95 protein-coding genes, 3 tRNA genes and 5 pseudogenes are annotated in these 104,580 nt (G+C 69.6%); 49 read left to right on the top strand and 54 right to left on the bottom strand.

The features are described from left to right. Nucleotides 1-60: 60 nt before the first annotated feature. The 3 genes from AQJ67_RS42115 to bla form a co-directional block, all read right to left on the bottom strand. Nucleotides 61-1,005, bottom strand: coding sequence for a hypothetical protein (locus AQJ67_RS42115; RefSeq protein ID WP_062725068.1), 945 nt, complete (start codon nt 1,003-1,005; stop codon nt 61-63). Next, nucleotides 1,002-1,526, bottom strand: coding sequence for a SigE family RNA polymerase sigma factor (locus AQJ67_RS42110; RefSeq protein ID WP_062725065.1), 525 nt, complete (start codon nt 1,524-1,526; stop codon nt 1,002-1,004). Before AQJ67_RS42110 ends, AQJ67_RS42115 begins: the two co-directional genes overlap by 4 nt. A 326-nt stretch (nt 1,527-1,852) precedes the next feature. Beyond that, on the bottom strand, nt 1,853-2,584 hold the full coding sequence (gene bla / locus AQJ67_RS42105; protein WP_341846197.1) for a class A beta-lactamase: 732 nt from the start codon (nt 2,582-2,584) through the stop codon (nt 1,853-1,855). Nucleotides 2,585-2,865: 281 nt separating this feature from the next. Between bla and AQJ67_RS42100 the strand changes: the two genes are divergently transcribed. Both AQJ67_RS42100 and AQJ67_RS42095 read left to right on the top strand, forming a co-directional pair. Continuing rightward, complete coding sequence (locus AQJ67_RS42100; protein ID WP_062725084.1) at nt 2,866-4,032, top strand: hypothetical protein; 1,167 nt, start codon at nt 2,866-2,868, stop codon at nt 4,030-4,032. A 40-nt stretch (nt 4,033-4,072) separates the two neighbouring features. Next, nucleotides 4,073-4,510, top strand: a complete 438-nt coding sequence (locus AQJ67_RS42095; RefSeq protein WP_062725061.1) for a VOC family protein — start codon at nt 4,073-4,075, stop codon at nt 4,508-4,510. 53 nt (nt 4,511-4,563) lie between these two features. Here AQJ67_RS42095 and AQJ67_RS50310 read toward each other — a convergent pair whose 3' ends face one another. Together AQJ67_RS50310 and AQJ67_RS50305 are read right to left on the bottom strand one after the other, a co-directional pair. Beyond that, a complete protein-coding gene (locus AQJ67_RS50310) occupies nt 4,564-4,992 on the bottom strand; it encodes an AfsR/SARP family transcriptional regulator (RefSeq protein ID WP_062725059.1) in 429 nt (142 codons plus the stop codon). Then, the gene (locus tag AQJ67_RS50305; RefSeq protein ID WP_079056523.1) at nt 4,947-5,408 is read right to left on the bottom strand and encodes an AfsR/SARP family transcriptional regulator; all 462 of its coding nucleotides are present in this window, start codon (nt 5,406-5,408) and stop codon (nt 4,947-4,949) included. The genes AQJ67_RS50310 and AQJ67_RS50305 overlap by 46 nt, the downstream gene beginning before the upstream one ends. Nucleotides 5,409-5,953: 545 nt before the next feature. On the opposite strand from AQJ67_RS50305, the gene AQJ67_RS42080 reads away from it, so the two are divergent. From AQJ67_RS42080 to AQJ67_RS42065, 7 genes are all read left to right on the top strand, one after another. After that, on the top strand, nt 5,954-7,552 hold the full coding sequence (locus AQJ67_RS42080; protein WP_159058932.1) for an asparagine synthase-related protein: 1,599 nt from the start codon (nt 5,954-5,956) through the stop codon (nt 7,550-7,552). Further along, on the top strand, nt 7,549-7,806 hold the full coding sequence (locus AQJ67_RS42075) for a lasso peptide biosynthesis PqqD family chaperone (RefSeq protein ID WP_062725053.1): 258 nt from the start codon (nt 7,549-7,551) through the stop codon (nt 7,804-7,806). The genes AQJ67_RS42080 and AQJ67_RS42075 overlap by 4 nt, the downstream gene beginning before the upstream one ends. Further along, nucleotides 7,803-8,303, top strand: a complete 501-nt coding sequence (locus AQJ67_RS46380; RefSeq protein WP_079056522.1) for a lasso peptide biosynthesis B2 protein — start codon at nt 7,803-7,805, stop codon at nt 8,301-8,303. Before AQJ67_RS42075 ends, AQJ67_RS46380 begins: the two co-directional genes overlap by 4 nt. Continuing rightward, a complete protein-coding gene (locus AQJ67_RS47370) occupies nt 8,300-8,416 on the top strand; it encodes a lasso RiPP family leader peptide-containing protein (RefSeq protein ID WP_107123126.1) in 117 nt (38 codons plus the stop codon). The genes AQJ67_RS46380 and AQJ67_RS47370 overlap by 4 nt, the downstream gene beginning before the upstream one ends. 52 nt (nt 8,417-8,468) lie before the next feature. Further along, nucleotides 8,469-8,588, top strand: a complete 120-nt coding sequence (locus tag AQJ67_RS47365; RefSeq protein WP_107123125.1) for a lasso RiPP family leader peptide-containing protein — start codon at nt 8,469-8,471, stop codon at nt 8,586-8,588. 320 nt (nt 8,589-8,908) lie between these two features. Further along, nucleotides 8,909-9,793, top strand: a complete 885-nt coding sequence (locus AQJ67_RS42070; protein ID WP_062725082.1) for an ABC transporter ATP-binding protein — start codon at nt 8,909-8,911, stop codon at nt 9,791-9,793. Beyond that, a complete protein-coding gene (locus AQJ67_RS42065) occupies nt 9,790-10,647 on the top strand; it encodes an ABC transporter permease (protein ID WP_062725052.1) in 858 nt (285 codons plus the stop codon). The genes AQJ67_RS42070 and AQJ67_RS42065 overlap by 4 nt, the downstream gene beginning before the upstream one ends. A 70-nt stretch (nt 10,648-10,717) precedes the next feature. Here the strand turns inward: AQJ67_RS42065 and AQJ67_RS42060 are convergent, their stop codons facing one another. Further along, a complete protein-coding gene (locus tag AQJ67_RS42060) occupies nt 10,718-12,199 on the bottom strand; it encodes an alpha/beta hydrolase (RefSeq protein WP_062725050.1) in 1,482 nt (493 codons plus the stop codon). A gap of 83 nt (nt 12,200-12,282) precedes the next feature. Next, the gene (locus AQJ67_RS42055; protein WP_062725048.1) at nt 12,283-12,816 is read right to left on the bottom strand and encodes a GNAT family N-acetyltransferase; all 534 of its coding nucleotides are present in this window, start codon (nt 12,814-12,816) and stop codon (nt 12,283-12,285) included. Nucleotides 12,817-12,996: 180 nt separating this feature from the next. Here AQJ67_RS42055 and AQJ67_RS42050 point away from each other — a divergent pair, with 180 nt between their 5' ends. The 6 genes from AQJ67_RS42050 to AQJ67_RS42025 all read left to right on the top strand — a co-directional run bounded on the left by AQJ67_RS42050 (nt 12,997) and on the right by AQJ67_RS42025 (nt 19,575). Further along, on the top strand, nt 12,997-13,788 hold the full coding sequence (locus AQJ67_RS42050) for an SCO2525 family SAM-dependent methyltransferase (protein WP_062725046.1): 792 nt from the start codon (nt 12,997-12,999) through the stop codon (nt 13,786-13,788). 83 nt (nt 13,789-13,871) lie between these two features. Beyond that, a complete protein-coding gene (locus AQJ67_RS42045; protein ID WP_062725044.1) occupies nt 13,872-15,713 on the top strand; it encodes an SCO2524 family protein in 1,842 nt (613 codons plus the stop codon). Nucleotides 15,714-15,716: 3 nt separating this feature from the next. Then, complete coding sequence (locus tag AQJ67_RS42040) at nt 15,717-16,634, top strand: SCO2523 family variant P-loop protein (protein WP_062725042.1); 918 nt, start codon at nt 15,717-15,719, stop codon at nt 16,632-16,634. After that, nucleotides 16,631-17,611: an SCO2522 family protein gene (locus AQJ67_RS42035; RefSeq protein ID WP_062725039.1), complete on the top strand. Its 981-nt coding sequence runs from the start codon at nt 16,631-16,633 to the stop codon at nt 17,609-17,611. Before AQJ67_RS42040 ends, AQJ67_RS42035 begins: the two co-directional genes overlap by 4 nt. A 1-nt stretch (nt 17,612) precedes the next feature. Beyond that, entirely contained in the window at nt 17,613-18,584 is a 972-nt protein-coding gene (locus tag AQJ67_RS42030) for an SCO2521 family protein (RefSeq protein ID WP_062725038.1), read from the top strand. Between the two features lie 106 nt (nt 18,585-18,690). Continuing rightward, nucleotides 18,691-19,575, top strand: a complete 885-nt coding sequence (locus tag AQJ67_RS42025) for a DUF6879 family protein (protein WP_244190783.1) — start codon at nt 18,691-18,693, stop codon at nt 19,573-19,575. Here the strand turns inward: AQJ67_RS42025 and AQJ67_RS42020 are convergent. Both AQJ67_RS42020 and AQJ67_RS42015 read right to left on the bottom strand, forming a co-directional pair. Further along, nucleotides 19,559-19,834, bottom strand: coding sequence for a DUF397 domain-containing protein (locus AQJ67_RS42020; protein ID WP_062725033.1), 276 nt, complete (start codon nt 19,832-19,834; stop codon nt 19,559-19,561). The two genes, AQJ67_RS42025 and AQJ67_RS42020, sit on opposite strands and share 17 nt — an antisense overlap. After that, entirely contained in the window at nt 19,816-20,649 is an 834-nt protein-coding gene (locus AQJ67_RS42015; RefSeq protein WP_062725031.1) for a helix-turn-helix domain-containing protein, read from the bottom strand. The genes AQJ67_RS42020 and AQJ67_RS42015 overlap by 19 nt, the downstream gene beginning before the upstream one ends. 318 nt (nt 20,650-20,967) lie before the next feature. Between AQJ67_RS42015 and AQJ67_RS42010 the strand changes: the two genes are divergently transcribed. From AQJ67_RS42010 to AQJ67_RS41990, 5 genes are read left to right on the top strand one after another with little or no spacing between them, the layout of a single operon-like run. Further along, a complete protein-coding gene (locus AQJ67_RS42010) occupies nt 20,968-21,183 on the top strand; it encodes a hypothetical protein (protein WP_048586377.1) in 216 nt (71 codons plus the stop codon). A gap of 49 nt (nt 21,184-21,232) precedes the next feature. Beyond that, nucleotides 21,233-21,853 (top strand): DUF1266 domain-containing protein, encoded by a 621-nt coding sequence (locus tag AQJ67_RS42005; protein WP_062725029.1) that lies wholly within the window; start codon nt 21,233-21,235, stop codon nt 21,851-21,853. Nucleotides 21,854-21,908: 55 nt separating this feature from the next. Continuing rightward, nucleotides 21,909-22,655: a DNA repair protein RecO gene (recO, locus tag AQJ67_RS42000; RefSeq protein WP_062725027.1), complete on the top strand. Its 747-nt coding sequence runs from the start codon at nt 21,909-21,911 to the stop codon at nt 22,653-22,655. A 24-nt stretch (nt 22,656-22,679) separates the two neighbouring features. Continuing rightward, nucleotides 22,680-23,513, top strand: coding sequence for an isoprenyl transferase (locus tag AQJ67_RS41995; protein WP_062725026.1), 834 nt, complete (start codon nt 22,680-22,682; stop codon nt 23,511-23,513). A 40-nt stretch (nt 23,514-23,553) separates the two neighbouring features. After that, on the top strand, nt 23,554-24,072 hold the full coding sequence (locus tag AQJ67_RS41990; protein ID WP_062725024.1) for a YcxB family protein: 519 nt from the start codon (nt 23,554-23,556) through the stop codon (nt 24,070-24,072). 222 nt (nt 24,073-24,294) lie between these two features. On the opposite strand, the gene AQJ67_RS41985 is transcribed toward AQJ67_RS41990, so the two are convergent. From AQJ67_RS41985 to AQJ67_RS41970, 4 genes are read right to left on the bottom strand one after another with little or no spacing between them, the layout of a single operon-like run. Next, nucleotides 24,295-24,705 carry a Fur family transcriptional regulator gene (locus AQJ67_RS41985; RefSeq protein ID WP_062725022.1) on the bottom strand — a complete coding sequence of 137 codons (411 nt, stop codon included), beginning with the start codon at nt 24,703-24,705 and terminating at the stop codon, nt 24,295-24,297. A 59-nt stretch (nt 24,706-24,764) separates the two neighbouring features. Then, entirely contained in the window at nt 24,765-25,667 is a 903-nt protein-coding gene (locus AQJ67_RS41980) for a metal ABC transporter permease (protein WP_062725020.1), read from the bottom strand. Continuing rightward, nucleotides 25,667-26,461 (bottom strand): metal ABC transporter ATP-binding protein, encoded by a 795-nt coding sequence (locus tag AQJ67_RS41975; RefSeq protein ID WP_062725018.1) that lies wholly within the window; start codon nt 26,459-26,461, stop codon nt 25,667-25,669. Before AQJ67_RS41975 ends, AQJ67_RS41980 begins: the two co-directional genes overlap by 1 nt. Nucleotides 26,462-26,483: 22 nt before the next feature. Continuing rightward, nucleotides 26,484-27,458: a metal ABC transporter solute-binding protein, Zn/Mn family gene (locus tag AQJ67_RS41970; protein WP_062725016.1), complete on the bottom strand. Its 975-nt coding sequence runs from the start codon at nt 27,456-27,458 to the stop codon at nt 26,484-26,486. 162 nt (nt 27,459-27,620) lie between these two features. Between AQJ67_RS41970 and AQJ67_RS41965 the strand changes: the two genes are divergently transcribed. After that, nucleotides 27,621-29,003, top strand: coding sequence for a glycine--tRNA ligase (locus tag AQJ67_RS41965; protein WP_062725014.1), 1,383 nt, complete (start codon nt 27,621-27,623; stop codon nt 29,001-29,003). 3 nt (nt 29,004-29,006) lie between these two features. Here the strand turns inward: AQJ67_RS41965 and AQJ67_RS41960 are convergent, their stop codons facing one another. Beyond that, nucleotides 29,007-30,923 (bottom strand): serine/threonine-protein kinase, encoded by a 1,917-nt coding sequence (locus AQJ67_RS41960; protein ID WP_062725012.1) that lies wholly within the window; start codon nt 30,921-30,923, stop codon nt 29,007-29,009. A gap of 253 nt (nt 30,924-31,176) precedes the next feature. Here AQJ67_RS41960 and AQJ67_RS41955 point away from each other — a divergent pair, with 253 nt between their 5' ends. Next, nucleotides 31,177-31,794, top strand: coding sequence for a LysE family translocator (locus AQJ67_RS41955; RefSeq protein WP_062725010.1), 618 nt, complete (start codon nt 31,177-31,179; stop codon nt 31,792-31,794). A gap of 31 nt (nt 31,795-31,825) precedes the next feature. Here the strand turns inward: AQJ67_RS41955 and AQJ67_RS41950 are convergent. After that, nucleotides 31,826-32,688: pseudogene (locus AQJ67_RS41950) on the bottom strand (serine hydrolase); the annotation flags it as partial. A gap of 21 nt (nt 32,689-32,709) precedes the next feature. On the opposite strand from AQJ67_RS41950, the gene AQJ67_RS41945 reads away from it, so the two are divergent. Both AQJ67_RS41945 and AQJ67_RS41940 read left to right on the top strand, forming a co-directional pair. Next, entirely contained in the window at nt 32,710-33,726 is a 1,017-nt protein-coding gene (locus AQJ67_RS41945) for an aldo/keto reductase (RefSeq protein WP_062725008.1), read from the top strand. 31 nt (nt 33,727-33,757) lie between these two features. Then, nucleotides 33,758-34,354 carry a TetR/AcrR family transcriptional regulator gene (locus AQJ67_RS41940; RefSeq protein WP_062725005.1) on the top strand — a complete coding sequence of 199 codons (597 nt, stop codon included), beginning with the start codon at nt 33,758-33,760 and terminating at the stop codon, nt 34,352-34,354. Between the two features lie 64 nt (nt 34,355-34,418). Here AQJ67_RS41940 and AQJ67_RS41935 read toward each other — a convergent pair whose 3' ends face one another. The 4 genes from AQJ67_RS41935 to AQJ67_RS41920 all read right to left on the bottom strand — a co-directional run bounded on the left by AQJ67_RS41935 (nt 34,419) and on the right by AQJ67_RS41920 (nt 38,574). Next, nucleotides 34,419-35,045: a GNAT family N-acetyltransferase gene (locus AQJ67_RS41935; protein WP_062725003.1), complete on the bottom strand. Its 627-nt coding sequence runs from the start codon at nt 35,043-35,045 to the stop codon at nt 34,419-34,421. Beyond that, on the bottom strand, nt 35,042-35,260 hold the full coding sequence (locus tag AQJ67_RS41930; RefSeq protein ID WP_062725001.1) for a hypothetical protein: 219 nt from the start codon (nt 35,258-35,260) through the stop codon (nt 35,042-35,044). The genes AQJ67_RS41935 and AQJ67_RS41930 overlap by 4 nt, the downstream gene beginning before the upstream one ends. Before the next feature lie 133 nt (nt 35,261-35,393). Next, nucleotides 35,394-36,884: a zinc ribbon domain-containing protein gene (locus AQJ67_RS46370; protein WP_208615141.1), complete on the bottom strand. Its 1,491-nt coding sequence runs from the start codon at nt 36,882-36,884 to the stop codon at nt 35,394-35,396. Between the two features lie 244 nt (nt 36,885-37,128). Beyond that, nucleotides 37,129-38,574 (bottom strand): MFS transporter, encoded by a 1,446-nt coding sequence (locus tag AQJ67_RS41920; protein WP_062724997.1) that lies wholly within the window; start codon nt 38,572-38,574, stop codon nt 37,129-37,131. Nucleotides 38,575-38,638: 64 nt separating this feature from the next. Between AQJ67_RS41920 and dusB the strand changes: the two genes are divergently transcribed. Continuing rightward, nucleotides 38,639-39,853 carry a tRNA dihydrouridine synthase DusB gene (gene dusB, locus AQJ67_RS41915; protein WP_167366257.1) on the top strand — a complete coding sequence of 405 codons (1,215 nt, stop codon included), beginning with the start codon at nt 38,639-38,641 and terminating at the stop codon, nt 39,851-39,853. A gap of 48 nt (nt 39,854-39,901) precedes the next feature. Here the strand turns inward: dusB and AQJ67_RS41910 are convergent, their stop codons facing one another. From AQJ67_RS41910 to AQJ67_RS41900, 3 genes are all read right to left on the bottom strand, one after another. Further along, nucleotides 39,902-41,764, bottom strand: a complete 1,863-nt coding sequence (locus AQJ67_RS41910; RefSeq protein ID WP_079056520.1) for an alkaline phosphatase family protein — start codon at nt 41,762-41,764, stop codon at nt 39,902-39,904. 363 nt (nt 41,765-42,127) lie between these two features. Then, the gene (locus AQJ67_RS41905) at nt 42,128-44,065 is read right to left on the bottom strand and encodes an amylo-alpha-1,6-glucosidase (RefSeq protein ID WP_062724995.1); all 1,938 of its coding nucleotides are present in this window, start codon (nt 44,063-44,065) and stop codon (nt 42,128-42,130) included. Continuing rightward, nucleotides 44,062-45,468, bottom strand: coding sequence for an MGH1-like glycoside hydrolase domain-containing protein (locus AQJ67_RS41900; RefSeq protein ID WP_062724993.1), 1,407 nt, complete (start codon nt 45,466-45,468; stop codon nt 44,062-44,064). The genes AQJ67_RS41905 and AQJ67_RS41900 overlap by 4 nt, the downstream gene beginning before the upstream one ends. 135 nt (nt 45,469-45,603) lie before the next feature. Here AQJ67_RS41900 and AQJ67_RS41895 point away from each other — a divergent pair, with 135 nt between their 5' ends. The 3 genes from AQJ67_RS41895 (at nt 45,604) to AQJ67_RS41885 (ending at nt 52,408) form a co-directional block, all read left to right on the top strand. After that, nucleotides 45,604-46,800 (top strand): ROK family protein, encoded by a 1,197-nt coding sequence (locus AQJ67_RS41895; protein ID WP_062724991.1) that lies wholly within the window; start codon nt 45,604-45,606, stop codon nt 46,798-46,800. 489 nt (nt 46,801-47,289) lie between these two features. Continuing rightward, nucleotides 47,290-50,010, top strand: coding sequence for a pyruvate, phosphate dikinase (gene ppdK, locus AQJ67_RS41890; protein WP_062724988.1), 2,721 nt, complete (start codon nt 47,290-47,292; stop codon nt 50,008-50,010). A gap of 664 nt (nt 50,011-50,674) precedes the next feature. Beyond that, nucleotides 50,675-52,408, top strand: coding sequence for an AIPR family protein (locus tag AQJ67_RS41885; protein WP_244190781.1), 1,734 nt, complete (start codon nt 50,675-50,677; stop codon nt 52,406-52,408). Nucleotides 52,409-52,469: 61 nt separating this feature from the next. Here AQJ67_RS41885 and AQJ67_RS41880 read toward each other — a convergent pair. The 5 genes and pseudogenes from AQJ67_RS41880 to AQJ67_RS41865 form a co-directional block, all read right to left on the bottom strand. After that, a pseudogene (locus AQJ67_RS41880) lies at nt 52,470-53,128 on the bottom strand (YdcF family protein). After that, a pseudogene (locus AQJ67_RS46365) lies at nt 53,125-53,676 on the bottom strand (UTRA domain-containing protein). The pseudogenes AQJ67_RS41880 and AQJ67_RS46365 overlap by 4 nt, the downstream one beginning before the upstream one ends. 392 nt (nt 53,677-54,068) lie before the next feature. Then, entirely contained in the window at nt 54,069-54,494 is a 426-nt protein-coding gene (locus tag AQJ67_RS50525) for a hypothetical protein (protein WP_341846196.1), read from the bottom strand. A gap of 473 nt (nt 54,495-54,967) precedes the next feature. Next, on the bottom strand, nt 54,968-55,738 hold the full coding sequence (locus AQJ67_RS41870; protein ID WP_062725074.1) for a GntR family transcriptional regulator: 771 nt from the start codon (nt 55,736-55,738) through the stop codon (nt 54,968-54,970). A 33-nt stretch (nt 55,739-55,771) separates the two neighbouring features. Then, nucleotides 55,772-56,191, bottom strand: coding sequence for a TIGR03668 family PPOX class F420-dependent oxidoreductase (locus AQJ67_RS41865; RefSeq protein ID WP_062724984.1), 420 nt, complete (start codon nt 56,189-56,191; stop codon nt 55,772-55,774). 482 nt (nt 56,192-56,673) lie between these two features. On the opposite strand from AQJ67_RS41865, the gene AQJ67_RS41860 reads away from it, so the two are divergent. Then, nucleotides 56,674-57,465: a hypothetical protein gene (locus tag AQJ67_RS41860; RefSeq protein ID WP_062724982.1), complete on the top strand. Its 792-nt coding sequence runs from the start codon at nt 56,674-56,676 to the stop codon at nt 57,463-57,465. Between the two features lie 34 nt (nt 57,466-57,499). On the opposite strand, the gene AQJ67_RS41855 is transcribed toward AQJ67_RS41860, so the two are convergent. The 4 genes from AQJ67_RS41855 to AQJ67_RS41840 form a co-directional block, all read right to left on the bottom strand. Next, the gene (locus AQJ67_RS41855; RefSeq protein WP_062724980.1) at nt 57,500-57,994 is read right to left on the bottom strand and encodes an excalibur calcium-binding domain-containing protein; all 495 of its coding nucleotides are present in this window, start codon (nt 57,992-57,994) and stop codon (nt 57,500-57,502) included. Between the two features lie 85 nt (nt 57,995-58,079). Further along, the gene (locus AQJ67_RS41850; protein WP_062724978.1) at nt 58,080-59,240 is read right to left on the bottom strand and encodes an alkaline phosphatase PhoX; all 1,161 of its coding nucleotides are present in this window, start codon (nt 59,238-59,240) and stop codon (nt 58,080-58,082) included. Between the two features lie 193 nt (nt 59,241-59,433). Next, nucleotides 59,434-60,918 carry a sensor histidine kinase gene (locus AQJ67_RS41845; RefSeq protein ID WP_062724977.1) on the bottom strand — a complete coding sequence of 495 codons (1,485 nt, stop codon included), beginning with the start codon at nt 60,916-60,918 and terminating at the stop codon, nt 59,434-59,436. After that, nucleotides 60,915-61,778: a response regulator transcription factor gene (locus AQJ67_RS41840; RefSeq protein ID WP_062724975.1), complete on the bottom strand. Its 864-nt coding sequence runs from the start codon at nt 61,776-61,778 to the stop codon at nt 60,915-60,917. The genes AQJ67_RS41845 and AQJ67_RS41840 overlap by 4 nt, the downstream gene beginning before the upstream one ends. A 192-nt stretch (nt 61,779-61,970) precedes the next feature. Between AQJ67_RS41840 and AQJ67_RS41835 the strand changes: the two genes are divergently transcribed. The 3 genes from AQJ67_RS41835 to cpt are packed head-to-tail and all read left to right on the top strand — an operon-like array spanning nt 61,971 to nt 64,976. Continuing rightward, the gene (locus tag AQJ67_RS41835) at nt 61,971-62,576 is read left to right on the top strand and encodes a carbonic anhydrase (RefSeq protein ID WP_062724972.1); all 606 of its coding nucleotides are present in this window, start codon (nt 61,971-61,973) and stop codon (nt 62,574-62,576) included. Beyond that, entirely contained in the window at nt 62,573-64,390 is a 1,818-nt protein-coding gene (locus tag AQJ67_RS41830; RefSeq protein WP_079056519.1) for a SulP family inorganic anion transporter, read from the top strand. The genes AQJ67_RS41835 and AQJ67_RS41830 overlap by 4 nt, the downstream gene beginning before the upstream one ends. 52 nt (nt 64,391-64,442) lie before the next feature. Continuing rightward, complete coding sequence (gene cpt / locus AQJ67_RS41825; protein WP_079056518.1) at nt 64,443-64,976, top strand: chloramphenicol phosphotransferase CPT; 534 nt, start codon at nt 64,443-64,445, stop codon at nt 64,974-64,976. A gap of 184 nt (nt 64,977-65,160) precedes the next feature. Here the strand turns inward: cpt and AQJ67_RS41820 are convergent, their stop codons facing one another. The 5 genes from AQJ67_RS41820 to AQJ67_RS41800 form a co-directional block, all read right to left on the bottom strand. Next, complete coding sequence (locus AQJ67_RS41820; RefSeq protein ID WP_062724967.1) at nt 65,161-65,928, bottom strand: SDR family NAD(P)-dependent oxidoreductase; 768 nt, start codon at nt 65,926-65,928, stop codon at nt 65,161-65,163. A gap of 56 nt (nt 65,929-65,984) precedes the next feature. Continuing rightward, on the bottom strand, nt 65,985-66,569 hold the full coding sequence (locus tag AQJ67_RS41815) for a TetR/AcrR family transcriptional regulator (RefSeq protein WP_062724963.1): 585 nt from the start codon (nt 66,567-66,569) through the stop codon (nt 65,985-65,987). A 124-nt stretch (nt 66,570-66,693) separates the two neighbouring features. Beyond that, entirely contained in the window at nt 66,694-67,044 is a 351-nt protein-coding gene (gene nirD, locus AQJ67_RS41810) for a nitrite reductase small subunit NirD (RefSeq protein ID WP_062724961.1), read from the bottom strand. Next, the gene (gene nirB, locus AQJ67_RS41805) at nt 67,041-69,653 is read right to left on the bottom strand and encodes a nitrite reductase large subunit NirB (RefSeq protein WP_062724959.1); all 2,613 of its coding nucleotides are present in this window, start codon (nt 69,651-69,653) and stop codon (nt 67,041-67,043) included. The genes nirD and nirB overlap by 4 nt, the downstream gene beginning before the upstream one ends. Beyond that, on the bottom strand, nt 69,653-70,873 hold the full coding sequence (locus tag AQJ67_RS41800) for an NAD(P)/FAD-dependent oxidoreductase (RefSeq protein ID WP_062724957.1): 1,221 nt from the start codon (nt 70,871-70,873) through the stop codon (nt 69,653-69,655). Before AQJ67_RS41800 ends, nirB begins: the two co-directional genes overlap by 1 nt. Before the next feature lie 203 nt (nt 70,874-71,076). On the opposite strand from AQJ67_RS41800, the gene AQJ67_RS41795 reads away from it, so the two are divergent. Then, nucleotides 71,077-71,859, top strand: a complete 783-nt coding sequence (locus AQJ67_RS41795) for a sulfite exporter TauE/SafE family protein (protein ID WP_062724955.1) — start codon at nt 71,077-71,079, stop codon at nt 71,857-71,859. A gap of 34 nt (nt 71,860-71,893) precedes the next feature. Here AQJ67_RS41795 and AQJ67_RS41790 read toward each other — a convergent pair whose 3' ends face one another. From AQJ67_RS41790 to AQJ67_RS41780, 3 genes are all read right to left on the bottom strand, one after another. After that, the gene (locus tag AQJ67_RS41790; RefSeq protein WP_062724952.1) at nt 71,894-72,517 is read right to left on the bottom strand and encodes a class F sortase; all 624 of its coding nucleotides are present in this window, start codon (nt 72,515-72,517) and stop codon (nt 71,894-71,896) included. Nucleotides 72,518-72,634: 117 nt separating this feature from the next. Continuing rightward, nucleotides 72,635-73,159, bottom strand: coding sequence for a hypothetical protein (locus AQJ67_RS41785; RefSeq protein WP_062724950.1), 525 nt, complete (start codon nt 73,157-73,159; stop codon nt 72,635-72,637). Between the two features lie 477 nt (nt 73,160-73,636). Beyond that, nucleotides 73,637-75,283 carry a M4 family metallopeptidase gene (locus AQJ67_RS41780; RefSeq protein WP_062724948.1) on the bottom strand — a complete coding sequence of 549 codons (1,647 nt, stop codon included), beginning with the start codon at nt 75,281-75,283 and terminating at the stop codon, nt 73,637-73,639. A 111-nt stretch (nt 75,284-75,394) separates the two neighbouring features. Here AQJ67_RS41780 and AQJ67_RS41775 point away from each other — a divergent pair, with 111 nt between their 5' ends. Beyond that, nucleotides 75,395-75,853, top strand: coding sequence for a gamma-glutamylcyclotransferase family protein (locus tag AQJ67_RS41775; protein WP_062724946.1), 459 nt, complete (start codon nt 75,395-75,397; stop codon nt 75,851-75,853). Here AQJ67_RS41775 and AQJ67_RS41770 read toward each other — a convergent pair. The 3 genes from AQJ67_RS41770 to AQJ67_RS41760 all read right to left on the bottom strand — a co-directional run bounded on the left by AQJ67_RS41770 (nt 75,813) and on the right by AQJ67_RS41760 (nt 79,636). Beyond that, nucleotides 75,813-77,960 (bottom strand): molybdopterin oxidoreductase family protein, encoded by a 2,148-nt coding sequence (locus tag AQJ67_RS41770; protein ID WP_062724944.1) that lies wholly within the window; start codon nt 77,958-77,960, stop codon nt 75,813-75,815. The genes AQJ67_RS41775 and AQJ67_RS41770 overlap by 41 nt on opposite strands. A 517-nt stretch (nt 77,961-78,477) precedes the next feature. Further along, on the bottom strand, nt 78,478-78,774 hold the full coding sequence (locus tag AQJ67_RS41765; protein WP_159058931.1) for a hypothetical protein: 297 nt from the start codon (nt 78,772-78,774) through the stop codon (nt 78,478-78,480). Between the two features lie 175 nt (nt 78,775-78,949). Further along, entirely contained in the window at nt 78,950-79,636 is a 687-nt protein-coding gene (locus AQJ67_RS41760; protein ID WP_062724940.1) for a SanA/YdcF family protein, read from the bottom strand. 225 nt (nt 79,637-79,861) lie between these two features. On the opposite strand from AQJ67_RS41760, the gene AQJ67_RS41755 reads away from it, so the two are divergent. The 5 genes from AQJ67_RS41755 (at nt 79,862) to AQJ67_RS41735 (ending at nt 86,934) form a co-directional block, all read left to right on the top strand. After that, a complete protein-coding gene (locus AQJ67_RS41755) occupies nt 79,862-80,734 on the top strand; it encodes a sirohydrochlorin chelatase (RefSeq protein WP_062724938.1) in 873 nt (290 codons plus the stop codon). A 173-nt stretch (nt 80,735-80,907) separates the two neighbouring features. Continuing rightward, a complete protein-coding gene (locus tag AQJ67_RS41750; protein WP_062724936.1) occupies nt 80,908-82,161 on the top strand; it encodes a deoxyguanosinetriphosphate triphosphohydrolase in 1,254 nt (417 codons plus the stop codon). 154 nt (nt 82,162-82,315) lie between these two features. Next, nucleotides 82,316-83,581, top strand: a complete 1,266-nt coding sequence (locus AQJ67_RS41745) for an NAD(P)/FAD-dependent oxidoreductase (protein WP_062724934.1) — start codon at nt 82,316-82,318, stop codon at nt 83,579-83,581. Nucleotides 83,582-83,631: 50 nt separating this feature from the next. Further along, nucleotides 83,632-85,536, top strand: a complete 1,905-nt coding sequence (gene dnaG, locus AQJ67_RS41740) for a DNA primase (RefSeq protein WP_062724931.1) — start codon at nt 83,632-83,634, stop codon at nt 85,534-85,536. 81 nt (nt 85,537-85,617) lie between these two features. Further along, nucleotides 85,618-86,934: an RNA polymerase sigma factor gene (locus AQJ67_RS41735; protein ID WP_062724929.1), complete on the top strand. Its 1,317-nt coding sequence runs from the start codon at nt 85,618-85,620 to the stop codon at nt 86,932-86,934. 123 nt (nt 86,935-87,057) lie between these two features. Here AQJ67_RS41735 and AQJ67_RS41730 read toward each other — a convergent pair whose 3' ends face one another. The 4 genes from AQJ67_RS41730 to AQJ67_RS41715 all read right to left on the bottom strand — a co-directional run bounded on the left by AQJ67_RS41730 (nt 87,058) and on the right by AQJ67_RS41715 (nt 92,824). Then, a complete protein-coding gene (locus AQJ67_RS41730; RefSeq protein WP_062724927.1) occupies nt 87,058-88,983 on the bottom strand; it encodes an ABC transporter ATP-binding protein in 1,926 nt (641 codons plus the stop codon). Then, the gene (locus AQJ67_RS41725) at nt 88,983-90,716 is read right to left on the bottom strand and encodes an ABC transporter ATP-binding protein (RefSeq protein WP_062724925.1); all 1,734 of its coding nucleotides are present in this window, start codon (nt 90,714-90,716) and stop codon (nt 88,983-88,985) included. Before AQJ67_RS41725 ends, AQJ67_RS41730 begins: the two co-directional genes overlap by 1 nt. Before the next feature lie 181 nt (nt 90,717-90,897). Next, complete coding sequence (locus AQJ67_RS41720; protein ID WP_079056517.1) at nt 90,898-92,355, bottom strand: xylulokinase; 1,458 nt, start codon at nt 92,353-92,355, stop codon at nt 90,898-90,900. 160 nt (nt 92,356-92,515) lie between these two features. Next, the gene (locus tag AQJ67_RS41715; RefSeq protein WP_062724923.1) at nt 92,516-92,824 is read right to left on the bottom strand and encodes a YtxH domain-containing protein; all 309 of its coding nucleotides are present in this window, start codon (nt 92,822-92,824) and stop codon (nt 92,516-92,518) included. Nucleotides 92,825-92,984: 160 nt separating this feature from the next. Between AQJ67_RS41715 and AQJ67_RS41710 the strand changes: the two genes are divergently transcribed. From AQJ67_RS41710 to AQJ67_RS41695, 4 genes are all read left to right on the top strand, one after another. Next, nucleotides 92,985-93,057 (top strand) — tRNA-Asn (locus AQJ67_RS41710). A gap of 5 nt (nt 93,058-93,062) precedes the next feature. Next, nucleotides 93,063-93,135 (top strand) — tRNA-Asn (locus tag AQJ67_RS41705). A 176-nt stretch (nt 93,136-93,311) separates the two neighbouring features. Continuing rightward, nucleotides 93,312-93,385 (top strand) — tRNA-Ile (locus AQJ67_RS41700). Between the two features lie 197 nt (nt 93,386-93,582). Continuing rightward, complete coding sequence (locus AQJ67_RS41695) at nt 93,583-93,828, top strand: hypothetical protein (protein WP_062724921.1); 246 nt, start codon at nt 93,583-93,585, stop codon at nt 93,826-93,828. Between the two features lie 255 nt (nt 93,829-94,083). On the opposite strand, the gene AQJ67_RS41690 is transcribed toward AQJ67_RS41695, so the two are convergent. From AQJ67_RS41690 to AQJ67_RS48045, 4 genes are all read right to left on the bottom strand, one after another. Further along, entirely contained in the window at nt 94,084-94,254 is a 171-nt protein-coding gene (locus AQJ67_RS41690; RefSeq protein WP_244190780.1) for a hypothetical protein, read from the bottom strand. Nucleotides 94,255-94,419: 165 nt separating this feature from the next. Then, entirely contained in the window at nt 94,420-94,557 is a 138-nt protein-coding gene (gene cutA, locus AQJ67_RS46350; protein ID WP_341846198.1) for a divalent cation tolerance protein CutA, read from the bottom strand. Nucleotides 94,558-95,049: 492 nt separating this feature from the next. Beyond that, nucleotides 95,050-95,340 carry a helix-turn-helix domain-containing protein gene (locus AQJ67_RS41685; RefSeq protein ID WP_079056515.1) on the bottom strand — a complete coding sequence of 97 codons (291 nt, stop codon included), beginning with the start codon at nt 95,338-95,340 and terminating at the stop codon, nt 95,050-95,052. Nucleotides 95,341-95,421: 81 nt separating this feature from the next. Further along, complete coding sequence (locus AQJ67_RS48045) at nt 95,422-95,664, bottom strand: hypothetical protein (RefSeq protein WP_159058930.1); 243 nt, start codon at nt 95,662-95,664, stop codon at nt 95,422-95,424. A 541-nt stretch (nt 95,665-96,205) separates the two neighbouring features. Here AQJ67_RS48045 and AQJ67_RS50300 point away from each other — a divergent pair. Then, entirely contained in the window at nt 96,206-96,439 is a 234-nt protein-coding gene (locus tag AQJ67_RS50300; protein WP_063807420.1) for a DUF397 domain-containing protein, read from the top strand. 247 nt (nt 96,440-96,686) lie between these two features. Beyond that, nucleotides 96,687-97,517, top strand: a complete 831-nt coding sequence (locus tag AQJ67_RS41680) for an SAM-dependent methyltransferase (RefSeq protein WP_062725069.1) — start codon at nt 96,687-96,689, stop codon at nt 97,515-97,517. A 22-nt stretch (nt 97,518-97,539) separates the two neighbouring features. Here the strand turns inward: AQJ67_RS41680 and AQJ67_RS41675 are convergent, their stop codons facing one another. Continuing rightward, entirely contained in the window at nt 97,540-98,475 is a 936-nt protein-coding gene (locus AQJ67_RS41675) for a helix-turn-helix domain-containing protein (RefSeq protein ID WP_062724915.1), read from the bottom strand. 442 nt (nt 98,476-98,917) lie between these two features. Between AQJ67_RS41675 and AQJ67_RS41670 the strand changes: the two genes are divergently transcribed. Continuing rightward, nucleotides 98,918-99,304, top strand: a complete 387-nt coding sequence (locus tag AQJ67_RS41670) for a hypothetical protein (RefSeq protein ID WP_062724913.1) — start codon at nt 98,918-98,920, stop codon at nt 99,302-99,304. A 117-nt stretch (nt 99,305-99,421) separates the two neighbouring features. Here AQJ67_RS41670 and AQJ67_RS41665 read toward each other — a convergent pair whose 3' ends face one another. Continuing rightward, complete coding sequence (locus AQJ67_RS41665) at nt 99,422-102,394, bottom strand: GDSL-type esterase/lipase family protein (RefSeq protein ID WP_062724911.1); 2,973 nt, start codon at nt 102,392-102,394, stop codon at nt 99,422-99,424. 149 nt (nt 102,395-102,543) lie between these two features. Here AQJ67_RS41665 and AQJ67_RS41660 point away from each other — a divergent pair, with 149 nt between their 5' ends. Further along, nucleotides 102,544-102,852, top strand: coding sequence for a helix-turn-helix domain-containing protein (locus AQJ67_RS41660; RefSeq protein ID WP_062724909.1), 309 nt, complete (start codon nt 102,544-102,546; stop codon nt 102,850-102,852). Nucleotides 102,853-102,882: 30 nt separating this feature from the next. Here AQJ67_RS41660 and AQJ67_RS46340 read toward each other — a convergent pair. Beyond that, a pseudogene (locus tag AQJ67_RS46340) lies at nt 102,883-103,162 on the bottom strand (transposase); the annotation flags it as partial. A 290-nt stretch (nt 103,163-103,452) separates the two neighbouring features. Continuing rightward, nucleotides 103,453-103,734 carry a cytochrome P450 gene (locus AQJ67_RS41650; protein WP_062724905.1) on the bottom strand — a complete coding sequence of 94 codons (282 nt, stop codon included), beginning with the start codon at nt 103,732-103,734 and terminating at the stop codon, nt 103,453-103,455. On the opposite strand from AQJ67_RS41650, the pseudogene AQJ67_RS41645 reads away from it, so the two are divergent. Further along, nucleotides 103,721-104,314, top strand: a pseudogene (locus tag AQJ67_RS41645) (EamA family transporter); the annotation flags it as partial. The gene AQJ67_RS41650 and the pseudogene AQJ67_RS41645 sit on opposite strands and share 14 nt — an antisense overlap. Nucleotides 104,315-104,382: 68 nt before the next feature. Further along, the coding region (locus AQJ67_RS41640; RefSeq protein ID WP_167366256.1) for a PadR family transcriptional regulator at nt 104,383-104,580 on the top strand (198 nt) is incomplete at its 3' end.

Genomic DNA, 104,580 nt, shown 5'->3' with positions numbered 1-104,580 from the left:
GTGTGACGGGCCGGGGCGGCGACCCCCGTGCGGCGCCCCGGCCCGTCGGTCCGGTCGGCCCTACGGCAGGGCCCGCTGGTAGTACTTGTCGTCGTCGGAGTCGTAGATCAACGTGCCGTCCGCGTCGTAGCCCTTGATGTGCGGTGCCAGGGTGACCTGCTGTTTCAGTACGCCGGACGCCACGAACCGGCCGTCATCGAGGGCCGCTTCGGCGCTGGATTCGCCGTAGGAGACCGTCACCCTGGCCACCGACGGCTTGACCGTGCCGATCACACCCCAGCGGAACGGAAGCTTCCAGTGGCCGCGGTCCAGGAAGGACTGCTGGAAGAGCCTGCCGCTGTTCGGGTCGACGTACACCGGGCCCTCGTCCGGGACGGCGCCGGCGTCGTCGCCGAAGCCGGAGACGGCCTGGGTCTCGCCGTTCTTGATGTTGCAGACCACGTGGACCCGCTCCGGCTTCTCGCGCAGCGCGACGACGTACATGCCGTCGCCGGGCGCGTTGGAGTCGCCGGTGCTGTTCATCGCCAGCAGGACCCGGTAGTCGGCCGGCGCGCCCGGGTCGGCGGCGCCGGAGATGCCGCCCGACCGCTGGTACTCCAGGCAGCTCTCCAGCCCCTCCGCCGCCTGCGCGAAGGTGATCCCGTCCAGCAGCTGCCCCTTGGTCGCCGGCCGCGCGGGCCCGCTCGGAGTCGGCGTCGGAGTCGGCATCGGCGAGGCGCCCCGCGTGGCACCGGCCGACGCCCCCGGCGGCGTCGCCGTGTCCGTGCCCGTACGGCCGCCCAGCGCATACGCCCCGACCGGCATCGCCGCCAGCGTCACCAGCACCGCCCCCGCCGCGGCGACCCGGCGCCGCCGCTCGATCACGCCCCGGCGCCGGATCACCGGATAGGGCGCGGTCGGTGGCCGGAACGTGTGCGCGGTCTCGGCGAGCAGTTCCCGCAACTGTTCCTCGAAGTCCGCACCCTCGTCGCCGTCCGCGCTGTGCCGCTGCTCGTCGTCGTTCACCTGCTGCCTCCCTGCACGGACGGCGTCTTCCGGGCCAGACCCGGATACGCACGCAACTTCGCCAGCCCTTTCGACGCCTGGCTCTTGACCGTGCCCGTGGAACAGCCGAGCACCTCGGCGACCTCCGACTCGGACAGGTCCTCCCAGTAGCGCATGACGACCACCGCCCGCTGTTTCGGCGGCAGTTGGGCCAGGGCGTCGAGGAGCGCGCCGCGCTCGTCCACGTCCGCGAAACCCTGTTCGCGTCCCGGTGTCTCCGGTGGTGCGGCCGTCAGTGACTCGGCGACTCGGCGCTTGCGGAAGCGGTCGCTGTTGCAGCTGACGAGCATGCGGCGTACGTACGCCTCCGGGTGGTCGGCCCGCGAGACCCTCCGCCACGACCGGTACGCCTTTGCCAGCGCCGTCTGGGTCAGGTCCTCGGCGTGGTGCGCGTCGCCCGTCAGGAGATACGCGGTCCGCACCAGGTGGGACCACCGCGCCCTGACGAATTCCTGGAACTGGGCCTCTTGTTCGGCCTGCATCAAGCACCCTCCCTCGCCCTCCAGACCGCCGATCCGAGGAATTCGGTTGCCCACCCGACAAATTCGCCCCCGCCGCCCCTACCCGTCCCATCCCCAGGGGCTCCGCCCCTTCGACCCCGGGGTCGTCCTTCGACTGCGGCCCCGGTGGGGGCTGGTCGCGCAGTTCCCCGCGCCCCTTCTGGGGCTTCGCCCCAGGCATTTTCAGCCCGTCCGGCGTTTGAGGACGAGGCCCGCAGGGCCGATCAGGGGGGTCTGGGGGCGCAGCCCCCAGGGATGGGACGGGTAGGGGCGGCGGGGGCGAAGGCAATGGGGGTGTGGGCGGGGCCTCAGGTGAGGGTTTCGGTCAGCAGCTTGGCCGTCTCGACGATCAGGGCGTGGTCCGGGGCAGCGTCCTGCTCCGGCTTCGTCGTCTGGACGACGAGGACGAGCGGGGTACCGTCGTCGGTCCAGGCGATCCCGGCGTCGTTGTTGGTGCCGTAGGACCCGCCACCCGTCTTGTCGGCGAGCGCCCAGGTCTCGGGCAGAGCGGCGCGGAACCGGTTGACGCTGGTGGTGTTGTTCAGCAGCCAGTGCACAAGAAGGTCGCGGTCGGGACGGTTCAGGGCGTCACCGAGGACCAGACGCGCATACGTCCGCCCGATCGCGCGCGGCGTCGTGGTGTCCGTACGCCGCCACGGCTCGGCCGAGTTGAGCTCCGGCTCCCAACGGTCGAGGCGGGTCACCGGGTCCCCGAGGGAGCGGGCGAAGCGGGTGATCGCGCAGGGCCCGCCGAGCTCGCGCAGCAGCAGATTCCCGGCCGTGTTGTCGCTGCACCGGATGGCCGCGTCGGCGAGTTCGGCGACGGTCATGCCGGTGGCGACGTGGTCCTCGGTGATGTCGGAGTTCTCCACCACGTCGTCCGCCGTGTAGTAGACCCGCTTGCCGAGCACCTCGCCGTCCCGGTCCAGGTCGCGCAGTACGGCAGCGGCGGCGAGGGTCTTGAACAGGGAGCAGATCGGGAAGCGCTCGTCGGCGCGGTGGTGGACGGTCTGCCCGGTGGCGAGGTTGTGGGCGAACACGCCCAGCCGGGCACCGTGTCGCGACTCCAGTTCGCGGAGCCGGTCGGTGGTGGCGGCGTGGGCCGGGGCGCCGGCGAGGAACGCGGCGGCGGTGGCGGTGCCTGCGGTCAGCAGGGTGCGGCGGCCTAAGATCTCGGTCTCCTTCGTACGGATTTCGACTGACGGGCAATGACGATCTCTTCAGTGATCGACGCTGTCTGTCATTCCTTGGTTGCGGCGCCGTAGACCATCGGCCGACGGCGACACGGCTCCGCGCTCGCGAAAGTGGCGGTATGGACCGTATGGAGAAGACCACGGGGATCAGCAGGGCAGGGTTTCTGGCGGGCGCGGCGGCCGTCGGACTGGCGGGGGCGGTACTGCCCGCGGGACAGGCAGCGGGGCAGAGCGCGGCGACGGCGCGAGAGCCGGACCGCAGCGGTACCGGCGGGAAGCACAGGGGGCTGAGGCACAGGGGCGTCGTCTACACCGTCGGCGCGGGGGAGACGCCCGGCACCGCGTGGAGCGCCGCCCGGATGCGCGAGGACGTCCGGGTCATCCGCGACGACCTGCACGCCGACACCCTCGACGTCACCGGCGACGGCGTCGACCGCCTCGTCGCCACCGCCGCCGAGGCAGCCGAGCGCGGGCTGCACGTCTGGCTCCAGCCGACCCTCGGGGACATCCCGGAGAAGGAGATCCTGGACTCGATCGCCGAGTGCGGGCGGTTCGCGGAGCGGCTGCGGCGGCAGGGCGCGAGCGTCGACTTCAGTGTGGGCTGCGAATTCTGGCTGTTCGTGCCGGGGATCGTACCCGGCGAGACGGTCCTGGAGCGCGTCGAGAACCTCCAGAAGGGCACGGTCGACATGGCGCGGATGCAGCGCCGCCTGGCCCGCTTCACCGCGAAGGCGGCGAAGACCGGCCGCTCCGTCTTCCACGGCCGCCTCAGTTACGCCGCAGCCCAGGACGAGGAGTTCGAACCGGTCGACTGGCACCTCTTCGACGTCATCGGCATCGACTACTACTCGTACTTCCCTCAACGCGCGGACTACGTACGGGAGTTGCGTCGCTACCTGCGCTGGAGCAAACCCCTGGCCATCACCGAGTTCGGCACGTGCGCGTACGTCGGCGCGCCCGAGGCCGGGGGCATGGGCTGGAACATCGTCGACTACACGAAGGAGCCGAACGAGATCAAGGGCCACGTCGTCCGCAGTGAGCGCACCCAGGCCGCCTACCTGGGCGACCTGCTGGACGTCTTCGAGTCGATGGGCCTGTACGCGGCGATGGCCTTCGAGTTCGTCACCCCGGACGCCCCGCACCGCCCCGACAACCCGCGCTACGACCTGGACCTGGCGAGCTACGCCCTCACCAAGCCGATCAAGGACCGCCCCGACGACCCGGCCTCCGGCTGGCACTGGGAGCCGAAGGAGGCCTTCCACGCGGTGGCCCGCCGTTACGGCCGACGGGCGTAGCCCGCCGCGCGGGAGGACCATGTCCCTGGGAGGTGCGCTCATGGACTGGACCCTGGAAGTGGTCGTCGTACCGGTCACGGACCTGGACCGCGCCAAGGCCTTCTACGTCGACCAGTGCGGCTTCCGCGCCGAGATCGACGCGCCCTTCTTCGAGGACGTCGGCCGCTTCGTCCAGCTCACCCCACCCGGCTCCCGCTGCTCCGTCGTGCTGGAGTCCGGCATGCCCGAGTCGCCGGGACAGCCGCGGATGGCCCCCGGCTCGATGCGGGGCCTCCAGCTCTGTGTCACCGACATCGAGGCGGCCCGCGCCGAGCTGACCGGCCGCGGGGTCGACGTGACCCCGGTGATGCACGTGAGCGCGTCCGGATGGGCTGAGGGCCGGGGCGAGGCCGGCTGGAACTGCTTCCTCTTCTTCCAGGACCCCGACGGCAACGGCTGGACGATCCAGGAGGCCCCGGCTCCGCTCACCGAACGCTGACTCGGAGAACCAGGGCCTGTCGTTCGGATCATGCCGGCGTCAAACGACAGGCCCTAGGCCACCCACCGCGATCCGCTCCGCCGCGCGGCAGGTGACATGCCGTGCCCGAGCTCTTCCGTGTGCGCGGAGCCGAGCGCGGCGGTCAGCGTGGTGTCGTCCTCCAGGATGCGCTGGTGCAGCTCGCGCAGGGCGGGGCCGGGCTCGATGCCCAACTCCAGGTCCAGCAGCTCGTAGACCTGCCGGTAGGCGGCGAGCGCGTCGGCTCGCCGCCCGCACCGGTACCGGGCGAGCATCAACTGGCTCCACAGTCTCTCCCGGTGCGGATACCGGGCCGTGAGCAGCCCCAGCTCGGCGTCGAGCAACTGGTGCTGGCCCAGCGCCAGCCGCGCTTGCGTACTGTCCTCCAGCGCGGCCACCCGCAGGTCCTCAAGCCGCGTCACCAGGGGCCGCAGCGACTCGGACAGCTCCAAGTCCTCCGCCACCGACTCCCCCGCCACAGCCCCAGGGCCGCCGTCAGCTGCTGCGAGGCCAGCGTCAACCGCCCCGCAGCGCAGGCGGCCTGCCCGTCGTGCACCAGCCGCTCGAACACCAGGTGATCCAGCTCCTCGTCGCCGGCGTGCAGCTGGTAGGAGCCGGGACCGGTTTCCAGACGCGGCGCCTGATCAGCGAACAGGCGCCGCAGCTGCGCGACATAGGACTGAAGATTCGCCAGCGCGGAAGCGGGAGGCCGCTGCCCCCACAGCTGGCCGATCAGTTCATCGACGGCCACCTTCCGGTTGGCCTGAAGCACCAGCGACGCCAGTAACAACCGCTGCTTGCGCCGCGTGCCGTGTAATAACGCACCCGACACGGTGCGTACTTCAAATGGGCCCAGTACACGAAACCGCACGCTGTGCATATTTCCCCCGTTCGGTCGGTGCTGCCCTGATGGGTCGGACAGCCGGGGCCAAGGTAATGGCCAGGTCACGCACAGAGGACCTGCAACTTTTCAGGGGCCCTTGGTGTCCGAGGTGTCCAAGGTGTCCTTGGCGCCCTTGCGGTCGTATGCACCCACACACAACCGTATGGCCGTTGTATGCCGCCGCTCCGTAGCGTCCTGTCCTGTGCACCGCGGCAGGGACCCGGTTCACGGGAATTCTTGATCGCCGTAGCCATTGCCATGTGAGGGGGATTTTCATGCGTCAGACAGTCGGGGCCAATGCGTGGTTTTTCGTGGCGCTGCCTGACCACGACGCAGCCAAAAAGGTGGCGGACCGGCTTGCGCCGTCCTCCGGTCTGGTCGCGGAGCATCCGTCAGGCCGCCCGTGGCTGCTCGGGAGTGTGCCCTCCACTCAGGTGGTGGTGCACAACGAAGGTGCCCACCGACTGGCACTGGTGGGTTCGACCGCCGTTACCCCCGCGCAGCTCGGACGAGTGAGCGACGGTGTCCGGTCAGTGGGCGAGATGACACAGGTGTCCGCACGGTTCGCCGGGAACTACTGCGTCGTCGGCTCGCTCGGTGGTCTGGTCTACGCCCAGGGCTCGGCCATGGGCATACGCAGGGTCTTCCACGCGCTGGTCGACGGTGTGCGGGTGGTCTCCGACCGGGCGGACGTGCTGGCAGAGCTGGGCGGACTCCCGATGGACGACACCGCGCTGGCACTGCGGCTGGCGGCGGCACTGCCACACCCGATGCAGGAAACCCCGCTGTGGCACGGGCTGCACCCGGTCGCTCCGGAGGACTACGTCACGGTGGACCGCGACGGCCGTAGTTGGCACACCGGCACGTGGTGGCGTCGCCCTGAGCCGGGACTGTCCCGGGCCGAGGGAGCACGGAAACTGCGCGCCGCCCTGGAAGCGGCGGTCCATGCCCGCACTGCCTCCGGCGACCCCGTCGCCTGCGACCTCTCCGGCGGGATGGACTCCACTCCGCTGTGTTACTTCGCCGCGAAAGGGCCGACCGGTGTGCTCGCCACGACGATGTACACCCCGGATCCCGGCGGGCGGCAGGACCTGGAGTGGGCACGCAGAGCTCTTCCGAGCATGCCGGGGGTGCGGGAGCATGTCGTGGGGTCGACCGACGACATGCCGGACTTCTTCGGCGGACTGCTGGAGATGCACGCTCGGCTCGACGAACCGACGCAGGCCGCGCTGGCAGCGCCACGGATCGTCTCCGTCCTCCGGGACGACGCGGCCCGCGGGATCGGCACCCGGATCAACGGACTCGGCGGGGACCATCTGCTGCGCGGCCAGAACATCGTCGAGCACTCCCTGTTCCGAACCCGGCCGCTGCTGGCCTGGCGCAGGGCACGTGCGGCGCACGTGCCCGAGGGCCACGGTGTGCGCACCACGTTGCGCGAGCTGCTGGACGGCAGCTCGTATCGACAGTGGCTGCGCAAGGTCATCACGGACGCGCTGAACGACGTGGTACCGCCCGAGCTCCCCCGCGTCAGTGACTGGGCCATGCCGCCGGCGCTGCCACCGTGGCTGTCGGCCGACGTCCGCGAAACGGTGGCCGTGAAACTCCGTGACCTGGCCCGCACCGCCGAACCTCTCGGCCGCGACCGCGCGACGCACTTCGAGCTGCTCACGCTGCGGGACGGTGCCCGGCTCACGCGGGGTGCCGGCCAGATCGGACCCCACGCGGGCGTGGCCTACGACGCTCCGCTGCTCGACGACCACATCGCCGAGGCCGTCCTGGCCGTGCGACGCGAGGAGCGCGACACGCCGATGGAGTGGAAGCCGTTGATGAAGGCTGCCATGCGAGGGCTGCTGCCGGACGAGTTCCTGCGCCGCACCTCGAAGGTCGGTGGCTCGGCCCAGAGCGTCCGTGGCTTCGCCGCCCACCTGCCGGACTTCCGCGCGCTCATGGAGAGTTCGGGACTGGCGAGTTCGGGGCTGATCGACATGACCAAGCTGGCCGACACGACCCGGCCGGACCCGAAAGCCATGCCGCCGACACATATGCACAAGGCCCTCAACATGGCCGTTTTTCTACGCAACCAGGCCGGTAGCCGGGCATTCGACAGGGGCGAGGGCGACATGATCGGGGGACAGCGATGACGGCCTTCACCGTCAGGGACGGGATCTCGCGGGTAGGAACCGAATACGGCGATGTGATCCTCGACGAGACCAACGGGCGCTACTGGCACGTGAATCCGACGGCCGCGCTCGTGCTGGACACCGTGGAGCACGGCGGCGACGGCGAGAAGGCAGCCGAACGGCTCGTTTCCCGGTTCGGCATCGACCACGGCACGGCACGTACGGATGCCGAGAAAATCCTCAGTCGCCTGGTGGAGCTGGGGGTTCTGAAATGAGCGATGTGCTTCCGGACGCACCGGCGCGGGCGTCCTTGCCCGACAGGCTTCTCATCGGCCTCATCATTCCCGCCTCCAGGGTCCTCAGCCGCAAGTCGCCGCGACAGCTGCGGAAACTGCTCGGCAGACTGGCCGCGGGCGCCCGCCCGGCGAGCTACTCGGAAGCCAAACTGGCGCGAGACCAGATCCTCACGGCGAGCCCGAGATGCCGAGGAGGCTCGGCGTGCCTCGTCCGCTCGCTCTCGGTGGCACTGCTGTGCCGGTCCCGGGGCGTCTGGCCGACCTGGTGTGTCGGTGTGATCGCGACTCCCCCGTTCTCCGCGCACGCCTGGGTCGAGGCCGATGGACGTGTGGTCGACGAGCCCTTGGACAGCGCGGACTTCCGCACATTCTTCACTGTCCCCACAGACCCGGTGCCGGCGTCCCGCTCAACCCAGGACGTCGGCGCCGCACCAAAGAACAGAGCACGAGCACGGAATGGAGGTGAAACAGGATGAGCACTGACTACGAGGCTCCGGAAATCGCCGAGCTGGGCGACTTCACCGAGGAGACCGGGCACGGCATCGGTCTCAGGTTCGAGGGGTGGGTTCCGATCCACGACTACTCCTGAGCGGCACCGAACCAGAGAACAGAGCACGAGCAAGGAATGGAGGTGAAACAGAATGAGCACCGATTACGAGGCTCCGGCCGTCGCCGAGCTGGGCGACTTCGCCGAGGAGACCGGCGAATGGTTCGGGCCGCACGACGAGCAGATCCTTCTCTGGGAGGACTACTCCGCCTGATACGACGCTGACGGGATTCCGCAGCAGTAGGTGAATCCGGTCAGCACCAACCGCTCGTTGTGGGGCGGACCCAAACCGCCCCACAACGAGCGGCACCGTGCCCGCACAGGCTCGGTGCCACCGGCCGCGTCAACGGAACTTCCCGGTTGGCGGCCGGTAACCCCACCACCACACGAGGGGCTTGTCAGAAGATGTCGCGGACCACAGGAAGTCGTCAAGCAGACGGCGATACCGCTGTCACGGCGGCACCGGACGAGGTCCGCCCTGGCACGGAGCCGGGCAGGCGGGGGCCGGTGGTCATCGAAACCCGCGGGCTGCGCATGCGGTACGGCACCACCGACGTGCTGAACGGGGTGGATCTGCGGGTGCACCAGGGCGAGGTGGTGGCCCTGCTCGGGCCCAACGGGGCAGGCAAGACGACCACCATAGAGATCCTGGAAGGCTTCCGGAGACGCTCCGCGGGCCAGGTGCGCGTCCTCGGCACCGACCCGGACCACGGGGACGAAGCGTGGCGCGCGCGGCTGGGCGTCGTGTTGCAGTCGTGGCGCGATCACCGCCGGTGGCGGGTCCGTGAACTGCTGAGCCATCTCGGCAGCTACTACGCCCCCTACGGCACGCCGGGGCGCCCCAGGCCGTTCGACCCGGACGAGTTGATCGCCCGCGTCGGGCTGACCGGGCAGGCGACCACCATGCTCACGAAGCTCTCCGGCGGGCAACGGCGTCGGCTGGACGTGGCCATCGGCCTTGTGGGCAGGCCTGACCTGCTCTTCCTGGACGAGCCGACCGTCGGCTTCGACCCCCAGGCCCGGCAGGAGTTCCACGACCTGGTGCACCGGCTGTCCGCCGAGGAGGACACCGCGATCGTGCTGACCACACATGACTTGGACGAGGCGGAGAAGCTCTCCGACCGGATTCTGATCCTGATGGGCGGCCAAATCGTGGCCGACAGCACCGCGGCCCAGCTCGCGAGGCAGGTCGCCGGCAAGACCGAGGTCCGGTTCACCCACGCCGGCCGGTCCCATGTGCGTACGGTCGAGGACGCCACGGACTACGTGCGTGAGCTGTTCGCCCGCCACGGTGCGGCGATCGAAGACCTGGAAGTGCGCAGGGCGCGCCTGGAAGACGTCTACCTGACCATGGTGCGCGAGTTCGAATCCGGCCGGCCCTCCGCGGTACAGAGCGCGTGGACGGAGGCCGCCCTGTGAACCCCCGCGCAGCCGCCGTCCGCGCGGGACTGACCCGCGGCCGGATCGAGTTCCGGCACAACCTCGGCCAAGCCTATGGATATGTGTTCTTCCCGACCATCGCACTGATCGTGATGTACGTCCTTCGGGACAACACGGTGCCAGGTACCGACTTTTCGCTCGGGGACCGGGCGATTCCGGGCATCCTCGCGATGAACCTCGTCTTCACCGGAGTCATGGGCCTGGCCGTCATGCTGATCACGGAGCGCGAGGACGGCACGCTGCTGCGCGCGAAAGCCACACCGAACGGCGTGCTGGGCTACCTCACGGGCAAGGTGACCAGCCAGGCCGCCATGTCCATCGCCACCATGTTCATCGTCTTGGTCCCAGCGGCACTTCTCTTCGACGGTCTGCGGCTGGACGCCGTCTCACCCTGGCTGACACTGGCCTGGGTACTGACCCTCGGCCTGGCCGCGACCCTGCCCCTCGGGGCGATCATCGGCTCACTGTTCACCCATCCACGGAACCTGCGCTTCGCCACGCTGCTGCTCATGGGGCTGGTGGCGATCTCCGGGGTGTTCCGCCCCTTGGACGCGCTGCCCGAGTGGCTGCGCTGGGTCGGCCAGGCGTTCCCGCTCTACTGGCTCGGCCTCGGGATGCGTTCGGCGATGCTGCCCGACGCACTGGCCAGTGCCGAGATCGACGGGTCCTGGCAGCGCCTGGAGACGATCTGTGCCCTCGGAGCATGGGCGGTCATCGGCTTCGCGGCCGCCCCCGCCATACTGCGCCGCATGGCCCGCCGCGACTCCGGGACGAGGGCCAGGGGCGCCAGGAGGGCCGCACACCGCGAGAGAACCGGGCACAGGACGGGTTGACCCTCCGACAGCGTTCACGGTGACCTGACGGCCGGCGACGTCCTGCTCGTCCGCAGTGCGCCGGGCGCGGCTACTCGCAGTAGTGGTCCCCGGCCGGTCGCTGTCCTGTAGCCAGGAACCGGGACACCGTCGCGTCCCCGCACGCGTTCCCGTTCTCCAGGTAGGCGCCGTGGCCGGTGGAGTTCACGGTGACCAGGACGGCCCGGCGGCCGAGGGCCTCGCGCATCTTCAGGGCGCCGCTCAGCGGGGTGGCCACGTCCCGTTGGTTCTGCACCAGCAGGACGTTGGACGGCCCGTGGTCGGTCACCCGGGGCGGTGCCTCGCTCGGCTGCCGGTGCCAGGCGGCGCAGACCATGGCGTTCCTCGGCATGCCCGCGGTCAGCGGGTACTTGGCCCGGCTCTCGGCGACGCCCTTCTCGTACACCGCGGCCGACCTCGGCCAGGCGGCGTCGTTGCAGATGGTCGCCGCGCCGACCGCGAGGTAGTTCTGCAGCATCTCCTCCGGCGGGTTCGCCGGCGCCGGCGGCAGCTTGCCGGCGTCGGCGGCCAGCATCAGCTTCGCCAGTACCGGGTAGTCCTCGGGGTCGTACAGGCTGTCCAGCATCGTCTGGCGCAGCCCGTTGCCGTCGAGCTCCGCCGGGTTGGCGCCGGGCCAGGGGAGGGGCTCGCGGTCCAGGCGGGCGGCGAGGGCGAGGAAACGCGAGCGCACCTCGGCCGGGGTGCCGGCGACACGGTCCGGGTTGGCGGGCCCGGAGGCCCACTTGGCGAACTCGGGGAAGTTGTCCTCGACGCCCGCCTCGAACGACTCCAGCCAGGCGCGCTCCGCCCGCACGGGGTCGGGGTTGTCGTTGCTGTCCAGCACGATGCGGTCGGTGCGGTGCGGGAACAGCGTGGCGAAGGTGGCGCCGATGTAGGTGCCGTACGAGTCCCCCCAGGCGGACAGCCTGCGCTCGCCGAGGGCGGCTCGGATGCTGTCGATGTCGCGGGCGTTGTTCTTGGTGCTGATGTGCTTCATCAGCTCGCCGCCGTTGCGTGCGCAGGCGTCCGAGATGCGCCGGGCGGTGTCCATGTTCTCGGAGACGGACCCGTCCGGGGCGGGCCAGGGGCGCAGGGCCGTGCGGGCGAGGTCACGCTGCTCGACGTCACAACTGACCGGCGTGGAGGGCGCGTTGCCGCGCGGGGCGAACCCGATCAGGTCGTAGGTTTCCCGCACTTTCTTCGGCAGCCGCTGCCCCTTGTCCGAGGGTTCGGCGAGGCTGTGCCCGCCGGGGCCGCCGGCGATCAGCAGCAGCGCGCCCCGGCGGGCGGACGGCTTCTCGCTGGGGATGCGGGAGACGGCGATGTCGATCCGCTCGCCGCCGGGGTCGGCGTAGTCCATCGGCACGGACACGGTCGCGCACCGCTGGCGTGGATCGAGCCCCTCGCCCTCGCACTTGCCCCACTTCAGAGGTGTGGGCGCACCGGTGGCGGCCGCGGTGAGCGGGGTGACGAGCCCGAAGACGACTCCGGACGCGGCGGCGATCAGGGCGGCACTCTTCGCGATCTGCTTCATGCACAGCAGCCTGGCCGAGACGGACGGAACGTCACATCCCGGTAACTCCCGTATGGGGGCGGGGGATTACCCCCGGGGCACTACTACCCCTGGCCCAACCCCAGTCTCATGATGAGCCGGTCCTCCCCAGGGCCCAGATAATCCCTGCGCACCCCACCCTCCGCGGCGAACCCCAGCGTCCGGTACAGCATGATCGCCGCCGCGTTCGTCGGCTCCACCGTCAGCCGCACCTCGCGCACCCGCTCCCTGCGCAGCTGCCGCAGCACCTCCAGCATCAGCCGCTTGCCCAGCCCCCGCCCCCGCTGGTCCGCGCTGACGGCCAGGCTCAGCACCCACGTCACGAAGCCGTCCGAGGTGGTGACGAAGAGGACGTACCCGTGCAGGCACTCCCCGTCGTCCAGGACAAGGACGCGGTCGCCGTGGACGTCCAGGTGCTGCCGCAGTACGAAGTAGGGGTACGGGTCCTCCGGAAAGACCTCCCTGTCCACGCGCAGGAGCTCGGGCAGATCCGCCTCGGTGACGCCCCTCATCGTCAACGGCCGGTCACTGCTGTCGGCGAAGAACGCCTGGTCGGAGCGGCGACCCAGCGCAGGGAAACGTTCCTCCGGCATAGCCATCAACTGCCCCCTATGTGATGGATTGGAGTCACTCGTGCGGGTGAGCACCCGTTGCCTGCCGTTTCAGGCGCTCGGTTCGAGATCAGCCCATCTTGAGCAGGGCCATTCCATGGAACAAGAGGGCGAGGGTCTTATGCCTCGACGCGCTCCCGGTGCGCCTTCTTTTGGTACCGTGAGTGAATGACCCAGAGATCGTCGGGGGACGTCCAGTTGAAGAACAAAGATGTGCGCTGGGCGGCGTTCGACCCGATCGCCTACGTTGATCACAACTACCGCGACTTACAGGCAGAGGACGCGGAGATCCTGCACATGATCCGGGATCATTTCGGCGGTCATTTCCGGAAGCAGGGCAGTGGTCCCGTCTCCGGTATCGACGTAGGCGCCGGTGCCAATCTCTATCCCGCACTCGCGATGATGCCGTGGTGCGACGAGATCACCCTCTTCGAGCGCTCGCCCGCGAACGTCCGGTACCTCACCCGCCAGGTCGACTGCTACGACCGGAACTGGGACCAGTTCTGGGACGTCCTGTGCGAGTCCGAGGCGTACGACTCCCTTGGCGTGGCCCCGCGTGAGAGATTCCGCAAGGTCGTCTCGGTCGAGCAGGGCAACCTGTTCGACCTGGCGCGGTACCGGCGCCAGTGGTCCATGGGGACGATGTTCTTCGTCGCCGAGTCGATGACCACGTCCCATCAGGAGTTCTCACTCGCCGTCGAGCGTTTCCTGCGTGCCCTGGCCCCCGGGGCCCCCTTCGCCGCCGCCTTCATGGAACATTCGAAGGGCTATCACACGGGTGAGCATTTCTTCCCGGCATGTGACGTGGGAGAATCCGAGGTCCGTGCGAGCCTGGAGGCATTCGCGGGCGACTTCGAGGTACGGCGACTCGAATCCGCGGCCGAGGTGCGCGACGGGTATTCGGGAATGATCGTCGCCTACGGTTGGCGGAATTCGGATTCGCTCATTCCGGTCGGCTGAACGGCGGCTGAGCGGTGAGTCTTCACAACAGCACAGCGATATTCCTCAAGTGATGGCAGTGCGACCTGTGTGAGGGGCATGGGATGCAGATCAAGCCACGCCAGCATCTGCTGGACATTTGGCAGGCGGTGGCCCGCCACTCGTTCGAGAACGGCGAGTGGGAGTGGGGTAAATGGGGCAAGCAGAGCAGCGTCGCGGATGCCGAGCGCTTGCTGTGCCTGCTGTACCCGGCCACGGAGATCCCGGCGTTCCGCCTGGACCAGCCCGACACCACGCAGGATGACGTCCTTCAGGTGATGAGGAAGGCCGGTGGCCGACTGGACCTCCCGGCCAACATCGTCATGGCTGCCGCCGACTTCATGCGCACCCATACGGGGGAGGACAAGAGGCCCACCTTCGCGGGCGGTTACTACTACACGTCCCGGGACGAGACCAGGGACCTCAGCGAAGAACAGCGTGAACTCGGCGTGGTCGACTCCTTCTCGATGTCGATCACCCTGTGCCTGGCCGTGCTCGGCTTCCTCAAGACCTACGAGTCCAAGACCCGGCGCAGCGACGTCCAGGAGACGATCGGGGAGCTGCGCACCGCCACCAGCAACCGGCTCACCGCCGCCATGGTGAGTCTGCTGCGCTCCTTCACCGTCAACGTCTTCGACACCGACTCCTCGCAGGGCCGTACTCTCGTCGAACTCCTCGGCCAGGGCAGACAGTCGCAGCGGCAGGTGCTGAACAAGTTCCAGAACCGCTTCCGTCCGCTGCGCGCCGCGATCGTCGAGAGCATGAGCCTCGGTATCGACGTCCAGGAAGGGCTCAAGGACGAGAACCAGCTCTTCGAATGCGGCTGGGCGTGGAGCCTGGTGCGGGACGCCCCCGAGATCGAGACCAACGAACCCATCGGGTCGCAGCCCGAGGGCGTCGCCAACCCGGTGCCGTACCTGTACTTCACCGTGGTCGCCCTCGACGGTATCCAGGACCTGTTCTCCGACCGCACCCTCACCCTCGGCCTGCTCAACGCCGAACAGCAGAAGCTCGCCGAGGCGCTCCGGCTGCGCTGGGAGCTGACCCAGCAGTTCTGGTCCGGCATCGCCCGCTTCGACCCGGACCGCTGGCCCCTGGAGGACATTCCCTGGCGCACGACGGGACAGAAGCTGGAGTCCGAGTACTTCTCCCTGTCCGTCGCCGCCATTCTCGTCCACGACCTGATGCGGCGCCGGGCCACCGACGACGACCTGACCCGCACGGTCAACATCATGGAACGCCTCGCTGAACGCGCCCGCATCACCAGCCGCATGACGCGTCACGACCCCGTCATCCAGCTGCACAACCCCGGCGTCACCCTGCCGTTGCAGGGCAGTGAGCGGACCGGCCTGCCGATGCAGTGGAAGATGACCGACTTCTCGGCCCAGCTGCTGAAGCGGACCGTGCAGCTGTGCACGCTCTCCCGCAACCTGAACGCGCACGACCGGCTGCTCCGGCTGGCCGAGGACGTCTTCGGCCATATGTGGCGGCGCCGAATCAGCGACGGCGAGGGCGTCGGCATCTGGGACAACGTGTTCGCCGTGTACCCCGACTCACCCGCCCACCACGGGCCGGTGTCCTGGGCCATCACCGAGCGGGTCGTCGAGGCGATGGTCCAGGTCCACGAGATGTACAAGCAGCCACCGATCCGCAGCCTCGAACTGACCGAGCTGACCAGGGCGTTACTCAGCGAGTCCACCCATCTCCTCGGCAACGAGCAGTTGGAGTCCGCGCCGAACGACGACGGCCGCCACGGCATGCAACTCCGCAACATCGAGGTCAAGTTGCGTCGCGCCCGGGACCTCGCGGACGAACGGCCCGGCACCGCCTACTCGTTGACGCTCGACGTGCTGGGACAGCTCGACTCGCTCGCCCGCGCCCGCGAGGCCGCGGACCGGGGAGTGTGAACCGTGCTGATCTTCGCCGCCTCCGACAAGGGAGGCACGGGCCGCTCCGTGACCAGTGCCAACCTCGCCTACCACCGGGCGCTGGCCGGCGACGACGTCTGCTACCTCGACTTCGACTTCGGCTCGCCCACCGCGGCGGCCGTCTTCGACGTGGCCGACGCCCGCCAGGCCACCGAGGACCGCGGCCTGCACGCCTATCTGACCGGCGAGGTCAGCGAACCCGCCCGGATCGACGTCTGGTCCGAAACCGAGCACCAGGTGCTGCGCTACCCGCCGCCCGGCTGCGGCCGGCTGGTGCTGATGCCCGGTGACGTCAGCGGCGGCGAGTTCGCCACCAGCGACGACAACCTGCGCCGCTGCGTCGACCTGCTGATGACGCTGTACTACGAGTTCGACCTGGTCGTCGTCGACCTCAGCGCCGGCCGCTCCTACGCCGTCGACATGGCCCTGGAAGCCACCGCACAGCCCGAGATGCGCGACGTCACGGCCCGCTGGCTGGTCTTCCACCGCTGGACCCGCCAGCATGTGGCGGCCGCCGCCAGCCTGGTCTTCGGCAAGCGCGGCATCGTCGCCGGCGGCGCCGACCGAGGCCACGACGAAGCGGCACTGCGCAACTCCATCCGCTTCGTGAGGGCCGCCGTGCCCGACCCCGAATCCCCGCTCTGGTCCCAGGTCTCGCCCACCCAGTCGGCGTGGATGCGCAAGGCCGACGGCGACCTCAAGCAGCTCGCCTCCACCCACGGCATCGGCTACAGCCAGGTCCTCGGCTCCGTACCCCTCGAACCGGTCCTCCAGTGGCGTGAGCAGCTCATCACCGACGAGGACGTGCTCGACAGCCAGATCGCCAACGAGGCGACCTGGGAAGCGCTGCGGCAGCTCTCCGTACGGCTGACCGACGACAAGTACTGGGAGGAGGCATGACCGACACCGCCTTCCGGGAGACCACCGCCGAGCCCGTCACCAAGTCCGTGCCGCTCGCCCACCTCTCGCTGGAGCTCGGCCACCTCTACATGGAGGACTTCGAGGCGGGCCCCAAGCGGCTGGGCGAGCACTTCGCCGAGGTACGGGTCTGGGCGGACGCGGTACGCGCCTCGGCCGCCCGCCGCAGCAAGCGCCCCCGCATCAGCACCTGCTTCCTGATCGACGACTACTTCACCCGCTTCTCCACCCCGGCCGAGCTGATCCCGATGATCCTCAAGGAGGCCGAGAAGGCCGGCCTCGTCATCGACTACCTGGCCCGCGAGTCGAGCTGCGCGGTCGCCGACCGCATAGAACTCGCGGAATCGGTCATGCACCGCCTCGTCGAGTCACCGCCCCCCGGCACCTACGGCTCCCGCCCACCCGTCAGCCAGACCGGCTGGCTCCCCAACGGCCAACGCACCCCCTCGACCTCCCGCAGCGCCCTCGGCGCGGTCAAGGGCTGGGAACCGCCCCAGGAGACCGCGGCCCGCAACCACTCGGTCTTCATGGACGTCGAGCTGTGGTCCGAGCGGGACGGCAAGCGCCTGTGGTCCTGCCCGTTCCTGGCGGCCGTCTGGCAACTGGCCCGCCTCGGCCTGTTACGGCACCTGGGCGAACCCGTGCTGGTCCCGAAGGACTGGGAGGGCGAGGACTTCCCGCACGACTGGGACCGGCTGCCCCCGCTGACCAGGCTCACCGACACCAAGGCCGCCTTCAGCGCCTACCGCACCTGCACCCTGATGCCGAATCGCTTCCTCGCCGTAGAGGACGCCGTACGGCTCATCCTCGACCAGACGGACGTCGACGCCGGGGCGCTGCGGCAGGTCGCCGAGCGGTCGGCGGCCGAAGGGATGCCGGTCCCGGCCGCGGTCGCCCAGCGCGCCACGTACGTCTTCTACGAGGAGCCCGGCGACTCCTCCGAGGCCGAGGAGACCTGAGATGACGGCGGCCCCCGGCCAACCGGCGCGTTCGGTCCTCGCCTGCGGTGAGGTGCGCACCTGTCTGCTGCCGTCCGTCCAGGCCCTGGACGCCCGGGCCGCCGCCCAGCTGCTCAGGCTGCGCGCCGACGAACACGTCCGGGTCTCCGAACGGCCCAGCATGTACGCCCTTTCCCCCGAGATCCTCACCGGGGTGGACTGCCGACTGCCCGCCTCCAACGGCACGAAGGTGCGCGGCGTGGGTACGGTGGCGGCGCGCGCCGTGCTGACCGAGGGCCGGCTGCTGCAGTCGACGGCGTACTTCAGCCTCCCGGCCACCGGGCCCGACATGCGGCGCCCGTGGGGCCAGTACCTCGTACGCCCCGGCCTGGTGGAACCTTTCGGCAAGCTGCCCCAACAAGCCACCGCCGACGGCGTGTTGCGGGGAGCGGGGCGGGGCGAGCTCGACCTCGGAATGATCTCCGAGGGCCTGCTGGCGCAGCTCCGCCGCCATGCGCTGCTCGACCGCAGGGTGCCGTTCAAGTCCAGTCCCACACGCCTGCGTTGGGTGGCGCGACGGGTCCCGGCGGGGGAGCGGGCGTCGCTGGCGAACTTCACGGTGGCCGAGGGCGGCCTGCGGACCATGGAGCTACGGCTGCCGGAGGGCATCCCGGCCGCCTCGGCAGCGGGCCTGTGCGAGGATCTCGCCCTGCACGACTGGCTTTTGACGACAGTTCAGCACATGCTGGACAACAACCGGATCGGTGCCATAGACGGACCCTCGGTGGTCGAGGCGCTCCATCCGGTCGTCGTCCATCTGCTGCATCTGTGGATGCCGCGCGCACACGTGGACCCCGCACTGTCCCACCTGTGGGACGTGTTGGAGGACAAACCCGGCTTCTCCCGCCAGTGGGAGAACCTGAGCCGGCGCATCAGGGACCGACTGGCCCTCCAGGCCGTGGCGATGCCGCACCAGGCGCTCAGCACGAGTTGAGGGACGGGTCCCGGACCGAATACCCGACGGGGGATGAGAAATGAGCGGAGCGTCATCGTTAGGAGCAGGTGGCAACGGGCACGGGGCCCCGCGTCCGGAGCCGCGCATGCCCAAGATGTTCTGGCGGATCGTGATCACCGCCGGGGCGGCGGGCGGTGCCTTCCTGCTGACCAGCATCCTGGACCAGGACGACGGCAACATCTGGCAGTGGGTGGCGTCCATCGTCATCGGCAGCGCGGCACTGATCGTGCAGTACCTCATCGACTTCGGGGAGCGGTTCGAGAAGGTCGACCGGCGCTTCAACGAGATCCTCGCCGCGACGGAGCTGTTCAGCCAGGTGGACGGCTCCGTACTGCGGTCCGACGAAGTGACCCGGCTCGTCCTCGGCTACACCAAGGTCCGTGAGCGGGGCGGCGACATCGTGCAGGCCTTCGCCGAGAAGGAACTGGGCCGCCTCGCCAAGATGATGGAGGGCCTCGGCAGCGGCACCGCGGACTGCCCCGGCGAGAACCACGAGTGGCTGATCGACATCACCGACTGCGTCAAGATGACCCTCGACGCGACCAGCACCTCGGTGGACCGTGAGTTCTGGACCAGCGGCCCCGCCGACCGGTACCTCGCCGCGCAGGAGAAGGCGATCAAGCGGCGGGGCGTGGAGATCCGGCGCCTGTTCATCGTACGGACCGAGGACGAGGTCACACCGGAGCTCAGGGCGCTGTGCGACAGCCAGCGCAGGCGGGGCATCGACGCGCGTATCGCGGTGCGGTCGCTGATGGAGTCCAGCCCCAGGGTCAGCGACTTCATCGTCTTCGACGGCGAACTCTGCCACGAGACCAAGCCGGACCAGGAGAACAACCCCGACAGCACCCTGCTGAGCGCCGAGCCCGACCACATCGAGGACCACATCACCCAGTTCACGGAACTGTGGGCCGAGGCGGAGCGTCAGCAGACGGCTGCACAGAGGGCTCCCCGGGTCACCGCAGAGACGTGACGAAGCCCTGCCAGGCGGGCGCGGGGAAGAGGAGTACGGGGCTGTCCGAGCAGAGTTTGCTGTCTCGGACGGGGACTGCGCCGGGGATGCCGTCGGCTACCTCGACGCAGTTCCCGCCGTCGCCGTTGCTGTAGCTGCTCTTGCGCCAGCGGGCGGCGCCGGGGAAGTCGTAGGCGACCTCGATGCAGTCCTCCCCGCCTGCGCCGCCGCTGTAGGTGCTCTTGCGCCACCGGGCGTTGCTCAGGTCGTACGCTCGCATCGTCTGTAGTCCTCCGCCACCGACTCGATCAGGGCCAGGGAGTCTTCCCGCGACAGTGCGGTGGCCCTGAGGAGATCGTAATGCGCCTGGGTTCGCTTCACCACGGCCGGATCGTCCAGCAAAGTCCCCGAAAACACGCCTTCTGTATAGACAGTTGGCGGAGCGTCCTCGAACTCCATGAGCTTCATCATCTTGCCCATCTGCGCGTGCGCCCCAGCGGTGAACGGCAGCACCTGGACCAGCACCGTGCGCTCCCGCATCAGAGCCGCGATGCGGTCGAGTTGGCGGGCCATGACCTCCGGGCCGCCAACCGGGACGCGGAGGGACGTCTCGTGCAGGACCGCCCAATACACGGGTCGTGTAGCGTCCTTGAGGATCCGGGCCCGGTCCATGCGGCCTCTGACCAACTCCTCGATGTACTCGTCGGTGGCGAACGGATTGTTCGCCAGGAACACCGCCCGCGCGTACTCCGGGGTCTGAAGGAGCCCAGGCACCACCATCGGCGCGTACTCGCAGATCTCTGTCGCCAGCCGTTCCAGCTCCACCACATGCGCGAAGTACTCCGTGTACGGCTGCTCCTTGATGAGCTTTCGCCAAAGCCGCTCGAAAATACCGTCGGTTTGCAGCGACTCGTCAATCCTCTGCGCCACGTCCAATTGGGGTTTTCGGATCGCCTGTTCGAACTGGCCGATGTATCCGCCGGAGACAAATACCCGAGCCCCCAGTTCCACCTGAGTGAGCCCCGCATCCTCCCTCCGCCGCTTCAGTTCCGCGCCGAAGAACTCCCACGCCGCCTGACGTGAAGCATTGGCCATGGCCAACCCCCTTGCACTTCCCCGCACTTGTAGGGCACAGACTCCTGCAGAGTGTAGGCGTCGCAGGTCAGGATGGAGATGAAATGAGTGAAACCCAAATAGAGGGGGAGTGACCGTGACGGCACGACACTCGGCGCACTGCGTCGAAGAAGCGGAGGAAGCAGTGAAGGAATTGCGGGCGGTGCTGCAGAAGGCAGGAATTACGCTCCCGACACTCCGGATCGACCCGGCGAGTCTTGCGCGTGAAGCCCCTTGCCCGCTCGTCGAATTGGGCCGGTGTTCGGTCGAGACCGCGCAGCGCCTCGCGGCGGCACTGCGATGAAGCCACCGATCGGGTCGTACGTCGTCGATACGCGCAACGGAAGAATCGGCATCGTCATGGGACACGAGGGACCGTACGTCCAACTCAGACCGTACGGCGGCGGCAAGGAATGGGACGCCGAGCCCGGGGTCGTCCGTACGGCCAGCCCCGCCGAACGGCTGCGCGCGGCGACCGCGTACGCGAACGCACGAAGTCGGGGTGAGGTTCCTTGACCCAGGGACGGGCCCTGGGTCCGGGGGCCGTCCCGTAGGGTGCGGCGGCATGGGTTTGTGGAGATGGAGACGGAGAGGGCCCAAGGCCGCCCGCCGCTACCCCGTGCCGCTCACCACGCACCAGCTGTGGATGGTGTCGCTGAGCGCGCCGGTGAGCAGGGACCGGGGTGCTTCGCGGACCACGTTGTACCCGTTCACACGGATCGACGACGACGGGGCCCGGCGCTGGCTGGCCGAGCAGTGGGAGATCACCTCGCGTGCGCAGCTGGTCGGCCGGCTCGACGAGCTGTCGCGCAGCGGGTACCGGGCGCGGGCCTACCGGGTCACCGGCGTCTCGCCGCTCGCGTGGGACGCCGCGCTGTACGTCGACATCGCCCGCCGCGGCTTCGCGTGCGGGCTGATCGACGAGCCCGACGCCTGGACCGCCCTGAAGAACATCGTGCCGGCGGTGGTGGGGACGTACGCCTCCTGGCAGGAGTACGCCGCTCACTACCTGCTCGGCCGGAAGGTCTGGCGCGAGGGGCTGCGGGGGACGGCGGACGACGGTTTCCCGGCGCCGCAGGCGACCGCCGACGCGCATCTGCGTGCGCTGCTGGACCCGGAGAATCGTTCCAGCCCATGGAACCTGGCCCCCTGGAACACCATCAGCCACCCCGACCGCATCCGCTGACTCCGGGCGTACGCGAGAATGGGTCCATGAGTCAGAGGCTGGGCGGAGGCGTGCGATGAGTCTCTTCCGGGATGACGGCGTCGTCCTGCGCACCCAGAAGCTGGGCGAAGCGGACCGGATCATCACGTTGCTGACGCGGGGGCACGGGCGGGTGCGGGCTGTGGCTCGGGGGGTGCGGCGGACCAAGTCGAAGTTCGGGGCGCGGCTCGAACCGTTCTCCCACGTCGACGTGCAGTTCTTCGCGCGGGGGAGCGAGCTGATCGGGCGCGGGCTGCCGTTGTGCACGCAGAGCGAGACCATCGCTCCGTACGGCGGCGGGATCGTCAGCGACTACGCCCGCTACACCGCCGGGACGGCCATGCTGGAGACCGCCGAGCGGTTCACCGACCACGAGGGCGAGCCGGCGGTCCAGCAGTACCTGCTGCTGGTGGGGGCCCTGCGGACGCTCTCCCGCGGTGAGCACGCCCCGCACCTCGTCCTCGACGCCTTCCTGCTCCGCTCCCTCGCCGTCAACGGCTACGCCCCCAGCTTCAGCGACTGCGCGAAGTGCGGCCTGCCCGGACCGAACCGCTTCTTCTCCGTGGCCTCCGGGGGCTCGGTCTGCGTCGACTGCCGGGTGCCCGGTAGCGTCGTACCGTCACCGCAGACCCTCGAACTGCTCGGTGCGCTGCTTACGGGAGACTGGGACACGGCCGACGCCTGCGAGGCGCGGCACGTCCGGGAGGGCAGCGGGCTGGTGTCCGCCTATCTGCACTGGCATCTGGAGCGCGGGCTGCGCTCGCTTCGGTACGTGGAAAAGTAAGCGGTAAGAGGAGACGAGAAGCACATGGCCGTGAGTGGGTTCCTGGGGCGTCGGCGACGCGAGTACAGGGCGCCGGAGCCGCACCCGTCCGGCGCCCGTCCGCCGAAGCTTCCCGGTGAGCTGATCCCGAAGCATGTGGCGATCGTCATGGACGGCAACGGCCGCTGGGCCAAGGAGCGGGGACTGCCGCGTACCGAGGGGCACAAGGTCGGTGCCGAACGGGTGCTGGACGTGCTCCAGGGCGCGGTCGAGATGGGTGTGGGGGCGATCTCCCTGTACGCCTTCTCCACCGAGAACTGGAAGCGCTCGCCCGACGAGGTGCGCTTCCTGATGAACTTCAACCGTGACTTCATCCGCAAGACCCGTGATCAGCTCGACGAGCTGGGGATCCGGGTGCGGTGGGTCGGCCGGATGCCCAAGCTGTGGAAGTCGGTCGCCAAGGAGCTTCAGGTCGCCCAGGAGCAGACCAAGGACAACGACAAGCTGACGTTGTACTTCTGCATGAACTACGGCGGGCGGGCCGAGATCGCGGACGCGGCGCAGGCGTTGGCGGAGGACGTGCGGGCCGGGCGGCTGGACCCGTCCAAGGTCAACGAGAAGACGTTCGCCAAGTACATGTACTACCCGGACATGCCGGACGTGGACCTGTTCCTGCGTCCGAGCGGTGAGCAGCGCACCTCCAACTACCTTCTCTGGCAGAGCGCTTACGCCGAGATGGTCTTCCAGGACGTGCTGTGGCCGGACTTCGACCGGCGTGACCTGTGGCGGGCGTGCCTCGAGTTCGCCTCCCGCGACCGGCGGTTCGGCGGGGCCATCCCGAACGAGGAGTTGCTGGCCATGGAGGGCCGGCAGGACTGAGGGCGGTCGGTGGCGTGGGCGGGGCGTTAGGGTTCCGCCCATGGATCACCAGGGGCGGGACATCATTCCGGGCGCGGACGCCGTCGAGTTGGCGTACCAGCCTGCGCGCGAAGACTTTCTCAAGGCGGTCCTCGTGCGGGAGCGCATACGTCGACTGCACCTGCTGCGCTGGGCTCTGGTCGCGCTGTTCGTCTTGCTCACCGTCAGCCAGGTGATGTCGGGATGGCCGTTGTCGGCCGTGCTCAGCTTGATGTGCGCCGCCGCGATCTGGGGGATCCCGCATGTGCAGGCCCATCACGGGCTGCGGACGGTCTCCTGGCAGGGCGGGTATCGCACGACCGTCAGTGACACGGGGGTCACCACGGTCACGGACCATATGACGCTGGCCCAGCGCTGGTCGGTGTTCCGGGGGTACCGGGAGACCCGCGACCACCTGGTCCTTCTCAGCCGGGACCCGAACGTCCTGCTCGTGGAGGTCCTTCCCAAGCGGGGTGCCGCGGACCCGGCCGACGTGGACCGCTTGCGCGCCCTGCTGGACCACCACCTGCCCCGCCTCTGACCCCCACCTGGATTCGCCCCCGCCGCCCCTACCCGTCCCATCCTTCTGGGGCTCCGCCCCAGACCCCGCTCCTCAAACGCCGGAGGGGCTGGATTTGCCGGGCCGGGGCTGGATCTTTCAGCCCGTCCGGCGTTTGAGGACGAGGCCCGAAGGGCCGAAGCGGGGGTCTGGGGGCGCAGCCCCCAGGGACGGGACGGGTAGGGGCGGCGGGGGCGGAATCCGTCAGGGCGCGGAGCAGTCCGCACACGTGCCGAAGATCTCCACCGTGTGGGCCACGTTCACGAAGCCGTGCTCCGCCGCAATCGCGTCGGCCCACTTCTCGACCGCCGGCCCCTCGACCTCGACCGCCTTGCCGCAGACGCGGCAGACGAGGTGGTGGTGGTGCTCGCCGGTCGAGCAGCGGCGGTAGACGGACTCGCCGTCGGCGGTGCGCAGGACGTCGACCTCACCGGCGTCGGCGAGGGACTGCAGGGTGCGGTAGACCGTGGTGAGCCCGACCGAGTCGCCCTTGTGCTTGAGCATGTCGTGGAGATCCTGCGCGCTGCGGAACTCGTCGACCTCGTCAAGGGCCGCCGCCACGGCGGCCCGCTGTCGAGTCGCGCGGCCCTTTACGGGCGGTCCAGCGACTGTCACCGGTTGCCTCCTCACGTCTGCACTTGCCGGGCCATTGTGCCAGCCCGGTCTGCCAGCGGTCAGACGCCGACCTTGCCCGCGGCGTCCCGGCTGGCCGGAATCGCACACTCCGCCGGGTCCCCGGAGGGCTGCGCGGCGGCCAGGGCACGGGCCCTGCGCCGGGCCAGCGGGGTCGCCAGCGCGGTCAGCGCGATGAACGCGCCGATGGTCAGCAGGACGATCGTCGCGCCGGGCGGGACGTCCTGGTAGTACGACGTGACCGTGCCGCCGATCGTCACCGTGATGCCGATCGCCACGGCGATGGCGAACGTCGCCGCGAAGCTCCGGGTGAGCTGCTGGGCGGCCGCCACCGGCACCACCATCAGCGCGCTCACCAGCAACAGGCCGACCACGCGCATCGCCACCGTCACCGTCACCGCCGCGGTGATCGCCGTGAGGAGGTTCAGGGCTCGGACCGGGAGGCCGGTGACCCGCGCGAACTCCTCGTCCTGGCTGACCGCGAACAACTGGCGGCGCAGACCGAGGGTGACCAGGACCACGAAGGCCGCCAGCAGGATGATCGCCGTCACGTCGGACTCCGACACCGTCGACAGGGAGCCGAAGAGGTACGACGTCAGGTTGGCGTTCGAGCCGTTCGGCGCGAGGTTGATGAACATCACGCCGCCGGCCATACCGCCGTAGAAGAGCATCGCGAGGGCGATGTCGCCGCGCGTGCGGCCGTACCAGCGGATCAGTTCCATCAGGACCGCGCCGAGGACCGACACCAGGGTCGCCATCCATACCGGGGACCAGGAGAGCAGGAAGCCCAGGCCCACGCCCGTCATCGCGACGTGGCCGATGCCGTCGCCCATCAGGGCCTGGCGGCGCTGGACCAGGTAGATGCCCACGGCGGGGGCCGTGATGCCGACCAGGACCGCGGCGAGCAGCGCCCGCTGCATGAAGTCGTAGTTCAGGAAGTCCATCAGCTGAGCAGCCCCGTCCGGATCGGTTCGGCGTCGTGGGCCGCGTGCGGGTGTACGTGGTCGTGGCCGGGCAGCGCGTGCTGGCCGACGGCCTTCGGCGGCGGGCCGTCGTGCAGCACGCAGCCGTCGCGCAGGACGACCGCCCGGTCGATCAGGGGCTCCAGCGGCCCGAGTTCGTGGAGCACGAGCAGAACCGTCGAGCCGGCCGCGACCTGCTCCCTGAGCGTCTGCGCGAGCACCTCCTGGCTGGCCAGGTCCACACCCGCCATCGGCTCGTCCATGATCAGCAGTTCGGGTTCGGAGGCGAGCGCGCGGGCGATCAGCACCCGCTGGTGCTGGCCGCCGGAAAGGGCGCTGACCGAGTCCTTCACGCGGTCCGCCATGCCGACCAGCTCCAGGGCGCGCCGTACGGCCGCGTGGTCGGCCTTGCGGAAGACGCCGAAGCGGGTGCGGGAGAGGCGGCCCGAGGAGACGACCTCGCCGACCGTGGCGGGGACGCCGCCCGCGGCCGTCGTGCGCTGCGGGACGTAGCCCAGCCGCGCCCAGTCGCGGAACCGGGCCCGCGGGGTGCCGAACAGCTCGATCTCGCCCGCGCTGACCGGCACCTGGCCGATGATGCTGCGCACGGCGGTCGACTTGCCCGAGCCGTTGGCGCCGAGCAGCGCGACGACCTCACCGCGGTCCACGGTGAGGTCGATGCCGCGCAGGACGGGGCGTGAGCCCAGCTCGGCGCGGACGCCGCGCAGGGAGATGACGGGCTCGACGGGATCGGCAGGCTTGACGGGCTCGGTCATGCCGTCCTCCGTAGGGTGTGGCTCACTTGGCTCCCAGGGCCGTCTTCAGGGCCGTGAGGTTGGACTCCATGACCTCGAAGTAGTCGTCGCCCTTGGACTTGTCGGTGATGCCCTCAAGGGGGTCGAGGACGTCCGTCTTGAGGCCCGCGTCGTTCGCGAGGGTCTTCGCGGTCTTGTCGGAGACCAGTGTCTCGTAGAAGACGGTGGTGACGCCGTCGGCCTTGGCCTCCTGCTGGAGCTTCTTGATCCGGGCCGGGCTGGGCTCGCTGTCCGGGTCGACGCCGGAAATGGCCTCCTGGGTGAGGCCGTAGCGCTCGGCGAGGTAGCCGAAGGCGGCGTGGTTGGTGAAGAAGACCTTGGTCTTCGTGTTCTTCAGGCCGTCCGTGAACTGCGTGTTCAGGCCGTCGAGCTTCTTGACCAGCGCCTCGGTGTTCTTCTTGTAGTCGGCCGCGTGATCCGGGTCCGCCTTCTCGAAGGCGGTGCCGACGCCCTTGGCGATCTCGGCGTACTTCACCGGGTCGAGCCAGACGTGCGGGTCGAGGGCGTGCCCCTCCTCCTCGGAGTGCCCCTCCTCCTCGGAGTGCGCCTCCTCGCCCTCGTGCTCGTGCTCGACGTCGCCGTGGTCCTCCAGCTTGGTGAGGGTCGCGGCGTCGATCTTCGTCTTGAGGCCCGACTGCTCGACGGTCTCGTCGACGGACGGCTGGAGACCCTTGAGGTAGAGGGCGGCGTCGGAGTCCTCCAGCTGCGCCCGCTGCTGGGCGCTGATCTCCAGGTCGTGCGGCTCCTGGCCGGGTTCGGTCAGACTGGTGACGTTCACATGGCCGCCGCCTATCTGCTCGGCGAGGAAGGCCATGGGGTAGAACGACGCGACGACGTCGAACTTGTCCGTGTTGCCCGCGGCCGCGCTGTCCGAGGAGCAGGCGGACAGCGTGCCGGCACCGAGAGCGGTGACGGCCGCCAGGGCGAGCCCGGATATGTGATGTCGTCGTACGTTCATGACAGTCATTTTCAGCAAAATTGGAAACGATTGTCAACAAGCGTGATGAGCGGTCCACAGAGGGCAACCGATTTGGTTGAGGGGGATCCCCCGCCGGTACGCTGAAGCATTCGCTGTGAAGCGCCTCGCTTCGTCGCCCGTCGTCGTAATGAAGAGAGCACCGTGGCCGCCGACAAGATCGACACCATCGTCAGCCTGAGCAAGCGCCGTGGCTTCGTATTCCCCTGCAGTGAGATCTACGGCGGCCAGCGTGCCGCATGGGATTACGGGCCGCTGGGTGTCGAGCTCAAGGAGAACCTGAAGCGCCAGTGGTGGCGCTACATGGTGACGTCGCGCGAGGACGTGGTCGGTATCGACTCGTCCGTCATCCTTGCCCCCGAGGTCTGGGTCGCCTCCGGTCACGTCGCCACCTTCACGGACCCGCTTACCGAGTGCACCTCCTGCCACAAGCGCTTCCGCGCGGACCACCTGGAGGAGGCGTACGAGGCCAAGAAGGGCCACCTCCCGGAGAACGGCCTCGCCGACGTCAACTGCCCCAACTGCGGTAACAAGGGCCAGTTCACCGAACCCAAGCAGTTCTCGGGTCTTCTCTCCACCCACCTCGGCCCGACGCAGGACAGCGGCTCGATCGCCTACCTGCGCCCGGAGACCGCCCAGGGCATCTTCACCAACTTCGCCCAGGTGCAGACCACTTCGCGCCGCAAGCCGCCGTTCGGCATCGCGCAGATGGGCAAGTCCTTCCGCAACGAGATCACGCCCGGCAACTTCATCTTCCGCACCCGCGAGTTCGAGCAGATGGAGATGGAGTTCTTCGTCAAGCCGGGCGAGGACGAGACGTGGCAGGAGTACTGGATGGAGCAGCGCTGGAACTGGTACACCGGCCTGGGCCTGCGCGAGGAGAACATGCGGTGGTACGAGCACCCCAAGGAGAAGCTCTCCCACTACTCCAAGCGCACCGCTGACATCGAGTACCGCTTCCAGTTCGGCGGCAACGAGTGGGGCGAGCTGGAGGGCGTCGCCAACCGCACCGACTACGATCTCGGCGCGCACTCCAAGGCCTCCGGCCAGGACCTCTCCTACTTCGACCAGGAGGCCGGCGAGCGCTGGACTCCCTACGTCATCGAGCCGGCGGCCGGTGTCGGCCGCGCGATGCTCGCCTTCCTGCTCGACGCGTACGTCGAGGACGAGGCGCCCAACGCCAAGGGCAAGATGGAGAAGCGGACGGTGCTCCGCCTCGACCACCGGCTGGCCCCGGTGAAGGTGGCCGTCCTTCCGCTGTCCCGGAACCCGGAGCTCTCCCCGAAGGCCAAGGGCCTCGCCCAGGCGCTTCGGCAGAACTGGAACATCGAGTTCGACGACGCGGGCGCGATCGGGCGGCGTTACCGGCGCCAGGACGAGATCGGTACGCCGTTCTGTGTCACGGTCGACTTCGACACGCTGGACGACAACGCGGTCACGGTGCGTGAGCGGGACTCGATGAAGCAGGAGCGGGTGTCTCTCGACCAGATCGAGGGGTATCTGGCCAGCCGACTGATCGGTGCGTAGCACCTAGCCGGTGGAGCTGACGGGGGATGTTGCGTCTCCCGTCAGCTTTTGGCCGTCGAGGCGGGCCACGGTGCACATGACGTAGCGGAAGCCCTTCTTCCAGTCGTCCTCGTGAGGCGTCCAGGTGTACAGCTCCGTGCCCTCCGGCTTGCTCACCGACTGGTATTTGTTCGCGCACAGCTTTGTCGACTCGGATTCGATGGCGCTGAAATCCATGCCCGCGGGCGCCTCTACGAAGCCGACGACCTCGTCGTCGTGGGCGAGGGTGCAGCTCGCGAGGTAGCTGGTGTAGGTGCCTCCGCTCTCCTGTTCGTTGAAGCAGTCTCCGACCGCGGAGTTGGTCACGAGGATCTGCTTGCCGACGTCGCGGAAGCTGCCGACCTGTCCGTACAGCGGAACGGACTTGTTGAAGACCAGGCAGGCCGTACTGCGCACGCCGGAGTCCCACCCCTGCTCGTTCGGCACGAGTGCGTACGACTGGGCGTCGGCCATGCTGCGCACAGTCTTGTCCAGTGAGGACTCGCAGCGGTCGGCACCGTTCTCCCTCGCGTCATCGAGGGATGTGGCCGTTTCCGTCCTCATCACTTGCCCGTCCACCGAACTGGACTCCTCCAGGCAGTCGACCACCCCGACGGAATTGGGCTCACCCTTCAACTTCCCCTGACCCCAGACCGTCGAGACACAGTCCCCCTGTTGCAGCTCCTTGGTCAGATCCACGTTCTCCCCGTACATCCGCACCGGGCCGGTCGGGCTGGGTGTGTCCGAGCCCTCGCTCCCGTTCTCCGTGCCGACCAGGGACGCGCCTGCCCACAAGCCGCCTCCTATGAGGAGTGCCGCTACGGCGATGAGGGTGACGAGGATGCCTCGGGAGGGGCGGCGGTGGGGTGGGCGGGGCTTTGGCTGGGCGTCGGCCGGGGGTGGGGTGTCGCCGGGGCCTGAGGGATGGTCGATCACCGTCTCGCCGGTGGGCGGCGGGGGCGGGGGCGGGGGCGGGGTCGGGGGGCTGTCCATGACGGTCTCGGCCGGGACCGGCGTCGGGGCCGGCTGCTCGGACCGGGCCGCCTCGGAGAGCAGGCGTGCCGCCTCCTCGCCCGGCATCCGCTGGTCGGGGTCCTTGGCCAGCAGGCCGGTCAGGACCGGGGTGAGGGGGCCCGCGCGGTCCAGGGGCGGGGGTTCCTCGAAGAGCAGGGCGGTGAGGGTGGAGGCCTCCGAGCCGCGGTCGAAGGGGCCGTTGCCGCTGACGGCGAAGTAGAGCGTGGCCCCGAGCGCGAAGAGGTCGGCGGTGGCACTCGGCGGTGCGCCGCGGGCCCGTTCGGGGGCGAGGAAACCGGGGGTTCCGACGAGCGCGGAGGTCGCGGTGAGGCGGGGTTCGCCGGAGTCGGGTTTGAGGGCGACGCCGTAGTCCGCCAGCAGGACCTGGCCGGGGGAGCGGTGGAACGAGGCGTCGGATCCGGAGCTCGCCAGCAGGATGTTGGCCGGTTTGACGTCGCGGTGGAGGATGCCGATGCGATGGCCCGCCATGAGGGCGTCCAGGACGGCCAGGCCGATGCGGGCCGCCTCCGGCGCGTCCAGCGGGCCCCGCTCACGGACGACCTCCCCGAGGGTCGTCGCGCCCGGAACGTACGCCATCACGATGTACGGCAGCCCGTCCTCTTCGACGACGTCGTGCACCGTGGCCACGTGGGGGTGGTCGCGCAGGCGGGCGGCCAGGCGGGCCTCCTGCCGGGCCCGGGCCACGCGTCCGGCGATGTCCGCCTCCGGCAGGTCCTGCGCGAAGGTGATCTCCTTGACGGCCACCTCGCAGGCCAGATCGAGATCGTAGGCGAACCAGACGCGACCCATGCCGCCGGCGCCGATTCTGCGCAGCAGCCGGTAGCGTCTCGCGATCACCCGTCCCGCGCTGTCGTCGAAGCCCGACATCACAAGCCTCCGCCGAGACGTGAGTGCCCCTGTAACGACCGTAGACCCATGGTATTTGGGGTGCAATTCGGGCAACTGGGGCTGGAGTTGGTTGCCTGGTCAACCGGCCGAGGAGTTCTGTGTGCTGCTGGTCGAGACCGAGCGGGAGGCGTTGTCCGCGTCCGCCTGAGCGGAGGGCTCGGTGGTCATTGGTCCCGGATACAGGTCGCTTTGGCCCTGTGGGCGGTACCGCCGAGCGCCCAGGCTGGGGCGTATGAGCATCGCTTTCCTGCTGACCACCCTCGTGGTCGTCGCCACCCCCGGCACCGGCGTCGTCTACACCCTCGCGGCCGGGCTCTCCCGCGGCCGGCGCGCGAGTGTCGTCGCGGCACTCGGCTGCACGCTCGGGATCGTGCCGCACATGCTGGCGACGGTCACCGGGGTCGCCGCCGTGCTGCGCGCGAGCGCCACGGCGTTCCAGATCCTCAAGTACGCCGGTGTCGCCTATCTCCTGTACATGGCGTGGGCCACGCTCAGGGACAAGGAGGCGCTCGGGGTGGACGAGGGGGAGGGGGCCGCGCCGGTCTCGGCCGGGCGCGTGGTCGTGCGGGGCGTTCTGGTCAACCTTCTCAACCCGAAGCTGACCATCTTCTTCTGCGCGTTCCTGCCCCAGTTCGTGCACTCCGGTGAGACGAACGCCCTGCCGCGGATGCTCGCGCTCAGCGGGGTGTTCATGCTGGTGACGTTCGTGGTCTTCGCGGCGTACGGCGTCCTCGCGGCCTCCGTCCGCAGTCATGTCACCTCGCGGTCCCGGGTGATGACCTGGCTGCGGCGTGGGTTCGCCGGGTCGTTCGTGGCGGTGGGGGCGAAGCTGGCGGTGACGGCCCGTTAGGGCCCGGGCCCTGGAACTGAATCCATCTCGAACGGAGTTCGTCGCGCAGGCGCCGGGCGACCTGGCCCATGAGGGCGTCGGCGCCCGGCTGCCGGCCGGCGGCCACCCGGGACTCGGTCAGACGGCTATCGCGTACGCCTGGCCGTCGGTGTGCTCGACCACGCCGGCCTCGTGGCGCAGGTTGAGCAGCATGCCGGTCTTGGACGACCAGGTGGAGGCGTCGGAGTCGAAGTCCGGGGCGAGGCGGGTGCGTACGAGGTTGTTGGCCATGAAGCCGCGTACCTGTGCGGCGACCCCGGGGTGGACCGTCGAGGGCTCGGTGGCGCCGGGGCGCCAGAGGGCCTGGAGGAGGTCGACGAAGGCCCGTGCCGTGCCGGTGTTGGCGCGTGAGATGTCGAGCTGGGGGACCCGGTGGCCGCGGCCCGGGGTGCCGGCGTCGATCGCTAGGGCGTGCGCGAGGTGCACGTCAGCGGGGTCGAAACGCTCCACCGGCGTCTCCATCAGCTCGCGCATGGTGTGCCGTACGGCGATGCCGCGCAGTCCCGACTCCCGCAGGACCGCGCCGACTCGGTCGGGCGGGGTGAGGGCGAAGAGGGCGTCGGCGGCGCTGTTGTCGCTGATGCAGGTGCTGAGGTAGATCAGGTCCTCCACGGCGATGCGGGCCGGGTGCCGGAAGCGGCTGACGCCGGTCGGGCCGGGCGTGGTGATCCGTCCGGGCGGCACCTCGATCACCTGGGCACCGTCGAGTTCCCCGCGCCGGATCCGCTCCAGCGTCACCAGGGCGAGCGGGATCTTCACGAGGGAGGCGACGGGCAGCTCGATGTCGGGGTCGATGCCGATCTCGTCCCCTGCGGGGCTGACAAGTATGGAATGACAGATATTGAAATCTGTCAGCTGTTACGGCATGGTGGAGGCATGACGACGACGACACGAACCCGCGCCCTCGGAACCACCGGCCCCCAGGTCTCCGCCCTCGGCCTCGGCTGCATGGGCATGTCCGGCATGTACGGCGAGGCGGACCACGCCGAGTCCGTCGCCACCATCCACGCCGCCCTGGAGGCCGGCGTGACCCTGCTCGACACCGGCGACTTCTACGGCATGGGCCACAACGAACTGCTCATCAACGAGGCCCTGCGCACCGCCCCGGCCGCCCTGCGCGAGAACGCGCTGCTCAGCGTGAAGTTCGGCGCCCAGCGCGGCCCGGACGGCGAGTGGTACGGCTTCGACGGGAGCCCGGCCGCGGTGAAGACCTCCGCCGCGTACTCCCTCCAGCGCCTCGGCGTCGACCACATCGACGTCTACCGCCCCGCCCGGCTCGACCCGGACGTGCCGATCGAGGAGACCGTCGGCGCCATCGCCGAACTGGTCGAGAAGGGGTACGTCCGCCACATCGGCCTCAGTGAGGTCGGCGCCGACACCATCCGCCGGGCCGCCGCCACCGCCCCGATCGCCGACCTCCAGATCGAGTACTCCCTCATCTCCCGCGGCCCGGAGCGGGAGGTCCTGCCCACCCTGCGCGAACTGGGCATCGCCGTCACCGCGTACGGCGTGCTCTCCCGCGGCCTGATCTCCGGCCATGTCACCGACGGCCAGCAGTACGCGGCCACCGACTTCCGCGCCCACTCGCCCCGCTTCCAGGGTGACAACCTCCGGCACAACCTCACCCTGGTCGAGTCCCTGCGCAAGATCGCCGAGGAGAAGGGCGTCACCGTCGCCCAGATCGCCATCGCCTGGGCGCTCTCCCGGGGCGAGGGCATCGTGCCGCTCATCGGCGCCCGCACCCGTGGGCGGCTCGACGAGGCCCTCGGCGCCCTGGACGTGACGCTGGACGCGGCCGACCTCGCCGCCGTCGAGGCCGCCGTCCCCGCGGACGCGGCGGCCGGTGAGCGGTACGCCCCCGCCCAGATGGCCATGCTCGACAGCGAACGCTGATCGCGCCGCCGGCCCCGGGTACCGTCTAGACATGCCTCCGACCAGCGAGACCCTGACCGCCGAGCGCATCCTCGAAGCCACCGAGGAGGTGCTGCGCCGCCACGGACCGGCCAAGGCCACCGTGGTCGACGTGGCCCGCGCGCTCGGCGTCAGCCATGGCAGCGTCTACCGGCACTTCCGTACGAAGGCGGCGCTGCGGGACGCGGTCACGAAGAAGTGGCTGGACCGGACGTTCGACTCCCTCTCCGGGATCGTCGCCGCCGACGACCTCGATCCGGAGGCACGCCTGCGCGCCTGGTTCACGGGCCTGTTCGCCGCCAAGCGCCGCAAGGCGGGCGACGAACCCGAGCTGTTCGCCACCTTCTCGGTGCTGGCCACCGAGAACGGCGAGGCGGTCGGCCAGCACATCGCCGACCTGACCGGCCAGCTGACCCGGATCGTCCAGGCGGGCGTCGACGCGGGCACCTTCACCTGCGCCGACCCCGCGACGACCGCCCGTGCCCTGTTCCACGCCACGGGCCGTTTCCACGACCCCGGGTACGCCCGGGAGTGGGAACAGCCCGGCGTGGAGGGCGAGTTGGAGGCGGTCGTGGATCTGCTGGTGCGGGGGCTGCGGGCCCGCGACTGAGCCGTACCGAGGTGTTACGGGACTGAGGGGTCGAGGGGTCGAGGGGCCGAGGGGCCGAGGGGTGTCACAGGCTGTCGAGTTCCCTCGTCGTACGCCCGAGGTAGGTGACGGGGCCCGGCTCCGGTACGGCTATCTCGTGGAAGCCGAGGCGGTCGTAGAAGGCCCTGGCCGGGGTGTTGGCCGTGACCATGGAGAGGTGCACGGCCGGGACGCCCTTGTCCTGGAGGGCCCGCAACAGGGTGCGCATCAGCGTGCGGCCGTGGCCCTGGCCCTGCCATGCGGGGAGCAGGTCGATGTGCAGATGGGCCGGGTAGGCGGCGACCTCCGGGACGAGCATGCGCTCCGGGTGGTGCAGGAGCCGGATCATCGCCCCGTCCGGGGTGGTCGGCGGCCCCACGGGCTCCGGGTAGCGCTCGGCCGCCGACGGGAGCCACTCGGTGCGGAAGGCCTCGACGAAGCGCGGTGTGTCCGCGGTGCCGAGGATGTAGCCGACCGCCCGGCCCGCCCCGTCGTCCAGGACGAAGGCGAGGTCCGGTTCGAGCACGGCGTACGGGATCGCGAAGGTCGTCGGGAAGATGCCCGGGTCCTGGTAGTGGGGCCGGCTGTCGCCGCCCTCGTGGGCCGTACGGACGCAGATGTCCTCGACGGCCTCCCGGTCCTCGGGGCGGTAGGGGCGGATGCGCGTCGTCATCGGTCGGACTGCGCCTCCGTCGGGTCCACCGTCGCCTGATGCGCCTCCGCGAGATGCTCCTCCGCCTTCAGCCAGGGCAGGAACTGCGCGCCCTTGCGCCAGCCGCAGGTGTCGCATCTGATCGTGCGTTGCGCGCCTTTGCGCTGTACTCGTACGACGTGCTCGCGTCCGTGGTGGTCCCAGCGGCTCACCTTGCTCGTGTTGATCTCCAGCATGACGCCTCCAGCGTCCGAGGACATCGAAGTCTGCGTGCGCGGCGTCGCGCAGCAAGCAGTGTGCCGGACAGGCTCAGAGGTTCGCACTCCTTCGCAGGCATCAGGTACGGCGTGATGGACCTGATGGCCTTTCTTACTGCCTCGGCCAGTTGTCAGGACGGATGGAGAAGTTGGCGATACTTCGGGCAGCTGACATTGGTCTTGCTGCACACTGCTTCCCGTTCGCTGGGCAGTTTGCCCGCATAGGATGATTCGCTCTCCGCCCTGTTGGGCTGGAGTCCTGGACCGGCAGTCTGGTCCGGTGGCGATCGGCCCGTTCCTGGAGGATCTGCCGTACCCGCGTGTGCGGTGTGTGCAGGGAGATGTCAGGGTCTCCATCTCGCTCCAGGACGTTGATCGCTCCCGCGTGGTCTGCTTGCCATACGTCCCCACACTGGGTGCAGTGAAGCCGGTCCCCTAGGCGCTTGCCGAGGATCTGGCAGCAGGGGGCGACTTGTGACGTGTAGGCCGCGTTGACCAGCGTCAGCGCAGAACCTCTGCGCTCTGACACGTGTGTGAGTGCTTCGGCCGTGATGCCTTTCGTCCATGTGGCGAGGCGGCGATTGGTGTCTTTGCCGAGTCTCTTCCGCGATACGAAGGGTCGGGTGAGGTCTTCGGCGATGATGTGTTTCGCTTTGTCCACGACGGCGTGGACGGCGGTGAAGGTCACTGTGCGCACGCGTGATGTGAACCGACGGTGGCGCCGGTCCCGTTTGATGGTACCGAGGTTGTTGGCCGCGATCCGGTCGGCCTTTGCATGGTCACCCGCGTTTCGAGCTCTCTCGATGACGGCTCGGATTCTGGCCCGACGGGCGTTCTTGGTCTTGAGGTAGTCGGATTCGGTTCGCAGTAGATCGCCGAGTTCTTGACCATGGTGCGTACCCTCGGAGTCGGTGAGAACCTCGCTGTATCCCTTGTCCACAGCGATCTTCGCCGTTCCACAGGGACGCAGTTCACGCAGATCGGCCGCGTCGATGGCGTAATGGACTTCAACGCGCATGTCGCGAACGATGAGACGCAGGGTGCCGGTGGGCGCGACAGTGGTGTTCAGCGGAATGCTGATCATCTTCCGGCGCGCCAGGGACGGGACCGCGAGCCAGACGTTTCCCTCTCCGGGCAGGGTGAAGGTGCGGTACTGGTCAGAGCGCACCACGATCTGGTTCACAGTACGGGAGACACCGTGGCGCCAGTGCTTACGCATGAGTCGACACAGGAACGCATCGCTCGTCCAGGTGTCGCGCTTGAGTGCGGCGTAAGCATCCCTGCGCTCTTTTTGCGTGTGATAGTGATGATGGATTGCCTTACGTACAAGTACTTTTGCGGCTTCGCGAGATGCCTTGATATCGGCCATCGCGTCGCGCACGGTCTCCTTCCAGGCGTTCGCCAGGACACTGAATGCCTCAGCAGTGCCGTCAGCCAGCCATTGGTCGCGGATCTGCCGGTCCGAGATGCCGACTCCGTTGATGGATCCGAACCTGCGCCACACCAGGGCTCGTACCGCACCCAGCCGGTGCGCTTGTTCGACGAGTTGGCTGTACTTCGCTCTGTTGAGATTGTTGCTGTATGCGATGCGGGTGACCTTCACTGCCTGCCGGTGCCCCAGCTCGTGCGAAGTCGAGAGTGAGTCTTCCTTAGTCCGCCCATCCCCTGCCCCTGCTCAAGTCTCGCTATGACGACTCCGTCACTGATGCCCAACGACGGCCCGCCACCAGAGGTCACGCATTCGATATCGAAAAATCTGTTCTCATTCGATTATGGAACGTTGGCTGACGCGCACGTCGGCAGGACGGCTCGGGCGCGGTGAACGGGAGTGCAGCGGCGGGTGTCGCTCAGGCTCGTACCCTCGACGCGTCGCGAATCTCAGCCGACTCCAGCCTCTCAGCCGTCCGTTCAGCCGTGCGCCGAGCCCAACGCCCACTGGTCACCATCCCCGCCACGAGAACCACAAGCCCGCACCCGGTGAGGATCCACCACCCCGGCCCGGCGGCCGACACGAACGTCTCCTTGTACGACGACGCCCCCACCCCGGCCGCCAGTACCGCCCCGACCACCGCCACCCCCAGCGTCTGCCCCAGCTGACGGCTCGTGGAGGCCACCGCCGCCGCGACGCCGGCCTGCGCCCGCGGCATCCCGGACACCGCCGTGTTGGTGATCGGCGCGTTGACGAACCCGAACCCGATCCCGAACACGGCGTACCCGAGGACCAGCGTGACGTTGGACGTCTCGGCCTCGAACAGGGCGAACAGCGCCGCGCTCAGCGTCATCGCGGTACCGGCGATCAGCAACGGCAGCCGGGGACCCCGCGTGCCGACCAGCCGTCCGGCGAGCGGTGCGCATACGAACATGGGGGTCGCCATCGGGAGCATCCACAGCCCTGCGTGCAGGGCGTCCAGCCCCCGTACGTTCTGCAGGTACAGCGTCGACAGGAACAGGAACCCGCCCAGTGCGGCGAACGCGCCGATCGCGATCACCGTGGCGCCGCTGAACGGGGCCGAACGGAAGAACCGCAGGTCGATGAGGGGTTCGGCGCGGCGCGGCTCGTACCAGAGAAGGCCGAGCAGGGCCGTGAGGGCGATGATCGCGAGGGGCAGGACCGCGGTGAACCCGGCGTTCGGGGCCTCGATGATCGCGTACGTCAGTGAGCCGAACAGCGCGATCACCAGGAGCTGGCCGACCGGGTCGAGGCGGCGGGGCCTGGGGGCGCGGGACTCGGGGACGTGGAGGAAGGTGAGGAGGAGGGCGGCCAGGCCCACCGGCAGGTTGACCCAGAAGATCGCCCGCCAGCCCACGGAGTCCACGAGCAGGCCGCCGACCAGCGGGCCGGCGCCCATCGATATGCCGACGACCGCTCCCCACACGCCTATCGCCCGTGCGCGTTCACGCGGGTCCACGAAGGTGTTGGTGATGATCGACATCGCCACCGGGTTGAGCATCGAGCCGCCGACCGCCTGGACCATCCGGAACGCGATCAGGGAGTCGAGGTTCGGGGCGAGGGAGCACAGTGCCGAGCCGATGGTGAACAGGACGAGGCCCGCCATGAAGACGCGTTTGCGGCCGACGCGGTCCGCCGTGGAGCCGGCCAGCATCAGGAGGGAGGCCAGGACCAGGGTGTACGCGTCGATCGTCCACTGGAGGCCCGACGTGCTGGCGTCGAGGTCGCGTTGCATCGCGGGGAGGGCGACGTTGAGGGCCGTGGTGTCGAGGCTCACGATCAGCAGGCTCATGCAGCAGATCGCGAGGACCAGCACGCGGCGGCGTGGGCTGAGCTCCGGCATTCTTGAATAGTACGCCTAACTAATGAATTTCGCCGCTGTCCGTCCGGTACGTGAGAATGGGGGGATGTCCATGACCGTCCCGCCCGTCGCTTCGTCCGCTGCCTCGTCCGCTGTCCCGTCCGCTGTCGCGTCCGCCGCGTCGCCCACCGTTTCGTCCCTGCGGATCGGGCCGCACACGGTTCAGCCGCCTGTCGTCCTGGCCCCCATGGCCGGGATCACCAACGCGCCCTTCCGCACGCTGTGCCGGGAGTTCAGCGGGGGCAAGGGGCTGTTCGTCAGCGAGATGATCACGACTCGGGCGCTGGTCGAGCGCAACGAGAAGACCATGCAGCTGATCCACTTCGACGAGAGCGAGAAGCCTCGTTCGATCCAGCTGTACGGGGTCGACCCCGCCACTGTCGGCAAGGCCGTCCGCATGATCGCGGAGGAGGGGCTGGCCGATCACATCGATCTGAACTTCGGGTGCCCGGTGCCGAAGGTGACGCGCAAGGGCGGGGGGTCCGCGCTGCCGTACAAGCGGAACCTGCTGCGGGCGATTCTGCGGGAGGCGGTGAGCGGGGCGGGGGAGCTGCCGGTGACGATGAAGATGCGCAAGGGCATCGACGACGATCACATCACCTTCCTGGACGCCGGGCGGATCGCCGTCGAGGAGGGGGTGACGGCGATTGCGTTGCACGGGCGCACCGCCGCTCAGCACTACGGGGGGACCGCGGACTGGGATGCCATCGCTCGGCTGAAGGAGCATGTGCCGGAGATTCCCGTGCTCGGCAACGGGGACATCTGGTCGGCCGGGGACGCGGTGCGGATGGTGCGGGAGACCGGGTGTGACGGGGTCGTTGTCGGGCGGGGGTGTCTGGGGCGGCCGTGGTTGTTCTCCGATCTGGTGGCGGCGTTCGAGGGACGGGACGGTGACGTCGCGCGGCCGGCGCTGCGTGAGGTGGCCGACGTCATGGTGCGGCATGCCACGCTGCTCGGGGAGTGGATCGGGGACGAGGCGCGCGGCGTCATCGACTTCCGTAAGCACGTGGCCTGGTATCTGAAGGGCTTCGCGGTCGGTTCGGAGATGCGCAAGCGGCTGGCGATCACGTCTTCGCTGGCCGAACTCCGCGCTGGGCTGGACGAGTTGGACCTGGATCAGCCGTGGCCGGTGGGGGCCGACGGGCCGCGTGGGCGTACGTCCGGCAACAACCGGGTGGTGCTGCCGGACGGGTGGTTGCGGGATCCGTATGACTGTGCGGGTGTGGGGGAGGACGCTGAGCTGGACACCTCCGGTGGTTGAGCGGGCGGCGAGGGAGTCGGGTGCTGTGCGGGACTTCCAAAACACCCCCTAGTTGGAGGGGTGGGGGGTGGAGCCGTAGGCCGTGAGGAACCGGTCTCGGAAGGAGCTCATCTTCCAGACGGGGGCCTTGGGGGCGGGCTGGAGGCCGTCCGTCCAGTTCCAGTCGGTGATTCTGTCCAGGACTTTCGGGTCCTTGGCGACGATGGAGACCGGGACGTCTCGGCTGGCCTTGGTGCCGCTGACCCGGGCCATCGGCTGGTGGTCGCCGAGGAAGACGAGGACGGTGTCGTCGGTGCCGTAGCGCTCCAGCCACTGGGTGAGACTCGTGACCGAGTACGAGATCGACTTGCCGTACTCCTGCTTGGAGCGGGTGGAGTCGGAGATGATGTCCGACGGCTGGAGGCCGGCCTGTTGGATGGGCTTGAAGAGTGAGCCGTCGCCGAGGTCGTTCCAGTCGACAGTCCTGGGGATCGGGGCCCACGGTTGGTGGCTGGAGGTCAGGATGATCTCCGCCATCAGGGGCTTGTCCCGCTTCTTGCCGTGGACCTGGCGCTGGAAGGCCTCCAGGGCGTACTGGTCGGGCATCGTGGACCAGCTGAACTTCGGCCCCTTGTAGCCGAGTTGGAAGGCGTTGTAGACCTTGTCGAGGCCGTAGTACTTCTGTTCCGGCCAGCCCTTCTGTACGCCCGGCATCACGCCGACCGTGTCCCAGTCGCCGGTCTTCTGGAAGGCCTTGGTGAGGCTGAGGTGGTCGCTGGCCATGACGGTGCGGTAGCGCTGCTGGTTGTCGATCCACAGCCCGGAGAGGGTGGTGGAGTGGCCCAGCCAGCTGCTGCCGCCGTACGTCGCCGAGGTGAGCCAACCGCTCTTGGCGTGGAAGCCGGCGTCCGCGAGGGCTTTGGTGCTGGTGTCGAGGGTGCTGGTGACGCCGGGGGCGATCAGGGGGTCTGCGAGGGCGCTGCGGCCGTAGCTCTCTATGAAGGTGAACAGGACGTCCTTGCCGCGTAGGTCCGGGACCAGTTGGGCGGGGGGCGTGTTGCCGAAGGTGTCCGACCTGGCGTCCTTCGCGAAGGCCGCCTCGTCGCGGAGGGTGTCCATCGCGCGGCGGGCGTGGACCTTGATGACGCCGGCGGTGTGGTCCGCGGCGATTGGTACGCCGGCGATCTGGAGGCCGAAGGCCGTGCAGGTGATCCAGACGGTGCCGGCGATCAGGGCGCCCCTGGAGGCGGTGGGCTTGTGGTGGGCGAGGGTGTTGGCGATGCGGATGGTGGCCAGGGCGACGAGGGTGATGAGGAGTACGACGAGGAGGATGACGCCGATGGTGAGGAGGGTGGTGGTCGTGCTGCCCAGGGAGTCCTTCAGGTAGGACTGGGCGTCGTCCAGGAGTTCCCAGTCCAGGACGATGTTGAAGTGGCGGCCCAGGTATTCGTTGTAGCCGATGTCGAGGATGTTGAGGGCGGTGAGGGCGCCGAGGGTGGCGCCGGAGATCGCTGCGGTGATGAGGCGGGGGCGGCGGGGGAGGCTGAGGAGGAGGGCGGCTCCGACGATGGCCTCGGCCGGGAGGCGTAGGAACTCCGTGGCCTTGAGGTTGCCGAGGGTGTTCGGCATCTGCAGGCAGATGTGGATGAGGGCGGCGGAGAGGGCCGTCAGGGTCCAGCGGAGGTAGGGGGCGGGCGTCCTGTCGGCCTCGGCTTCGCCTTCGGCCGAGTCTTTCCCACCCGCACCACCCGTGCGGCTTTCGTCGTCGGCTGCGGGTGGCCCCGGTGGGGCGCCCTCACCGCCGGCGGCCGCGGGTTCGTGGACGACGCCTGCGGGCTCGGGGGTGGGTGGTGCGGGCTCGGTGGTGGGGTGCGCTGACTCGGCGGTTGCCGGTACGACCTCGGCGGAGGGCGCCGCAGGCTTCTCGGGCAACGGGGCGGCCCCGCCGGTCGCCGACTCGCCGGTACCGTCGCCCGACCCCGTAGCCTCCCCACCTGGCGGTGACGCCTCCGGCGCGTCGGTGGGGGGCTGTGTGCCGGGGGGTGAGGTGGGGGCCGTTTTGCCCGGTAGCTGGCGTAGGCGTGTGAAGACGGGCACCCGGAGGTCCTTCCGTGCGAGTCCCCTGGTGGAGTGTGTGGCGGGCCTCGCTGGGGAGGCTGGGGGCCCGCCACACCCTCGTACGGGCCGTCGTCGGGCCGTGTTCAGCCACTGCGCCCCAGCGCTCGGCAAACACCCGGCAAACGCCAGGCCAACACGTCCGCGGCGGCCCGCGGGCAAGCGATCCGCACGCTCCGCCTACGCGCCGCCCACCGCCGTGAGCAGGGCCAGCGGGGCCGCCGCCGAGCGGGATTCGCGGACGCAGGCGTGGGGGTAGGGGACCGGTTCGGGGTGGGTGTCGCGGCCGTAGCCGGCGAGGACCTCGGGCAGGCGGTGGCCGGTGGTGGTGGCCGCGTCCACCAGGGCGTGGGCGACCGTGCGGGCCTCGTCGTGCAGGCCGTAGCGGGCCAGGCCCAGGGTGATCAGGGCGTTGTCGTGCGGCCAGACGGACCCTCGGTGGTAGGAGAGGGGGTGGTAGGCGGGCTGGCCGGAGGCCAACGTGCGCACGCCCCAGCCCGAGAAGAAGTCCGGTTCGAGCAGGCGGCGGCCCACCGCCTCGCCGTACTCCTTGTCGAGCAGGCCGGACCAGAGCAGGTGGCCGGCGTCCGAGGCGAGGGCGTCGACCTGGTGGCCGGCGCCGTCGAGGGCGAGGGCGGGGAAGGAGTGTTCCGGCATCCAGAAGTCCTGCTGGAAGCGGTCGCGCAGGTCGGCGGCCGCCTGTTCCAGGAGCGCCGCGTAGGTCTCGTCCTGCCAGACCGTGCGGGCGAGCCACGCCGTGCGGCGCAGGGCGTCGTACGCGTAGCCCTGGGCGCCCGCCGCCATGACGGGGCCGCCGGGGCGGGTGCCGTCGGCGGAGCAGATCGCGCCGGGGGAGTCCTTCCAGTTCTGGTTGGCCAGGCCGCCCTGGTCGGCCCGGTAGACCAGGTAGCCGCGGGAGGTCAGGCCGCCGTGGTCCAGCATCCAGCCGATCGCCGCGCGGGCGTGGGGTTCCAGGCGGCGGGCGAGGGTGGTGTCGCCCGTCTGCTCCGCGTGTGCGCCCAGCAGGATCAGGAAGAGCGGGGTCGCGTCCACCGAGCCGTAGTAGCGGCCGTACGGCACCTGGGCGAAGTGCGCCAGCTCGCCGTGCCGTACCTCGTGCACGATCTTGCCGGGCTGGGAGACGGCGTCGGGGCCGGTCTCCGTCGCCTGGGTCGCGGCGAGGGCGGGGAGGGTGGCGGCGGCCAGGCGGGGGCGGTAGGGGAGGGCGAAGAGGGAGGTGAGGAGGGCGTCCCGGCCGAGGAGGGTCAGGAACCAGGGGGCGCCGGCCGCGGGGACGCGGAGTTCCTCGCCGTCGGGGCCCGTCGCCGGGACCTGGAGCGCCGCCAGGTCGGCGAGGCCGCGGGCGCAGGCGGCGGCCAGTTCGGGCCAGCCGGTCGGGAAGGCCACTCCCTCGACGAACTCGCCTTCCAGGGAGAGGAGTTGGGTGGTGAGGGCGGAGGGGGAGCGGGGGACGCGCAGGGCTCGTTTGTCGCCGTGGGGGCGGGCCATCACCCGGAGGGTCAGTTCCTCGGTGCCGTGCGGGGGCAGGTCGAGGGTCCACAGGAGGCGGCGGGCGCCGGTGCCTGTTTCCTCCACCGTGTCGGGGGGCGGGTCGGCCGTCACGGTGGTCAGTGAGCGCCAGTCGGCTCGCTGGTATGTGAACTCCACTCCGTGGTCCAGGACCTGGCGGGAGCGGGTGGCGCCGGACTTGGCGTAGGTGCGGTGGTCCGAGCGCAGCTCGAACTGGTCGGTGAAGTCGGCGTCGGCGGTGATCGCGAGACGGATCGTCGTCGGCACGGGACGGTTGCTCGTGACGCGGAGGGACTCCACGAACGAGTTGTCACCGACGGCCTGTTCCCGGAAGAGGGTGTAGGCGGGCGGTTCGTTGCGGCCGCCGCGGGGCACCAGGACGCAGCGGGCCGTGTCCCCGTCGGCGACCGGCGTCAGGGTCTCGGGCACCGCTCCGTCCACGGTGAGCTGCCAGCGGCTGAGGTGGCGGGCGTCGCGTACGAACAACCCCTCCGGGGAGCCGGCGGTCCGTACGCCGCTGATGTCCCCGCCGTCGCCCACGGCGGCGAACGTACCCCCGAACACGAGCAGATGATGCCGGTCCGTCATCCCCGGTTCCCTCCCTTGAGTTCCCTGACCGCGGTGGGTTCGGTGTGGCAGTGCAACAGATCCAGCGAAAGTGCTGCAGTCCAGCTGAAGCAGGTCGCCCCGCAGGCCTCGCCGGTGTACGGGTCCACGTACTCGGCGAAGTCGGAGCTGTGCGCGATGTCCAGGGCCGCCTGGCGCAGTGCGTCGGCCCGGCGGTGCTCCCCGTGTGTCCGCAGGCCCCGCTCCAGCAGCCAGTTGGTGTTGAACCAGGCCGGGCCGCGCCAGTAGCGGTGCGGGTCGAAGGCCTCGCCGAGGAGGTCGTAGCTCGGGACCAGACGGGTGGAGGTGCCGAGGCCGAAGTGGGCGGACTCCGTCGTACGGACCAGGCGGGTGGCGATGTCCCTGGGCAGGTCGGGCAGGAGGAGCGGGATCAGGCCCGAGACGGCCCGCTCGGCAACGAGCCCCCCGCCTCGGACGTCGCGGCAGAGGAACATGTCCCTCGCCGGGTCCCAGAGGCGGTCGGTCAGCGTCGCCGTCAGCCGCCGCGCGCGTGCCTGCCGGGCCGTGCCACTCGCGCCCAGTTCCTCGGCGATCCGGGCCAGCGCGTGCTCGGAGGCGATGAGCAGGGCGTTGAAGGAGGGGTCCTCGACGGCGAAGTCCCCTGCGCCGTCCGCGTAGCCGCCGTCCCGGTAGTCCGCCGCCAGTCGGACGTAGCGGCCGTAGTCCAGGTCCGTCGGACGGTCCTCGGCCGCCCCGTGGTCGAGGTCGGCGCGGCGGAAGGAGCGGGCCGGGGCGGGGGTGACGCGGGCCAGCGGGGCGTCCCAGCAGGGGCTGTTGTCCATGCCCTGTTCCCACGGGTGCACGACCGACGCGAGACCGGCGCCGCCCAGGTCCCGGCGGTGCAGCAGGTAGCGGTGCCAGGCGGCGAGGCGGGGATACATCCGGGTGAGGAAGCCGCGCGCCCGGGACAGTCCCGGGTCGGCGCGGTGCACCAGCCAGGCGGCCAGCGCGTGCACCGGTGGCTGCACGATGCCGGAGGTCTGTACGGTGCGCGGGGCGCCCGCGGCACGGCCCGCCGTCGAGGAGCGCCAGAAGTCGGGGCTCGGGAAGTAGGCGTCGAGGGGGACCGAGGGGTTGAAGACGATGTGCGGGACACGGCCGTCTTCCCACTGGGCGGCGAGCAGTGTCTCCAGCTCCGTCTGGGCGCGTAACGGCGAGAGGTGCCTGAGGCCGATCGCGATGAACGCCGAGTCCCAGGACCACTGGTGCGGGTACAGGCTGCGGGAGGGGACCGTGGAGGTGCCGGTCCAGTTGTCCTCCAGCACCTTCGCGGCTCTGACGTGCGGCGAAGGCGGTGAACCAGGTGGATCGTATGCGATCGAGCGTTCCGTGGAACGGGCGACGAGTTGGGCGGTGCGATCCACTCGGCACTCCCCGAGAGACGTGCGGCTGACCGGTTCGGCCAGTGCGACCGTAGAGTTACGTCTATTTAACACGCAAAACTCAATATGTAATGCACGCTTGAGAAACACAAGGGGGTGCGCATGACTGGACGGGGTATGGCTGGACGGGGTCAGACCGGCGCCGGCGATCTGCTCCAACTGGTGCGCAGCGGCAGGGCCGTGACGCGCGGAGCACTCCAACAGGTCACCGGGCTCTCCCGGGCCACCGTCGGCCAGCGCCTGGACCGGCTGTTCCGGGCGGGGTGGCTGCGCGAGGGCGCCGGAGGGCCGGTGGACTCGCCGTTGGGCGGCCGCCCCTCCATCACCCTGGAGTTCGACGGCGAGCACGCCGTCGTCCTCGCCGCCGACCTCGACACCCGGCACGCGCGTGCCGCCGTGCTGTCGCTGACCGGCGAGATCCTCGCCGAGCACAGCGGCGCGCTGGTCGTCGAGGACGGGCCGGACGTGGTGCTGGGCGAGCTGGGGCGCTGGTTCGCCGAACTGCTGGAGAAGACCGGGCGCCGGGCCAGCGAGGTGGGCGGCATCGGGCTGGCGGTGCCGGGGCCGGTGGACAGCGAGACCGGCCGGGTCGTCCAGCCGCCGATCATGCCGGGCTGGGACGGCTACGACATAAGGGAGCGGCTCGCCCGGGCCTTCGGCGAGCACACGGGCGCCGCGGCGGTGCCGGTCCTCGTCGACAACGACGCCAACCTCATGGCGTACGGCGAACAGCGCACCGCCTACCCCGACTGCTCGGCGTTCGTCCTGGTCAAGGTCTCGACCGGCATCGGTGCCGGCGTCGTGGTCGACGGCGCGATCTACCGGGGCATCGACGGCGGCGCGGGCGACATCGGGCACATACGGGTGGGCGCGGACGCGCTGTGCCGGTGTGGTTCGTACGGCTGTCTGGCCGCCGTGGCCAGTGGTCGTGCCGTGGCCCGGCGGCTGGCCGAGGGCGGCGTGCCGGCGGCGTCCGGATCGGATGTGCGGGATCTGCTGGCGGCCGGGGATCCGGGGGCGGCCGCGCTGGCCCGGGAGGCCGGGCGGCAGGTCGGGGACGTGCTGGCGACCGTCGTGACCCTGCTCAACCCGGGGGTGCTGATGATCGCCGGGGACCTGGCCGGGACGCCCTTCGTCACAGGTGTGCGGGAGCTGCTGTACCAGCGGGCACTGCCGCGCTCCACCGCTCATCTGGACGTCGTCACGTCGCGGCTGGGGGAGCGGGCCGGTCTCGTGGGGGCCGGGGCGCTGGTCGTGGAGTATCTGTACGCCCCGGAGCGGGTGGAAGAACGGCTGGTCGCGCTGGGTGTGTGACGGGGAGCGGGGCGGTGCGCGCCGTCGTGCGCGAAGGTGCTTGTGACGGTGCCTGGGGCGGTGCGTGTGGCGGTGCCTGTGACGGGCGCGTTTCCGTCCCGGGAGCACGTCCGCATGGTGAAATCCGGTCCTCTGTGGCAGCGTGATTCTCGCCACCCTTGATAAGGGTTGCGCTCAGATGAGCGGATCTTGAGCGGCTGCACTTCTCCAAGGGGTGGCACTGGGTGCCACCCCTTGATCGTTCATCGATCGAAATCAAACGTGCGGGATGGGCGCTCAGATGAGCAGGAAAGCGCACTAGTGGGCCCTCTTGCGTTCAGGAAGTGAAAACATCCGCCCGTCACCGCTTGCCAAGCCTTGACTTTCGATCCACTGGCGGACGGGTGGTTACAGGCGTATGACGCGTGAGTAGACGTACCCAGACGCCTTCGATCTGGGTATGTTCCTCGCCGTCAGGGCAGCCACCGCGTCCTCGAGGGAGTCGAGACCGTGTCGGAAAACAAAGATCCCCACGTAGCGAAGTTCGTTTACGACTTCACCGAGGGAAACAAGGACCTCAAGGACCTCCTGGGTGGCAAGGGCGCCAACCTCGCCGAGATGACCAACCTGGGCCTTCCCGTTCCCCCCGGGTTCACGATCACGACGGAAGCCTGCAAGGTCTACCTCGACAGCGGCGAGGAGCCGGCGGCACTGCGTGACGAGGTGAGTGCGCACCTCGACGCCCTTGAGACCAAGATGGGCAAGAAGCTCGGCCAGGCCGACAACCCCCTGCTGGTCTCCGTCCGTTCCGGCGCGAAGTTCTCCATGCCCGGAATGATGGACACGGTCCTCAACATCGGGCTCTCCGACAAGTCCGTGCAGGGCCTCGCCAAGCAGGCCGGCGACGACCGCTTCGCGTGGGACTCCTACCGCCGCCTCATCCAGATGTTCGGCAAGACCGTCCTCGGCGTCGATGGCGACCTCTTCGAGGAAGCCCTCGACAAGGCCAAGGAGGCCAAGAAGGTCACGGTCGACACCGACCTGGAGGCCGCCGACCTGAAGAAACTGGTCACCGCCTTCAAGAAGATCGTGAAGAAGGAGGCCGGCCGCGACTTCCCGCAGGACCCGCGCGAGCAGATGGACCTCGCCATCGAGGCGGTCTTCAACTCCTGGAACACCGACCGCGCCAAGCTGTACCGCCGCCAGGAGCGCATCCCCGGCGACCTCGGCACGGCCGTCAACGTCTGCTCCATGGTCTTCGGCAACCTCGGCCCGGACTCCGGCACCGGCGTCGCCTTCACCCGTGACCCCGCCTCCGGCCACCAGGGCGTCTACGGCGACTACCTCCAGAACGCCCAGGGCGAGGACGTCGTCGCGGGCATCCGCAACACCGTCCCGCTCGCGGAGCTGGAGTCGATCGACAAGAAGTCGTACGACCAGCTGATGCAGATCATGGAGACGCTGGAGAACCACTACAAGGACCTCTGCGACATCGAGTTCACGATCGAGCGTGGCCAGCTGTGGATGCTCCAGACCCGGGTCGGCAAGCGCACGGCGGGCGCGGCCTTCCGTATCGCCACGCAGCTCGTCGACCAGGGCCTCATCGACGAGGCGGAGGCGCTCCAGCGCGTCAACGGCGCCCAGCTCGCCCAGCTGATGTTCCCGAAGTTCGACGAGGAGGCGAAGGTCGAGCAGGTCGGCCGGGGCATCGCGGCGTCGCCGGGTGCGGCGGTCGGCAAGGCGGTCTTCGACTCGTACACCGCGGTGAAATGGTCGCGTTCGGGCGAGAAGGTCATCCTGGTCCGCCGGGAGACCAACCCCGACGACCTCGACGGCATGATCGCGGCGGAGGGCATCCTGACGTCTCGTGGCGGCAAGACGTCCCACGCGGCCGTCGTGGCGCGCGGTATGGGCAAGACGTGCGTGTGCGGCGCGGAGGAGCTTGAGGTCGATACCAAGCGGCGCCGTATGACCGTCCCCGGCGGACACGTCGTCGAGGAGGGCGACGTGATTTCCATCGACGGGTCGTCCGGCAAGGTCTACCTGGGCGAGGTCCCGGTCGTCCCGTCTCCCGTCGTGGAGTACTTCGAGGGCCGGATGCACGCCGGCGCCCAGGACGCCGACGAGCTGGTCGAGGCCGTCCACCGCATCATGGCCTTCGCGGACCGCAAGCGCCGACTGCGGGTGCGGGCCAACGCGGACAACGCCGAGGACGCGCTGCGCGCCCGTCGCTTCGGCGCGCAGGGCATCGGACTGTGCCGTACCGAGCACATGTTCCTCGGCGACCGGCGTGAACTGGTCGAGCGCCTCATCCTGGCCGACACGGAGGCCGAGCGCGAGGAGTCTCTGAAGGAGCTGCTCCCGCTCCAGAAGAAGGACTTCGTGGAGCTGTTCTCGGCGATGGACGGCCTGCCGGTGACGATCCGTCTCCTCGACCCGCCGCTGCACGAGTTCCTCCCCGACATCACGGAACTCTCGGTCCGCGTGGCCCTCGCCGAGTCCCGCCAGGAGCCCCACGAGAACGAGCTCCGCCTGCTCCAGGCCGTGCACCGGCTGCACGAGCAGAACCCGATGCTGGGCCTGCGCGGCGTACGCCTCGGCCTGGTCATCCCCGGCCTGTTCACCATGCAGGTCCGCGCCATCGCGGAAGCGGCGGCGGAGCGCAAGAACGCCAAGGGCGACCCGCGCGCCGAGATCATGATCCCGCTCGTCGGTACCGTCCAGGAGCTGGAGATCGTCCGCGAGGAGGCCGACCAGGTCGTCGCGGAGGTCGAAGCCGCTACGGGCGTTCGCCTGAAGCTGTCGATCGGCACGATGATCGAGCTGCCGCGCGCCGCGCTGACCGCCGGTCAGATCGCCGAGGCGGCCGAGTTCTTCTCCTTCGGCACGAACGACCTCACCCAGACGGTGTGGGGCTTCAGCCGGGACGATGTGGAGGCGAGCTTCTTCACGGCGTACCTGGAGAAGGGCATCTTCGGTGTCTCCCCGTTCGAGACCATCGACAAGGACGGCGTGGGCTCCCTGGTCGCCGCCGCCGCGAAGGCCGGCCGTGAGACCCGCCCGGACCTGAAGCTCGGCGTCTGCGGCGAGCACGGCGGCGACCCCGAGTCGGTCCACTTCTTCCACGAGGTCGGCCTCGACTACGTCTCCTGCTCGCCGTTCCGGATCCCGGTGGCGCGGCTGGAGGCGGGGCGGGCGGCATCGGAGTCGGTGGGGAGTGATCACCGGTAGGTCCTGCGGAGCCGGTAGGTCCCGCGGAGCCGGTAGGTCCTGCGGACCCGGTAGGTCCTGCGGCCACTGATCGGCCCCACGGCCCCCGATAGGCCGTAGGGCCCGGCGAAAACTCCGGAGTCGTCGCCTGTCCCCGACCCTCAAGACCGATGGGCGGCGACTCCGGTGCACGAAAGAGGGCGGCATCCTGTGCGGGGGTGCCGCCCTCGCCTGCATTGTCTGGGGAGACTGTCAAGGCAAGCCGCTGACCAGGCCAAATGGCGTTTGCTGGCGTTGGCTGACGTTGAACCCGCCTGAAGCTGTTGTGCCCTCGTTGCGCCCTCCGGGTGCGCCACGCGAGGTAGCAGCCGGCGAGCACGCCTAGCGTGGCGTGCCCCTGGAGGAAGTGCGCTCCTCCTGGTCGGGCCTGATTCATATGAGTTCCGTCCCGTACCGATGACGAGCATGGTGTGGGCGAGTGAAGACGTCACCGTCGAAACGTGGGATGCCCCTACGCGCAGCGCCATGTGCGCGGCTGCACCATCACCTAGCCCTCCCCGTTTGGTCGTTGCACAGGTGCGCCCGACAGCCAATTTCCCCATTCGTCTTGCCCACCCAGGTCGCTCATCGCCAAGATGGGAGTTGACGATTCACATAGGCGCATCGCACGTGGGGGGCCTCGCAGATGGCTGTGAAGAGTAATGATCAACGCCTGCTCGACCGCGTCCTTGAGGACAAGAGGCGCCTGCTCGCCCCGAATCAAAAGATGGACGACTTTTTCAACTATTTCGCGGCGAGCGCGGCTCTACAAGATTTTGATCTCGACATCGATGAACTCCGCGACGGGATAGTCGACGGATCTCACGATTGCGGCGTCGATGGCCTCTGGGTTTTCGTTGACGATCGATACATGTCTGCCAGTATCGATCGTCACAAGGAATTTCGGGGCAAGAAGATACAACTCGTCATCCTCCAGGCTAAGACCTCGTCGGGGTATCAGGAAACAGCTTTCGAAAAACTGCACTACCACCTCCCATTGCTTTTCGATATGGACCGCAACGCCGGAGAGCTTGCCGATTCAACGAACGCAAAGCTGCTTGACCGCACTGGCAGGTTTCTCAACATCCTGGAAGCCCTAGCGTCTTCCTTTCAGGAGATTTCCATCCGGGTCGTATATGCCACGCGTGCCGTGGAACCCCCACATCCCAACGTTAAAGCAAAAGGTAACAGGCTCGCCCGCGAACTAGAGAAAGTCGCTTCGCGAACGAAGTGCCAGATTGATTACCTGGGGGCCGCGGAGCTCAGGGAATTGGCAGGCCGCGGAGCTTCGACCGTCCTCACTATGACGTTCATTGAAACGCCAATGAGTACGTCACTTGGTGAAGGTTACGTATGTCTGGTGCGCCTCGATGAGTACTACAATTTCATCACCTCACACAATGATGCACTGCGCCTTGAGCTATTCGAATCTAACGTACGCGATTACGCGGGGCGCACTGCGGTCAACACGGCAATCGAGGGTACATTGAAGTCGAGCCATCGGGAAGATTTCTGGTGGTTCAACAACGGCGTGACCATCGTGGCAGAAGAAGTCAGGATCGCTGGAAAAAAAATCGTAGTCACGGATCCTCAGATCGTTAACGGTTTGCAGACGAGCCATGAGATCTTCAATCATTTCCAGGGCTCTGGCCGCCATAATGACCGATCAATACTGGTCCGGATCATTGTTCCACCGTCCTCGGGGAGCGCCAGGGATGTCATTATCCGTGCGACCAACAGTCAGACCGAGCTACCGCCAGGCGCGCTGCGCGCCACGGAGAAGATTCAAAAAGATCTTGAGGAAGCGCTTGCGCGCTATAACTACCGTTACGAGCGGAGGTCGAATTACTATAAGAATCTAGGTGTCCCACTGGAGCAAGTAGTCAGCATGTCGCGGCTGGCGCGAGAATACACGGCGTTCGTGTTGGGAGAACCGCACTCTGCCCTCAGGCACTTGGATACATATCTTCTTGGGGACTTTCACTACGACAAAGTCTTCTCGGTCGAGATTGATATCGACCTATACGGGCTCGTCCTTGATGTGCATAGGCGCATCGGCGAGTTCCTGACGCACTACTCTCAAGATCGACCGTTGTTGGGCAACACTGCCGAGAACTGGCGGTACCACGTTGCGTACATGAGTAGCTTCACTCTCACTCGCTTGAGGCGGCCGACACAGAGGGATCTCTTGAACATCAGAAGCGAACACCTGACTGACGCCCTTTTGGGCACCATGGTTAACCTTCTGGATCGTGAGTACCGCAGCGCGCTCAGAGGGAACAGGACTCAAGGAATCGACAGGGTCGCCCGAAGTGACGACTTCACAACCAGGCTGCGCCAAGCCACGATTGCGATGCGGCGCTTCAAGATTGACCATTGAAATGACAGAGCCCTGCACTCCGAGATCACTCGGTGTGCAGGGCTGTTCCGCTCCGTCTGCGCTACCGCTGCTGCTTCGGCATGAGTCGGCTAGTGAAGCCTTCGGCACATAGTCGCTCAAAGGCGGCAACGATGGTGTCTGGTACGTCCTGCTCGATGGCCAGGCCCAACCTCGGGAAGACGAGCACTCGTTGCAGGGCCCCCACAATCATGTCGATCACCATCCGAGCGTCTCCGATGGAATCGGCGTACTCCTCCAAGCCCATGGACGTGGAAGCGCACACCACTTCGACCTCGGGCCAGAGCTTCCGCATCATGGCGCAGGAGCGCCGTTCTTCGTACGGCTTGGACACGAGCAGGACGGACGACACCTTGACGTCGGCCTCCGCAACACCGCCTTGGAGAACTCGATGTTCTCGCCGGTGTTCGTGGCACGCGGCTCCAGGAGCACGGCGGATTCAGGCACGCCTAGCTGCAATGCCCGCTCTCGGTAGTGGACAGCCTCACCGCGCGGCATGCGTGCCTTGGTCGTGGGGCTGGTGGCCCCCGTGAAGACGATGACCGGAGCCATGCCCTGGTGGTGCAGCTCCGCTGCTACGTCGGCCACGCCAAGGTCGTGGCTGCCCAGCCCTACGGCCGCCGAACAAGGCCGCGGGTGGTGGTGCATGAAGTGGTAGTCCCACAGGAGTCGAGCATCCGCCCATTCCTGCGCCGAGATCATTCCGCCGAGTCGGGAACCTTGAAGTCGTACTCCCACGCGAAGCGGGAAGCCGAGTGAACGCCTACTGCGAACTCGACCACCGTGCCATCTGCGGTGAACGTGGTCCGGTGCAGCTCGACTACGGGCTCACCGACGGGGAGCTGTAGAAGCTGCACTTCGTCCGTTGTCGGGACACGGGCGAACAGGGCTTTCTCTCATGTGGTCGATCTCGTATCCGGCGTCGTAGAGGACCCGGTATCCGCCGCCAAGACCGGCAGGGCCCGGGGTGGGGTCGACGATGCGTGTCCCCTCGACGTGCTCCGGCCGGTAGTAGCTGGTCAGGGTGTGAGTCGGCTGCACCCCTTCCTTCACGAGTCGGGCGCGTGCGTACACCTCGGAGCCGACTGGCACGCCCCGCCCCTCCGCTACAAGGCTGTCGGCCTCGACACGGCTCACGGTCTGCGTCTGCTCGTTGCGTTTGTACGCTCGTCCGGATGCGACGCGGTCAGCGATGAACGCGACTTCGTCACCGTCGCGCAACTCGCCTTGCCATATCGGGCAATGCCGATCGGTCCGCGGTCGTCGGCCCCCGTCGACGTTCGCGACGCCGTGGAACGTCTGCACCACGTCCGCGAGATGGCCCATCCGGTGCGCATCATCCCGGAGTACGCGTGGGAAAGCCTCAGCCGCCCGAGGTGATTTCCAGGGAATTCTCCCGCTCGACGACGAAGGCGGTGAAGGCACTGATTGTCGCTGCGGCCTCGGGGTCTAGAAGACAAGGAGCCGGCGAAGGCCGTGACGGTCAGGCAGCAGATGATCGGCCCCACTCCCAGCTCAGGGACTCGGCCACGCGCATTGTGCGAACGTGCCGCCGTCTTGAGGTTGATTCCGTGCTGTAGCGGTCGGCCAAAGGAACTGCCGATCCACCGTTGCCCGCTGGGTCTGCTGCCTTATGGCGAAGTCATGACTTACTCCCAGCGGGGAGTGTGTGACAACCGCAACCGCAACTCGGCAGCAGCAGGATGCCGTAGGCGTGAGGAAGGGGCACGTCGTGCGTCTGGCGGCACGCCTTGTGCAGGTCCCCGTATCCGGGCCGCTCGGCGAGTGCGCACTCGGCCGACAGGGTGTCCGGATCCTCGGAACTGAGGGGTGCCGTGCCGGTGGCCACGGCAGCGCGTCTTCTGGACCGGGCGTTGGCTTCGGCTACGCCAATGCTCAACGCTTCTCGTGCGCCGATCGGTGTCAGGTGCTCCAGCTGCGCGTCCCACTCCCTGCCACCATCGACCGGTCTTAGTTGTACGTACGGCCCGACGAACCCCATTACCCTGCCAACCTTGTTGGAGTCGGTGTCCTTCACGAAGTCGTTGATACGCGGCGCGTTCGTCATGACCGCCCTCACCTGGACACTTCCTGCAGCCGTTCCTTCGGTGACACCACGTATGCGCGGACAGGTGAGCCGGCGCCCCTAGCGCGTGTGGGCGGCAGCGGCCACAGGTGCGGGGCTCTTCGGTGCCTGGCCCGTGCCAGGATGCGCTCCCATTCGCGCTTTGACGGGCATCGCGGCGGTTGGCGGGCGTCGGCTGATGGAGCGTCAAGGGTGGGCACTACGTGGTTGATCCTGCGTGATCTGCGCAGAAGGGTTGTTAACCCGTCGAGAGTCCGTGCTACGAGATGCAAGTCGACTCCTTCGCAGTCGGCCGAACCCCGGGCCGTGTCAGCGGCGCCGGGCTTGGCGTGGGGCGGCATGCATCAATGCCCGCCCCTCAGCTTGTATATCCAAGTAGCGAGAGCCTAACGGTCAGTGACTTGGATATACAAGTAGTTCTAGGGGGCACACTCAGAAGAGCCGGAGGCCTGCCGTCAGGGCACGTCAATGACGTACTGGAAGGCGTGACGATCACAAGGCACGCGTGAGTCCAACACCTCGACCACGCGTCCGTCCTCCACTTGGGCACTGCGCAGCACTCGCGCCAGTGGGACGCCGGGCGGAATACGCAGTGCGTCGACCTCTGTCGGGGTGGGCATACGGATCTCCAGATCCTCGACGAATCGCACGATCCGCTGTCCCAGGGGCCCTGCAGGATCCTCGATCAGGGCGCTCACGCCACCGGCGATGCGCCGACGCTCCTCCATCGGGGTGCCGGCGAACAGCTCCGCCGGGTAGTACCCGTCGGCCAACTGCATGGGCTCGTCGTCGACGAAGAACGCGCGTCTACGGACGATCACCGAGGCGCCCTCGGGCATGCCGAGCCGATCGGCGACCTCGGCCGGCGCGGGAACCTGCCCCACCGACAGGATCTCTTGGCGCGCCCGGAGCCCCTGTGCAGCCGCCTCGGCAGTGAAGTTGCTCATGCCGGTCGCACGTCGCTCGCGGAAGTTCGCGCCCGTTGTCTGCAAGCGCACTTTGGGCTGCTGGCGTACGAAGACGCCTCGGCCCTGTTCGCTGATCAGGAGTCCGTCTGCCTTGAGCAGGGACAGCGCCTTGCGCACGGTGACCCGGGTTGTGCCGTACTGGTCCTTGAGCTCGTTCTCCGACTTCAGCTTCTCGCCCGGGGCAAGTTTTCCCTTCGCGATCGCTGCCCGCAGGTCGTCGGCGATCCGACGGTACGGAGGAAGGTCTTGGTCCGGCATGTACGTCACCTCGGGGTCGGCTGTCCCGCCAGGCTATGCGAACGCCCAGCCGCTCCATTGCTCCACCCGAACGGCGACCACGGGGCCTTGGGGAGGGGACTGCTCGTACTGCTCGTACTTGTCGCACAGCAATCCCACCGCGCGATCCCGCTCTGCTTGTCCGTCCTCCAGGACCTCTCCGCGTCCGTCGGCGCGAGCCCACCACAGCGTCGACCAGTCCTCGTTGTAGTGATCCACCAGCACTGCCACCGCGGGGTTCTCCCGGATATTGCGCAACCGCCGCAGATTCCACGTGCTCTTGGGCTTGTGGTCGACCGCGAAGTACAACACGTCGTCCAGGGCGACAAAGGTGACCGGTACCGCATGGGGCACGCCCTGCGCATCTGCGGTCGCCAACCGGGCGACGGGTGACGAGAAAAAGCGGTCCCGAGCGGCGTTCGGCGAGAGCTTCATGTGTTCCAAGGTAGCGAGGCCCAGGGCCGACGGGTTCAGTCGACCTACGGCGTGACGCATAGCCGCCACGAAGGCGCGAAACCAGACCTGGCCGGACCTGAAGCTCGGCGTGTACTGCGAGTGCGGAGGTGGCCCCGAGTCGGTGCAAGTTCTTGCTACTGATTGTTACGGATAGGCCCTACGGCCGACGAAAACTTCGGGAGCTGTCGCCTGCCCCCAACCCTCGAGGTGCCCTTTGCCGGCGGTGGTAGGCCCGGGTGGTGGCGCCGGGATTCGAGAGGTCCCGTGTCCTTCGTGCTCTGCTGAATTCCGCCCGCCCGCAGCCAAGTTGACCAGCTCCCCGTGATTACGCCAAGCCAGGGCGACGGCAGGGTTAAGAGCTGGTCAGTGTCGGTCAGGGTGTACAACCGCCCGGAAGTCCCCCTTGTCTCACGCGGGTGAAGTCACCACCCAATTCATCGAGCGTGGGGAAACCGAAGATCATGCGCAGACGCGTCACTGCCGCCATTGCCACCACTGCCGCCTTCGGCGCCCTCCTGGCCGTAGCCGCTGTCGCCGGACCGGCCGCCGGGGCCGCCCAGGACGACTCCCGTACGGCGTTCTGGAACATCAATGTCAATCACGACCGGGACTACACCGTCGGTGTGCAGGCCGCGCGGAAGAGGGTGTTCTCGGTGTCCGCCACGGTCAGCGACCCGTCCGGCGTGCGGAGTGTGTCGTACGAGCTGTGGCACGGGACGGACCGCGCGAAGGCCGACGGGGTCATGGCCGGGGACGCCGAATGCGTGAAGCTCAATGAGACGACCTCCTTCTGCGAGGCCCTCGTGACCGCCGACCCGAACGTCAACCTCCGCAGCAACGCCCTGGCCGGTGTCTGGACCATCAGCCCCGTGGCCACCGACGGCGACGGCGACGTCACCCGCGGGGAGGGCGCCTACCTGGCGCGTATCAAGCGGCAGACCTCCATGTCCCAGACCGTCGCCACCCCGCAGCCGGTGAAGAAGGGCAAGGAACTCAGGGTCGAGGCCCGGATGAGCGTCGCCAGTTGGGAGGCGCGCAAGGACGTGCCCCTCATCGGGCACCAGGTGCTGCTCCAGTACCGCAAGGGCACGAGCGGCCCCTTCGTCACGGTGAAGAAGGTCAAGACCGACCGCAACGGCTGGGCCACGGCCACCGTGAAGGCGACGGCGGACGGCGCGTACCGCTACGACTTCGCCGGTACGAGCCTCACCGTGGCCACGGCCGGCTCGGCCGACTTCGTCGATGTGAAGTGAGCCCGTCCCGGTGAAGTCTCCGTCCGCCACGACGTCAGCTGTCGCAGCCCCCCCCGTCGTTGTCGCGGTCGAGGTGGGAGGCGTAGCCCGGCTCGCCGCGGTGTACGGGGGCCGCGCCCGCCGCGCGGGCCTCGGCGCAGTTGGCGTAGTAGACGTCGCCGCCGGGGGAGTCGCCGTCACGGGCTCCGTCACCGGCTCCGTCTTCGGCGGCGGCGCCGGTGTCCGCGGCGGGTGTGGCGGTGACCGTCGTGGTGACCTTGACCGTCTTGGTGGCCGTCACGGTCGGGGCCGGTTCCGGTTCCGGTGCCTTGGCCGTCATGGTCGCGGTGACGGTGACCGTGGGCTGCGGCGAGGCCGCCTGGGCGGTCGCCTCGGTGTCCTTGGAGCCCTCGCCGGACGCGCCGCCCGCGCCGATGCCCAGGAAGAAGGCCAGGGCGAGCGCGGGCAGTACGTAGCGTTTGCGGGCCCACTTCGGGGCCGGGCGGAACGGTGGTTGCGGTATGGGTGCCGTGCCGTACGGATTGGTCATGTCATCCCCCCACTGGTGTTGCGTGAGGGGATGACCGTATTGCCCTGCGGCTGAATATGGAGAAGATGTGGCTGTTTTGTGACCGCTAGGCGCGGAAGGGGCCCCTCACCTCGTACGTGATCCCACCCGACGAACTCCCACTGGTCCCCCGCTGGCTGGAGAAGTACAGCCGGCTGCCGTCCGGGGAGAACGCCGGGCCCGTGATCTCCGAGCCCGACTGGCCGTCGATGCGCAGGAACGGGGCGATGACGTCGTCCGGGGTGATGACGCAGATCTCCATGTTGCCGCCGTCCTCGGCGACGAAGAGGTCGCCGGAGGAGGAGCCGGTGATGTTGTCGACGCCGGTGAGGGGGGCCGTGCCGGAGGTGACGAGGGAGTCGTCGTACGCCAACTCGTAGGTGTTGGACGTCAGGTTGAGCTGCCAGACACGGTTGTCGCCCTTGGTGGTGAACCACACCGTGTCGTCGGCGTAGTGGCAGCCCTCGCCGCCGTTGAAGGACTTCGAGCCCGAGACCTGGGAGCGGGTGGCGGTCGGGGAGCCGTCCGGGTCGGGGACGTTCGACCAGGTGAAGGAGCCGGACGTGGCGCTGCCCGCGACCATGACCTGGAGGGTGCCGGAGGAGAGGTTGCCCCAGGTGTTCGGTACGAAGCGGTAGAAGCGGCCGTTCGTCTCGTCCTCGGTCAGGTAGATCACCTCGCGCACCGGGTCGGCGGCCGCCGCCTCGTGCTTGAAGCGGCCCATCGCCGGCCGCTGCACTGCCGCGTTCACCCCCCAGGGGTCGGTCTCGTAGACGTAGCCGAGGGAGACCTCCTCGCAGGACAGCCAGGTGTTCCACGGGGTCTTGCCGCCGGCGCAGTTCTGCCGGGTGGAGGACAGGATGCGGTACGCGGCCGTGATCGCGCCCGTCGAGGAGAACTTGACCGCGCTCGCGCCTCCGGAGGGGTTGATCTCGGAGTTGGAGACGTAGATCCAGCCCGACCCGTCGGCGTAGCAGGCGCCGCCGTCAGGGGCGTTGTGCCAGGTGTACGACGTGCCGGAGACCGTCTGGCCGGAGCGGGCGATGACGCGGCTGGTGAAGCCGCTGGGGAGTCTGATGCCGTTGGCGTCGGGGGAGCCCAGTGCCCCGTAGGGGCCGGTGCCGGGCTGGGCCGGGGCCGCGTACGCGGCGCCTCGCCACAGGGTTCCGCCGAACACGGCGGTCGAGCCGCCGAGGACGGCCGCACGCAGAAGGCTACGACGTTCCACTCTCACTCCAAGAGGTGCCGTACCGCCCCGTCGCCGGTCGACGACGGGGTCGTGCGTGGGGGGCGGCATGGAACCTAGGGGAGCCGGGTGGACGGGCCGTAGCCAGTTGGTGACCGTGGGACGGCGTACCTGAGAGCTGCCTGTGGGTGCCCATGCGCCCGGTCGGTCCGTGCCCGAAGGTGCCAGCCGGCGCTCACGCACGCAACACCGGCACCACCCGTTTGCGCTGTGCCGGCCGGTCGACGCCCGATTCGTGCCCCTCGCGCGGCGGCTCCGCCGACGGCAGCCGGATCACCGCGTCCAGCCCGCCCGCGGCCGAGGCGTGCAGGCTCGCCTCGCCGCCGCTCGCGTGCGCCAGACGCTGGACCAGCGACAGCCCCAGTCCGGTACCGCCCTTGGGGGCGCCCGGCGCGCGCCAGAACCGGTCGAAGGCCCGGGCGCGCTGGTCCGCCGTCATGCCGGGACCCTCGTCGGTGATGTGCAGGTCGACCCAGGCGGGGCGGGCGTCGCGCAGGGCGCGGCGGGCGGGGACGTGGAGCCGTAGCTCGACGGTCACGGTGCTGTCCGGCGGGGAGGCGCGCAGGGCGTTGGAGAGCAGGTTGTCCACGATCTGCTCGACGCCGCCGGGGACGGCGAGGACCGGTCCGACACTGCCCGCGAACAGCACCAGGGAGACCCGCCGCTGCTCGAAGAGCGGCAGCCAGGTGCGGTGCCGCTCCGCGCAGATCGCGCCCACGTCGACCGGCGCGGGCGTCGCGGAGGCCTCCTCCAGGCGGGCCATGGCCAAAAGCCCCTCCACCATCCGTGCGAGCCGGTCCGTCTCCGTCACGGCGGCCGTGAGACTGCCGAGGCCCGGGTCGCAGACGTTCGGCTCCAGGTTCTCCAGCCTCAGCCGCAGCGCGGCGAGCGGCGTCTTCAGCTGGTGGGACGCCTCGCCCGCGAACGCGCGCTGCGCGGCGAGGAGATGGGCGAGCCGGGCCGCCGTCCGGTTGAACGCGGTGGCCAGCCGGCGGACCTCGGGCGGGCCCTTCGTCATCGTCACCGGCCTGGCCCGGCCGCCCTCCGCCAACTCGTGGGTGGCACGCTCCAGTTCGCGGATCGGCCGCCCGGCCCAGCACGCGATGGCGAACCCGACCACGGCCACCGCCGTGAGCACCCCGAGCCCGCCGAGCGCCAGCAACAGCCAGACGTGATGGACGCGTTCGTGCACCGTCCGGGTCGGCAGCGTCAGCCATACGGCACCCTGGAGCCGCCCGTCGCGCTGCACCGGCCCGGCGACCGACAGGTACTCGACGCCGCCGATGGTCGACGTACGGACGTCCACCGTGGAGGTGCCCCGCAGGGCGGCCGCGATGCCGGGACGCGAGGCCAGGTTCGACGACATGATGGCGGCCAGCGGATGCGAGGTGGCGAGCAGGGCGCCCGAGGCGTCCACGACGACCACCTTCCCGCCGATCCGCTCGGCGCAGTGCGCCACCCGGCGCGCCAGATCCCGTTCGGCCCGGCCCGCGCTGAGCGACAGCGAGGCGTACGCGGAGACCGACTCGGCCTCGTCCTTCGCCGCGCCCACCACCCGCTCGCGCTCGCCGCGCGAGTACACGAAGCCCAGCGGGACCTCAAGGCAGAGCAGCACGAGCGCGGCGAGCGAGAGATAGCTGAGCAGCAGCCGGCGGGTCACGGCGAGGACACCCGCGGCCCGCCCGGCTCGGTCCGCACGGCCAGCCGGAACCCGACCCCGCGCAAGGTCTGGATCCACCCCGGGTGCCCCAACTTACGTCTGAGCGCCGCGACATGGACGTCCAGTGTCTTGGTCGGACCCTCGTAGTGCGGGTCCCACACCCGGTCCAGGATCTGCTGCCGGGAGTACACCGCACCGGGATCCTCGGTGAGCAGCGCCAGCAGCTCGAACTCCTTCGGGGTGAGGGTGACGGGGATCTCGCCGACCCAGACCTGACGGGTGCGGCGGTCCACGACGAGGGGGCCGGGGGCGCTGTACGAGGGCTGAGGGCCGGATTCCTCGTCCGCGGCGGACGGCTCGGCCTCGTACGACGGCGCGGCGGGGGACGGTGCGGCCACCGGCGCGTTCACCGCCTCCGCGCGCAGCCGCTCCACCAGCGCCTCCGTACGCCCACGCCCGCCCGACGGCTCCGCGCCCACCGGCTCGGCCACCACCGCCTCCGTGCGCTGGGTCCGCCGGGTCACCGCCCGCACCCGCGCCACCAACTCCCTTACGCTGAACGGCTTCGCCAGATAGTCGTCCGCGCCCAGTTCCAGCCCCAGCACCCGGTCGGCCTCCTCACCCCGCGCACTCAGGATGATGACCGGCACGTCCGAGACCTGTCGGATGCCGCGGCACACGTCGATGCCGTCCATGTCCGGCAACCCGAGGTCGAGCAGGACGACATCGCCGTACGGCCTTCGCAGTCCCTCGGCGCCGGTGGTCACGTGATCCACCGTCAGCCCGAAGTGCCCGAGGCCCTCGGCGAGCGGTTCGGTGATCGTCTCGTCGTCCTCGATGAGCAGCACTCGTATGCCCATGCATCCTGTCTCTCCGTGAATTTGCATTCTCTGCCCTGACGTCGACACGCTACAAGAAACAAGCGCTTGCAGGGCGTTGCGACAAAGGATGTCCAATTCCTGGACGCGCTCTGGCCTTTACTTAACCTTCCGCTGGTGTGCGCTCCCCTACGGTGCTGTCAACTGGCCGAACTCCCCATCGAGGAGGCATCGTTGAAGGCGCTGCTGGACCGTGCCCGCTCGTTCAAGCGTCGGGTCGACTTCGAGAGCGGTGAATACCGGAAACTGGCCGAGGGGCAATATCCCGAAGCCCTCTTCATTACCTGCTCGGACTCACGTGTTATTCCCGCGCTGATTACCGGCGCCCGGCCCGGAGAGATATTCGAGCTGCGCAACGCGGGCAATATCGTGCCACCGTACGGCAGCCCCGGCGTGTCCGGGGAGGCCGCCACCATCGAGTACGCACTGGAGGTGCTCGGGGTTCAGGACATCGTCGTGTGCGGTCACTCACACTGCGGTGCGATGGGCGCGCTGAAGGCGGGCGACGACCTGTCCGCGCTGCCGGGCGTGGACGCCTGGCTGGGGCTGGCCCGCCCCGACCTGACGCCGGTCCTCACGGCCGCCTCCGACGACCCGTCGCTGCCCGACGTGGCCCAGGGCAATGTCGTCAACCAGCTGAACGTACTGCGGACCTACCCGGTGGTCCGGCAGCGGCTGGACGGCGGACGGCTGCGGCTGCACGGCTGGTACTACGAGGTCGACACCGGGCAGGTGCACGAGCTGGAGGGCGACGGGCTGTTCCGGGTGCATACCGGATGAGCGGGGCGCACGCGCGCGGGCGGGGTCCGGGGCGTACGAAGCCGGCGGCGGCGAAAACGGTGCCGAGGGCCGCGACCGCGAGGACCGTGACCGCGAGGACCGCGAGGACCGCGAGGACCGCGACCGCGACGACCGCGACCGCCTCGGCCGCGGGGGCGTCGTCGGCGAAGACCGGCCCCAAGCTCGACCTGGCCAACGAGATCACCGCCTCCCTCGTCGTCTTCCTCGTCGCCCTGCCCCTGTGCATCGGCGTGGCCGTCGCCTCCGGTGTCCCCGCCGAACTCGGGATCATCTCCGGGGTGATCGGCGGTCTGGTCGTCGGTGCGGTCCGGGGCAGCACGCTCCAGGTCAGCGGGCCGGCCGCCGGGCTCGCCGCGCTGGTCGCGGAGACGGTGCTGGAGCACGGCGTGGCGATGCTCGGCGTGATCGTGCTGTTCTCCGGCATCCTCCAGATCGTCCTCGGGGTGGTGCGCCTCGGGCGGATGTTCCAGGCGATCTCCCTCGCCGTGGTCCAGGGCATGCTGGCCGGCATCGGGCTGCCGCTGATGTTCAGCCAGGCCTACCCGGTGGCCGACGCCAAGGCGCCCGGCACGCCGATCGAGAACATGGCCGGCGTTCCGGGCCTGTTCGCCGACATCCTCACCGACCCGCAGGCGATGATCGCCACGCTGCTCGGCGTCGCGACGATCGTGCTGAGCTTCGTGTGGAAGAAGGTGCCGGGCCCGGCCAAGAAGATCCCGGCCGCGCTGGTCGCGGTCGGCGTCGGCATCGCGGTCGCCGCGCTGCCCGGCGTCGAGGTGAAGACGCTCCAGGTCGGCAATCTGCTGGCGTCGGTGCAAGTGCCGGGGGCCGAGCAGTTCGCGGGGCTCGCGCAGCCCGCCATCCTCACCTCCATCCTGACCTTCACGGTGATCGCCTCGGCGGAGAGCCTGTTCACGGCGGCCGCGGTGGACCGTATGCACAGCGGCGCCCGGACCCGGTACAACACCGAACTCATCGCCCAGGGCGCCGGAAACACGGTCGCGGGCATCCTCGGCGCCCTCCCCATCACGGCGGTCGTGGCCCGCAGCTCCGCCAATGTCCAGGCCGGCGCGAAGACCCGCATCTCCCGCACCCTGCACGGCCTGTGGCTGCTCGCCTTCGCACTGCTGCTGCCGCAGGTCCTGGCCCTCATCCCGATCTCGGTACTCGCGGGCGTCCTCGTGCACAGCGGCTGGAAGCTGTTCGCGCCGGCCGAGTTCCCGAAGATGTGGCGGCAGGACCGGGGCGAGTTCGTGGTCATGACGGTGACGACGTCGGTCATCGTGGCGACGGCGCTGTTGGAAGGCGTCCTCGTCGGTCTGGCCGCCGGGATCGTGCTGGCCGCCCTGCGCATGTCGCAGACGGTGATCCGGCAGCACGTCGAGGACGACACCGCGAAGGTCGTCATGGCCGGCAACGCGACGTTCCTACGGCTGCCCCAGGTCATCGAGGCCCTGGAGGCCGCCGCGGCCTCGGGCAGGCCCCGGATCCGCCTCGACCTGACCGGCGTCACCCATCTGGACCACGCCTGCCGCAACCAGGTGGAGGAGTTCACGGCCCAGCAGCGGGGTCTTGGCCTGCGGGTGGAGCTGCTGATGCCGGGCCCGGCGAAGCAGGCTCCCACGACGACCGAGCCGACACCGGCGCCGGCGCCGACACCAGCGCCGATGCCGGCACCGCCCCCCACCTCACCCGCCGCTCCCGGCCCGGACGCCGAGTGGTTCTACCTGGACACGCGGCCCCTGCCGGACGCCGCCACCGGCTACGCGGAGCGCCCACCGCTCGTGGGCTGACCGGCGCCGAAATTCGCTTCGCTCCGTGCGGGCAGCGCCCTACTGTGACGCGATGACCACTCGGATGATCATCCTCAACGGCGGTTCCAGCTCGGGGAAGTCGGGGATCGTACGGTGTCTCCAGGCCGTACTGCCGGAGCCGTGGCTGACGTTCGGGTGCGACTCGTTCGTAGCGGCGCTGCCCGCCGGCATGCAGGCGTCGGACGCGGGGATCACCATCGGTCAGGACGGCGGGGTGAGCGTCGGGGCGGACTTCATGGAGCTCCAGGCGGCCTGGGCGGACGGCGTCGTGGCGATGGTCCGGGCGGGTGCCAGGGTCGTCGTCGACGACGTCTTCCTCGGCGGGGCGGCGACCCAGCGGCGGTGGCGGCACCATCTCGGCGACCTGGACGTGCTGTGGGTCGGCGTCCGGTGTGCGAGCGCGGTCGCGGCGGGGCGGGAGATCGCGCGCGGGGACCGGGTCCCGGGCATGGCCGCACTGCAGGCGGACCTGGTGCACGAGGGCGTCGTCTACGACCTGGAGGTGGACACCACGCACCTCGAGTCCATGGTGTGCGCGCGCACGATCGCCGCACACGTGGGCTGACCGCGGACCGCGATCTCGCCGTCGATGATCCGGCGCCGCAGGCTGGCCTGACTGGCCGACCTCCTGGTGCCGGAGGTCCTCATCGTCGCCGCCGAGGCCGCGACGGAACCCTCCGCCGTGCTGCTGGGTGGGCGCGAAGCGGCCCCCGGCCGGGAGGCGCATCACCCGCCGGTGGCCCGTACGCTCAGGCCGTGGCCCCGCTGTCCACCACCAGGTCCGTGCCGACCACCGAGGACGCGTCGTCCGAGGCCAGGTACAGGACCGCGGCGGCGATCTCGGCCGTGGACGAGACACGGCCCAGGGGGAGCGTGCTCCTCGCACGGTCGGCGCGGTCCGGCTCCGACTCGCCGGGGCGCAGGGACATCGGGGTGTCCACGGCGCCGGGGCTGACCGCGTTGATGCGGACGCCGTCGCGGATGTGGTCGAGGGCGGCGCCCCGGGTGAGGACGGAGACCGCGGCCTTGGTGGCGGCGTACGCGGCGGCGCCGGGGTGGCGGGTGTGGGCGCCGAAGGTGGAGGCGATGTTCACGATCGCGCCGCCGCCGGGCTGCGAGCGCATCTGGCGGATCTCGCACTGGAGGGCCAGGAAGACGCCGGTCAGGTTGATCGCCACCTGCTCGTGCCATTCGGACTCCGGCAGTTCTGCCAGCGGCTGCCCGCCACGGAACACCCCCGCGTTGTTGACGGCCACGTCGAGCGAGCCGTAGCGATCCACCACGGCGTCGACGAGGGCCCGCAGCTCCGTGGCGTCCGTGACGTCGGCGGTGACCGCCAGCGCCTTGCCGCCCGCCCGCTCGATCAGGGACACCGTCTCGTCGAGCGGCTCGCGGCGCCGCCCGGCCACGGCGACCTGAGCCCCCTCGGCGGCCAAGGCCACGGCGACCGCCCGGCCGATCCCCGAGCCGGCGCCGGTGACCAGCGCGGTCCTGCCGGTGAAGCGTGTCCTGGTCATCTTCTCCCCTATTATTGACCGTTCGGTTCAATATGGCGGCACAAAAAAGGAGCGGCTCAGTCGAGCAGCGCCAACGCCTGTTCCGCCGCGTCCCGCACCCGCGCCGGGTCCGCCGACGCCTTGCCCACCACACGCAGCCCCTGGAGCAGGACCAGCAGCATGCGGGCGAGCGTGAGCGGATCGTGGTCGGCGGGCAGTTCGCCCTGCGCCTGGGCGCGGATCAGCGCCGAGTGCAGCACGGTCTCCAACTGGTCCCAGTTGCGCTGCACCTGCCGGGCCGCGGCCGGGTCGTGCGGGGCGAGCTCCGCCGCCGCGTTCGTCACCATGCAGCCGTTGAGGCGCAGTTCCTCGTCGGCTGCCTCGGTCGCGTATCGGCGTACGAGCGCCCGCACCGCCGGCAGGGCGGGGCCCGGCTGGGACAACTCCCGCATGATCGGCGGGAGTCCCGCCCGGTCGTAGCGTTCCAGCGCCTTCAGGTACAGCTCGTGCTTGCTGCCGAAGGTCGCGTAGAGGCTGGCCCGGCCGATGCCCAGGTGCTCGACCAGGTCGGCCATCGACGTCGCTTCGAAGCCGCGCCGCCAGAACAGCTCAAGTGCTGCCTGGAGCGCGGCCTCGGGATCGAACTCCTTGGTCCTGGCCATGCCAGGCAGCCTAGGTTCAATCAGAACGATCAGTCAAGAAATCCGCTCTCCCCGCGGTCGGCGGATACGCGGTCGGCGGCTACGCGGCCGGCGGCTACGCGGTCGGCGGATACGCGGCCGGTGGCTACGCGGCCCGCACCTCGTACGTCGCCACCCGCACCGACTCGTCGTCCAGGCACACCCCGGTCTCCAGGTCGAACCGCTGCTTCAGCAGGGGCGAGGCGACGAACGGCCGGCCCTGGTGGGTGCCGGTCAGGCCGCGGGAGAGGACCGCCGCGCCGCCGAACGGGTCGCGGTTGTCGATGGCGTACAGCTTGCCGGAGCGGTCGCGGAACAGGGCGGCCTGACGGCCGTCGGGCAGCAGGGCCGCCACACCGCGGCCGGGGAGCAGCCGGGCCAGTTCGCAGACCGTGAACCAGCCGCTCTCCAGCTGGAGTTCGATCTTCAGGTCCGTCGTCTCGGGTGCCAGGGTCATCGCTGGGCGCTTCCTTCCAGGGGGCGGTGGCCGATGGTCAGCAGCGGCAGGTCGGGCTTGATCTGGTCGCGCTCGGGGACGAAGCCGACGACCGGGTCGGGGGTGTCCGGGGCGTTCACGAAGGACACGAACCGGGCGAGCTTCTCGGGGTCGTTGATGGTGGTCGCCCACTCGTCGGCGTAGTGCGCGACGTGGGCCGTCATCAGGGACTCCAGCTCCTCGCAGATGCCGAGGGAGTCCTCCACGACCACGTCACGGACGTGGTCCAGGCCGCCGGGGATGCGCTCCAGCCAGGTCGACGTGCGCTCCAGGCGGTCGGCGGTGCGGATGTAGAACATCAGGAAGCGGTCGATCAGCTTGATCAGCTCGGCGTCGGAGAGGTCCTGGGCCAGGAGGTCCGCGTGGCGTGGGGTCGCGCCGCCGTTGCCGCCGACGTACAGGTTCCAGCCGGCCGAGGTGGCGATGACGCCGAAGTCCTTCGACTGGGCCTCGGCGCACTCGCGGGCGCAGCCGGAGACGGCGGACTTGAGCTTGTGGGGCGACCTGAGCCCTCGGTAGCGCAGCTCCAGGTCGATCGCCATGCGGACCGAGTCCTGGACGCCGTAGCGGCACCAGGTCTGGCCGACGCAGGACTTCACCGTGCGCAGGGACTTGCCGTAGGCGTGGCCGGACTCGAAGCCGGCGTCCACCAACCGGGTCCAGATGAGGGGGAGTTGCTCGACCCGCGCGCCGAACATGTCGATCCGCTGGCCGCCGGTGATCTTCGTGTAGAGGCCGAAGTCGCGGGCGATCTCGCCGATCACGATGAGGCCCTCGGGGGTGATCTCACCGCCGGGGATGCGCGGGACGACCGAGTACGAGCCGTTCTTCTGGAGATTGGCCAGGAAGTGGTCGTTGCTGTCCTGCAGGGCGGCCTGCTCGCCTTCCAGGACGTAGCCGCTGGCGCCGATCGTCGGGGCGAGGGAGGCGATGATCGAGCCGACCGCCGGCTTGCAGATCTCGCAGCCGTCGCCGCCCTTGGCGCCGTCACGGCCGTAGCGGTCCAGGAGGTCCTGGTAGGTGTTGATCCGCAGGGCGAGGACGATCTCGTACAGCTCCTCGCGGGTCTGCGAGAAGCAGCCGCACAGGCCCTTGTCGACCTCGACGCCGGACGCCTCCAGCTCGGCGGTGACCAGCTGGCCGAGGACCTTGACGCAACTGCCGCAGGTCGTACCGGCCTTGGTGCACTTCTTCACCTCGGGCACGGTCGTGCACTGGTGGTCGGTGACCGCGCCGCGGATCGTGCCCTTGGTGACGTTGTTGCAGGAGCAGATGATCGCCTCGTCCGGCAGCGCGGACGGGCCGAGGGCGACGGGCGCTCCGGCGCCGGCCGGCAGGACCAGCGACTCGGGGGAGACCGGCGGGACCGAACCGGTGAACGCCTTCAGCGTGCCGTACGCCTCCGCGTCACCGACCAGGATGCCGCCGAGCAGCGTGCCGTCCCGGCCGATGACCAGCTTCTTGTACAGGCCCGCGCGGGAGTCCGAGTAGACGACGTCCAGGCAGTCCTCGGCGGTGCCGTGCGCGTCACCGAAGGACGCCACGTCCACGCCGAGCAGCTTCAGCTTGGTGGACAGGTCGGCGCCGGTGAAGGTCAGCTGTTCCGACTCGTCGGCGGCGATGGTCGCGGCGGCCGTCTCGGCCTGCTCGTAGCCCGGGGCGACCAGGCCGTACACCCGGCCGTCCGAGGCCAGCGCGCACTCGCCGATCGCGAAGACGTGCGGGTCGGCGACCGTACGGCACTGCTCGTCGACGGTGATGCCGCCGCGCTCGCCGACCGTCAGGCCGCAGTCGCGGGCCAGCTGGTCGCGGGGGCGGACACCGGCGGAGAACACGACCATGTCGGTGGCGAGTTCGGAGCCGTCGGAGAGCTTCATGCCGGTGACGGCACCGTCGGCGTCGACCACGATCTCCTGTGTGCCGACGCCGGTGTGGACGCTCAGGCCCATGTCCTCGATGGTGCGCAGCAGGGCCGCGCCGCCGCCCTCGTCGACCTGCACCGGCATCAGGCGCGGCGCGAACTCCACGATGTGGGAGGTCAGTCCGAGCCCCTTCAGGGCGCCGGCCGCCTCCAGACCGAGCAGACCGCCGCCGACCACGGCACCGGTCGTGCGGGTCTTCGCGTACTCCTCGATGGCGAGGAGGTCCTCGATCGTGCGGTAGACGAAGCAGCCCTTGGCGTCCTTGTTGGGGACCGGCGGCACGAACGGGTACGAGCCGGTGGCGAGGACGAGGGTCTCGTACTCGAAGACCTCGCCGGACCGGGCGGTGACCTTCTTCGCCTCGCGGTCGACGGAGACGGCCGGGTCACCGACGTACAGCTCGATGCCGTGCGTCTCGATGAACTCCATGTCCGTCATGGACAGGTCCTCGGGCGTCTTGCCCGAGAAGTACGAGGTGAGGGCGACACGGTCGTACGCCGGACGCGGCTCCTCGCACAGCACGACCACGCGGTGCGTGGCGGTCAGGCCGCGCGCGGCGAGCGCTTCGAGGAAACGCTGGCCGACCATGCCATGGCCGACGAGCACGATCGTGGGGGTGGCCTCCGTGGCCTCCGGGGTGGCGGTCATCAGGAGCCTCCATCGTTGGTGAGCAGGTGGAGCAGCGGGCCGTCGTCGGGGAGCGGCTCTGCTCCCTCCCAGGCGCGGGCGAGCGCGCCGACGGTGCCGAGTTCGCCGACGAGAACCCCGCCGACCAGGCGGTCGTCGCGGACGACGACCTTGCGGTAGGTGCCGCGGGTGGCGTCCGTGAGCTGGACGACGTCGTCCCCGGGGAGGGGCTCCGTCTCGCCGAACGCGGCGAGGTCGAAGAACCCCTCACCGGCCAGCGTCAGCCGGGTCAGCGCGCGGGTGCCGGTGTAGCGGGCGGCGGTGTCACCGGCGTCCGTGGCCAGCAACTCGGCCAGGACGTCGGCCTGTTCGAGCGCGGGCGCGGCCAGCCCGTAGACGGTGCCGTTGTGCTGCGCGCAGTCGCCGACGGCCCGGATGTGCGGGTCGGACGTACGGAGTTCGTCGTCGACGACGATGCCCTTGCGGACGTCCAGTCCCGCGGCCTGCGCGAGGCCGGCGCGCGGGCGGACGCCGCACGCCAGGACCACGATGTCCGCGTCGAGCGCGTATCCGTCGGCCATCTCCACCGAGCGGACCGCACCGCCGACGCAGCGCACGTCCCGCACCCGCAGGTCGGTGTGGACCTCGACGCCGAGGTCGCCGAGATGGCGCCGGACCAGCTTCGAGGCGGCCGGGTCGAGCTGGCGCTCCATCAGCCGCTCGGACTGCTGGGCGAGCACGACCTGCGCGCCGCGCATCGCGAGCGCCCGGGCCGCGGACACCCCGAGGAGCCCGCCGCCGATCACGACGGCCCGCACACCCGGCCGGACCGCCTTGGACAGGCCCAGGCAGTCGTCCATCGTGCGGAAGGCGTGGACGCCCTCCGGCAGTTCGTGGTCGGGCGTGAACAGGCCGCGCAGCGGCGGCAGTACCGGGTTCGAGCCGGTGGCCAGCACCAGGGTGTCGTATGCGATCTCCGACCCGTCCGCGAGATGTACGGCTCGCGCCTCGCGGTCGATGCCGGTGACCCGGCCGCGCGTCAGCTCCGCGGGCGCCGGGAGGGCGATCACCTCGGGGCTGTACCGTCCGGCCAGCACCTCGGCGAGCAGCACCCGGTTGTACGGGCGGTGCTCCTCGTCGCCGACGAGCGTCACGGGCGTGCCGAGCTCGCCGAGCCGCCGGGCGAGTCGTACGCCCGCGAGGCCGGCGCCGATCACCACCACACGCGTATTCGAGGTCATGGCATCGAGCGTGCGGTGCCGGTGTTTCCCGACCGCATCGCATCTGTTTCCCGCGAGGAACGCTGCCCTCAGCGGGCGCGAGGGGCGGGTGTGAGGGTTCCGCGGGCACGGTGCGGGCGGGCTGTGAGGTCGAGCCGGGCCGAAGCTCAGATACTCCTCATGTACATGGACGGCACACGCACCGTCTGCCTAAGGTCGCGATCATGCCCGACATATCGCTGACCATGGTCGTCGTCCTGTGCCTCGCGGCCCTCGTGGCCGGCTGGATCGACGCCGTGGTCGGAGGCGGTGGCCTCCTGCTGCTCCCGGCCCTGCTGCTGGGCCTCCCCGCGAACACCCCGGCCGCCTACGCGCTCGGCACCAACAAGGCGGTCGCGATCGTAGGCACGACCGGCGCCGCCGTGACGTACGCCCGCAAGGCGCCCGTGGACGTGCGGCTCGCCGTGCGCATTGGCCTCGCGGCGCTCGCGGGCTCCTCCGGCGGTGCCTTCTTCGCGGCCGGCATGAGCACCGAGGTGCTGAAGCCCGTGATCATGGTGGTGCTGCTCGCGGTGGCCGCCTTCGTCATCCTGCGCCCCGCCTTCGGCACCGCCCCCGCGACCGGCCCGGCCTCGCCCCGCCGGATCCTCGCCGCGATCGGCCTGGCCGGCCTCGGCATCGGCTTCTACGACGGCCTGATCGGCCCCGGCACCGGCACCTTCCTGGTCCTCGCCCTCACCGCCGTCCTCCATCTCGACCTCGTCACCGCCTCCGCCACCGCCAAGATCGTCAACTGCTGCACCAACGCCGGCGCGCTCGCCACCTTCGCCTGGCAGGGCACGGTCCTGTGGCAGCTGGCCGCGGTGATGGCCGTGTTCAACCTGGCGGGCGGCATGCTGGGGGCGCGTACGGCGCTGAAGAAGGGCAGCGGGTTCGTCCGGGTGGTGCTGCTGAGCGTGGTGTTCGCGCTGGTGGCGAAGCTGGCGTACGAGCAGTGGATCGCCTAGGGCGTGGCGCTTGGTGCGCACCGGGGGCGTGGGGTCAGCGGCTGCCGGTGAGGTGCGCGAACACGACCACGTTGCCCTGATAGCCGGTCGTCCGTGAGTAGCCGCCGCCGCAGGTGATCACCCGCAGCTCGGGCCGCGAGGCCGCGCCGTACACCTTCTCGTCGGGGAAGGCCTTCGCGTCGTACACCTCCACGGCGTCGACCGAGAAGAGGGCCGTGCCGCCGTCCCGTCGGTCCACCTCGATCGCGCTGCCCCGCTTGAGGGCGCCGAGCCGGTAGAACACGGCGGGTCCTTCGGCGTTGTCGACATGGCCGGCGACGATCGCGGTGCCGGTCTCACCGGGCGTGGTGCCGGCCTCGTACCAGCCGGCGAGGTTCTTCCGCTCGGCGGGCGGGACGTCGAGGCTGCCCGTCCTCGTCAGGCCCAGGCCCATGAGGGGGGCGTCGACGCCGAGCGAGGGGATGCGGATGCGGTCGGGAGGGGAGGGGGCGAGCGCGGGGGCGGCCGCCGGGCGGGGGTGCGGGTCGCCCTGCGCGGCCGACGGCTGCGGCGGGGCGTGCGTCGCGGTGCCGTTGCGCAGCAGCCAGGCGCCGGAGCACAGGGCCAGGACGGTGACCGCGGCTATGACGCCGTTGCCGACGTTCCTCTGGATGCGCACGGGAGCCTCCTGGGACTCTCCTCGGGCCGCCCGATCCCCCTCCGGGCCGCGAGGGGCGTCGGACCCGGAGGGGGAGGGGACATGCGGTACCGGCGGACGGACAGCGGAGGGTGTCCGTCAGATCCCGTCGCCTCTCGCCCGGCGATGCAGGAGCCAGGTACCGCCCGCGGCGGCTACGGCGAGAGCCGTCACGCCGGCCGCGGTCTGCACGGGGTCGTGGCCGAACGCGCCGCCGACCCCCGTCTGCACACTTCCTCTGGGATGCGCCTGCCCCGGCGTCGACGACAGCGTGACCACCAGGTCACCCGCCACCCGCCGACCGCCGTCGGCGCAGGTCGCGACGATCTCGTACGTCCCCGGTTGCGCGCTCGGCGGCACCCGGAACCCGCCGCCCCCGTCCTCGTCGTCCGAGCCCGGCGCCAACGTGAACGAACCGGCCCCCACCGCGCTGGCGTCCCCCGCCGCCCCGCCGTCCCGGCACGCGGAGGTGTTCACCGTGACCTCCCCGCCCGGCACCACCGACGACGGCCGCAACTGCAGATCCCCGCTCCCGTCGTCGTCCCCGTACGCGGGCGCGACGACGAGCCCCACGGCACCGACGGCCAGCGCGGTCCCGGCCAGCACACGGGCGCTACGTCGCATCGAAGCTCCTCCGAGCGCACGGACCCACGACCCGCGACACCCCCAAGTGCCGCCGCCTCGGCCGAGCCCCTGCTCTTCCGAGGTAAGGGGGTCGGGGGCGGGAGCGCTTGTCGAGAAGGCGCCGGGAACGGGGTGAACGGGTGGCGCAGGGGAGGGCGCGGGCCGCCGATACGACGGTGTTTCAGCAGGTCATGGCCGTAGTGAGGGTGGGTCGGGGAAGAGAAGGCGTTGGTGCAGGGCCGCGGGTGTGAACGGGTGATTCTTCGAAGCGGGGCAGCAGGTTGAGTGGGAAACGGTTGCTGTACAGCCAGCCCCGGGGCTACTGCAACGCGGCCACCGCTCTCCCCACGTCACCCCAGCCAACCCAAAAGGGGCGCGGGGCTGTGACGATTTGCGGCTCCGCCGCGTGGGCGCGACCAGCCACGACGTACCCGCACCCGGCCACACACCCCGCACCCCCACGGCGCCAAGCCCCCCTCAGCCCACATTCACCGCCTTCCACGCAGCCCCCACAGCCCCGTACTCCACACTCCCAGCCCCATACAGATCCTTCGCCGCACTCAGCATCGAGGCCCGCGCCCCCGCATAGTTCGTCGAGGACGTCATGTACACAGTCAGCGCCCGATACCAGATCCGCCCCAACTTGTCCCGCCCGATCCCCGTCACCGAAGACCCGTCACAGGTAGGCGAGTCGTACCTCACCCCGTTCACCGTCCGCGCCCCGCTGCCCTCGGCCAGCAGATACGCGAAGTGATTCCCGACCCCCGACGAGTAGTGCACGTCGAGATCCTTCGTCCCCGCACTCCAGCAGTCGACCGACACCCCGTCCTTCGACGGCTTGTCCATGTACCGCAGAGCGCTCCGCGGGAACCCGGACCGCACGACCTTCTCGCCGATCAGATAGTCCCCGGGATCGGCGGAGTTGCCCGCGTGGAACTCCACCAGCGTGCCGAAGACATCCGACGTGGCCTCGTTCAGCCCGCCGGACTCGCCCGAGTACGTCAGCGCGGCCGTCTTCGACGTCACGCCGTGCGTCATCTCGTGCCCGGCGACGTCCAGCGACACCAGCGGACCGAGCTGGGTGCCGTCACCGTCGCCGTAGGTCATGCAGAAGCAACTGTCGTCCCAGAAGGCGTTGTTGTAGTCGTTGCCGTAGTGCACCCGGTTGAACGACCCCTTGCCGTCACCCGCGATGCCCTTACGGCCGTGGACGTCCTCGTAGTAGTCCCACGTCATGTCCGTGCCGTACTGCGCGTCCACCGCGGCCGTGGAGCGGTCGGTCGCCGCGCCCGTGCCCCAGTGGTTGTCGGTGTCCGTGAACACCGTCGCCGGGGCGCGGTTGAGGCAGATGGCGAGGATGCACAGGTCCGTCCTGTTCGCCGCGTCGCCGGTGTACGTGCCGCCGCGCGTCGCGTCCTTCAGCTGGTACGTCGATCCGGACGCCGTCGTCTCCAACGGGACCGTGCCCCCGTACAGCGACTTCCCGTCGCCCGCCGCATGCTCGACGCTGTCCCACGCGTCGATCTTCGTGCCGGTGCGGGCGTCGGTCAGCGTGGTGCGGGCGACCGGGTTGCCGGCCGAGTCCTGGGCGACGGCGTCGGTCCGCCAGGCCAGCTTCGGGGCGCCGTGCAGGGCGTCGACGACCAGCTCGGGCCTGGACGTCAGCCGCTTCAGCGTCTCGCCCACGTTCGCGGCCCGCAGCACGGCCGCCGCGAGGTCGGCCGCCTTCGGCGCGGAGACCTTCGGCGTCACGCTCGACAGGGAGATCGCGTTCCGGGTGGCGCGGGAGGCGTCGCGGTACGTGCCGTCCTTCGCGAGGTGGACGACGAAGTCACCGCCGAGGACGGGAAGTTGGCGGTACGTGCGGTCGTAACGGACGTGCTGAGTGCCGTCCGTGTCCACGATCACGTCCCGCACGCTGGTGCCCTGAGCGGCCGTCAGCCCCAGACTCCCCGCCCGGTCCTTGAGGGCAGCCGCCGCGTTCCTGATCGCGGTGGCCCTCGTCGGACTCTCGTCCGCGCCGGCCGTGGGGGAGAGTGCGGTGGCCAACAGGGTGGCGGAGGCGGCGACGATGCCCGCCGTGGCGAGTCGGGAACCTCGGATGTGCGGCCGTATTCGGCTCATCGGTCTCCTTGAACTGGGGCGGCGCAGAGGATGACCAAGATTCAAGGGGGCGTGCACATGCCGTGACCAGGGTGGATACGTGGAGGTGTGTGAGGGGAGAGAATCGTTTCCGTGACCCTCTCTCCCCGACTCCCGTTCTTCGTCTACGGCACCCTGCGCCCCGGAGAGCCCAACCACGACCACTTCCTGCGCGGCCGCACCCTCACCGAGGAGCCCGCGCGACTGGTGGGAGCGGTGCTGTACGACGGCCCGGGCTACCCGTACGCCGTCGAGGAACGCGGCGACAGGGGCACCGTCCACGGCGAGCTCGTCACCGCCCGCGCCGAGGAGTACCCGGCGCTCCTGGCCGCCCTCGACCGCCTGGAGGAGTTCGCCCCCGGCGACCCGCGCAACCTCTACGAACGCGTCGCCCGCGAGGTGCTGCGCGCCTCGGACGGAACGGCCGTACAGGCCTGGGTGTATGTCGCCGCCCCGTCCGTCGCCGCACGGCTGCGCGCCGACGGCAGGCTCATCGCCGGCGGCGACTGGGCTACGACTTCACGGCCTCCACGCGCACCGCACACGCTTTGAACTCCGGCATCCGCGACGTCGGGTCCAGCGCCGGGTTGGTGAGGGTGTTGGCGCGGCCCTCGCCCGGCCAGTGGAACGGCATGAAGACGGTGTCCGGGCGGATGCCGGTCGTGATGCGGGCCGGTGCCACCGCCCGGCCCCGGCGCGACACCACGGCCACCGGGTCGCCCTCGGCCGCCCCGAGCCGCGCCGCCAGCCGCGGGTGCAGCTCCACGAACGGGCCCGGCGCGGCGGCGTTCAGCTCGTCGACGCGGCGGGTCTGGGCACCTGACTGGTACTGCGCCACGACGCGCCCCGTCGTCAGGAGGACCGGGTACTCGTCGTCGGGTTCCTCGGCGATGGCCCGGTACGAGACGGGGGCGAAGCGGGCCCGGCCGTCCGGGGTGGCGAAGCGGTCGAGGAAGAGGCGGGGGGTGCCGGGGTGCGCCGGACGGTCGGTCCCGGCGGCCGGCGAGTCATCCTCACCGCCCGCGGCGTTCCCCGTACCCGGCACCGCCGGACACGGCCAGAACACCCCGTTCTCCTCCGCCAGCCGGTGATACGTGATCCCCGAGTAGTCCGCGGCCCCGCCCGCGCTCGCCCGCCGCAGCTCCTCGAAGACCTCCTCGGGGTCGGTCGGGAAGCCCTTCTCCAGGGCCCGTTCCCCGCCCAGCCGCGCGGCGAGCTCGTGCATGACCTCCAGGTCGCTGCGGACACCGTCCGGCGGGGTGATCGCGCGCCGCCGCAGCAGCACCCGGCCCTCCAGGTTGGTCGTCGTGCCCGTCTCCTCCGCCCACTGGGTGACCGGCAGGACGACGTCGGCGAGGGCCGCCGTCTCCGACAGCACCACGTCGCACACCGCGAGGAAGTCCAGGGACTTGATGCGCTCCTCGATGTGCGCGGCCCGCGGCGCCGACACCACCGGGTTGGAGCCCATCAGCAGCAGCGACCTGATGTCCGTGCCGAGTGCGTCCAGCAGCTCGTACGCACTGCGCCCGGGGCCCGGCAGGCTGTCCGGGTCCACGCCCCACACCTCGGCGACGTGCCGCCGCGCCTCCGGGTCGTCCAGCTTGCGGTAGCCGGGCAGCTGGTCGGCCTTCTGGCCGTGCTCGCGCCCGCCCTGTCCGTTGCCCTGCCCGGTGAGGCAGCCGTAGCCGGACAGCGGGCGGCCCGCCCGGCCCGTCGCCAGGCACAGGTTGATCCACGCGCCCACGGTGTCCGTGCCCTTGGCCTGCTGCTCGGGTCCGCGCGCGGTGAGCACCATCGCGTGCTCCGGCTCGCAGAACAGCCGTACGGTCTCCCGGAGCTGGGGAACGGACACCCCCGTGATCCGCTCCACGTACTCCGGCCAGTGCGCCATCGCCGCGGCCCGCGCGTCCTCCCAGCCGGCCGTGCGCTCCCGGACGTACTCCTCGTCCACCCGGCCCTCGGCGACGACCAGGTGCAGCAGCCCGAGGGCCAGCGCGAGGTCGGTGCCGGGCCTCGGCATCAGGTGCAGGTCGGCCTGCTCGGCGGTCTTCGTGCGGCGCGGGTCGATGACGATCAGCGTGCCGCCGTTCTCCTTCAGCTCGTTGAAGAAGCGGAGCGACGGCGGCATCGTCTCCGCCAGGTTCGAGCCGACGAGGATCACACAGCCCGTCCTCGGGATGTCCTCCAGCGGGAACGGCAGCCCCCGGTCGAGCCCGAACGCCTTCATCCCGGCCGCGGCGGCCGACGACATGCAGAAGCGGCCGTTGTAGTCGATCTGCGAGGTGCCGAGCACGATCCTCGCGAACTTGCCGAGGCTGTACGCCTTCTCGTTCGTCAGACCGCCCCCGCCGAAGACCCCGCACGCGTCCGGGCCATGTTCCGTACGCGTGCGTGTGAGGCCCTCGGCGACCCGGTCCAGCGCCTCTTCCCAGGTGGCGGGCACGAGCGTGCCACCCGAGCGCACCAGCGGCGAGCTCAGCCGGACGCCCGACGCCAGCACCGCGGGTGCCGTACGGCCCTTGCCGCACAGCGCTCCCTTGTTCACCGGGAAGTCCGGGCGCTCGACCACCGTGACACCCCCGTCCTGCGAGGGCGTGAGGTTCATACCGCACTGCAGGGCGCAGTACGGGCAGTGCGTGGGCGTCACGGAGTTCGGCATACCGTTCAGCGTGCTTCCGGCGTGTTACGCGCACGGCGGCTCCCTGTTACGCGGCCGGGACGGTGACCTCCCCGTCGCCGTCCGGCCGCAGTGAGCTCCGCTTGTAGTCGCCGCTGGGTTCTGCAGTCGTTCGTCTGCGGCGCCGTCGTGGCTTGTCGCGCAGTTCCCCGCGCCCCTAAAAGAGGGGCGTTGCCCTCTGGCGTCCTTATCTCCGCACGGCGTTCGAAATACCGCATCTCGAAACAGCCCGTCAGGAGGTTCTCCGACCATGCCGCTCCTCCATCGCGCCGCCGAACACCGGGGCGCGACGATCACGTACGGCGAACTCGACCGGTACGCCGACCGCCGAGCACGCCCACCGCGTTTCACCGGCCGCTGAACCGGAGACCGAGTCGCCGGAATGCCGAGGGCGGGAGCAGGGCAACGGCCCCACTCCCGCCCGATCAGGGACGGCCCCTGGTCAGAGGGCCCCCTGGGTCAGCACCCGTACGTCCGATTCGGCCGCTGCGCCTCCGAGTCAGCACTCGTAGGCGTAGTACGGCTCGTCGCCCGGCTCCAGACCGATCCTGCCGACCGCACCCGGACCGATCTGGATGCACGGCGGATCGAAACCGTCGACCTCGACGGTCGCGCGGATCGTGTAATCGCACTCGTTCCAGATGTCCGCCCAGCCGTAGCCCTGGCCGACGACATGGGCGCAGCCCGGCTCCCTCGCCTGCGCGTCGTCGGCGGCGGTGGCGGTTCCGGCGGCGGTGCCCGCGCTGATCAGTATGGCCGCGGCGGCCACGGCGAGTACGGACCGAAGACGAGTCATCAGTTGTCCTTTCCCCCAGGTCGCGGCGGTCGGCCGGATCCGCCGCCGCACACCCATGGACGCTATGAGTGGCCGCCTGATTACGGAACGCGTCCGCCGGGTTCTTCACGCGGTTGGCTGGCGTGCGCGCGACAAAACGCGCGCACGAGGCATACGCCGCTCCCGCCGGGCGCCTCTACCGCTCCGCCGCCAACGCGTTCGCCACCCCGGTCTCCCGCGGCCCGAGGAACCGGGGGCCGGGCTCGAAGACGGCGTCCAGGGCCGCCTTCCCGGCCGCGAAGATCTCCCGCGCCCCGCCGTAGTACCAGGTGGCGTCGTGCTTGGCGTCGACCCCGACGCCGTACGACGCCACCCCCGCCTCCTGGCACAGCGCGACCGCCCGCCGGATGTGGAAGCCCTGGCTGATCAGCACCGCCTCGTCGACGCCGAAGATCTTCTTGGCGCGGACACAGGAGTCCCAGGTGTCGAAGCCGGCGTAGTCGCTGACGATCCGCGAGTCGGGCACACCGTGCCGGGTCAGATACGTACGCATGGCGTCGGGCTCGTCATAGTCCTTGCGGCTGTTGTCGCCGGTGACCAGGACGACCTTGATCCGGCCCTCGCGGTACAACTTCGCCGCCGCGTCGAGCCGATGGGCGAGATACGGCGACGGCTCACCGGCCCACAGACCGGCCCCGAAGACGACGGCGACGTCGGTGCGCGGCACGTCCGCCGCGGTCCGCAGCCGGTCACCGGTCACGAGGTACATCCAGGTGGCCGGAAGCAGCCCCAGCACACACCCGGCCATCACGGCCTGCACCAGCCGCCGCTGCCCCGTGCGCGTGCGCGGCAGACGTGGTCGAGGCAGCTTCGGTCGGCGCATCGGAATGGTCCCTCCCCCGGTCGGCTCACGGCCCGTTCTCGACAGTCAGGGACGTCCCACCGGCCCCCGCGGTTCACCGCCCGTGACGTGATCAGCTTCACTACGTTCGCCGAATCCGCAGGTCACGTACCCTCACACGGTGCCCGTCCCGCATCGTGAACCCGGTGTAAGAACCCGTCATTCCCGCGAAACGGGAAGGCAACGTCCCGCCGCCACCATCGGTTCATGACGGCGTCGAACCCTCTTCACGACGAGTCCACGACCGCCCACCTCGACAGTACGGCGCACCTCATGAACCGGATCAGCAGCCAGCTCGCCAGCCAGCTCAGCCTCGTCTCGCTCGACGGCAGGCGGCGCCCCGACGCGCCCGCGCTCGTCGTCGTGGCCCACGGCAGCCGCGACCCGCGCGCCCTGAGCACCGTACGCGCCCTCCTCGACAAGGTCCGCGCCCAGCGCCCCGGCCTGCCGGTCCACCTCGGCCACATCGAGCTGAACGAGCCCCTGCTCCCGGACACCCTGGCCTCCCTCGGCGACCAGGAGGCGATCCTCGTCCCGCTCCTGCTGAGCCGCGGCTACCACATCAAGCGCGACATCCCCGAGATGGCCGCCGAATCCCGGGTACGCGCACGCGTGGCCGGCGCCCTCGGCCCGCACCCCCTCCTGGTCGAGGCCCTGTACGCCCGCCTGGTGGAGGCCGGCTGGCGCACCCGCATGGACGAGCCCACCCGCCGCAGGACCGCCGTGGTCCTGGCCGCCGCCGGCTCCCGCGACCCCGAGTCGAAACTCGACACCGCCCACACGGCCCACCTCCTCGCCAACCGCCTCGGCGTCCCGGTCATCCCGGCCTACGCGACGACGGCGGCCCCGACGGTGGAGGACGCCCTGAAGTCGTTGTCGGCCCGAGGCCGTACGCGGGTCGCCATCGCCTCCTACTTCACGGCCCCGGGCCGCTTCGCGACGGAGTCCGCGGAAGCGGCCCCCTGGATAGCCTCGGCCCCCCTGGGCACCCACCCCGCGATGGCCCGCCTCCTCCTCCACCGCTACGACCAGATGCTGAACACGCGGGTCACGACAGCACAGGAACTGGCGTCGGCTTAATCCGCCGGGGATGGAGACGTCCCTCAGGGGCGCGGGGCTGTTTCGATGTGCGGCTCCGCCGCGTGGGCGCGACCAGCCACACACAACCCGCACCCGCAAACGAACAACACCCGGCAGACGACTAGGCGCAACACAGCCCTCCGTTTGTCAGTGTCTGCCCGTACTGTCGGTGCATGTACTACGACGAGTCGGCAGTCGAACGCTGGGCCCCCGAACCCGACAAACGCCCAGGCCGCACGGCCTTCCAACGCGACCGCGCCCGCGTACTGCACAGCGCAGCCCTCCGCCGCCTCGCAGGCAAGACCCAAGTCGTCACCCCAGGAACCCACAGCCACGCCTGGGACCCCAGCCCCCGCACCCGCCTCACCCACTCCCTGGAGTGCGCCCAGGTCGGCCGAGAGCTCGGCGCAGCCCTCGGCTGCGACCCCGACCTGGTGGAGGCCGCCTGCCTCTCCCACGACCTCGGCCACCCCCCCTTCGGCCACAACGGCGAAGTCGCCCTGAACGAATTCGCCGAGGACTGCGGCGGCTTCGAGGGCAACGCCCAGTCCCTGAGACTCCTCACCCGCATCGAACCCAAACGGTTCACCCCGGAGGGCTCCGTCGGCCTCAACCTCACCCGCGCCACCCTCGACGCCGCCACCAAGTACCCCTGGCCACGCGGCGCCCACCCCACCGCCCCGAACTCCCCGAAGTTCGGCGTCTACGAGGACGACCGCCCCGTCTTCGACTGGGTCCGCAAGGACGCCCCCGGCACCCGCACCACCTTCGAGGCCCAGGTCATGGACTGGTCCGACGACGTGGCGTACTCCGTGCACGACGTCGAGGACGGCCTGCACGCCGGCCACATCGACCCCAACTGCCTGCACGCCGAGCCGGAACGCCAGGCGGTCTTCCAGGTCGCCATCGGCCGGTACGTCCCCGAGGACACCGACCCGGCGGACCTGTCCGCCGCCCTCGACCGACTCCAGGAAGAACCGTGGTGGCCGCACGGCTACGACGGTTCGGCCGTCGCCCAGGCCCGCCTCAAGGACGCCACCAGCCAGCTCATCGGCCGTTTCTGCCTGGCCGCCGAGAGCGCCACGCGCGCGGCGTACGGCGACGGACGGCTCTCCCGCTACGGCGCCGAACTCGTCGTACCCCACGAGACCCGCCTGGAGTGCGCGGTCCTCAAGGCCGTCGCCGACCGGTACGTCATGCAGCGCGCCGAGCAGGAGCGGCTCCGCGCCGACCAGCGGATCGTCGTGGCCGAACTCGCCGAAGCGCTCACCGCCCGCGCGCCCGAGGGGCTGGACCCGCAGTTCCGGGCCCTGTTCGACACGGCGGCCGACGACCGTGCCCGCAAGCGCGTGATCGTCGACCAGATCGCTTCCCTGACGGACGCGTCGGCACGCTCCCTGCACGCGCGGCTCACGCGCGCAGCGTGAGGCGCGGGCGCTCACCCGCGCGGGACGGGTGAGGCCCAAGAGGCGAACGGGCACTCGAAAGTGACCCTGCGTGGCCTGATCGGGTCACCCCCTCTTCCCGCATCACGCTGCGTGCGGGACGCTCATGTGGCGGCACCTGACGAGGAGGCATCAAGTGGTCGACGCGGATCAGACATTCGTCATCGTCGGAGGAGGACTCGCCGGCGCGAAGGCGGCCGAGACCCTTCGCGCGGAGGGCTTCACCGGGCGGGTGATACTGATCTGCGACGAGCGCGACCACCCGTACGAACGACCGCCGCTGTCCAAGGGCTACCTCCTCGGCAAGGAGGAGCGCGACAGCGTCTTCGTGCACGAACCCGCCTGGTACGCGCGCAACGACATCGAGCTGCACCTCGGCCAGACCGTCGACGCGATCGACCGTACGGCGAAGACGGTGCGCTTCGGCGAGGACGGCACCGTCGTCCACTACGACAAGCTCCTGCTGGCCACGGGCGCCGAGCCGCGCCGCCTGGACATCCCGGGCACCGACCTGGCCGGCGTCCACCACCTGCGCCGCCTCGCGCACGCCGAGCGCCTCAAGGGCGTCCTCGCCTCCCTCGGCCGGGACAACGGGCACATCGTGATCGCCGGCGCAGGCTGGATCGGCCTGGAGGTCGCGGCGGCGGCCCGGGAGTACGGCGCCGAGGTCACCGTCATCGAGCACAACCCGACCCCGCTGCACGGAGTGCTGGGCCCCGAGCTGGGCGGTCTCTTCGCCGAGCTGCACCGCGAGCACGGGGTGCGGTTCCACTTCGGGCGGCGGCTGACGGAGATCGTCGGCCAGGACGGCATGGTGCTGGCCGCGCGCACCGACGACGGCGAGGAGCACCCCGCGCACGACGTCCTCGCGGCGATCGGCGCCGCTCCCCGTACGGGGCTGGCGGAAGCGGCGGGGCTGGAGATCGCCGACCGCGCGCACGGCGGCGGCGTGGTCGTGGACGAACAGCTGCGCACCTCCGACCCCGACATCTATGCCGCCGGCGACGTCGCCTCCTTCCCGCACGCCCTCTTCGACACCCGGCTGCGGGTGGAGCACTGGGCCAACGCGCTGAACGGGGGGCCGGCGGCGGCGCGGGCGATGCTCGGGCAGGGCGTCACCTACGACCGGGTGCCGTATTTCTTCTCCGACCAGTACGACCTGGGGATGGAGTACAGCGGATGGGCGCCCGCCGGGTCCTACGACGAGGTGGTGATCCGGGGGGACGCGGGGAAGCGGGAGTTCATCGCGTTCTGGCTGAAGGACGGACGGGTGCTGGCGGGGATGAACGTGAACGTGTGGGACGTCACAGACCCGATCCAGCGGCTGATCCGGTCCGGGGCGCGGGTGGACACGGAGGCCCTGGCGGATCCCCACGTCGCGCTGGAGGGGCTGATCGCCTAGGCGTCTGCTGCTCGGGCGGACATGTCACTGGCCCCCCGTAGAATTCACGCGTGGCAGGACGGATCAACGACGAGGACGTGAAGGCGGTACGGGACGCGGTCCCGATCGACGCCGTGGTGTCCGAGTACCTCCAGCTGCGTAACGCGGGTGGCGGGAACCTCAAGGGGCTGTGCCCCTTCCATGACGAGAAGTCGCCGTCCTTCCAGGTCAGCCCGAGCAAGGGACTCTTCCACTGCTTCGGCTGCCAGGAGGGCGGCGACACCATCACGTTCGTGATGAAGGTCGACCACCTCACCTTCTCCGAGGCGGTCGAGCGCCTCGCCGCCCAGGCCGGCATCACCCTGCGTTACGAGGAGGGTGGGTACAACCCCTCCCACCAGCGCGGCGAGCGCATCCGCCTGGTCGAGGCCCACAAGATCGCCGCCGAGTGGTACGCCGAGCAGCTGGCGACCAGCCCCGAGGCCGACACCGGCCGGATCTTCCTCGCCGAGCGCGGCTTCGACCAGGCCGCCGCCGTGCACTTCGGCGTCGGCTACAGCCCCCAAGGCTGGGACCACCTCACCCGATTCCTGCGCGGCAAGGGCTTCACCGACAAGGAGATCCTCCTGTCCGGCCTGGCGCAGGAGGGCCGCCGCGGCCCCATCGACCGCTTCCGGGGCCGGCTCATGTGGCCGATCCGCGACATCGGCGGCGACGTGGTCGGCTTCGGCGCCCGCAAGCTGTACGAGGCGGACAACGGGCCGAAGTACCTGAACACCCCCGACACGGCGATCTACAAGAAGTCCCAGGTCCTGTACGGCATCGACCTCGCGAAGCAGCACATCGCCAAGGCCAGCCGGGCCGTCGTCGTCGAGGGCTACACCGACGTCATGGCCTGCCACCTCGCCGGCGTCACCACGGCCATCGCGACCTGCGGCACGGCCTTCGGCGGCGAGCACATCCGGATCCTGCGCCGACTGCTGATGGACAACGGCTCGGCCCGCGTCATCTTCACCTTCGACGGCGACGCGGCGGGCCAGAAGGCGGCCCTGCGCGCCTTCGAGGACGACCAGAAGTTCGCCGCCGAGACATACATCGCCATCGCGCCGGACGGCATGGACCCCTGCGAACTGCGGCTGGCGAAGGGGGATGAGGCGGTCGCCGACCTGGCCGAGCCGCGCACCCCGCTCTTCGAGTTCGCGCTCCGCCAGATCGTCAGTCGCTACGACCTGGACACCCCGGCGGGCCGCGCCTCCGCGCTGGACGAGGCGGCCCCGATCGTCGCCCGCATCAAGAACAGCGGAGCCCAGCACGAGGTCGCCGTCCAGCTCGCGGGCATGCTCGGCATCCTGGACACCCAGTTCGTGGTCAAGCGGGTGGCTCAGCTGGCGCGTTGGGCGAGGGACCGGGGCGGCCGCGGCCCGGGGCCGACCTCCCGCGACGCACACCAGCCGTACGACGCCGCCCCCGCGCCCCGCACCTCCGGCCCCGCCCTGACCCTGCGCAACCCCGTCTACGCCACCGAACGCGAGCTCCTCAAACTCGCCCTCCAGCGCCCCGAGTTGGTCTCCCCGGCGTTCGACGCGTACGGCATCGACGAGTTCACCGCGGCGCCCTACGCCGCCGTACGCCAGGCGATCATGGACGCGGGCGGCGCCGAGTACGGCATCCAGGACGCGCAGGAGTACCTGGTCCGCGTCCGGGACGCCGCACCCGACGACCAGGTCCGCGCGATGGTCACGGAGCTCGCGGTCGAGGCGATCATGCGCAGGACGGTCGACGAGAACTACGCCGGCGAGCAGCTCGTCACCGTGCGCCGGCGCGCCGTCGAGCGCCGGGTCCGTGACATCCAGAGCCAGCTGACCCGGCTGGGCGCGGGCGGCGACCCCGCCCAACTTGCCGCCGTGCAGAACGAGCTGTGGGTGTTGCAGCAGTACGACCAGGCATTGCGGGGGCAGGGCGCGGCCGCCCTCTGAGCAGGCGGTCACGGACCGGACGCAAAAAGTCACCGCACGCCCCTCGTGGCGGCGATGTGTCGTACTCCACACTGGGTTCCGGTGCCTGAGTCCTCGGAGCGCGGCCGACCCGTTCCCCACGGGTCCCACACCCCCGCGGTTCCGCTCATCGCGTACGGGACGGACAGCGGCGAGGCCGCCGACTCCGCCCTCGAAGCAGCGCTGCCGTACGCCTCGGCAGCGATCATCCTGGAGGTCGCCCCCGTGCAGACCCAGACCCGCAGCCAGACCGACGCCAGTACCGATGGCACGGAGCCGGACGCGGAGACCGACGTTCTCGTCGCGGTGCCGCCGCAGAGCCGTGTCGCGCACCACCCGGAGGCGGGGCCGGAGGCCTCGCCCGAGCCGGCGGAACCGCCCGCCGACGCCCTGGCCGCCGATGCCGCCGGTGCCGCCGAGCCGGTCGAAGCACCGGTGCCGGCCCGCGCCCGAGCCGCCGACACCAGCGGCCCCTCCTCCGACCTGTTCCGCCAGTACCTGCGGGAGATCGGCCGTATCCCGCTGCTCACCGCGGCCGAGGAGGTCGAACTCGCCCGCCGTGTCGAGGCCGGCCTGTTCGCCGAGGAGAAGCTGAGCAGCACGCCCGACCTGGAGAGCCGCCTCGCCCTCGACCTGGACCGGCTGGTCGTGATGGGCCGGATGGCCAAGCGGCGCCTGATCGAGGCGAACCTGCGCCTGGTGGTCTCGGTGGCGAAGCGGTACGTCGGCCGCGGCCTGACCATGCTCGACCTCGTCCAGGAGGGGAACCTCGGCCTGATCCGGGCCGTCGAGAAGTTCGACTACGCCCGCGGCTACAAGTTCTCGACGTACGCCACCTGGTGGATCCGCCAGGCCATGTCCCGCGCCCTCGCCGACCAGGCCCGCACCATCCGGGTGCCGGTGCACGTCGTCGAGTTGATCAACCGGGTGGTTCGCGTCCAGCGCCGCATGCTCCAGGAACGCGGCTACGAGCCGACGCCGGAGGAGGTGGCCGCCCACCTCGACCTGCCGCCCGAGCGGGTCAGCGAGGTCCTGCGGCTCGCCCAGGAACCGGTGTCGCTGCACGCGCCCGTGGGCGAGGAGGACGACGTCGCCCTCGGCGACCTCATCGAGGACGGCGACGCGACATCGCCGGTCGAGTCGGCGGCGTTCCTGCTGCTCAGGGAGCACCTGGAGGCGGTCCTCTCCACCCTCGGCGAACGCGAACGCAAGGTGGTCCAGCTGCGGTACGGGCTGGCGGACGGGCGTCCGCGCACGCTGGAGGAGATAGGCCGGATCTTCGGCGTGACGCGGGAACGGATCCGGCAGATCGAGTCCAAGACGCTGAACAAGCTGCGGGACCATGCCTTTGCGGATCAGCTGAGGGGTTATCTGGACTGACGCCGGGTGCGGGCCCGGTGGGGGCTGGTCGCGCAGTTCCCCGCGCCCCTTGAGGGCGTTGCCTGCACGCCCCTTTTAAGGGGCGCGGGGAACTGCGCGACCAGCCACAACAGACCCGCGGCCTCAGTCCACCTCGGCCACCGCCTGAGCGAACTGCGCCTTGTACAACCGCGCATACGCCCCGTCCGCCGCCAACAGCTCCCCGTGCGCACCCTGTTCCACGATCGAACCGTTCTCCATCACCAGAATCGTGTCCGCGTCCCGGATCGTCGACAACCGATGCGCGATCACGAACGACGTCCGCCCGTGCGCCAGCTTCGCCATCGCCTTCTGGATCAACACCTCCGTCCGGGTGTCGACCGACGACGTCGCCTCGTCCAGCACCAGGATCACCGGATCGGACAGGAACGCCCGCGCGATCGTGATCAGCTGCTTCTCACCCGCGCTGACCCCCGCCCCCTCGTCGTCGATCACCGTGTCGTACCCGTCGGGCAGCGTACGGATGAACCGGTCGGCGTGGGCGGCCCGCGCCGCCTCCTCGATCTCGCCCCGGCCGACGTCCCGCGACGCCCCGTACGCGATGTTCTCCGCGATCGTGCCGCCGAACAGCCACGTGTCCTGGAGCACCATCCCGATCCCGGCCCGCAGCTCGTCCCGGGACATACGGGAGATGTCGACGCCGTCGAGCGTGATACGACCCCCTGAGACGTCGTAGAAACGCATCAGCAGGTTCACCAGCGTCGTCTTGCCGGCCCCCGTCGGACCGACGATCGCGACCGTGTGCCCCGGCTCCACCGTCAGCGACAGGTCCTCGATCAGCGGCTTCTCGGGGTCGTACCGGAAGGACACCCCCTCCAGCGCCACCCGGCCGCGCAGCTCCTCCGGCCGCACGCCCGGTACCGGATCGGCCTCCTGCTCCTCCGCGTCCAGGAGTTCGAAGATCCGCTCGGCCGAGGCGACACCCGACTGCACGAGGTTCGCCATCGACGCGACCTGCGTCAGCGGCATCGAGAACTGCCGCGAGTACTGGATGAAGGCCTGCACGTCGCCGATGGAGAGGGAGCCCGACGCGACCCGCAGGCCGCCGACGACCGCGACGAGGACGTAGTTGATGTTCGACACGAACAGCATCAGCGGCTGCATCACACCGCTGTTGAACTGCGCCTTGAACCCGGCCTCGTACAGCGCCTCGTTCTGCTCGGCGAACTGCTTCGCCGACTCCTCCTGCCGTCCGAACACCTTCACCAGCGTGTGCCCGGTGTACATCTCCTCGACATGCGCGTTGAGCTTGCCGGTGGAGCGCCACTGCTGCACGAAGTGCGGCTGCGACCGCTTGCCGACCCGGGTGGCGACCACGAACGACAGCGGCACGGTCACCAGCGCGACCAGCGCCAGCAGCCACGACACCCAGAACATCATCGCCAGCACACCGACGATGGTCAGCACCGAGTTGATGAGCTGCCCCATCGACTGCTGGAGCGTCTGCCCGATGTTGTCGATGTCGTTCGTGGCGCGGGACAGCACCTCGCCGCGCTGCCGCTTGTCGAAGTACGACAGCGGCAGCCGCGACAGCTTCGTCTGCATGTCCTCGCGCATCCGGAACATGGTCCGGTTCACGGCCCGGTTCACCAGCCGCGTCGCCACCGCCATCAGCAGACCGGCGACGAGGAACACGGCGAGCGCGAACAGCAGTACGTTCCCCACCGCGCCGAAGTCGATGCCCTCGCCCGGTGTGAAGGCGGTGCTGCGCAGCATGTCGGCGACCTGGCCGTCGCCGCGCTCCCGCATCGCCGCGAGGACCTGGTCCTTGGTCATCCCGGGCTCGAACTGCCGCCCGACGATGCCCGCGAAGACCAGGTCGGTGGCCTCACCGAGGATCTTCGGCCCGGCGACCGACAGGCCCACGCTCACGACCACACAGAGCAGCAGCGCGTAGATCGTCAGCCGCTCGGGCCTGAACTGGGAGACCAGCCGTTTGCCCGACCCCTTGAAGTCCAGCGACCGCTGGTCGGGGCCGCCGCCGGCCATCATCCGTCCCATCCCGGCCATCAGGCAGCCTCCGCTTCCGTCAGCTGGGAGAGCACGATCTCCCGGTAGGTCTCGTTGTCCGCCATCAGCTCGTGGTGCCGGCCCGTGCCGACGACCCGCCCCTCGTCGAGGACGACGATCCGGTCCGCGTCCCGGATGGTCGCCACCCGCTGGGCGACGATGACGACGGTCGCCTCGGCGGTCTCCCGCGCGAGCGCCGCCCGCAGCGCGGCGTCGGTGGCGTAGTCGAGGGCGGAGAAGGAGTCGTCGAAGAGATAGATCTCCGGACGCTGTACGAGGGTCCGCGCGATGGCGAGGCGCTGGCGCTGACCGCCGGAGACGTTCGTGCCGCCCTGCGCGATGGGGGAGTCGAGCCCGTTCTCCAGCCGCTCCACGAACTCCTTGGCCTGCGCGACCTCCAGCGCGTGCCACAGCTCCTCGTCCGTCGCGTCCGGATTGCCGTAGCGAAGGTTGGTCGCCACGGTCCCGGCGAACAGGTACGGCTTCTGCGGGACGAGGCTCACGGTCTTCGCCAGCAGCCGGGGATCGATCGCCGACACGTCCTCGCCGTCCACGAGCACCCGCCCGTCGGTCGCGTCGAACAGCCGCGGGACCAGCCCCAGCAGCGTCGACTTCCCGCTGCCCGTCGAGCCGATCACGGCCGTCGTCTCACCCGGCAGCGCGACCAGGTCGATCGCCTTCAGCACCGGCTCCTCGGCACCCGGATAGCGGAAGCCCGCGCCCCGGATCTCCAGATGACCGTGCCGGCGCAGCTCCCGCACGGGCGCCACGGGCGGCACGACACTCGACTCCGTGCCCAGGACCTCCTGGATCCGCTCGGCGCACACCTCCGCGCGCGGCACCATCATGAACATGAAGGTGGCCATCATCACGGACATCACGATCTGCATGAGATAGGCGAGGAACGCGGTCAGATCACCGATCTGCATCCCGCCGCTGTCGATGCGGTGCGCCCCGAACCACACCACCGCGATGGACGACAGGTTCACCACGGTCATCACGATCGGGAACATCAGCGCGAGCAGCCTGCCGGTTCCCATCGCCATGTCGGTGAGGTCGGCGTTGGCCTTGCGGAACCGCTGCTGCTCGTACTCGTCGCGCACGAACGCGCGGATCACCCGGTTGCCGCTGATCTGCTCGCGCAGCACCCGGTTCACCGTGTCGAGCCGCACCTGCATGCTCCGGAACAGCGGCCGCAGCCGCCGTACGATCAAGGTCACGCTGATGCCGAGGACGGGCACGACCGCGACCAGCACGGCGGACAGCGGCACGTCCAGACCGAGGGCCAGCACGATGCCGCCCACGCACATGATCGGCGCCGACACCATCAGCGTGAACGTCATCAGCGCCAGCATCTGCACCTGCTGGACGTCATTGGTCGTCCGGGTGATCAGCGAGGGCGCGCCGAAGTGGCCGACCTCCCGCGCCGAGAACGACTGCACCCGGTCGAAGACGGCGGCCCGCATGTCCCGGCCGAGCGCCGCCGCGGTCCGGGCGCCGTAGTACACGGCACCGATGTTGCACACGACCTGCGCCAGCGAGATGCCGATCATCAGGGCGCCGTAGGACAGGATGTAGCCGGTGTCGCCGTTGACGACGCCCTGGTCGATGATGTCCGCGTTCAGCGTGGGCAGGTAGAGCGTGGCGCAGGTCTGCAGGAACTGCAGCAGCACCAGCCAGGCGAGAGGTTTCCGGTAGGGCCTGAGGTAGGTCCGCAGAAGTCGTATGAGCACGCTGCTTCTCTCGGAGTGGGCGGATCGTCGATGGGGGCGTTTGGTTGCCCTTGGCCCCTATCGTCGAACACTCCACCCGCGTTACCTCAACCGATTAAGCCGTCAGTGCGGCTTCGTACGGCCTTACGGGTACGACTCCTACCGGTCTCTTACGTTCCGCCGCCTCGGCCCTACGCCCTCCCTACGACCGGAACGCCCCGGGATGCGTCTGCTCCCGCACCGACACGAACTGCTGCCGCACCGCCTGCCCCACCGCCAGTTCCTCGCCCGGCTCCAGCACCTGCGCGGCCGCACCCTGCCAGACCGGCGGCGTGCGCGGGTCGAGCGTGCCCTGCGACACACCGAGCGCCCAGGCGGCCTGCCGGGCCGCGCCGATCGCCGCGTAGTCCGCCGGCTGCGGTACGACGACCTGCGCCCCGAACAGCGACGGCGCCGCCGCCTGCACCGCGGGCAGCTCGGCCGCCGCGCCCAGCAGGAAGACCCGCCGCACCTCCACGCCCCGGCCGCGCAGCACGTCCAACGCGTCCGCCAGTCCGCACAACATGCCCTCGAACGCGGCCCGCGCAAGATGCTCCGGCTTCATCGACTCCCGCCGCAGCCCCGCCAGCGTGCCCGCGGTGTGCGGCAGACTCGGCGTCCGCTCACCCTCCAGATACGGCAGCAGCACGAGCCCGTGCGACCCCGGCGTCGACTTCATCGCCAGGTCGGACAGCCCCTCCAGATCGGGCACCCCGAGGAGTTCGGCGGCGCCGCGCAGGGTGCGTACGGCGTTGAGGGTGGTGACGACCGGGAGATGCATACCGGTCGCGTCGGCCAGGGAGGTGATCATCCCCGAACTGTCGACGAGCGCCTCGGGGTGCACGGCCATGACAGAACCCGACGCCCCGAGCGACACCACCGCGTCCCCCAGCCCGATGCCGAGCCCGAACGCGGCCGCCATGGTCTCGCCGGTCCCTGCGGAGATCAGCAGCCCCTCCGGGGTCGTACCAGCCGCCTCCGCCGGCCCGATCACCTCGGGCAGCATCGCCTGATGGCCGAGCGCCAGCTCCACGAGATCACTGCGGTAGGCGCCGGTGGCCGCGGACCAGTACCCCGTCCCGGAGGCCCCGCCCCGATCTGTGGTCCTTCTCACGGGCCGCCCGAGCAGCTGCCACACCAGCCAGTCGTGTGCCTGCATGAGAACGGCGGCGCGTACGGCGTTCTCGGGCTCGGTCTTGGCCATCCACCGCAGCTTGGTCACCGGCTGCGCGGCCTGCGGCACACACCCCACGGCCTGCGCCCACGCCTCCCGGCCGCCCAGCGCGTCGACCAGATCGGCCGCCGCCACCTGCGCCCGCTTGTCGCCGCCGACCATCGCCGGACGCACGGTGTTGCCCTGCGCGTCGAGCGGGACCACCGCGTTCTGCTGCGCCGACACCCCGATGGCCTGCACACCTTCGAGCAGCCCGCCGCCGGCCGCCTCCCCGAGGGACAGCAGCCAGGCCTGCGGATCGACGTCGGAGGGCCGGGAGCCGGAGCCCTCCGGCGCGTCGACCGGATGCGGGGCGTACCCCTGCCTGAGCACGGCCCCTGAGTCCGTGTCGCATACGACGATGCGCGTGAAATCGGGCGAACTGTCCAGCCCGGCGACTATCCCCATGGCCCAAATTGTGCCGTAGCGCTGCGCTGGCTTGGGCCGTGGGCGGCGTGGGGGTTCGTGTGGGTTCTCGGGTGCGGGTTGTGGGTGGCTGGGCGCGCAGTTCCCCGCGCCCCTGGGTTGGCCGGCGTCACCGGCGTCCAAGAGGTGCTGCCAGCTGCTGTCACGTGTTGCTGGTGCCCCAGTCGTCCTCTGCGCCTCCGTTGTGGGCGCTGCGTTCTCGGAGGGAGCGGACCCGGTCGGCGACCGAGGTGGGGACTCGGTCGGAGACCTTGTCGCTGACCGTGTGGTACGCCTTGCCCGCGAAGTGGCGGCCCTGCTGGGCGGCCGACTCGGCGGTGTTGCGTACGGCGGGGTTCTGGGAGATCTCCCGGGCCGTCTTCTTCAACTGCTCGTAGCGCTCGCGTCCGGCGCGTGTGCCGAGGACGTAACCGACGGCGAGCCCGATGACGAACGTGAGCCGGTAGCGCATGGCTGCCACCCTTCCCTTGCGTAGGTCCCTGGTGCGGCGTCGGTGCCGAGGGGAACCGATTGGCGGAGCACCCCCCTGCTTGCGCTAATGTATGTGTCGCAGCGAGCGCACGCCCCCTGGCGAATACCCAGGTAGGTGCGTTCGATGCAAAACGAGACCTTCCTCGGTAGCTCAATTGGCAGAGCAGCCGGCTGTTAACCGGCAGGTTACTGGTTCGAGTCCAGTCCGGGGAGCTCGGTCCTCCGTAGCTCAATTGGCAGAGCAGCCGGCTGTTAACCGGCAGGTTACTGGTTCGAGTCCAGTCGGGGGAGCACTGAACGAGGACCCCGTAGGGGTCCTTTTTCATGTTCGGGTTCATGTCCTGGAACCGTGCAGGTCGCAGGGGAGTCCTTCAGGGCATGCGAAGTCGACCATACGAAGCAGGAGATCGTATGAGCGGCTATGCTGCGGCAGACGGCGCGCACACATGTACGCGACACGCCGCTATGGGGCGGTAGCTCAGCCGGTTAGAGCAGCGGACTCATAATCCGTCGGCCGTGGGTTCGAGTCCCACCCGCCCCACTCTCACGGTTTGATGCAGGAACGTTTTCACCTGCGGAAGCAGGTCAGCCCCTCCGTCTCGGAGGGGCTCTTGTCGTCTCTGAAGATCGTTAGCTCAGCCGACGCTCAGCCGAAGTGCTGCCGATCATGGCGAGAGGCTGCGGATGGGATCCGTGCCGGGAACCCTGGCAGGAGTCGGATCGAACTGGGGAGGAACCGTGTCTGAAGACCCTACGGGCGGCTACGCCACCAATCCGCGCGAGACGAAGCTCCTGATGACTCAGAGCATCGAGGACGTGACGCGATTCATGGAGGGCGCCGAGATGCTCGGGACAGGCCTCCAAGTGCGGCGGGTTGCAATCCCGAAAGGGCACGCCGATCCCTACGTCTTCCAGGAGTGGTGGGAAGTTCGAGTCTTCGACGACCCCCACCTTGGCCGTGAGTACGAACCCAAGCGGACATGAAGGGGCGTGCCGCCCTCCAGGTGCTCACGGAGTACGAGGGCGGGCTACCCGTGCCCGGCACGCCGTCGCGCCGGGTCCAGGCGTCTACCAGTTGGTGCGCGTACACGGATGCCAGTGCCTGCCGCTGCGTCCGGTCGGCAGCGTGCAACGCCTGCCTCCGCCCGGGTGCTCCTGCCAGCAGTAGCGGTGTCCGTTGGGAACGCGGATCGGGGTGGTGGTCTTCACGGGCTGGTCTCTCTCGTGCGGGCTCGCGGGTCAGCCGTCAGAGAGGGTGCGGACGATCAGGATGCGGGCCAGGAGGCGTTCCGGTGTGGGGTCTGGCTTCACCAGGCCCGCGTGCTCGCGGTGCGCGTAGGCATCCCACCCCGGCCCACTCAGGTCCGGCTCGTGCCAGAGGAACACCGCGTCATCCGGGTCCGTGATCAAACCATCGCAGTCCCTCGGCGCACTCAAGGTTGACGTTCGCACCGTGGGCGTCCACGGCCTTGCAGGTCGGACACGTTACGCAGTGTTCTCCCAGACGCCGGAAGGCGGCCTGCTGCCGTGTCTCGCTCCCGGGGGCGAGTCGCTCGAAGTGATCACACGGGGCGTTCAGGACGCGGGCTCCTCGAAGGGGCACCCCTTCGAGCCGGCCTCGATCGCGACGGCGGCGATCTCCGGGTTCTGCCACGGATGGTGCTCCAACAGGTGGGCTTCCAGTTCCGGGTAGCGGGCCCGGGTGGTTGTCAGCAGTAGCCTCCCCTAGGCTTCGCAGAGGAGGTCCATTTGACCTGCGTAAACGCGGTGGATGGGTTCTTTTATCCCGTTTTTTGTGCTGACGTGTCAGCGTGGTGGTGCTGACGGATGACCCTCGACCCCCATTTTTCGGGGGTTTGCACGACGCTCGTCTCGGTGGCAGTCGAGGTGAGAGAGCTCCTGGGGTCTATTCGAAGCTGCGACGGAGCGTCAGCTGGGCGGGCAGGTATGGGAAGGGGTTTCGACGGGGTGGTCGTCGCAGACCGTCAGAGGTCTGTCATCGAGGCCTTTCGCGGAGGCCCTGGCGGACGGTGTGGATGAAATGGTCCGCGTTGGCGGAGCCGATGGTGGCGGTGTAGCCGCGTCGCGGCAGTGACCACACGCCTTCGATCGGGGTTGAGTTCGGGTGCGTGTGCGGGTAACTGGAGGGCGGTCAGCCAGTCCTGGCCATCAATGAACGCGAGCTCGTTGGCCCGTAGTAGCTCCCTAGGCGGTCCCATCTGACCGTTGCGTGATGCTCTGGCAGCGGCGCTCGTGTTCGTCGACCCAGACCTTCAGCAGGATGTGATGGTCGGCACCGCAGGCGCGGGCGAAGCGGATGGTTAGGCGTCGGCTGGGGAAGCGGTCGCCGGACAGGACGGCGGCGACGCGGGTTGGATCCACACCGATGCGGCGGACGAGTTCCTCGGTGGTCAGTCCGCTCTGGCGCTGGATCTGCTCCATGACCAGGCCGATGTGGGTCGCGTGGAATAAGGACGTGCGCGGTGTTTGACGCATGTGCAGGACCCCGCGTGTGCTGGAGGGTTGGTGTTCGGGTTGGTGAGGGGGTGCTGTCTGGGCAGCACCCCCTCGCGGTGGTCAGTGGGGCTGGTCGAGGAGATCGTGGCCGTGCCGGTGGCGGGTGAGGCGCAGGCCGAGCAGGACCAGGAATCCGGCGGTGCTCAGCCAGTGCCCCTGCGGCTGGAGGAACAGCACCTGGCCGGCCTGCCCCAGCGCGAGTTCAAGGCAGCCGCTCAGGCACGGCTCGCACACGCGGATGCGTGCGGTGCGGGGACGGGCGTGGCGCGGTTTACCGCGTCGTCGCCGAGGGGAGGGGGTCATAGCGCTCTCCTGGATGGAGGGTTGTGGACACGGGGCCCCGGCGAAGGATTCCCACATCGCTGCTGCCGGGGCCTGGTGCCGCCCGGTCCTGTGGCCGAGCGCGACCGACGGTAGGAGAAACACGGCAGGCCGTCTGGCTGTTCGTCGCGCCGACAGCGCGCCCGCGCTTTTGGTGCGACGAACAGAGTTGGGTTCGCCTGCTGCGAACCTGAGTTGAGTGTTCGACCGCTGCGATCCGTATGAGCCGTATGTGATTCATCTTCGCGCTGGTGAAAGACCTGCCTCCCTTGGCGCGCGGACGTGTGTGCGGGTGCGTTCGAATGATGCGCTGGAGGTCGGGACGCGTTCAGGTGGTGCTCTGATGACGCGATGAACACGGTTGGCGCGGACGCGCATTTGCAGGCAGCTCGACAGTTGATTCAAGACATTGTCGCTTCAACCAGGCATATCTGCCGGAAGGTGTGGCGATCCTCCTAGCGTCGGACCGAAATGCAATTGCATTCGGGCAACGGGGTGTTCGTTCGCCGCAGGAGGTCGTCCGGTGGAGAAGCCGACGCGTGTACACAGCAGTTCCGCGGACAGCGGCCGACGGGGTCGGGTCGTCTGGCGGAAAAGTTCGCACAGCACGTCCAACGGGATGTGTCTGGAGGTGGCGGAGCCGTCCGAAGGTCAGGTCTGGTTCCGTGATTCGAAGGTGCCCGGCGGCTCGGTGATCGCTTTATCCAGGGGGGCGGCGTCCTTCTTCGCCTCCGCCGTGGGGCGCGGGGAGCTGTAGCCGGGGTATGGAGCGGTGCCGTCCGGTCGTGTACGCACCTGCAAAGGCGCGTGTCCGGGCGGCTGCCGTCGGGCCGAGGTTGCCGGAACCTGTGATTCCGCGATCGCGTCCGGATGCAGAGGTGCTCGGAAGTCTCACAAAGTCATTCAGTGCTCGACATTCCCGGTGACGGCCTGTAATCAGGAGCACAATGCAAGTGCATTCCGCCGCTGACATGGGCGGACGGTCGCGGGGCGTCGGGAGGATCATGGTGGGCGAGCAGTCCGGGCCTGCGTGCAGCAGGGGAACGGACTTAGGCCAGGGCAAGGCGCACAGTGCACGGATGTACGACTACTTGCTTGGTGGGAAGACCAACTACGCGGTAGATCGCGAAGCGGCCGAGACGGTCATGCGCCTGTTTCCCGCAGCCGAGACCGCGGCCCGCGTCAACCGGGCCTTCATGCACCGCGCGGTACGGGCCCTTGCCCGGCTGGGGGTGCGCCAGTTCATCGATCTGGGCACCGGGATACCGATGTCACCCAACCTGCACGAGGTCGCCCAGAGCGTCACGCCGGAGTGCCGGATTGCCTACGTGGACAACGACCCGATCGTGCTCGTCTACGCCGACGCTCTCCTCAATGGCACTGCCGAGGGCGAGACCCGCTGCGTCCAGGCCGACGCGACCGAGCCGGCCGCTGTCATCGACGCGGTCAGGAGCGAGGGCGTCATCGACTTCGGACAGCCGGTCGCGCTGAGCCTGCACTCCCTGCTGGAGTACGTCACCGACGATCACGAGCCCTACCGCATTGTCCACCGCCTCATGCAGGAGCTGCCCTCGGGCTCGTACCTGAGTCTGTCGCACGCCACCGGGGACTTCGTGCCGGACGCCTGGGAGTCGATCGTCGACGTCTACACGCAAGCCGGAACGGCCATCCAAGTCCGAACCCGGGCCGAGGTGTTGAGGTTCTTTGAGGGGCTGGAGCTGATCGAGCCGGGCCTGGTCGTCGGGCACCGATGGCGGCCCGAGCCGGGCAGCGGCCCGGTTCTGGTGAGCGATGCGCAGGTGTCCCTCTATGCCGGCGTGGCCCGTAAACCCTGACCGACGGGGCGGGAGCGGCTGCTCAGCGGCGGTAGTGACGCAAGAGGAGGTCACTGATCCTGCGGCGGGCCTGATGGGGCGCCAGCGAGGCATGTAGCAGCGCGTCGAATGCCTTGACGCGCTGGTCGACCGCCTCGTCGTCTTCGATGATCAGACCGCCATCGAACCCCTCTGCGTAGACGAGGGTGGGCAGCCTGCCGGCGAAGTCGAAGATCGTCGTCGGTCCCAGCTCGACGGGCAGGTCATAGCGACCCAGTTCGGCAAGCCGGAACTGGTAGCGCCGATCGGTGGACAAGTCGAGCAGATGCTCCAACTGCCCGCGCATGACCTGTGCGGATCCGAACGGCCGGAGCAGGGTGGCCTCGTCGATGATGAAGATGCCGTGCTTGTCTGCGGGTGCGCCGGCAAAGCGCGCTGTACGTTCCTGGCGCAGCTCTGTCCGGGCATCGCGTTCCTCGACCGTGCCGCTCCCTCGGCTGATCACGGCCCGCGCATAGGCCTGGGTCTGCAACAGGCCATGAAGCTGGAGAGGCTCGTACGACCTGATCCGCTCTGCCATGTCCTCAAAACTCACCGCTGCCTGCAGGTACTGTGGTGCCGCCCACGACCACGGCTGCCACCACGCTGCCTCGTTGGCCTCGGCGGCCAGTCCGCGCAACCGCTCCTGCTCGATGGGATCGCTGACGTTGTACCGCTGGAAGAGCGCGGGCAGGTCGCGGGCCGGGACCTTGAAGTACCCGCTCTCCATTCGGCTCACCTTCGAGGACGAACCGCCCAGGAAGCGGGCTACCTCGCTCTGCTTCAGGTTGAGGCGGTCGCGCAACTTGCGCAGGGCGTAGCCCAACATCATCCGCTTGCCGGACGGCGCGGGCTCGTCCCGCAGGTACCGCACGCCACGGCCGGATTTGGGGCTCCCGTTGTTGCACGGGTCCTCGGCCCCTGCGAACTGCTGGACCACTGTTGCTCCTTGACGCTACAAACGTAGAGTAAACCTTTCAGCACTCATCGTGCATGAATCGCGCGGCTTCGGCAGTGGAATCGTAAGAAAGTCCCAATATCGTTTGCATGCGTGACTCGCACCGCCCCGCCCCGCCCGCCCGCCCGCCCACAAGAAAAGCGAAGGCGCACACGCCGCGTCAACGTGGCGTTGGGTGGCGCGAGTTGGCGCCCATCACGGCGCGCTGCTTCTCGGACACCGGGCCGGAGGGCATCTCGTCAGGTTGGCTGGAATGGGCCTGCGGGGCAGATCACCGGCCCGTCCGGCTTGGCGTGACTGCCCTGCCCGTCGGGCGGCGGGGCCACCCGTCGGGAGTGTCAGTCAGGACTTTCACAGTGAGTAGCGTGAGCGATCTTCCTGACCGCGGCCGACTGTCGACGACCTCTCTCAGCTCATCCCAGAGGTGGTCCCGGACGGCGAGGCAGACCCGGAACTCGTCACCATCGGCGAGCGTTACTGGGCTCTGGCCGGCTTCGCCCCGGAGCTCGGGACACCCGTGTGGTGCGAGAAGGTCAAGGACATCGACACCTCGGGCTGGGGCCGCCAGATCTACGCTGTCGCGGCGGCCGGCGTGCGGGCCGTCGTTCCTGGACGCTTGTGCCCCCAGTGCGCGGGGCCGCTCAGTCTCACGTCGCGGACCGCGTTCCAACAGCTCTGCGACGGTCAGGATCCCGTCTGTGTGGAGTGCACCGAGTCGCTGATGGCCGCAGTGCGCATCGTCGTTGACCCGGCGCGTAAGGCCAAGCGCGAGTGTAGGATCTCGCGGCTCGTGGCAATTGTGGTCGCTTGACCTGCTGTTTCGCGGGTTGTCTCACGTCCTGGCCAGGGTGCGCTGTCTCAACGTCGTGTCATTTCCTCACGAGAGTCTTCTTGGCCGCGTTGCGTGGTGTCGTGTCTTCCTTCGCCTCTAGTTGCCGCCGCGGTTCAGCCAGGCCCGGACGGCGCCACCGTCGTACACGACGAGGTAGTCAGCCTTGCCGTCGCCGCTGATGTCGGCGAACTGCACGTACGGGCGGGGGTAGCCGGACTCGCGGGCCCAGTTGTAGCGGGCCTCGAAGCTGCCCTCGCCTCCGCCACCCCGGTTGAGGAAGGCGTGCACAGCCGCACCGTCCGCGCCGACCTGGAGGTAGTCGGCCTTCCCGTCACCGTCGGCGTCGGCGAACCGGACGGCCTGCAGCGACGACCCCCTGGTGCCGCCGGCCCAGTCGAGCCGGAGCTTCCAGGCGTCCGCGGCGGGTTTGCCATCGCTGTCCTGGCCGCCCTGGTTGACGTACACGTGGGCGGCGCCTGCGTCGCTGACGCGCAGGATGTCGTCGCGGCCGTCGCCGTTGATGTCGGCGAAGCGGAGGTGGTCGCTGGTGAAGCCGTCGCCGGCGAAGACGACTCCCCACAGCTCGAAGTTGAGGCGGGACGCCTTGCCGGGGGTGCTGCTCTGTCCGCCGCCGGTGTTGCGCCAGGCGCGGACGGCGCCGTTGGGGCTGACCTGGAGGTAGTCGTCGCGGCCGTCGCCGTCGATGTCGGCGAACCGCACCTCGCCGTCGACCTTGATGTCGTACCGGCCGACGTCCGCCCAGTCGGGCTGGCCGGGCTGGCCGACGGTGTTGATCGAGGCGCGGAAGTTGCCGTCCGCCGCGACCTGCACGTAGTCGGCGCGCTGGTCACCGTTGAGTTCGGCGAGGACCGGGCGGCCGAACCGCTCGCCGTAGCCGGGCACGATCACGCCCAGGCGACGCCACCCGTCGCCCAGCGCGGTGCCGCCGGAACCGACACCCGATCCGGTGCCGTCGCCGTCCTCGACCCCGGGGTTGTGGTCCGGGTCGCAGTCGGTGGGCGCCTGCTCCGGCAGCGGGGTGCTGATCCAGCCCTTGGCCTCGGCCTGGACCACACCGGCGTACCAGGCGTCGGCCATCTTGGCGTACCCGGCGTCGGTCGGGTGGGCGTCGTTCTCCAAGCCGTCGCTGACCAGGACGCGCTCCATGTCCACCAGCAGGACGTGCTTCTTCTCGCTCTGCAACTGGCCCACCACGTCGGTCAGGGCGGCGTTGTAGGCGTCGATGCGCGGTTGCAGCCCGGCCTTGCCGGTGGGGATCAGCTTCGCCACCAGGACGACGGCGCGGGGTGAGTCCTTCAGCGTGCGGTCGACCAGGGCCTTGAGCCGGGCGGGCGCGGTCGGCAGGCGGAAGTCCTGGTTCATGTCGTTGGTGCCGGCGTGCAGGGTGACGACGTTCGGCTGGTACCGCGGCACGCTGCACGCCGCGAAGCCGGCGATCTCGTCGATCCGGTCGCCCGGGTGTCCCTCGTTGTCGGGGTCGCTCATCGAGCCGGCCCGCACCGACCCGACGAAGTCGACGGTCTGCGCGGACCGCTTGATCTTGTCGTGCAGTTCGTCGCGGTAGCCGTTGCCGTCCGAGCTCGCCAACCCGAAGGTGATCGAGTCACCCAGCGGCATCAGACGGATCCGCTTCTCCTCCAGCGGTCCCGGCTCGGTCGGCTCCGGGTCGGTCGGAGGGATCTCGGCGTCCGTGAAGTCCCACTTGTACGTTCCCTGGCCGAAGCCGATCACCGGGTGGTCGGCGCCGGGTTCGGTGATCGCCTTGAGTGCCCGCGGCTCGTTGGCGTACGGGTCGATGAGCGACCCGCCGGACAGCCCCCAGTCCTGGTCCTTGTTGTTCACATCGCACGAGTCCCAGAAGCCGTCGCGGGTCAGGCAGCGGCCGGACTCCTCGAAGGTGACCTTCAGGCGGTAGGTGCCACGCAGGCCGAGGAGAAGGGTGACGTGTTCGTTCGCGGTGCCGGCCTTCTTCTGCAACCTCGCCTTGTCCTCCCGGGGCGCCTTGACCAGGACCCAGTCCCGCCAGCGCCACTCCTGCGGAGACACCCGGAACCTGTACCCCACCGCGGGAAGGCAGTAGTCCTCCTCCGCCGCCGCGGCGCGTGCGGCCAGTGTCTGCGGGGCCCGGCAGCCGCCGGCGCCGCCGCCGTTGCCGATGTGGGCGCCGATGGCGATGATGATGGAGTAGTAGACCATCCAGTGGTCGGAGTTGACGCCGCGTGACCGGACGTTGAAGTTCCGCTGGTTGCCCCGGCTGTGGTAGGCGAAGTCAGGTTCGCTTCCGTGCTGATGGGTCGGCTGGAACGAGCGGATGATGTGCCGTTGCAGCGCGTCGGGCAGCCTGGCCGGATCGTAGTTGAAGTCGGCCAGCACCATGTAGTCCGAGTTGGGCGAGCTGAGCTCGATGTGCCGCCCGGCCATCCGGATGATTTCCCGGTGGTCGTTGGCATTGCCGCCGTTGGACTGGGCGTGGGCGGTGAAGTACCAATGTTCGCCGATCTGGATGCCGAGCATCGGCCGGTCACCGCCCGTGGACCAGTTCACCGCGAGCTGCGCGGCGTCCCGGACGGGGCCGGTCTCGGAGGCCGGGTCGGGGGATCGCACCGCGAACGCGAGGCCGTTGCGCTGCTGGCCGGTCGAGGAGAAGTAGATGTAGACGTTGCGGGGGCGGGATGTGGTGCCGACGTTCCAGCGGTACTCGTAGACGCCGCCGTCCCCGAGGATCCGGCCGGTGAACTCGGCTGATTCGGGCTGCGTGTTCCCCGCTTCCTGCAGGGCGATGACGTCGATGCCCTCCGCGGCCGTGTCAGGGAACTCCGGCGCGATGCAGGGCCGCCAGCGGTCCTCCTTCTTCCCGCAGTCGCCGTTCTCCTTGCCGTTCATGTTCCACGAGGCGAACTTCTTCGGGAACTCGCCGTCGTCCGCGGCCGACACCGACGTCGGTGCCGCGACGATCGCGAGGCACGACGCGGCGATGATCGCCACCGACACGAGCACCGCGAGTAACCGGCCACGGGCCTTCGCGGCGCGATCCAGCAGACCAGTCACGGTGTCTCCTCGTGGCGTCGTCCGACGCGTCGCTCGATGGCATCGCACGTCGTCCCGCGGGGCACGGGTCAGGTGGGCCGAGAGATCACACTAGCGTGCTAATACATATTGATCTGAAAGAGTAGGTATTCTGTGTCGTTGGTCCCTGCGTGAGTGAACTGGTATGGGACGCGCGGCAGTTGTCGCCGTCGGCGCAGGAGGCTCTTCGGCTGCGGGCGGTGGCGGTGTTGGTGGCGGGCCGGACTCGCGAGGATGTCGTGGCGGTGTTCCAGGTCTCGCTCAAGGCCGTGGACAACTGGTGGGCTAAGTGGTGGGCAGGCGGGCGCGAAACACTCGTGGCTCAGCCGCGCGGGCGCAGGGTCGACGAGCATCAAATTCTCGATGCGGTCGAGCAGCAGGCGATCCGGCAGACCGTGCTGGATTACAGGCTTTGTGACCTGGGACTGTCCGGACAGTGACTCTGTCCTGCAATCGGTGCTGCGTGGTAATCACTGGAGGAGGAGTCGGTGGCGGAGCAGGGGGAACCCGGCTCGGCCGTTCATCTGCCTCATGATCCGCTGGGTCGCGTGTTGACGCCCTCGGTGCGTCCGTTGTGGTACGGGAGCATGAGACCGGCGTCAACGGCGGCGCGGTCGAGTTCGAGACCGTTCGCGAAGGAGTGCAGGTGGGGCACGTCGGTGGCGCGGACTGTGGTGATCCAGTCGGTGAGCTTGGCGTCGTTGTCCTCTGCTGGGCCAGTAGCTGAGCGAACTCGCCGGTGAGGCGGGCGTGACGGCCGTGTCCGGACCGATCCCGACCAGGGCGACATCGAGCCGGTCCTGCGCAGGGCGGCGGCGTTGCAGGAAGCTCCGGGCCGCCCGCCTCATTCACGACGACTCACCGCTCCCCCCGGGGGGCACCATGGGCAACGCATCCGGGCGGGCCGCGGCCGCCGCTACTTCCCGCACCGTGTGTCCTGACGCGGGACGCAAACTGCAGCGGGCCAGGACAGTAGCCACATTGACCACCATCGTCGCCCAGACGTAGGCATCTCCGATGCATTTGCGGCTCCCCGCGCCTTAGGGAATGAACGCCGATCTGGGTAGTGCAGGCCCATCCGGCAGCCACCGGTGCGGGTCGAAGCGCTCGGGACCCGGGTACACACTCGGGTCCTTGTGCAGGGCGTAGAGGCTGAAGCCCATCTCCGTACCCGGGGGGATCGAAACGCCGCCGATGGTCAGAGGCTGGATTGCGCGACGCATGAAGAAGGGAAGCGAGTGCAGGCGGGACGCTTCGTTGAGGACCCGGTTGGTGTAGTCGAGCTTGGGGAAATCTTCATAGCGGACCGGCCTGGCGGTCACCTTGGAGTTCCTCGGGCCGCTCACGATCGCCCTCGCCGCCTCGCCGCCTCGCCCGCGCCGCCGCGTCGACGCCTTCTTCGCGATGGTCGCCGCAGCCGTCGTGATCACCCTGATGCGCCCCCAGCCCTCGACCGACTACGTCGGGATGGGCCTGGGCCCGGGCCTGCTGGCCGCGTGCTGCTGGGCGTCGTACATCCTCCTCGACCGCACTGTCGGCCGCCGCATCCCGGGCGCACAGGGTTCCGCCACGGCGGCCGGCATCTCCGCGCTGACCTTCCTGCCGGTCGGCATCGTCCTCGTCCCGCACCGGACGCCGACCGCCGAGGTCGTCGGCTATGCCGTCGTGGCCGGTGTGCTCTCCTCCGCGGTGTCCTACCTCGCCGAGCTGTTCACCCTGCGCCGCGTGCCCGCCGAGGCGCTGGGGCTCTTCATGAGCGTCAACCCCCTTCTTGCCGCCCTCGTGGGCTGGATCGGCCTCGGCCAGGAGCTCGGGTGGCAGGGGTGGGCGAGCATCGCCGCCGTCGTGGCCGCCAGCACCCTCAGCATCCTCGCGCGACGCGGCTGGCCGCAGGTGACGTGACCGGTCCCGCACGGCCTACACGCCAGGTGTATACATGCCGCGTATACACGGCGTGTAGAGTGCCGCTCATGTCCATTGGTCACACCCTCCTAGGGCTCCTGGAAACCGGCCCGCGTCATGGCTACGACCTGAAGCGGGCCTTTGACGAGAAGTTCGGTCACGACCGGCCGCTGCACTACGGCCAGGTCTACTCGACGATGTCCCGGCTGCTGAAGAACGGGCTCGTCGAGGTCGACGGGATCGAGGCGGGCGGCGGGCCCGAGCGT

Origin of the sequence: Streptomyces caeruleatus (genome assembly GCF_001514235.1) — a bacterium.
GTDB lineage: Bacteria > Actinomycetota > Actinomycetes > Streptomycetales > Streptomycetaceae > Streptomyces > Streptomyces caeruleatus.
This window is presented reverse-complemented; position numbering and strand designations above follow the sequence as displayed.

Bases quoted from the DNA above. Each gene is read 5' to 3' on its own strand.
- AQJ67_RS42110 (WP_062725065.1), bottom strand. From the start codon at position 1,526: ATGCAGGCCGAACAAGAGGCCCAGTTCCAGGAATTCGTCAGGGCGCGG.
- AQJ67_RS42100 (WP_062725084.1), top strand. From the start codon at position 2,866: ATGGAGAAGACCACGGGGATCAGCAGGGCAGGGTTTCTGGCGGGCGCG.
- AQJ67_RS42095 (WP_062725061.1), top strand. From the start codon at position 4,073: ATGGACTGGACCCTGGAAGTGGTCGTCGTACCGGTCACGGACCTGGAC.
- AQJ67_RS50305 (WP_079056523.1), bottom strand. From the start codon at position 5,408: ATGCACAGCGTGCGGTTTCGTGTACTGGGCCCATTTGAAGTACGCACC.
- AQJ67_RS42080 (WP_159058932.1), top strand. From the start codon at position 5,954: ATGACACAGGTGTCCGCACGGTTCGCCGGGAACTACTGCGTCGTCGGC.
- AQJ67_RS42075 (WP_062725053.1), top strand. From the start codon at position 7,549: ATGACGGCCTTCACCGTCAGGGACGGGATCTCGCGGGTAGGAACCGAA.
- AQJ67_RS46380 (WP_079056522.1), top strand. From the start codon at position 7,803: ATGAGCGATGTGCTTCCGGACGCACCGGCGCGGGCGTCCTTGCCCGAC.
- AQJ67_RS47370 (WP_107123126.1), top strand. From the start codon at position 8,300: ATGAGCACTGACTACGAGGCTCCGGAAATCGCCGAGCTGGGCGACTTC.
- AQJ67_RS47365 (WP_107123125.1), top strand. From the start codon at position 8,469: ATGAGCACCGATTACGAGGCTCCGGCCGTCGCCGAGCTGGGCGACTTC.
- AQJ67_RS42070 (WP_062725082.1), top strand. From the start codon at position 8,909: ATGCGGTACGGCACCACCGACGTGCTGAACGGGGTGGATCTGCGGGTG.
- AQJ67_RS42060 (WP_062725050.1), bottom strand. From the start codon at position 12,199: ATGAAGCAGATCGCGAAGAGTGCCGCCCTGATCGCCGCCGCGTCCGGA.
- AQJ67_RS42055 (WP_062725048.1), bottom strand. From the start codon at position 12,816: ATGGCTATGCCGGAGGAACGTTTCCCTGCGCTGGGTCGCCGCTCCGAC.
- AQJ67_RS42050 (WP_062725046.1), top strand. From the start codon at position 12,997: ATGACCCAGAGATCGTCGGGGGACGTCCAGTTGAAGAACAAAGATGTG.
- AQJ67_RS42045 (WP_062725044.1), top strand. From the start codon at position 13,872: ATGCAGATCAAGCCACGCCAGCATCTGCTGGACATTTGGCAGGCGGTG.
- AQJ67_RS42035 (WP_062725039.1), top strand. From the start codon at position 16,631: ATGACCGACACCGCCTTCCGGGAGACCACCGCCGAGCCCGTCACCAAG.
- AQJ67_RS42030 (WP_062725038.1), top strand. From the start codon at position 17,613: ATGACGGCGGCCCCCGGCCAACCGGCGCGTTCGGTCCTCGCCTGCGGT.
- AQJ67_RS42025 (WP_244190783.1), top strand. From the start codon at position 18,691: ATGCCCAAGATGTTCTGGCGGATCGTGATCACCGCCGGGGCGGCGGGC.
- AQJ67_RS42020 (WP_062725033.1), bottom strand. From the start codon at position 19,834: ATGCGAGCGTACGACCTGAGCAACGCCCGGTGGCGCAAGAGCACCTAC.
- AQJ67_RS42015 (WP_062725031.1), bottom strand. From the start codon at position 20,649: ATGGCCAATGCTTCACGTCAGGCGGCGTGGGAGTTCTTCGGCGCGGAA.
- AQJ67_RS42010 (WP_048586377.1), top strand. From the start codon at position 20,968: ATGAAGCCACCGATCGGGTCGTACGTCGTCGATACGCGCAACGGAAGA.
- AQJ67_RS42005 (WP_062725029.1), top strand. From the start codon at position 21,233: ATGGGTTTGTGGAGATGGAGACGGAGAGGGCCCAAGGCCGCCCGCCGC.
- recO (WP_062725027.1), top strand. From the start codon at position 21,909: ATGAGTCTCTTCCGGGATGACGGCGTCGTCCTGCGCACCCAGAAGCTG.
- AQJ67_RS41995 (WP_062725026.1), top strand. From the start codon at position 22,680: ATGGCCGTGAGTGGGTTCCTGGGGCGTCGGCGACGCGAGTACAGGGCG.
- AQJ67_RS41990 (WP_062725024.1), top strand. From the start codon at position 23,554: ATGGATCACCAGGGGCGGGACATCATTCCGGGCGCGGACGCCGTCGAG.
- AQJ67_RS41980 (WP_062725020.1), bottom strand. From the start codon at position 25,667: ATGGACTTCCTGAACTACGACTTCATGCAGCGGGCGCTGCTCGCCGCG.
- AQJ67_RS41975 (WP_062725018.1), bottom strand. From the start codon at position 26,461: ATGACCGAGCCCGTCAAGCCTGCCGATCCCGTCGAGCCCGTCATCTCC.
- AQJ67_RS41970 (WP_062725016.1), bottom strand. From the start codon at position 27,458: ATGAACGTACGACGACATCACATATCCGGGCTCGCCCTGGCGGCCGTC.
- AQJ67_RS41960 (WP_062725012.1), bottom strand. From the start codon at position 30,923: ATGTCGGGCTTCGACGACAGCGCGGGACGGGTGATCGCGAGACGCTAC.
- AQJ67_RS41955 (WP_062725010.1), top strand. From the start codon at position 31,177: ATGAGCATCGCTTTCCTGCTGACCACCCTCGTGGTCGTCGCCACCCCC.
- AQJ67_RS41945 (WP_062725008.1), top strand. From the start codon at position 32,710: ATGACGACGACGACACGAACCCGCGCCCTCGGAACCACCGGCCCCCAG.
- AQJ67_RS41940 (WP_062725005.1), top strand. From the start codon at position 33,758: ATGCCTCCGACCAGCGAGACCCTGACCGCCGAGCGCATCCTCGAAGCC.
- AQJ67_RS41935 (WP_062725003.1), bottom strand. From the start codon at position 35,045: ATGACGACGCGCATCCGCCCCTACCGCCCCGAGGACCGGGAGGCCGTC.
- AQJ67_RS41930 (WP_062725001.1), bottom strand. From the start codon at position 35,260: ATGCTGGAGATCAACACGAGCAAGGTGAGCCGCTGGGACCACCACGGA.
- AQJ67_RS41920 (WP_062724997.1), bottom strand. From the start codon at position 38,574: ATGCCGGAGCTCAGCCCACGCCGCCGCGTGCTGGTCCTCGCGATCTGC.
- dusB (WP_167366257.1), top strand. From the start codon at position 38,639: ATGTCCATGACCGTCCCGCCCGTCGCTTCGTCCGCTGCCTCGTCCGCT.
- AQJ67_RS41905 (WP_062724995.1), bottom strand. From the start codon at position 44,065: ATGACGGACCGGCATCATCTGCTCGTGTTCGGGGGTACGTTCGCCGCC.
- AQJ67_RS41895 (WP_062724991.1), top strand. From the start codon at position 45,604: ATGGCTGGACGGGGTCAGACCGGCGCCGGCGATCTGCTCCAACTGGTG.
- AQJ67_RS41885 (WP_244190781.1), top strand. From the start codon at position 50,675: ATGGCTGTGAAGAGTAATGATCAACGCCTGCTCGACCGCGTCCTTGAG.
- AQJ67_RS50525 (WP_341846196.1), bottom strand. From the start codon at position 54,494: ATGACGAACGCGCCGCGTATCAACGACTTCGTGAAGGACACCGACTCC.
- AQJ67_RS41870 (WP_062725074.1), bottom strand. From the start codon at position 55,738: ATGCCGGACCAAGACCTTCCTCCGTACCGTCGGATCGCCGACGACCTG.
- AQJ67_RS41865 (WP_062724984.1), bottom strand. From the start codon at position 56,191: ATGAAGCTCTCGCCGAACGCCGCTCGGGACCGCTTTTTCTCGTCACCC.
- AQJ67_RS41860 (WP_062724982.1), top strand. From the start codon at position 56,674: ATGCGCAGACGCGTCACTGCCGCCATTGCCACCACTGCCGCCTTCGGC.
- AQJ67_RS41855 (WP_062724980.1), bottom strand. From the start codon at position 57,994: ATGACCAATCCGTACGGCACGGCACCCATACCGCAACCACCGTTCCGC.
- AQJ67_RS41840 (WP_062724975.1), bottom strand. From the start codon at position 61,778: ATGGGCATACGAGTGCTGCTCATCGAGGACGACGAGACGATCACCGAA.
- AQJ67_RS41830 (WP_079056519.1), top strand. From the start codon at position 62,573: ATGAGCGGGGCGCACGCGCGCGGGCGGGGTCCGGGGCGTACGAAGCCG.
- cpt (WP_079056518.1), top strand. From the start codon at position 64,443: ATGACCACTCGGATGATCATCCTCAACGGCGGTTCCAGCTCGGGGAAG.
- AQJ67_RS41820 (WP_062724967.1), bottom strand. From the start codon at position 65,928: ATGACCAGGACACGCTTCACCGGCAGGACCGCGCTGGTCACCGGCGCC.
- AQJ67_RS41815 (WP_062724963.1), bottom strand. From the start codon at position 66,569: ATGGCCAGGACCAAGGAGTTCGATCCCGAGGCCGCGCTCCAGGCAGCA.
- nirD (WP_062724961.1), bottom strand. From the start codon at position 67,044: ATGACCCTGGCACCCGAGACGACGGACCTGAAGATCGAACTCCAGCTG.
- nirB (WP_062724959.1), bottom strand. From the start codon at position 69,653: ATGACCGCCACCCCGGAGGCCACGGAGGCCACCCCCACGATCGTGCTC.
- AQJ67_RS41800 (WP_062724957.1), bottom strand. From the start codon at position 70,873: ATGACCTCGAATACGCGTGTGGTGGTGATCGGCGCCGGCCTCGCGGGC.
- AQJ67_RS41795 (WP_062724955.1), top strand. From the start codon at position 71,077: ATGCCCGACATATCGCTGACCATGGTCGTCGTCCTGTGCCTCGCGGCC.
- AQJ67_RS41785 (WP_062724950.1), bottom strand. From the start codon at position 73,159: ATGCGACGTAGCGCCCGTGTGCTGGCCGGGACCGCGCTGGCCGTCGGT.
- AQJ67_RS41780 (WP_062724948.1), bottom strand. From the start codon at position 75,283: ATGAGCCGAATACGGCCGCACATCCGAGGTTCCCGACTCGCCACGGCG.
- AQJ67_RS41770 (WP_062724944.1), bottom strand. From the start codon at position 77,960: ATGCCGAACTCCGTGACGCCCACGCACTGCCCGTACTGCGCCCTGCAG.
- AQJ67_RS41765 (WP_159058931.1), bottom strand. From the start codon at position 78,774: ATGACTCGTCTTCGGTCCGTACTCGCCGTGGCCGCCGCGGCCATACTG.
- AQJ67_RS41760 (WP_062724940.1), bottom strand. From the start codon at position 79,636: ATGCGCCGACCGAAGCTGCCTCGACCACGTCTGCCGCGCACGCGCACG.
- AQJ67_RS41755 (WP_062724938.1), top strand. From the start codon at position 79,862: ATGACGGCGTCGAACCCTCTTCACGACGAGTCCACGACCGCCCACCTC.
- AQJ67_RS41750 (WP_062724936.1), top strand. From the start codon at position 80,908: ATGTACTACGACGAGTCGGCAGTCGAACGCTGGGCCCCCGAACCCGAC.
- AQJ67_RS41730 (WP_062724927.1), bottom strand. From the start codon at position 88,983: ATGGCCGGGATGGGACGGATGATGGCCGGCGGCGGCCCCGACCAGCGG.
- AQJ67_RS41720 (WP_079056517.1), bottom strand. From the start codon at position 92,355: ATGGGGATAGTCGCCGGGCTGGACAGTTCGCCCGATTTCACGCGCATC.
- AQJ67_RS41715 (WP_062724923.1), bottom strand. From the start codon at position 92,824: ATGCGCTACCGGCTCACGTTCGTCATCGGGCTCGCCGTCGGTTACGTC.
- AQJ67_RS41685 (WP_079056515.1), bottom strand. From the start codon at position 95,340: ATGCGTCAAACACCGCGCACGTCCTTATTCCACGCGACCCACATCGGC.
- AQJ67_RS48045 (WP_159058930.1), bottom strand. From the start codon at position 95,664: ATGACCCCCTCCCCTCGGCGACGACGCGGTAAACCGCGCCACGCCCGT.
- AQJ67_RS41680 (WP_062725069.1), top strand. From the start codon at position 96,687: ATGGTGGGCGAGCAGTCCGGGCCTGCGTGCAGCAGGGGAACGGACTTA.